Here is a 113,567-nt window from a genome sequence, read left to right as displayed (position 1 = left end):
TCCGACGACGCCCTGCGCCGGGTCTGGCGCTGCACCCATTTCTCGTGGTGGATGACGACGATGCTGCACGCCTCCGGCGACGAATTCGACGCCCAGCTCCAGCTTTCCCAACTCCGCTGGGTCACCTCGAGCGAAGCGGGCGCCACCGGCCTGGCCGAAAATTACGCCGGCCTGGATATCGGCTTCTGAAAACCTTTTCCCGTACGCGATAACCGCTTCCCGAAAGCAGCACCCCAGCCCCCGGCTTCGCCGCTGCCGCACGCGACCGGAGCGGTGGGTCAAGGCCGCAGCGCGGCCTCGACCCAGGGATTTCCGAACCCTGGGTAAACGAGTCCTGCCTCTCCCCCGGCGACCGGTCCACGATCGATACCGAACGGCCGATCGTGCCGCCAAGGAAGAGGAAACCCATGTCCACCAGAATTGCGCTCGTCACCGGCGGTAACCGCGGCCTCGGGCGGGCCGCGGTCGAGGCACTCGCCGGAGCCGGCATCGACGTCGTCTTCACCTACCGGTCGCACGAGGACGAGGCGCGGCAGGTCGTCGAGGCCGTCACCGCCCGCGGCCGCAACGCCGAGGCGATCCGGCTCGACACCGGCGTCCCCGCCGGCTTCCCCGAGTTCACCGAGACGCTACGGGGCGTCCTCAGGACGTGGGGCCGCGACAGCTTCGACATCCTGGTCAACAACGCCGGCTTCGCCGGCAACACCGTCCTCGGCGCAACCGACGAGCAGACCATCGACCAGCTGTTCGCGGTCCACTTCAAGGGCGTCTACCTGTTGACTCAGGCCCTGACCGCAGATCCGGCGCTGCTGGCCGACAACGGCCGCATCATCAACGTCTCCACCGGCCTCGCCCGCTTCGTGACCGTCCCCTACGCCGTCTACGCGTCGATGAAGGGCGCCGTCGAGGTACTCACCCGCTACTGGGCGGCCGAACTCGGCCCCCGAGGCATCACGGTCAACACGATCGCCCCCGGCCCGGTAGCAACCGACTTCGCCGACGCCTACCTGCGCAACAGCGAACAGGCGCAGACCGCGATGACCGGCCTGACCGCCCTCGGCCGCATAGCCCAGGCCGACGACATCGGCCCGGCGATCGCCGCCCTGGCCTCCGAAGCCACCTCCTGGATCACCGCCCAGCGCATCGAGGCAAGCGGCGGCTTCCGCCTCTGAAACCAGCCGCCCCGCTGCCCCCCGGACCGCCGGCTGCCGCTCCGGCGGCAGCCGCCGTCGCCGCTCCCGACCAGGGTGGCCACCAACGACGGGCGGGGCCGGCCGGGTACGGCCCTCGGCACACCACGACCGGGCACGTCGACGGAAGCGCCACCGCCAGGTGAACCGCAGCGCCGCCAACGGCCGTTTCGCCGTTACAGGTCCTTGGCCATGTTGCGGCCGGTCTCGGTGAAGCCCAGCTGCTCGTAAAGGGCCCGGGCGCCGGTGTTGTGGGCGAAGACGTGCAGACCGATCCTGGTCAGCGCGTTGTCGTGGCACCAGCGCTCGGCGGCCAGCATGATCGCGCGGCCGTAGCCCTGGCGGCGTACGTCGGGTTCGACGGCGACGTTGTAGACGAACGCGGTGTCGTGGGTGACTTTGATCCAGAGGAAGCCGACCCGGCGGTCACCGTCGTAGGCGTACCAGAAGTGGTGGTCCGGGGTGGCGAAATCGTCGGGCAGCAGCCGCGCGTAGGTGTCGGCGGCGTTGCGGGCCGCGTCCTCAGCCGGCTGGCCCGACGCGGCGACGCTCTGTGCGTAATGCGCCTCGGACTCGGCCCGCCACGGCTTGTACTGATCCTCGGTCATCGACTCCAGCCGCACGTCCGTCATGACCGACAACCTACCGAGCCGTTCGGGACCTGCGGACCCGGGCGACCCCGGGCGTCAGGCGCGTGGCGCCGACCATGCAACGCCTGCGGTCGTCGCCCGGCGGCCCTTCATGCAGCGTTGAGGCAGCCCCGACACCGCAGAGGAAAGGCCGGCCGTGATCCTGCTTTCGCCGGCTGACTCGAGGAGCGCAGCCGCGGACCGGCTGGCACGACTGGCCGCAGCCGGCGAGGACGCGAGCGCGGCGACCGGACGGGCCGGCACCGCGCTCGGGTCGCTGAAGTGCTTGAACCAGGACAAAGGCGGGCTACTCGCGGGCGCCCAGCAGGGTGACCGGCGGCCGGCGGGTGGCGGACCACGAGGTGATCAGGCTGGTCATGGCGGTGACCAGCAGCGCCACGGCGCAGACGGCGGCGATCAGCGGCCACGGCAGCGACCACGCGGCCCGCCCGGTGACCGCCGCGGTCGAGGCAGCGGCGGCGATCAGGGCTCCGGCGGCGGCCACGCCGCCCAGGATCAGGCCGGCCACGGTGACGGCCGCGGATTCGGCCAGGGCCGAGCGGACCACCTGGGTGCGGGTGAGCCCGGTGACCCGGGCCTCGGCGAACTCCCGGCGGCGGGCGGCCGCACCGATGACGATCGAGTTGATGACGCCGATCAGGGCGTAGAGGCCGCCCAGTCCCATCACGACCACCATGATCTTGTTGCTGGTGGAGTTGCGGTCGGTGGCGTCGGCCTTCAGCCACGGGTCGAGGTCGGAGACGTGGCCGATGCGGGACAGGGCCGCGCGTACGGCGTTCCGGTCCGCGCCGGGCGCCAGCGAGACGAACGACTGGGTCGGTGCGTCGGCCAGCAGGTTCGGCGGGACGACGCCGGGCGGCAGCAGGAGGTTGGCGCCGCCGCTCATCGTGGCGGGCACGCCGGCCACGACCGGTAGCTCGCCGAGGTCGGTGTCGGGCAGCTTCAGACGGATGTTTCCGCTCGACGGGACCTCGCCGCCGGAGCCTGCGGCCACGGCCCGGCCGTGCAACTCGGTCAGGGCGCTTGCGGTGCCGTGCGCTTTTTCGTACGCGGGTGGGTCGATCACCAGAGCGATGCCCGTGTCGGACTCTTCGTCTTCGCCGTGGCCGGTGACGATCGTGGCCGGTACTGCGGTTTCGGTCGAAGCGGCCGCCACGCCGGGCACATCGGCGATGCGGGCGCCGAGTGGGCCTTGGCCCTGGACAACGAGGTCGGCGTGGGTCTGGCGGCGCATCTGGTCGACGCCGGAGGCGGTGAAGGCGGCTTGAGCGCCGGCCGTGCCCGCCACCAGCGCGATCAGGACGATCACCGGCGCGGCGATCGAGGCGCTGCGCCGGCGGGCATCGCGCAGGTTGGCCCGGGCGAGCAGCCCGGCCACGCCGGCGCCGGTCGGGAGCAGGCGGGCCACGAGCGGGACGATCAGCGGGCTCAGGGCGGCCGCGGCCACCGCCGCCGGCAACGGCACGTTCATCGCCATCGCCGCTCCGCCGCCGACGCCGCCGTGCGGGGCGACGATGACGAGCGCGAGCGCGCCGCCGAAGAAGATCAGAGCGGCGATCCACCGGGTCACGGTCATCACGCGGGCCGCCTCGCCGGTGTCCCGGAGCGCTTCCAACGGGCGTACCCGGGAAGCCCGCCGCGCGGCAACCGCCGCGCCGGAGACCGCCAGGCCGATGCCGGCTCCGAAGGAGACGGCGAGGATCCACTCCCGCCACTGGCCGTGGAAGCCGGCCGGCACGAAGCCGAGGGTGCGCAGGAGCCCCTCCTGGGCGGCCATCACCGCGAGCCCGGCCGGGACCCCGGCCGCGGCGCCGAGGCCGCCGAGCAGCAGCGCCTCGCCGAGCAGCATGCGCCGGACCTGACCGCGGCTGCCGCCGACCAGCCGCAGCAGGGCAAGGTCGCGGCGGCGCTGGGCCACCGTGAAGGCGAACGTCGAGCTGATCACGAAGCCGGCCAGGAACGTGGCGAGGCCGAGCACGATGCCGAGCATCGAGACGACGGCCGCGATGTTGTCGGAGAATTCCATCCGGGCGGCGGCGCCCATGCCGGCCGGCGGGTCCATCGTGGCCGCCGAGATCAGCAGAAGCAGCGAGGACTGCACGAGCGCCACCCCGAGGGTGACCGAGACGAACGCGCCGGCGAAGAGCGGCCAGCGCTCGGCCAGGCCGGCCCGGCTCATGCCCATCATCGCGCGGCCTCCCATCCGGCGAGCCGGTCGGCGACCTCGCGCGGGCCGGCGCCGGCCAGGCGGTCGACGACCCGGCCGTCGCGCAGGAAGACCACCGCGTCGGCGCGGGCCGCGGCCAGCGGATCGTGGGTGACCATGACGATGCTCTGACCGGCGTCGGCCATCCGGCGCAGCAGGTCGAGCACGACCCGGGCGGCCGAGGAGTCGAGCGCGCCGGTCGGCTCGTCGGCGAACAGCACCTCGGGCCGGGTGACCATGGCCCGCGCGATCGCGACCCGCTGCTGCTGGCCGCCGGAGAGCTCGCGAGGCTTGTGCCTGGCCCGGTCGGCGAGGCCGACCGCGGCGAGGGTCTCGCGCACTTCGGAGGTACGCGGGCGACGGCCGGCCAGCCGCAACGGCAGCGCCACGTTCTGCGCGGCGGTCAGCGACCCGATCAGGTTGAAGCTCTGGAACACGAAACCGATGCGGGTGCGGCGCAGCGCGGTCAGGTCGTGGTCGCGCGCCGCGGTGAGGTCGGTGTCTCCGATGAGGACCTGCCCGGCGTCGACCCGCTCGAGGCCGGCCGCGCAGTGCAGCAGGGTGGACTTGCCGGACCCGGACGGCCCCATGACCACCGTCCAGCCGGCTCGGGGAAACTCCAGTGTCACATCGTCGACGGCCCGGACCGCAGCGCCGCCCCGGCCGAAGACCCGGGTCACGCCGCGCAGGGTCACAGCCGCCTCGGCCCTGGTCATCGTCGTTGTCGTCATGGCAAAGACGCTAGGGCGGCGGCCGGCCGGGGTCATTGCGGCGAGCCACCCTCTTCGGGTAGGGCTAGCGGTACTACGGTGCTGACTCCTCGAGCAGCCTGTCGCGGGCCCCGATCATGGCTGCCCGCTGAGCCCGGGCCGTCCGCCTCTGCACCTCGAGCAGGTCTGCCCGGAGCCGGTCGACGCGGTTGCGCGTCCCTCGCAGCTTCGGCAGTTCGCGGGCCAGGCGCCCGAGCACCGCGACGCCCTCCGCCGTACGCGGGAGCCGGTCGAAAGCCGTGTCGTGCCATCGCAGGCTCGGCGCTGGAGTCCCGGCGAGGGCGGCCGCCTCGCTCACCGGTTCGACGGCGAACTTCAGGGCTGCGACCGCCTTGGCCGCCTGCCGGAGATGGCCCGGGTAGCGAAGTCGCGCACTCACCGCCTCCTGCCGGGCCTTTTCGTCGCGTCCGTTCTGCGTCGCGTCCCGGACCGTCTCGACCAGGGCGTCGATCGGGTGGCGCACCGCCTGGCACTCCCGGGCCGCGTCCCGCTCGGCTTGCTCGGCCGCGCGTTCGGCTCCCGGCACGGCAGCCCGGGCGGCGTGGATCCGGGTGAGGTAGGGAGCCAGCTGAACCCGATCACTCTCGGTCAACATACTCACACCCTACGATGTCGCGCGGGAGCAGGAGAACCGCCGCGGGCCCGAGAGCCCGCGGCGGCATCCATACCGGACGGTCAGGAGCAGGCGCTGCCGTTCAGCGTGAAGCCGGTCGGTGCGCCGTTGTTGCCATTGTGATTGGCCTGGTAGCCGATCGTGGTCGAGGCGCCCGGGGCGAGCGCCCCGTTGTACGACGCGTTACGTGCCGTCACCTGCCCGGAGGTCGGCGAGTAGGTGGCGTTCCAGCCCGACGTGATCGTCTGGCCGGACGGCAGCGTGAAGACCAGGCTCCACCCGTTGACCGCCGACGACCCCGTGTTGGTGATCGTCATGTTGTTGGTCAGCCCGGTGTTCCAGGCGCTGACGCTCGAGGTCACCTTGCAGGCCCCGCCCCCGGCCGGAGGTGAGGTCGGCGGAGTGGTGGGCGGCGTGGTGGGTGGCGTGGTGGGCGGCGTGGTGGGCGGCGTGGTCGGCGGGGTCGTGCCGCCACCCGGAGAACCGTCCAGGCCGAAGAACGTGATCGCCATCTTCGCCTGCCCCGACAGCGGCAGGGAGTGCCCCACGCCGGCGACGCTGATGCCTTCGACCGGCGCCTGCGCCGAGTTGTTGCCGTACCGCGTGCGCGTCCAGCCGGACTGCGGCGTGTCCGTCTGGACCGGGGTCTGGCTGACGCCGAGAACGTTGGTCCACTGCTTGATCTCTTCGCCGAAGTTGTTGTAGTTCAGCGTCGTGTCGGCCGTGCCGTGCCACAGCTGCATGCGCGGCCGCGGCCCCGAGTAGCCCGGGTAGGACGCCCGCACCGCGTCGCCCCACTGGGCCGCGGTCTTGCTGACCTGGCCGTTGGCGCAGGCACTGTTCCAGCCGGCCTGCTGCGAGGGGTCGGCCGGGTTGCCGGCGGTCGCCTGGAAGCAGGTGTCGGGCACGCCCATGAACGCGGCGCCGGCCGCGAAGACGTCCGGGTAGTCGGCCAGCATGACGTTGGTCATCATGCCGCCGGAGGAGGCACCGGTGACGAACGTCCGCGAGGTGTCGGTGTGGTATTTGGACTGCACGTATTTGACCATCGACACGATGCCGACCGGGTCGCTGTTGCCGTTGTGGCTGAACGCGCCGGACGACGAGACGTCCCAGCAGGAACCGGACCGGACCGTCGAGGGGTAGATGACGATGAAGCCGTACTGGTCGGCCAGCGAGTGGAACTCGGTGCCGGAATAGAAGGCCGGGCCGGAACCCGTGCAGTAGTGGATGGCGACGAGCACGGCCGGGTTGCTGGGGAGCCGGTCGGGCACGTACAGGTACATCCGGATGCCGGTCGGGTTGGTGCCGAACCCGGTGACCTCGTTCAGTGACGCCGCGGCGGCCGGGTTGGTCGGGAAGAGGAAGAACACACCGAGGACGGCGGCGGCCAGGGCCGCCCAGAAACTCTTTCTCATGGGAGGGGTCCTTCTTTTTTCGTACGGGAGGACGGGCCGGACAGAAGCATTCAGCGAGCCGTGCAGGACGGTGTCGCGGAGGGACCGGTTCCGGTGCCCTGGAAGCCGAACTGCGTGTTCCGGCCCGCGGCGAGGGAACCGTTGTAGGACACGTTGGAGTAGCTGATCGACCCGCTCGTGCCGCTGCCGGTCGCACTCCACGAGCTGGTGACCGCCGCACCGGAGGGCAGCGTCACGCCGACCGTCCAGCCGTTGACGGCGCTGGATCCCGCCGTCACGGTGACCGTGGCGACGAATCCACCGTTCCACTGGTTGACCGAGACCGAGGCCGAGCAGCCGCCCTGGGGAGGTGCCGTGGTGGGGGGCGCCGTGGTGGGGGGCGCCGTGGTGGGAGGCCCCGTGGTGGGAGGCCCCGTGGTGGGAGGCGACGTGGACGGACCGGTGGTGGGCCCGGTGGTGGGCGGCGACGACGAACCGCCCGCGTTCAGCGCGTTCAGCGTCGACGTGTAGGCCGCTTTGGGGTTGCCATTGTTGTCGAACAGCAGGGGCGTGTCACCCGACCGCCACGAGTCGCTGTCCCGGATGCCCCACACCGTGATCCCGGTGCACCGGGCGACCGCGAGACACGCCTGTACGACCCGGGCGTAGGTGTCGGCCTGCGCCGTGCCCGACCCGGCGATGTCGAGTTCGGTGATCTGCACGTCGACGCCGAGGTCGGCGAAGCGCTGCAGGTTGGCCTGGTAGTCCGACGTCACCGGCGAGGCCGAGTTGATGTGGGACTGGAATCCGACGCAGTCGATCGGCACCCCGCGGGCCTTGAAGTCCTTGACCATGTTGTAGACCCCGGTCGACTTCGCGTTGACCCCGTCGGTGTTGTAGTCGTTGTAGCAGAGCTTGGCGCCCGGGTCGGCGGCGTGCGCGGTCTGGAACGCCACCTCGATCCAGTCGTTGCCGGTGGCCTGCAGGTTGGACTGCCGCCGCGACCCGTCCCCGTTGTCGGAGAAGGCTTCGTTCACCACGTCCCAGGCGTAGATCTTGCCCTTGTAGTGGGTGGCCACCCCGGTGATGTGGTTGATCATCGCGTTGCGCAGCGCGGTGCCGGACAGCGAGGCCACCCATCCGGGCTGCTGCTGGTGCCAGGCCAGGGCGTGCCCGCGCGTCCGCTGCCCGTGCGCCTGCGCGTGGGCGACGATCTGGTCGGCCGAGGTGAAGCTGAACTGGCCCTGGGACGGCTCGGTGGCGTCCCACTTCATCTCGTTCTCCGGCGTGATCATGTTGAACTCGCGGTCGAGGACGCCGGAGTAGACCGTGTCACTGAGCTTGTAGGCCGCGACGGCGGTGCCGAAGTAGCGGCCGGTGGCGGCCGCCGAGGCACCGAGGGTGGACGCCGCGTTCGCGGTGGTGGAAACCGAGAGCACGGTGCCGAGCGCGACGGCGGCGGCGGTCGCGGACACGGCGACGCCGGCGAAGCGCCGTTTGGAGCGTACGAGGGGATCAGACATGCCGATGCCTTCCCAGCAGTCGAGGACGTGACTGTTCTTAACCGTGAAAGGTGGTGCTGATCCGGATCGACCGAAACATTACAAGCGTGTTGCGGTAATCACAACAGTCAATGTCCTCGTGTTCGACTGGTGACAAAGCTGCAGCTGCCCGGCGTACAACCCGCAAGCAGGACCGATGCAAGGCGCGCGAAAAAGTCGATCTCCGCAACTTTCGGCCGAAGGCCGGAAGGCGGCGAGCCGATCGCGGCAGTGAAACGGTTCAGTGGAGATCAGCAGGAATGGAGAAGCCAGGAGCCACGGGACCCCGCTAGGTTGTGGTGATGACCCACGCCGCCGACCGGCACGACCTGATCCGCGTGCACGGCGCGCGTGAGAACAACCTCAAGGACGTCGACGTCGAGCTGCCCAAACGCCGCCTGACCGTCTTCACCGGCGTCTCCGGCTCGGGCAAGAGCTCCCTGGTCTTCAGCACCATCGCCGCCGAGTCCCAGCGCATGATCAACGAGACCTACAGCGCGTTCATCCAGGGCTTCATGCCGACCCAGGCCCGGCCCGACGTCGACGTGCTCGACGGCCTCACCACCGCGATCATCGTCGACCAGGAACGCATGGGCGGCGACGTGCGCTCCACCGTCGGCACCGCCACCGACGCCAACGCGATGCTGCGCATCCTGTTCAGCCGCCTCGGCAAGCCGCACATCGGCTCACCTCAGGCGTTCTCGTTCAACGTCGCCTCGATCAGCGGCGCCGGCGCGGTCAACATCGAAAAGGCCGGCCGCCAGGTCAGGGAGAAACGCAGCTTCAGCATCCTCGGCGGCATGTGCCCCCGCTGCGAGGGCCGCGGGTCGGTCTCCGATTTCGACCTCACCCAGCTGTACGACGACACCAAGTCGCTCAGCGAGGGCGCCCTGACCATCCCCGGCTACAGCATGGACGGCTGGCAGGGCCGCATCTTCCTCGGCTCCGGCTTCTTCGACGTCGACAAGCCGATCAAAAAGTTCACCAGGCGCGAACTCAACGACCTGCTCTACAAGGAACCCACGAAGATCAAGGTCGAGGGCATCAACCTCACCTACGAGGGCGTCATCCCCCGGATCCAGAAGTCGATGCTCGCCAAGGACGTCGACTCCCTGCAGCCGCACATCCGCGCCTTCGTCGAGCGGGTCATCACCTTCCACACCTGCCCGTCCTGCCAGGGCACCCGGCTCAGCGAAGAAGCCCGCTCCTCGAAGATCAACGGAACGAACATCGCCGACTGCTGCGCCATGCAGATCAGCGACCTGGCGACCTGGATCCGCTCGGTACAGGACCCGTCGGTCGGCCCGCTGCTCACCTCGCTCCAGCACCTCCTCGACTCGTTCGTCGAGATCGGCCTCGGCTACCTCAGCCTCGACCGCCCCGCAGGCACCCTCTCCGGCGGCGAGGCCCAGCGCACTAAGATGATCCGCCACCTCGGCTCGTCGCTGACCGACGTCACCTACGTCTTCGACGAACCCACCATCGGCCTGCACCCCCACGACATCCAGCGCATGAACGACCTGCTGCTCCAACTGCGCGACAAGGGCAACACCGTCCTCGTCGTCGAACACAAGCCGGAAGCCATCGCCATCGCCGACCACGTCGTCGACCTGGGGCCGGGCGCGGGCGCGGCCGGCGGCCGGGTGGTCTTCGAGGGCACGGTCGACGGCCTCCGGGCGAGCGGCACCCTCACCGGCCGCCATCTCGACGACCGGGCGAAACTCAAGGAGGCGGTCCGGACCAGGTCCGGAGTCCTTCCGGTACGCGGCGCCGCCACCCACAACCTCAAGGACGTAGACGTCGACCTCCCCTTGGGCGTGCTGGTGGTGGTCACCGGCGTGGCCGGCTCCGGCAAGAGCTCACTGATCCACGGCTCGGTCTCCGGCCGCGACGGCGTGGTCACCGTCGACCAGTCGGCGATCCGAGGCTCCCGGCGCAGCAACCCCGCCACGTACACCGGCCTGCTGGAACCGGTCCGCAAAGCCTTCGCCAAGGCGAACGGCGTCAAGCCGGCCCTGTTCAGCGCCAACTCCGAGGGCGCCTGCCCGGCCTGCAACGGCGCCGGCGTCATCTACACCGACCTCGGCATAATGGCCGGCGTGGCGACGACGTGCGAGGAGTGCGAGGGCCGCCGCTTCGACGCGTCCGTACTGAACTACAAGCTGGCCGGCCGCGACATCAGCGAGGTCCTGGCCCTGTCGGTCGACGAGGCCCTGCCCTACTTCGCGACGATCTCCCTCCCCCCGGCGATCCGCATCACCGAGCGCCTGGCCGACGTCGGCCTCGGCTACCTCACCCTGGGCCAGCCCTTGACCACCCTGTCCGGCGGCGAGCGCCAGCGCGTGAAGCTGGCCACCCAGATGGCCGACAGGGGCAACATCTACGTCCTGGACGAGCCGACAACCGGCCTGCACCTGGCCGACGTCGAAAAGCTGCTGGGCCTCTTGGACCGCCTGGTCGACTCGGGCAAGTCGGTAATAGTCATCGAACACCACCAGGCCGTAATGGCCCACGCCGACTGGATCGTCGACCTGGGCCCAGGAGCAGGCCACGACGGCGGCCGAATAGTCTTCGAAGGACCGCCGGCGGCCCTGGTCTCCGCCCCATCCACGTTGACCGGTTCCCATCTGGCGTCCTACGTCGGGGCCTGAAACTCACTGAGGCTTCCGAGTAACCACCTGAGCGCGCTGAGCTACGATCTGGCTGTCGTGTGTGGACACGCGAGCGTGTCGTCGTGCAACGAAAGAGCGCAGAACCCCGGTAGGAAGTGTTCCTCTCACAGTTCACTTCACCAGGGATCCTGCGCCGCTATGAGTGTCACATATTCCGCCACGCTGCCCGTATCCGAGGACACCGTGTTGTTCGTATCGGGTCTGCTGCATGCGCAACGGCGACGTCTCGGCACGCGCGCCGGGACCCGCTCGCTGGGCTGTTACCGGCAAGCGATGCTGGTCCTGCGCTGGCTGCTCGACGGCACCCGGATCGCCCAGTTGGCCGGCGACAACGCGTTGAGCCGTTCGACCGGATACGCCTACCTGCACGAAGGCCTGAGCGTGCTCGCCGACCAGGCTCCCGGTCATCACCGCGCCGGACGGCTGGCCGCTCCGGACTTCACCGGTGCGTCCCGGCCGGGAACATGACACGACTGCCCTGCGTCACCATGACGAGATCCTGCCCCTGTTCACCACCTGGATCGACGATCACCTGCGCGTACCCGGCGACCTCGGCTATGAAGGCGAACAGACCACGATCACCGTCGCGTTCAAGAAACCGAAGAACCGGTCCTGCACCCCCGTCGAGCAACAGTTCAACCGGGTACACAACGCGGTCCGCGCCCTCGGTGAGCGAGGCAACTCGCTGCTCAAGACCACCTTCAAGGCGCGTTGGCGGGCCCACACGATCCGCCGCAACCGTTGGCCGCCAAGGCCAACCACGGCCCCAGGCTCGGATGATCTCCTCGCGTCGGCCAAGATCGCCTCATCATGGCTGGCGCAAGGCGCTCACCCGAGCCCAACCACCCACCCCAGACCGCGCAGAGATCTCCGAGCCGAGGCCGGGGTGTGGGGCGGAGCCCCGCGGTCAGACGCAGACACCGCCCGGCTTGGAAACCAGGTCATAGGCATAGCTGATTCGGGACTTCAGCTCGCCCCGCAAGCGATCCGCCAGCTCGGCCTCGAAGTCGGCGGCGAGAGAACCGAACAACCCCCTGGGCAGGAACGACGTCGAATAAACGATCCCGGCCACCGACGGCACGGTCCACCGGTGCGGAACGACAACCGAAACACGGCCCCGAAACGAGAATCCGGCCGATTCCAGGACGGCGGCGTCGGGCCGCGCGGCCCGATCGGACGCCCATCCGGACGGCAGCCGGTCCCCCAGCCGGGAACGCCACGAGGAGAGGACCGCCCGCAGCTCAGCCTGCCACGGCGCGGACCCCTCCCACGGCGACTCCGACCAGCACAGCGCCAGCGACCCGCCCGGCTTCAGCCAGGAGTAGGCCAGCACCGCCACCCGATCGCGCTCCAGCCGGTGGAAGGCGTTACCGATGACGATCAGGTCGAAGCCGGACTCGGGCGCCGACAGCGAAGAGGCCGACGCCACGACCGCCCGCACGGAGGCGACACCTCGGGACGCGACAATCGAAACCATCGACGGCTCCTGGTCGACGGCCCACGTAGACGAGAACGAGGGGCACAACGCGAACGCCAGCTGCCCGGTCCCGCAGGCCAGATCCATCAGCTGCGAGCGTCCCTGCACCCGCCCGAGGAGCGACGACAGCAGCGCGGGCGGATACGGCAGTCGATACCGGTCATAGTCGGCGGCGGTTCCCCGGTAAAGGTGGGCGTCGAACAAAGGTGGCCTCCCTTCGGGGGAGCTCTACCCGGTCCGGGCGGACGTACCGGAAATGAACCGTAACCGGGACGCCGAGTCCGCCGACCGCGGGCCGCAAAAAGCCCACCGATGCCGGTCTGCTTCAACGACACCGGCCACCTGGAGCTGTGACGGCTGGGAGACTCGGGGGCGTGGACGACTTGGACCCGGACCTGGCGCCGCCGCTGCACGAGGCCGCGCGGCAGGGTCTTCCGCTCCCGGTCGTCGAGCGGCGCCTGGTCGGGGACGTCGACGCGCGGTGGCGGGGCCGCACCGCGCTGTGGGAGGCGGTCATGCACCGCCACTATGAGGTCGCCAAGCTGCTGGCCGAGGCGGGGGCCGACCCGTGGGCGCCGCTGATCGGCGGCTGGTCGCCGGGCCGGCTGGCGCTGGCCGGACCGCACCCGACGCTGTTCGGGGCGCCCGACTCGCATCTGACGACGGCCGAGATGACGGCGATCGCGCGGGCGCGGCGCCGGATCGCGGCGGTCGGTGACCCGGAGGTCGAGGGCATGAGCATCGCCTGCCTGGCGCACGTCGATTCGGCGGAGGCGGCCGGGCGGCTGCGGGCGCTGCCGGTCGACATCCCGAATTTCGTCCAGTGGGCCGAGGACCCGTGGTCGGAGGGCATGACCGACGACGAGGTGCTGCACACGGTCGGTGTGACCGATGTGCCGGGCGGGTGCGTGGTGACGCAGTGGGCGGGGTTCACCGCGGCGGCGCCGGGCTTGCTGGCCCGGCTCACGCCGGGCAGTTCGGCGTACGCGATGAGCGTCGACCCGAGGGGCGGCTGCCAGGGCATCGCGTTCCATCACGGGCACCTGGTCGCCGCCGACCTGAGTCCGGGCAGCGGCGACGCCGGCCAGGACGACACCGGTTCGGAGGTGCTGCGGGCCTACCTCTACTACGGGCACCCGGTCGCGTACTGCTGCGACGCCGCGGGCCTGTCGCCGGAGGATCAGCGGCCGTTCATCGGGCCGCCGACGAAGCTGCTCCGGCTGCCCCCGATGATGCACTGACGTCGGCGACCAGCACTCCCAGCGCGGTGGTGATCGGGACGGAGGCGACCAGGCCGACCGTGCCGACGGCGCTGTGATTGCCTGGGTCAGGAACTGGCCGGTCAGCAGCGAGCCGAGCGGCTGGTTGCCGGCCGCGATGAGCAGCAGCAGGGGCAGCGAGCCTCCCGCGTAGGCGAGCACGATCGTGTTGACCGCCGACGCGACGTGGGCGCGGCCGACCCGGCCGGCGGCGCGGTAGAGGTTGCGCCGGGACGCCACGCCGGCCGCGGCCAGTTCGGCGACGGTTTCGGCCTGGGTGACGGTCACGTCGTCGAGCACGCCCAGCGCGCCGATGACGATGCCGGCCAGCAGCAGTCCCCGCGTGTCGACCGGGCCCAGGGTGGCCGACAGGAGCGAGTCGTCCTCTCCGGCCACGCCGGTCAGGTGCAGGGCCGAGGTGAACGCGGCGCCGAGCACGCCGGTCAGGATGAGGCTGGCCAGGGTGCCGGCGATCGCGACCGCGGTTTGCACGGTGACGCCGTGGGTCAGGAACAGGGCCGCGAACATGATCGCCGAGGCGCCGACGACGGCGATCAGCAGTGGTGGGGAGCCGTCGAGCAGGGCCGGGATCACGAAGTACAGCAGGATCAGGAAGCTGACCGCCAGGCCGACGAGCGAGCTGAGGCCGCGCAGGCGGCCGAGGGCGAGGACGGCCGCGCCGGTCAGGGCGAGCAGCCAGATCAGCGGTGTGGTGCGCTGCCGGTCGGTGACGACGTAGTCGCGGCCGCCGGGGACGGCGTCCGGCGAGTACAGCAGTACGACGCCGGCACCGGGGCGGAGAGCCGGTGCGCCGGCTCCGACCGGCCGGCGCGGCCGGGGCGAGCAGGGCGGCGAGTAGCCGTCGCGGGCGTTGGGAGGCCGGGAGGTCCAGCCGGTGACGGCTCACCCGGGGCAGGTTAGGCAGCCGGACGGAACATCAACAAATGGTCATATCAGCAGCTCACGACGGGTCGGGGCGAAGACGCCGCGGGCGACCGGGATGCTTCCGGCGAGGATCAGGGCCGCGGCGAACGGGAGCAGGTCGAGCTGGATGCTGGTGGCGACGAACCCGACCAGGAACGCGGCCGGGCTCCACCAGGGCAGCCGGCGCGCGAAGGACTGCAGCCCGAGCAGCGTGACCATGCCGATCACGAACAGGGCCGGACCGGCGTTCTCGACCAGGGCCGGCAGCGGGTGGTCGAACCCCGGGAACAGGTCGCCGACGATGACCCAGAGGAAGCAGGCGGCGCCGAAGATCGTCGCGGCCACGGCCGGTACGGCGATGGCGAGCCGGTCGCGGGCCAGCCGGGCCAGCCCGACGGCCTGCACGGCGAACAGGACCATGGCGAGGAAGAACATGGTGTGACCGATGGTCCAGGCGGGGCCGTTGTGGCGGGAGCCGTCCAGGCCGTCGATCCAGCGGGCGATGCCGTAGCCGAGCATGAGGGCGGGCGCGGCGATGGTGATCGATCTCATGGCCCCGGAGCCTAGGAACGGTCCGGCGAAAGGACATCGAGGAAAGCCCGGAGGTCTTCCCGGACCGGAACCCTGACAGACTCCTCAGGGTCGTCCCACAGCGCGCCGACAGGTTTGGCCCGATGGTGCGGGCATGGACATCTGGGACACCGTTCCGGCGGCGCGCACCGCGCTGTTCGTGGTGCACAACGGCACCACGCTCGACCGGCTGCTCGACGTCGCCGAGGTCTTCGCCGGTGACCTGCGGGTGCGCGTCGTGGCCACGTCGGACCTGTCCGACCCGTTCGCCGAGGGGCTGCCGGAGCAGGTCGCGAGCGCCGGCCTGGCCACGGTGCCCTGGAGCGAGGCGACTGCCCGGCGCTACGACCTGATCGTCTCGGCCAGCCATCACGGCCCGCTGGACGAACTGCGGGGGCCGTTGCTCACGCTGGCCCATGGGGCCGGCTTCGGGAAGTACGCGCCGGGAAGCCGTTCCGTCTTCGGACTGGACGCGGAGTGGCTGCTGGACGCTTCGGGCCGGCCGCGGGCCGCGGCGCTGGGTCTGCCGTGCCCCTATGACGTGCCGGCCGTGAAGGACACGGCGGTGCTGGTCGGCGACCCCTGCTTCGACGACTTGAGCAGCCTCAGGACCGGGAAGAGCAGCAGGGTCGTGATCACCAGCACCTGGGGCCGCCGGTCACTGCTGGGCGCCCGTCCGGAGATCGTCCGGACCGTCGTCGAGGCCGGCTACGACACCCGCCTCATCCTGCACCCCAACATCTGGGCCCGGTACGGCCCGCACCAGCTGCGCCTCTGGCTGAGGAAGAGCCTGGACCGCGGCCTGACCCTGGTCCCGCCGCTGCGGGCCTGGCGTCAGGAACTGGCCGATGCCGGCTACGTGATCGGCGACCACGGCTCGGTCACCGTCTACGGCGCCGCGCTGGGCAAACCCACCCTGCTGGCCGCCTTCCCCGACGACGAGGTCGTGCCCGGCTCCCCCGCGCACCGGCTCGGCGAGCTGGCCGGCCGCTACGACCCGGGCGTCGCCATCGACGTCCAGCTCGAGAGGGCCGCCGGCCATCCCGAGCTCACTCCGCTGATCACCGCCGTGCCGGGCGAGGCCCGGGCCCGACTCCGCGCCACCTGCTACCGCCTGATGAACCTGGAGGAACCGAAATGCTGAGCCTGTGCATGATCGTCAAGAACGAGCAGGCGGTCCTCGACCGCTGCCTGACCGGCGCGCGCGAGGCGGTCGACGAAATGATCGTCGTGGACACCGGCTCGAGCGACGACACCGTCGAGATCGCCCGGGACCACGGCGCGACCGTCCTCCACCACGACTTCGGCGACCTCGACTTCGCCGCCGCACGCAACCGGTCGCTGGAGGCCGCGAACGGCGACTTCGTGCTGGTGCTGGACGCCGACGAGACCCTGCACCCGGACAGCGCGGGCCTGGTCCGGCTGCTCGCGGCCGGGAACCAGGCGGCCGGCTACGTCGTCAACCGGCACAACCGGCGCGCCGGCGAGCGCACCACCGTCGACCACGCCGTTCGCCTGTTCGCCCGGCGGCCCGGTTTCCGCTACCGCCACCGGGTCCACGAGACGATCGACACCGCGATCATCGAGGCCGGCGGCCGGCTGCGCCGCAGCCACGTCGTCATCGAGCACCACCTGCCGGCGATCGAGTGCGAGGCCGAGAAGAACCGTCTCTACCTGCGGCTTCTCGAGCGCGACCTGGCCGACGACCCGGACGACGTCGACCGTCTCACGTTCCTGGCGGCCGAGCATCACAAGCTCGGCGACTTCCGGTCGGCCACCGAGGTGGCCGAGCGGATCGCCGGCCTGCTGCCGGACGATTTCGGCGCGCATCTCACGCTTGCGCTCTACCATTTCGCGTACGGCGGGGACCGCGCCCGGGCCCGCCACGCCGTCGGCACCGCGCTCCGCCTTCGCCCGCACGATCCGGAGGCGCTCGGTCTGCGGACCGCCCTCGAGGAGCAGCAGGCGGCATAGGATCGGCGGCCATGAGCTCCGTTTCCGATCTTCTGGCCGCCAACCTGCACGACGTCTTCGGCAACCGCGACACCGCCGCCCGGCGCGCCGCGATCGAACGCACCTACACCGAGGACGTCACGTTCACCGACCCCGAGGGCAGCGTCACCGGCCGGGACGCGGTCGAGCAGAAGGCCCGCGAGCTGCTCGACAAGACCCCGGCCACGTTCGTCTTCGCCGAGGACGGCCGCCACTACGCCGGGCCGGACACCGGCGCGCTGGGCTGGTCGTTCGGCCCCGAGGGCGGCGACCCGGCGGCCCGCGGCATCGACATCATCACCGTCCGGGACGGCCGGATCGCGGCCCTGGTGACGGTCTTCGCGGCCTGACCGGGATCAGACCAGGCCGTGCTCGTGGGCGAAGACGACGATCTGCACGCGGTCGCGCAGGGACAGCTTGCGGAGGATGGCGCCGACGTGGGTCTTCACGGTCGACTCGCCGGCGAAGACGTCGGCGGCGATCTCGGCGTTGGACAGGCCGCGGGCCACCGCCGCGAAGACCGCCCGCTCCTTGTCGGTGAGCGTGAGGTATTCGTCGGGGACCGGCTCGGTGGCCCGGAACCGGGCTTCCATCAGCGTGGTCAGGTCACCCGGGGCGAGCACGGCGTTGCCGGTGTGCACGCTGCGGATGGCGTCGCGCAGCATGGCCGGCGTGGCGTCCTTGAGCAGGAAGCCGCTGGCGCCGTGCCGGATCGCGGCCGCGGCGCGGTCGTCGAGGTCGAACGTGGTGAGGACCAGGACGCGTACCGGCCGGGTCCGCTTGGCCGCCCGCGCCTCGGTGAAGATCTGCCGGGTCGCCTCGGCGCCGTCCATCTCCGGCATGCGCACGTCCATCAGCACGACGTCCGGGGTGAGCCGGTCGACCAGGCCGACCGCCTGCCGGCCGTCGTCGGCCTCCCCCACGACCTCCATGCCGTCCTGGGCGTCGACGATCACGCGGAGGCCGGCCCGGAACAGCTTCTGGTCGTCGGCGAGGAGCACGCGTATCGGTTCGGTCATCGCCGCACCTCCGGAATCGTGGCGGTCGTGGCGAACACTTCTCCACGGCGTACGTAAGCAAGCCGGCCGTCGACGGCCCGCAGCCGTTCCGCCATGCCGGTGAGCCCCTGACCGGGGGTTATCGGCGTCCCGGAGGAGAAGGCGACGCCGTTGCGCACCTCGATGACCAGCTGTTCGCCGGCCCATTCGCGGCGGACCACGATGGCGCTGTCGCGGCGGCCGTGCCGGATCGCGTTGGTCAGCATCTCCTGCAGCACGCGGTAGGCGATCCCGGCCCGCTCGGCGTCGAGCGCGACCGGCGAGCCGGCCTGGGTCGACACAACCTCCCGCCCGCCGGAGCGTACGCCGTCGAGCAGCCGGTCGAGGCCGTTCGCGCCGACCTCGTCCCGGGTCGCGGCGAGCACCTGCCGGATGTCGCGCAGCGAGGTGCGGGCCGAGTCGGCGACCGTGGCCAGCGTCGCCTTGAGAGCAGCCGGGTCCTCGTCCGGAAGGTACTGGGCGGATTCGGCCTGGGCGAGGATGACCGCAAGCGAGTGGCCGACGACGTCGTGCACGTCGCGGGCGAGCCGGGCCTGCTCGGCCCGCAGCCGGGCGAGTTCGCTGGCCTGCTCGCGGGCCGCCGTGGCCTGGGCGATCTCGGACGCCGCGACGGCCGCCTCGGTCGCCGCCGACGCCCGCACCCGCACCACCAGGCCGAGCAGCCACGGGACGGCGAGCAGCAGCAGGCCGAGGACCGCGACGGTGATCTGCAGGTGCCCACCGAACTGGTAGCGGAGCTGCAGCAGCCACTGGACGCCGGCGATCGGGGCGACCGCGCCGGCCACGCTCCCGGCCAGGAAGACGACGATCACGGCGGCGCCGAACGGCACCGAGAGCGCGCCGAGCCAGACGACGCCGGAGGGGCCCCACCGGGCGGCGCCGTAGAGGACGGCCAGGTCAGCGGCCTGGATCAGCATCACCGGGGCGTGGTATTCGACAAGCACCGTGCCGATCACCTCGAGCAGGACGCTGAACCAGACGACGAGCAGGGCCACGCCGGGTGCGCGGCGGCTCAGGGCGACGGCCAGCGCGGTGGCCATGACCACGGCGGACGTCGCGGTGGGCAGGCCACCGGCGTAGCCCCGGCCCGCCGTCATCTCGGCCAGCCCCAGGACGAGGACGACCAGGCCGGCCGTCGCGTCCGGGGCCCACCGGCGGAGCACCGCGTTCATGGCGTCCGGCAAGCGCGGACCATCCGGTCCGGGAGCACCGGACACGAGATGCCGGCGGCCACCGCGGCCCTCATCGGCGCACCACCCGGCGGCCCAGCCCGGTCACGATCTCGTGCTCGATCGTGCCCGCCCAGCCGGCCCAATCGGCCACGGTCGGCTCACCGCCCTCGCCCGGCCCGAAGATCACCGCGATGTCACCGGCCCTCGTGTGCTCATCCCGCACGTCCACGACGAGCTGGTCCATCGAGATCCGCCCGACGATCGGGCACCGTTTCCCGTTGATCTGCACTTCGGCCTCGACGCCGCGCGGCACACCGTCGCCGTAGCCGAGCGGCAGCAGGGCGAGATGGGTGTCCACCGGGGCGCGCCAGGTGTGCCCGTAGCCGACCGGCGTGCCCGCGGCGACCCGCCGGACCGCCACGACCGGGGCGGTCAGGGTCAGCGCGGTCTTGAGCGGGGTGCGGCGCGACGGGTCGATGCCGACCAGCCCGGCCCCGATGCGGACCAGGTCGTAGTGGGTTCCGGGGTCGTTGAGGGTCGCCGCGGTGGCGGCCAGATGCCGCAGCGCCGGGCGCAGGCCGTGCCGCCGGGCGACCGCGACCCCGTGGTCGAACGCCCGGACCCCGGCGGCATTGGCCGGATCGTCCGGGTCGTCGGCGCAGGCCAGGTGCCCCATCACGCCGACCACGCGGATCCGGCCCGCCCGTTCGGCCCGGCGGGCCTCCGCGCAGAGCACGGGCCACACCTCGGGTTCGGCGCCGTCGCGCGCCAGTCCGGTGTCCAGGTGCAGGTGTACGCGGGTGCCCGGCGCGACGAGCGCAAGGTGTTCGAGGCTGGGCACGGCCAGGTCGACATCGCGTTCCGCGGCGCTGGAGAAGTCGGCGCCGAGCGGGTTGAGCCAGCTCAGCACCGGTGCCCGGAGACCGGCGTCGCGCAGTTCGAGCGCCTCGGTCAGGCTGGTGACGCCGAGCCAGGTCGCGCCGGCGTCGAGCGCGGTCCGGGCCACGGCGACCGCGCCGTGCCCGAAACCGTCGGCCTTGACGACGGCCATGACCTGCGCGCGGGTGCGCGCCCGGAACAGCCGCGCGTTGGCCGCGACGGCGTCCAGGTCGACGACCGCCTCGGCCGCGGCCCGGTCGGGCGTCAGCTCCACCTCGGCCAGCCTCCGTACCCGGGCCAGGGGCGGCCCGGCCGTCGATCTTCCCAGCGCGAGTCAAGCCCGGCGTGCGGCACGGCTCAGCGCCTCCGCGGCCCGCGGCCGGCCCGGGTCAGCGTCACCGCGCTCGGGCCGTCCGCCGTCGCGGGGCGCGTCAGCGCGTCGGCACCGGTCAGGATCAACGTCAGCGTCATCGGGCGACCTCCAGCAGTGATATCGGCCGCCGGGGCGCCCGCTTCAGCAATCGCCTCGGTGCCGGTCGGCCGCCTCATCGGGGGCTCGTCTCGCGGACCGGTCCGTGGAGGGCGGCCGGCGCGCCGGTCATCAGCGCCCAGTAGCGGTCGCCGTAACTCCAGTGCCACCACTCGGTCGGGTAGTTCACCAGGCCGGCGCCGCCCAGCGCGCGGGCGAGCAGGGCGCGGTTTTCCCGGGCGGCCGCCGAGATGTTGCCGGCCGCGAAGTAGCAGGCGCCGTCCGACTGCTCGGGCGTCGCGTCGACCACCGTACCCATGTCGAGTTCGTCGCCGTCGGCGGTGGTCAGGGTGAGGTCGACGGCCGCGCCGGCGACGTGCGGGGCGACGTCGACCGGGGAGACGAAACGGCTGGTCAGCTCGTGCAGCTCGGCGTCGCCGGCGCCCGGGTGGGCGATCCGCAGCTCGGCCCGGTAGCGGACGATGATCGCCTCCTGGTCGGCGATCGAGCGGTGACCCTCGATCACCCGCAGCCGCACCCTGATCGGCAGGGCCTGCTGGGCCAATCGCAGCCGGTCCGCCAGGTCGGCGCGGACCAGGGCCTCGGCCGGCCCGAAGGCGGCGGCCAGGCGGACCAGCGGCACGCCTTCCTCCCGTACCGGAACCGCCGCGACCCTCGGGTCGCAGAGCAAGATCGTCATGGTTGTCGACGATGGCCGAATCGGCGCCGCGCCGCCTCCCTCTTTGGTGCCAAGCTCCGGTCCCCAGGTACCGGTTGAGATCGGCGCGGCCGTGCCGGAGGCTACCGGCATGGCGAAGATCCCTCAGCTGCCCCAGGCCATCGAGGTCCGCGGCGGGCGGCACAACACGCTGCGTGACCTCGACGTCGACGTGCCGCTCTGGCGGACGGTGGTGGTCGCCGGCGTGTCCGGTTCCGGCAAGACGTCGCTGGCGATGGGCACGCTCTACGCCGAGGGGTTGCACCGGTTCCTCGAGGGGCTCAGCACGTACAGCCGCCGCCGGCTGACCCAGGCGCAGCGTCCCGACGTCGACCGGATCGACCACCTGCCGCCGGCGCTCGCGCTGCGGCAGCGTCCGCCGGTCCCCGGGCCGCGCAGCACGGTCGGAACGATGACCGAGGTACTCAACGTGCTGCGGCTGATCATGTCGCGCCTCGGCACGCACATCTGCCCCAACGGTCACGACGTGCCCCCGTCGATCGAGACGCAGGCGATGGAGATCGGCTGCCCGACGTGCGGCGTGCGGTTCGACGCTCCCGGGGCGGAGACGTTCGCGTTCAATTCGGTCGGGGCGTGCCCGCGGTGCAACGGCATCGGCACGGTGTTCGAGGTCGACCCGGCGACGCTGGTGCCCGACGAGTCGAAGACGATCGCCGAGGGCGCGGTGCTGCCGTGGAACGTCGGCGGGCGGCGGCTGAGCATGTACGCGGCGGGCGAGCTCGGGGTGCGGCTGGACGTGCCTTTCGCCGCTCTCAGCCGCACGGAAAAAGACCAGGTGATGTACGGCAAGCCGGTCAAACAGGTGGTCACCGTGTCGGGCCGGAACGGGCGACAGGTGCAGCTCAACGTCACCTATGACAATGCGGTCACGGCCGCCTCAAAATCGGAGAACAGCAAATACCTGGACACTTTTGCCTGCCCGGTCTGTCATGGTTCGCGATTGCGACCGGAGGCGCTGCAGTCCCGGCTCAACGGGCGGAACCTCGGGGAGATCAGCGCGTTTCCGCTCGACGAACTGGTCCTCTTCGCCGACGCCTTGCCGCCGCTGATGCCGCCGTCCCTGTCGCGGATGACCACCGGCCTCCTCGGCGAACTGCGGGGGTCGATCAGGCCGCTGCTCGAGCTGGGACTGGGCTATCTCGGGCTGGACCGGGCCGGGGCGACGCTGTCGACCGGCGAACGGCAGCGCATCGAGCTGATGTCGACCGTGCGCGCCAACACGACCGGCATGCTCTACGTGCTGGACGAACCGTCGGTCGGCCTGCATCCCGGCAACGTCGACGGTCTGCGCCGGACGATCGCCGCGCTGGCCGCGAACGGCAACTCGCTGGTGATCGTCGAGCATGACCTGGACGTCGTCCGGACCGCCGACTGGATCATCGAGATGGGTCCGGGCGCGGGCCGGCTCGGCGGCACGGTAATCGCCGCCGGCACCCCGTCGCAGATCATGTCGAACCGCAAGTCCATCATCGGCCCGTACCTGGCCGGGCAGCCGGCGGTGTCCCGCCCGCCGCGACCGCCTTCCACCTCCGATGTCAAGATCACCGTCAATAGCCTGTACAACCTGCGCAAAGTCACCGCGTCGTTCCCGATCGGCCGGCTGACCGCGCTGGCCGGGCCGTCGGGGGCGGGGAAGACCGCGCTGGTACTGGACAGCCTGGTGCCGGCCGCCCGGGCCGCGATGGCCGGCTCGCCCCGCCCGGCGCACGTCACGTCGCTGTCGCTGGGCCCGCTGCGCCAGGTGGTGGAGATCGACGCCAGCCCGATCGGCCTCAACGCCCGGTCGACCCCGAGCACCTATTCGGGCGCGTTCGACGCGATCCGCAGCCATTTCGCGGCGGCCTCGGGCCGGTCCGCCGGCCATTTCTCGTTCAACACCAGGGACGGCCAGTGCCCGACGTGCCGCGGCCTCGGCGCGATCGACCTCGACGTGCAATATCTGCCCGACATCAACGTCGAATGCCCCACCTGCCACGGCACCCGATTCAACGACAAGACCCTTTCGGTACGCGTGGAGGACCTGTCCATTGCCGACGTCCTGAAACTGACCGTCCAGGAAGCTCTGGACCGCTACGCCGGCGTGGCCGCGATCGCCCGCCCGCTCCGCCCGATCGTCGACGTCGGCCTGGGCTACCTGCGCCTGGGCGAGCCAACCCCGTCCCTGTCCGGCGGCGAGTCCCAGCGCCTGCGCATCGCGGCCCGCCTGCGCAGCAGCCAGCGCAACGTCTCCTACGTCCTCGACGAACCGTCGACCGGCCTCCACCCGGTCGACATCGCGACCCTGATCACCGTCTTCGACCGCCTGCTGGACGACGGCGCCACCATCATCGTGATCGACCACGACCTCGACGTCCTGGCCGCCGCCGACCACGTAATAGACATGGGCCCAACCGGCGGCCCGACCGGCGGCCGCATAGTCGCCGAGGGCACCCCCGCCGAAATCGCCACCGACCCGCGCAGCGTCACCGGCCCGTGGCTGGCCACCCACCTGCGGGGCGCGTCGTAGTTTGCGGAACAGTAGGGTCAGCGCTTTGTGCGGGACATCGAGGCGACGAACTAAAAAATGGAACCTCCGGGAGTGCTCCGACTTGGACCGTGACACGCCTCCGCCGAGCCGAATGGCTTGGCGCGAGACGCGTCGCGACGTGCGCTAACTCGGGCCGGGCTCGCGGAGTCCCACGCAGTCGTAGTCCCAGAACGTGTGCGAATAGACGTGTGTGCCGGTCATCCACGGCTCGTACGCCGACAACTTCACAACCTGGAACGCCCGATCAGGGATCCTCAGCGACGGCCTCCGGAAGCCTTCCTCCCCCGCCGCGACGAAGCCGAGCCGGGAGTAGTAGGCCGGGTCACCCTCCAGGAACACCAGCGGAACCCCGCGCTCGTCGAGCCGCCGCAAGCCCTCGCGGACGAGCGCCGACCCGATCCCGGTCCGCTGCCGTGCCGGTGCGACCGCGAGCGGGCTCAGCGTCTGCGCCGGCACCAGCTCGCGGGGCGCGTCGAGCAGTGTCCGGCTGAACATGATGTGCCCGGCAACCTCGCCCTCCTCCACGGCCACCAGCGACAGGACGTCGGGGTCGTCGCGGCGCAGGGCTGCAACGAGCCGGGCGACCGTGTCGCCGTGCTGTCCCCCGAAGGCGGCCCGGACGATCGAAGCGATCGCGTCGAGATCTTGCGCCTGCTCGGCACGGACAGTCATGGCCGGCAACCTAGCGCCCCGGAACCGCCAAGCGAACCGATTTTCCGCGGAACCCGGAGTATTAGGATCATCGGCCATGTCGCTGATCGTTGCGTATGACCCGGCCTGGGAGCGGCGCGGCCTCGAGCTGGCCGCCGAGATCCGGTCCCTGCTCGGCCCGCTCGCGTTGCGGGTCGAGCACATCGGCAGCACCTCGATCCCCGGCATGGCGGCGAAGCCGGTCTTCGACCTGCAGGTCAGCGTCGCCGGCCTGGACGCGGCGGCTGCGGCGTTCGACGGGCCGCTGGCCGGCTTCGGGCTCGACCGCCGGCCGTACGACAGTGACCACGTGCCGGCCGGTTACGACGACCCGCCGTCGTTGTGGGTCAAGCGGTACTGGAACGGCTTTGCCGGAGAAGCCGGAGGGGAACGGATCAACCTGCACTGCCGGCTGGCGGGGTCGCCCAACGAGCGGCTGGCGCTGCTGTTCCGGGACTGGTTCCGGGCCCACGCGCTCGCGGTTCCGGCCTACGCCAGCTTCAAGGAGTCGCTCGCGTCCGCGGTCGACGACGACGTGGAGGTCTACACGGACGTGAAGGATCCGGTTGTCGACCTGGTCGTCGCCGTCGCCGAGGAGTGGGCCGCCGCCACCGGATGGACACCCTAGAAGTCTTCGATCTCCTTGGCGCGGTGCCGCAGTTCGGGCGGGATCAGCTCCAGCAGCTGGTCACGCCGGAGCGGAAGGTCGAGCAGGCTGAGTTTGATGCGGCTGCGGCTCGCGTGGGCGACGGCCGAGAAGCGTACGACCTGGGCCGCGTCCGCCCGCACCGTCGCCTCGAGGCGATCGCCCGGCCGCAGTTCGCCGGCTGCCGTCCCGTCGACGTCGATGACGCCCGCCGAGCTTTCGTCGGCGATCGTGAGGGCGATCCGGTCGCCGGCGCCGAGGACGACGGCCCGGCCGATGCCCGACATCGGGGCGACCGGCGTGATGACCAGCGCGCCCGACGAGGGCGACAGCACCGGGCCGCCGGCGGCGTAGTTGTAGGCGGTCGAGCCGGTCGGGGTGGCGACGATGACCGCGTCGCTGCGGTAGTAGCCGTACTGCAGGTCGTTGACCTCGAGGTCGATCGAGACGGCGCCGCGGCCGGGGCGGCTGACCACGACGTCGTTGAACGCGTAGCGGGTGCGGTCGGTGGTGATCTCCAGGCAGCCGTACTGCTCGACGGTGAAGTCGCCGGCCGCCATCTTCTCCAGGACCGCCGGCAGTTCGCCGGGCGACACCTCGACCAGGAACCCGAGGTTGCCGTGGTTGACGCCGAGCACCGGGACCGGGCGTTCGACCATGAGCCGCATCGCGCCGAGCATCGTGCCGTCGCCGCCGAGCGCGATGAGGCCGTCGACCTCGCGGAGGAACCGCGGTTCGGGCAGGACTTCAACGCCGGGCGGGACGCGGTGGCGGTCGCTGTCGCGGGCCAGCACCCGCAGCGGGCGGCCCACGGCGAACGCGAGGATGGTCTCGAGGGATTTGTCGACCGGCTTGACCGGGTGGAGCACCAGGCCGATCACGCCGATGCGCACCCCCGGACCCATGCCGCCCACCCTACTGGAGGTCACGGACGAAGGCGTCCATGGCGGCGGTCACGTCGCGGAGCAGCCCGGCCGAGCGCACCGGGTCGCCGGGGACCTCCATGTTGTGGTCGGCGTCGGCTGCCTCGAAGACGTGCCGGGCTTCGACGGGCTCCCACGACGGGTCGGCCCGGCTGCCGACGAGGAGGTACGGCTTCGCCGAACGGCGCAGGTCGTCGGCGAGCAGCGAGTCGCGCAGCGGTGGTGTCAGCCAGACGCCGGGCACGTCGCGGTCGGCGGCGACGGCGGCGGCGAACGCACCCAGCGACTTGCCGACCAGGGCATCGGCGTCCGGCCCGGCCGACATCTGTTCGCCGACGAAGTCTCGCAAGCGGCCGAACCAGGCTGGAAAGTCCTGTCCGTCGCGCTGCGGCGGCCGGGCCGACCATCGAAACTCGTGGACCGTCCAGCCGTAGCTTCGGAAGACGGCACCGGCGAAATGCAGCAGGGGCCGCTCGGCCGAGTATTCGACGCCCGGAATCAGCAGCGCGACACGTTCCACACCGCGATCCTAGGCGGCTCAGTAGACGTCCCGGAGATAGCGCTTCTCGGCGACCAGCTGCTTGAGGTAGAGGTCTGCGTCGATGCCGCCGTGCTGGGTGATGATGTCGCGCAAGGCCGTGTCGACGTCGCGCGCCATGCGACCGGCGTCGCCGCAGACGTAGAAATGGGCGCCCTCGGCGAGCCACGACCAGAGGTGGGCTCCGTGTTCGCGCATGCGGTCCTGCACATAGATTTTGGTGCGCTGGTCGCGGGAGAACGCTAGATCGAGCCGGGTCAGTGTGCCGCCGGCCTGCATCGCGGCGAGTTCGTCGGCGTAATAGAAGTCGGTTTCGCGGCGCTGTTCGCCGAAGAACAGCCAGTTGCGGCCGTTCGCTCCGCGGGCCCGGCGCTCGTGCAGAAAGCCGAGGAACGGCGCGATGCCGGTGCCCGGGCCCACCATGATCATGGGGGTCGAGGGGTCGGCGGGCGGCCGGAAATGTGGGGCCCGCTGCACGAAAACGGGGGCGTCGACGGCGGTGTCGGCGAGAAAGCTGGAGCAGACGCCGCGGCGGTTGCGGCCGAAGCGGACCACCGAGACCGTAAGGCTGACTTTGGACGGGTCGGTGAGCGGGGACGACGATATCGAGTAGAGGCGGGGCTGCAGTCGTTTGAGGGTTTCCGCCCATTCCTGGGCGGCCGCGGTCACGCGGTGATCGGCCAGCAGGTCGACGGCCTGGCGGCCCCACATCCATTTGGCCAGCGAACCTTTGTTGTCCGGCCGGAGCAGGGTCTTCAGCTCGGCGTCCTGGGTGCGGTCGGCGAGGAACCGCAACAGGTCGGGCGTGATTCGCGTGATGTCGAGTTTGCTGGTCAGCGCTTCGGTGAGGCTGACCTCGTCGTCGCCGATCGAGACGACCTGATCCGGCCGCAGTGAGGTCAGCGCCAGCCATTCCTCGACGAGGTCGTCGGCGTTCCGCGGCCAGACGCCCAGGGAGTCACCGGCCTCGTAGGTGAGCACTCCGGCGGTGTCGAAGGTAAAGCGGCGGACCTCCTTGGCCGACCCGGGACCGCTCAGAAGCTCATTGCCGCACAGGGTGGCGTGCATGGGCGAGGTCCGGGTGGGGCCGTCCAGCGCGGCGACGACCCGGTCGAGCCAGACCGCCGCCGCTTCTTCGAAATCGGGCTCGCAGTCGACTCGAGAGGTGATTCGCACGGCGCCCAGCGCCGCGAGACGCTCGTCCAGCCGACGGCCGTATCCGCAGAAGTCGTCATAGCTGGAATCGCCGAAGGCCAGCACCGAGAATCGACGGCCGTCCAGGCGCGGCGCATCGTCGGAAGCCAATGACTCCCAGAATCCGGCGCCGTTGTCCGGCGCGTCGCCGTCCCCGAAGGTGCTGGTCACGATCAGGACGTCGCCCTCGGCTCCGAGCACTTCGGCCGCCGGCGCGTCCATCGGGCGCACCGTCACCGGCTTTCCGGCCTCGGCCAGCCGTCGGCCTGCGGCCTCGGCGAAGCCTTCGGCATTTCCGGTCTGCGAGGCCCACACGATCAGGAGGTGCCGGGTTGCGCTTTCCGGATGTACGGCGTTCCCCGCCCCGTTCTCCCGTTTCTGATCGATTCCTGACCGCGCACGTGAGTCAACGCCTCCGAAAAACCCGTTCAGCCACGCCGCGTCCAGCGCTGAGAAGGGCGCATTCGACGGCAGTACCGTCCCCCGGCCGGCCAGGAACCCCGACAGATAGTGCTTCTGGACCTCCGACAACTGGGGCGCGACGGCCGGAAGGGCGAGTTCGCGGGTAACCGTGCCGGCGAATGTCTCGTCCTGCGCCGGAAGCGGTGCGGCCCCCTCCGGTACCGGAAGAAGCGGTGGCGAAGGCACCGCCGTGACCGAAACCGCACATACCTTGAGTTCGGGTTGAAAGGAGAGCGGGTCGACGGCGTCGTTGGTGACCGCATTGACGCTGACGTAGTCGCCGAAGACGTCGTTCCAGTGGAACGGCGCGAAGCAGTTCCCGGGCCGCACCCGGTCGGTGAGTACGGCCGGCAGCACCGCACGCCCGCGCCGCGACGCGATCTCGACCAGGCTTCCGTCCGTGATTTCCAGCGAGCGGGCATCCGCCGGATGGATCTCGACGAACGGCCCGGGGTGCAGTTTCCGGAGTTGCTCGACCTTGCCGGTCTTGGTGAGGGTGTGCCAGTGGTGCTGCAGCCGCCCGGTGTTGAGCACGAACGGGTAGTCGTCGTCCGGCAGTTCCGCGGCCGGCAGATGCGGGCGGGCGTGAAAGACCGCCCGGCCGCTCGGCGTGGGAAACCGCAGTCCACCGCCGGCCGAGCGGTAGCGGATCGGATTGCGCGGCCCGGCCTCCGCGGCGGCCGGCCACTGGATCGGATAATCGCGCAGTCTGCCGTAGGTCACGCCGGAAAGGTCATATCCGGTCTGCGGATTCGCGAACCGCTTGATCTCCTCGAGGATCTCCTCCGCCCGGGTGTACGAGAACCCGTCGAAACCCATTTCGGTGGCCACCCGGGCGATCAGAAGCCAGTCCGGCATCGCCTGCCCGGGCGGCGCGGACGCCGGATGCACCAGAGTCAACGTGCGCTCCGAGTTGATCATCACGCCGTCGGTCTCGGACCACATCGCGGCCGGCAGCACGATATCCGCATAGGCGTTGGTCTCGGTCTCGGCGAACGCGTCCTGCGTGATGACCAGTTCGGCGGCTTCGAGCCCGGCGATGACCGTGCGCCGGTTCCCGACCGACGCGACCGGATTCGTGCAGATGATCCAGCACGCCTTGATGTCGCCGGACGCCATCCGCTCGAACATCTCGACCGTGCCCCGGCCGGCCGCGTCCCGGATGGTGCCCGGCGGCAGCCCCCAGACCTGTTCCGTGAAGGCCCGGTCGGCTGGCACGAGCACCGACCGCTGCCCGGGAAGCCCCGGACCCATGTAACCCATTTCCCGCCCGCCCATGGCGTTCGGCTGCCCGGTGAGCGAGAACGGACCGCTCCCGGTCCGGCAGATCGCGCCGGTGGCCAGATGCAGGTTGCATATCGCATTGGTGTTCCAGGTCCCGTGGGTGCTCTGGTTCAGGCCCATCGTCCACAGCGAGACCCAGTTCCCGGCCGCGCCGATCCATTCCGCGGCCGTCCGCAGATCGTCCTCCGCAATCCCGGTGATCGAGGCGACCACCGCGGGCGGATAGTCGGCCACCAGTGGCCCGAGAGCCTCCCAGCCCTCGGTGTGCGCCGCGATGAAGTCGTGATCGATCCGTCCGTTTTCGACCAGCAGATGCAGTAGTCCGTTGAGCAGCGCCAAATCGGTTCCCGGCCGCACCGGCAGATAGAGGTCGGCCTTGTCGGCGGTGGCGGTGCGGCGCGGATCGGCGACGATCAGCTTGGCACCCTGTTTGACCCGATCGAGCAGCCGCAGGAACAGGATCGGATGACAGTCGGCCATGTTCGCGCCGATCACGAAGAACACGTCGGCGTGGTCGAGGTCGTCGTAGGAGCCCGGCGGCCCGTCGGCACCGAGCGACAGCTTGTAGCCGGTGCCCGCGCTGGCCATGCACAGCCGCGAGTTCGACTCGATCTGGTTGGTCCGCAGGAAGCCCTTGGCCAGCTTGTTGGCGAGGTACTGCGCCTCCAGCGTCATCTGCCCGGAGACGTAGAGCGCGACCGCGTCCGGCCCGTACCGGTCGACGATCGCCCGCAGCCCCGACGCCGCGAGCGTGATCGCCTCGTCCACGTCGATCTCCGACGACCCGCTGAGGGCCTTCTCCAGGCGCCCCGGCGCGGCCAGCACCGAAGCACTCGTCGCGCCCTTCGTGCAGAGCCGCCCCCGGTTCGCCGGATGGTCGCGATCCCCCCGCACCCGGGTCACGCGCCCCCGATCCACCGAGAGCACCATCCCGCATCCCACACCGCAGTACCCGCAGACGGTCCGGATCTCCCCCACGACGGGCACGTTATGGACGCGCGATTTCCGCCCGGTCACTGCAAAATGCGTACGCCGTCACCAACCTCTCACCGGGTGACCGAGTTCGATGTGAGGAGCCACCCATGTCCCGAGTGCAGGACGCCCTCGACCGCGCCGGCGCGGCCGGATTCACCATTTCGTCCGAGCCGCCGGCCGGCCCGCTCCTCGCCGTACTCGCCGCGGCCGTGCCGCCCGGCGGCCGCATCCTGGAGATCGGCACCGGGACCGGCGTCGGTCTGGCCTGGCTCGTCGAGGGTCTCGGCGGCCGCACCGACGTGGAGGTCCGCTCGGTCGAGCACGATCCGCGGCTCGGCCGCTTGGCCGCGGAAGCCGACTGGCCCGAGAACGTGACCCTGCACGAGGGCGACGTCCTCGATCTGCTCGACACCCTCGGCACCTTCGACCTGATCTTCGCCGACGCCGAGGGCGGCAAGTGGCACGGCCTCGACCGCACGATCGCCGCCCTCGCCCCCGGCGGCCACCTCCTGGTCGACGACATGGCGACCGCCCACGAGCAGACCGCCCGCGTCCGCGACACCCTGCTCACCCACCCCGGCCTGACCGTGGTCGAACTCGCCTGCGGCACCGGCCTGATCCTCGCCACGCGCAACCGTCAGGGCGCTGGCACGGATGGTTCACCATAGGGAGGTGCGCTTGATCCTCAACGTGTTGTGGTTCATCTTCGGCAGCGGCTTCCTGCTCGCCATCGGGTACGGGATAGCCGCCCTGATCTGCTTCGCGCTGGTCGTGACCATCCCGTTCGGGGTGGCCGCGCTGCGCAACGCCTCCTACGCTCTGTGGCCGTTCGGACGCACCCTCGTGCGCAAGCCCGGCGCCGGTGTCGCCTCCGGCCTGGCCAACGTCGTGTGGATCCTGGTCGCCGGATGGTGGCTCGCGCTCCTGCACCTCGTCCACGGCGTCGCCCAGTGCATGACGATCATCGGGATCCCGTTCGGCATCGCCAACTTCAAGCTCGTGCCGGTCGCGTTCTGGCCGCTCGGCCGCCAGGTCGTCGACGTGCCCTGATCCCGGTATCCTGACGATCGCCGATCACCAGGACGCCGGCACGGGGGCATCGCAAGTGGAGATCACCGGAACCGCTCAGTTCGATGCCTGGCAGCGCCGGGCGCTGCCCCCGGTCGAACAGGTGCGGCCCGGCCTGTGGTCGATCCCGGTCCCGATGCCGCACAACCCGCTGCGTTACACGCTGTGTTACGCGTTCCTCGGCGACGACCCGGTCATCGTCGACCCGGGCTGGGACGCCCCGGACGCCCGATCGGCGCTCGAGGCCGGCCTCGTCACCGCGGGCGCTTCCCTCGCGGACGTGACCGGGATCGTCCTCACCCACATCCACCCCGATCACCACGGCCTGAGCGGTTGGGTCCGCTCGATCTCGGACGCCTGGATCGGCATGCACCCCGCCGAGGCCGCAACCCTGCCCGCCCGGATGGATCACTACCGGGACACCGCGGCCGACCGCGCGTGGCTCACGCGGGCGGGCGTTCCGGACGACGAGATCGACGGGCTGGCAATCTCGTCCGAGCGCCTCGACGCCCTGCGCCGGATGGCCTCCCCGGACCGCCTGATCGAGGACGGCTCGCTGCTTCCGATCGCCGGCCGCGAGGTCCGCGCGGTGTGGACGCCCGGTCACACGCCGGGCCACCTCTGCCTGCACGACGCCGCCGCCGGCGTGCTGCTCACCGGCGATCACCTCCTCCCCCGGATCACCCCCAACATCGCCGCCAAGGACGACACCGACGGCGATCCGCTCGGCGACTACTTGACGTCCCTCGCCAAATTCACGGCCTTTCCGGCCGAGGAGGGGCTTCCGGCTCACGAATACCGGTTCCGCTTGCTTGACGTACGCGCGGAAGCCGTCGCCGGCCACCATGAGGCCCGTTCCGCGGAGGTCATCGCCGCCGCCGTGAACCTCGACCTCCCGACCGCCTGGCGGATCGCCGGGTCGCTGACCTGGTCCCGGGGATGGGATTCGCTCAACGGTTTCCTCCGCCGCATGGCGCTCGGCGAGACGATCGCCCACCTCAATCATCTGACCGCTGTCGGCGCGCTGCTGGCCTCGCCGGACTCACCAACCCACTGGCATCCGGCCGTGCACTGAACCCTCAGGCCCGGGCACCGTTCCAGACCGGACCGGCGAAGCTGGCCGGCTTGTCCCCCACCCCGAGGCCCGGGCTGACGATCCACGACTGATATTCCGGCGTGAACATCGAGTAGAGCTTCGGCACCTCCGGGGTGCTGGCCTCGTCGAGCCGGCGCCGCGCGTCGTCGGGGATCTCGAAGTCGAGGGCGGCGAGGTTGCTGTCCATCTGACCGGGACCGCTGGCGCCGATCACCAGCGACGAGATGCCGGGCCGGGTGGCCGCCCAGTTGAGTGCCACCTGGGCCATCGGGCGGCCGAGCCCCTCGGCGACCTCCTGCACCGCGTCGATCACCGTCCAGTCGCGTTCGGCGATGTCCGGGTTGCCGAGCCGCCCTTCGCCGCCGCTCCGGCTGTACTTGCCGGTGAGCAGGCCGCCGCCGATCGGGCTCCAGGCGGTCAGCCCGATGCCCAGGGTCTGTGCCATCGGCACGAACTCCGGCTCGATGCCGCGGGCGAGCAGCGAGTACGGCAACTGCACGGTGACTATGGGGGTCAGGCCGTGCGCCTCGGCGTAGCTCTGCGCGCGGGCGGCGTACCAGGCCGGGACGTCGGAGAGCCCGGCGTACCGGATCTTGCCGGTCCGCACCAGGTCGTCGAAGGTCTGCACGACCTCTTCGACCGGGGTGATCCGGTCCCAGGTGTGCAGCAGGTAGAGGTCGAGGTAGTCGGTGCCGAGCCGGCGCAGCGACGCCTCCAGCGCCCGAACCATGTGCTTGCGGCCGTTCCCGCTGGCGTTCGGGTCGGACGGGTCGATCGTGTTGGTGAACTTGCTGGTCAGCACCAGCCGCTCGCGGTTGCCCGCCTTGTCGATCAGGCGGCCGAGCATCCGCTCGCTCTCCCCCGCGGTGTAGAAGTCGGCGGTGTCGACGAAGTTGCCGCCCGCCTCGACGTACCGCCGGAAGATCGGCTCGGCTTCCTCCTCGGTTTTTCCGTACGCGGCGTGGAACCCGTCGACCCCGAAGTTCATGGTGCCCAGCGCGAGCCGGCTGACCCGCAGCCCCGAACGGCCGAGCAGGTAGTAGTGGTTCATGGTCACTCCTCAGTTTTGAACTGCACGGTCCAGACTAGTGGACCGCCCAGTCCAAAGCATGGGTATGAGGTGTCGGTCACGGGCGCGCGTCGTACCGCAAGATGCGGCACGCACCCGGCTAGGCTGCCGCACAGCGTCGCGGCCGGCGTGCCGTTCGGTCCACCCTCATGGTGCGCAATCTCGGGGATGTGCAAAGCTGCGCGCTTACATCAGCATCTCTATGTCCCGGAGGCCCGACGTGGCATCAATAATCTCCCTTGTGGCCGGGCTGGTGATCGGTCTGATCGCCGGCTGGTTCAGCTGGGGAAGAAGCCGCAGCTCAACCCCGACCGCTCCCACGTCCGCGGCCCCCGCGACCGAGTCCTCGACCGGCGAGTCCCTGACCACGGCCGAGCCGACCACCGCCGACCTGACCGCGGCCAGCCCCGACGCCGCCGGCTCGGCACTGCTCACTCTGGACGCCGAACCGGCCAACGAGACCACCAGCGTCATCACCTCCGAACCGGCCGACGCCACCCAGGTGATCGACGCGGACGCCACCCGGCTGGTCACCGCCCCCACCGAAGACGCGGACGCCACCCAGGTGGTCCCCCGCACCGACCCCGACGACTCCGCCGCCACCCAGGCGGTCACCACGGAGTCGATCCCGGCCGAGCCCGAGCCCGTGGCCACCGAGCCGCTCGCCACCGAGCCGCTTGCGGCCGATTCCGTGCCCGCCGAGCTGCTCAGCGCGAAATCCGTGTCCACCGAGGCCACCGCCGAGCCCGTGACCGCCGACGCCGAGCCGTTCGAGGCCGAGTCCGCCACCGAGCCGGTTGCGGCCGAGCCCGCAGCCGCCACCCCGGAGCCGGTCCCCGCCACCCCCGAGCCGGCGTTCGCCGCCGCGGCCTCCGGGCCCGAGCCGACCGCCACCCCCGAGCCGGCCTTCGCCGCCGCGGCCCCCGAGCCGACCGCCACCCCCGAGCCGGCCGCCACCCCCGAGCCGATCGGCGCGGCTGCCGACTCCGGTACGGCCGTCGCCGTGCCCGTCCCGGGCGCCGCCGAGGCCGACGAGGTCGCGCCGGTCCCGGCTCCGGTCGCCGTCGCGATCGCCGAGCCCGACGACCTCACCAAGATTCCCGGCATCGGCCCGAAGATGGCCATGGCCCTCGCCGCCGCCGGCATCACGACCTACCACCAGTTGGCGGACACCGACGTCAGCGTCCTCCGCGCCGCCATTACCGGCGCCGGCATGCGCGTCGCCCCGACGCTGCCGACCTGGCCCGAGCGCGCCAAGGCACTTGCCGAAACCGCCGCCTGACCAACCCGCTGCACCCGACGCCCCGGCCCGACCAGGCCGGGGCGTCGTCGTGTCTGCGCCCCGGTTCCCCGACAACTTCGCTCCTCGCGGTGCGACAGCCAGGCAAGGCGACCGGACCGACTTCAACCCGGACTTCCCCGGCAAGCCCGGGCCACCCAGGAAGCGCGCGCTCCATTGTGGTCGGTCGAGAAGAAGGGTTCGGACATCAGGGTCGGCCGGCAGCTCGTAGACCGGCAGCCGGGCAGCCGATGCGCGCGGCGCAAGCTCTCGACAGTGACGTCGCCCTGCCGTGCACCGCGACCGGCGACCGCACCGCGACCGGGACGCGGTCAGGACAGGCCGGCGACCGCGGCGGCGACCTTGGTTTGCAGGGTGTCCGGCAGGGGCGCGTAGCCGAGGCGGGTCGCTGCTGCCTGGCCGGCTGGGCTTACCGCGTACGCGAAGAAGCTCTTCACCAACGGCCCGGCGCCCTTTGCGCAGACGATCTCGTAGGTGACCAGGACGATCGGGTACGCGCCGGGCCGGGCCGTGCCGTAATCGAGCGCCAGCTCGAGATCGCTGCCCGAGCCGACGATGCGGGCGCCGGCCACCTGGGCCCCGGCTGCCTCGTCGGTCAGCGCCACGAACTGCCCCGCCGCGTTGCCGACCAGCCCCGTCGGCAGCTCGTGGAAGCGGGCGTAGGAGGCCTCGACGTAGCCGATCGCGCCCTCGGTCCGCTCGATCGCCGAGACCATCCCGTTGCTGCCGGCCGCCGCGAAGCCGCCGGGCACCTTCCAGGTGCTTTCCTGCTTGTAGTAGGCCAGGCCCCCGCTGATCAGGTAGCGGCTGGTGTCGGCGACCGCGTCGTACCTGATCGCCCGGGCCTGCGACAGCGCAAGGTACGGCGTGAGGCTCTGCTCGCGGGCGTCGCCCAGCTTCTGCCCCTGCACCGCGAGGACGACGGCCGCCGGTCCGGCCAGGGCGATCGTCAAGATTGTCGCGACGAGCAGGGCCGGGTTGAACGTCCGCCGGAAGCGCCGTGCCGTCCACACCTGCATGGCCGGCAGGATCACCACCTACACGGCGCCGAGGCCCAGGGCCACGGCGATTCCCCACCGCTGGGTGGTCTGCTTGCGGGCGTACGCGCCGTCCAGCCGTTCCTGGCTCGCCTCGCGCAGACGCTGGGCGCCGGGCAACAGCCGCAGGTGCAGCACGTTGGTCGCCCGGGTGTAGGAGCCGTGCTTGTCGCCGCTGGTGGTGAGCGCCTGCCATACCCGTTCGCGATAGACCGCGAGGTCGTCGAGCAGGCGTCGGGTCGCCGCCTGATCCGCCGGGTCGGCGGCGTCGAGCGACCGCTGGAGGTCGGCGTTGATCTGGGTGCTGCGGTCGCGATAGTGGCGAGCGCGTCGATCTGGGTGGCGGCCAGCGAGTCGTCGTCGCCGGCCGGCACCAGCCGGGCGGCCTAGGCGTCGAGGTCGCTCAGCGCGAAGTAGAGGTCGGACGCGGTGGCCGCCTGCGGGGCGGCGTCGTCACCGATGACGCGGACCTGGCGCCGGGTCTGGGCCATCAGCACCGAGGTCGCGACGAACAGCGCCACGGCGACGATCACGACGAGCGTGGTCCACAGGCGCAAACGGGCGGGGGTTTCCGGGCGGACCGTCCGATCGGCAAGACTTCCGGTCGCCTCTAAAACTGCGGGCACGGCGTCACGGTAATGCACGCAGGCATTTCCCTAGCACGCGCCGCCGGACAATTCTCGGCGTTCACCGCAGGTTCATTTTGAATTCGTTCGGCACCGGCTAGACCGCGACCTGTCGTAACCGTTGGTGAGGAACGCCGGCCGCCGTGAGCTGCTGGACGAGCAGGGTGCAGGGGTTGTGCACGAACACCGCGACCTGGTGGTCGTCGCCCAGCCCGCACGCCGCCGCGACCGTGCCGAGGTTGATCGGGTCGAGCGCCGGAACATCGGCCAGGTCCAGGATCAGCCGCAATGGCCGCACCCTGCGGACGGTGTGCACCAGCACCTGCCGGAGTTCGACCGCCCTGTCGAGGCCGACCACACCGTGCGGAGCGATCACGACGCTTCCGTCGGCGCTGGTTCGCACCTCGAGCACCGAGCCGAGCATGAGCACACCCTTCGTCACGAGGCTCACTCTTCGTCACCGGACGTTCAGTTGCTCGCCCACTGTACGACGCAAATCGGTAGCCGTCGACAGGCCGCGGAAAACCATTACCGCGGGTCGGCCGAAAGAACGGTTCTCACCCCGGGCCGGCCATTCATTGCCCCAAGATGAAGGCGTTGTTCACAGCACGGCCATCGGAGCAGGCACCCATGACTCTCGACGCGCAGCACGACCTGTCGGTCTACGTCCTCCACCTCATCGACGACCATCTCGAGGCCATGCAGGGCATCCGGGACCGGATGCGGCACGGCGGGAGAACGAGTCCGGGAGGCCGCCGAACGGTCGCGCTCGACAGCATCACCCTGGCCGAGGAGTACGCGGCCCGGCTGGCCGACGCCCTCACCCACGACCCGATCCGGTAACCGGAAACCCGGCCGGCGGCCGACGCGCTGCCGGCATGCGAACTCCTGATCCCGTATTCGTCGGCCCTTGACCGAGTGGCCATCGAAGCGCTTCGATGGCCATGCTGGCGCGCCCATGGCGGCACCTTCGCCGGACGCCGACCGGAGACACCGCCGGTTCCAGCGCTCGAGACCCTACGAGAGGAAGATCGATGAGTTCGACAGTAAGGCGGGCCGGGGCGGCATTCTTCGCCGCCGCCCTGGCCTTCACCCTCGCCGTGTACGGCGCGACAAGGCCGGCATCGGCCGACGTCGCGGCCCAGCTGACCGCTCCTCAGCTGGTTGCCGACATGGGCGCCGGCTGGAATCTGGGAAACCAGCTGGAGGCCAACGCCAACGGCATCCCCAGCGAAACCGCGTGGGGCAACCCGGTCGTCACGCAGGCCCTCATCAACCGGGTGAAGGCGTCCGGGTTCAAGACGATCCGGATCCCTGTCTCCTACCTGGGCAACATCGGGGCCGGCCCGAACTACACGGTCAGTTCCGCCTGGCTGAACCGCATCGCGGAAGTCGTCAACTACGCCTACAGCCAGGGCCTGTACGTCCTGATCAACATGCACGGCGACGGTTACAAGTCCGTCACCGGCTCCTGGCTGATCTGCGATTCGTCCGACCAGACGACGATCAAGGACAAGTACCAGAAGGTCTGGCAACAGATCGCGACGAAGTTCCAGAGCTACAACGAGCACCTGATCTTCGAATCCATGAACGAGGAGTTCGACGGTCAGTACGGCAACCCGACCTCGGCGTGCTACTCGAACATCAACGCCTACAACCAGATCTTCGTGGACACCGTCCGGAAAACCGGCGGCACCAACGCTTCGCGGTGGCTGCTCGTCCCGGGCTGGAACACCAACATCGAGTACACCGCGGGCGATTACGGCTTCGTGTTGCCCACCGACCAGTACCGGTCCGCCTCCGTCCCCGCCGGCGAGCAGCGGCTCATGATCTCCGTTCACTACTACGACCCGTGGGACTTCACGGGCCAGGAGGACGGCAACATCACGCAGTGGGGATCGGCCGCGACCAATCCGGCGAAGAAGTCGACCTGGGGCCAGGAAGACTACATGGACACCATGCTCAAGAAGATGTACGACGCTTTCGTCGTACGCGGGTATCCGGTGTTCGTCGGTGAGTACGGCTCGATCGACAAGACGACCTTCGACCCGGCGAACAACACGTACCGGGCGAACTTCGCGCGCGTCCTGGTGTCGACCGCCAAGAAGTACGGGGCAGCCACCGCCTACTGGGACAACGGCTACAACGGCCAGTACGGCCTCGGCCTGTTCGACCGCAGCTCCACCACGGTGACCCAGCCGGGCATCCTCAGCGCCATCATCGGCGCCGCGGGCGGCAGCCAGCCGACCACCCCGCCCACCACCGCACCCGCCACGCCGCCGACCACCGCACCCGCCACGCCGCCGACGACCGCGCCGACGACGGGCCCCGGCGGCACCGGCACCTGCCGGGTCACCAACGCGGTCAGTGCGTGGAACACCGGACTGACCGACAACATCACCATCACCAACACCGGCACCGCCGCCGTCAACGGCTGGACCCTGACCTTCGTCCTGGTCTCCGGACAGACGATCGTCTCCGGCTGGAGCGCCACCTACTCCCCGAGCAGCGGTACGGTGACCGCGACCAACGCCGGCTACAACGGCACCCTGCCGCCGGGCGGCTCGGCCACCATCGGCTACCAGGCCAACCACACCGGCAACGCCGCGGCGCCCACCGGCTTCAAGCTCAACGGCGCCACCTGCAGCTGACCCACCACGACGGGCCGGCGCCGGTCACCGGCCCCGGCCCGTCGTGCCCCGGCCGGCTCGCCCCACGTGGACAGCGCTCCCGGATCCGCGCAGTCGACAGTGGTGCCGCTGTACCGGATGCTGGGCATCGCGTCCTCGTCGAGGCCGGCGGCCAGCAGCGCGTCGAGCCGCTGATAGTCAGCGTCCGCCTGCTGTTCCGTTTCCCGGACGGCGTCGTCGCGTTCGGTCACGCTCGGGAAGATCGAGGTGCCGTCCACGCGCGAGCGGCCGTCCCCCAGGTCGGTGAACGTGCGGATCTCCAGCGACGTCCGCCCAACGGACTCGGATGTGCACACGATCCGCCGGTCCGGCGTGACCTCGTGGAACACACCGTGAAAGCAGTATTTGCCGGTGCCCCCCGAGACGGTGTACCGCCACTTGCCGCCGGCCCGCGCCGCGAACTGGTCGATCTCGACGACTGCGCCGTGCGGCCCGGTCCACCGCGCCATCAGGGCGCCCCGAGTATGTGCCGCGAAGACCTTTCCGGCCGATGCCGCGAACTCGCGGCTGAACGTGATGATCTGCTGGTCCGTCGGCGCCGTCAGGCTGCGCATATCAACTCCTCGACTCGGGCTCACACCGCATCATCGGCCGTGGAGTTCTCCGCCACCACCAGCGACCAGGCGGGGGTCGCCGTGCCCGGGGCGCGATTCGAACGCGCACTGTCGCCGTTCTGAGCGGCGGGCCTCTGCCGTTGGGCTACCCGGGCCTGATGTTGCGTCGTGCGTGCCCTCGGCGCGATTCGAACGCGCACTACCGGCGTTCTCGACGCCGTGCCTCTGCCGTTGGGCTACGAGGGCGGGGGAAACGAAGAGCCGCCCTCCCGGTCGGTGACCGGGAGGGCGGCTCGCGTGCGTCGTCTGAAACGTCAGCGTAGGCGCCGGCCCCGGTCGAGCCGCCCTTCGAGCAGCACGAGCAGACCAAGCAGCCGGAGCTGCGTGGTGTTCGTGGCGAAGCGCGTCATGACTGGGACTCCTCGGTGTGTGCCGGTGCAGGTAAGACGCTAGGGCGGGAAGGGGTTGTCCTCAACGCATTTATCCGACGAAGACGCAGAACGGGTGCCCGGCCGGGTCGGCGTAGACCCGCAGCGGCTCGTCCGGGTCGTCGCGCCGGTCGAAAAGCAGCTTCGCGCCGAGAGCCAGCGCCCGTTCGTGCTGCGCGTCCAGCGTCTCGGTGTCGGGCACGACGGTGTCGAGGTGCATCTGCTGCGGGACCGCGGCGTCCGGCCAGGTCGTCGGCGTGATCCCGGTCGTCTGCTGGAAGGCCAGCTGGATGCCGCCGGTGCCGCGCAGCACGAGCCAGTCGCTGCCGCGTTCGTCCGGCGACCCGTCGGCCGGGATCTCGTCGCCCTCGCGGTAGGTCAGCCCGAACATCTGACGATAGAACTCGGCCAGGCCGCGGGCGTCGCGGGTGTCGAGCACGACCTGGCGCACAGTCGGATAGGTCTCCATCGTTCCAGCGAACCACCGTCGCGGGCCGCCCGCACGGGAACGATCACTTCGAACCGCAATCAGTGATTGATACGCGCAATTCAAATTGCACGTTTGCTAATTCGCGGAATTAGCGCGACAGTGCGTTATGCGTCTTCGCCGTACGGTTTCGATTCTTGCCTCGGCCGCCCTGTGCGGGCCGGGCGTGCCGGCTCGGTCGCCGGCGATTTTCTACGTCTCACCCGGCGGTTCGGATCAAGCGAGCGGAACCGCCTCCCATCCCCTGCTGAGTCCCCAGGCCGCGGTCGGCCGGCTGGGCCGGTCCGGCGGCACGATCGTGCTGGCCGGAGGCCGATACTCGGGAAAGCGCATCGTCCTGGACGGGCGCTCGCACGTCACCGTGCGGGCCGCGGCCGGCGCGGCGCCGGTGCTCGACGGCACCGGCCTGAAAGTGCCCGACGGGCGCAGCGGAATGGTGGAGATCCACAACAGTTCGGATATCGCTATTTCCGGTCTGACGATCACCGGATATCGCACCAAGGCGCTCTCGTCGGTTCCGATCGGCATTTTCGTGAGCGGTTCCGGACACTCGATCCGGCTCAGTCACAATCACGTCCACCACCTCGGTAACGACAACGGCACCCTGGGCAGTTTCGACATCAACGCCCACGGCATCGCCGTCTACGGCACCGACCCGGCGACCTCGCTGTCCGACGTCCGGGTCGACGGCAACGAACTCGACCATCTGGTGCTCGGGGCCAGCGAGACGCTGGTGCTGAACGGGAACGTCGACGGCTGGTCGGTCACCGGCAACGTCATCCACGACGACAACAACATCGGCATCGACGCGATCGGCTTCGAGGGCACGATCCCCGGTCCGGCCCGCTTCACCGAGGTCAACCGGGCCCGCCACGGGGTGATCGCGGGAAACCACGTGTCGCGCATCATCAGCGCGGGCAACCCGGCGTACTGGGAAGACGGCGAGTGGTGCAACTGCGCCGACGGCATCTACGTGGACGGCGGCGGCGACATCGCGATCCGCGGCAACCGGGTCGACGCCTCGGACATCGGCATCGAGGCCGCCTCCGAGTGGAAGCAGGGCCGCACCAACGACATCCGGATCACCGGCAACACGGTCACCGGAAGCGGCTACACGAGCCTGGCGATCGGCGGTTACGACCAGGACCGCGGCGAGGCGTTCGACATCACGGTCAGCGGCAACGTGTTCCACGGCGGATCACCCTCGGTGCTGCTGCAGTACTACGTCCACGACACGACGATCACCCACAACGCGATCACGGCCGGCGGGGGCGACCTGCTCGACCGCGACAAGCCGGCCGGAACCGCGGCCCAGAACGCCGACCTGGTGCTCGACCACAACCGGTACGCGGGCCGGGCCAAGCCGGGCCACGAGACCTACGCCTGGAACGGCGTCACGCAGCACGGCCTGGCGGCCTACCAGGCGGCGAGCGGCCAGGACCGTTCCAGCACCTACTCCCCGGCCGGGTAGAGCCACCCGCGCCTAGACCTCGACGACCTGGTTGCGGCCGGCCTCCTTGGCCCGGTAGAGGGCGTGGTCGGCCCGGGCGAGGAGGTGGTCGAGCGTGCGGTCGCCCGGGGTCAGGCCGGCCAGGCCGACGCTGATCGTCACCTGGACCGGGCCGGCCGCGGTCGCGATCGGGACCGCGGCGACCGCCGCCCGCATGCGCTCGGCCAGCACGCGGGCGTCGCCGTCGTGGTCGGGCAGGACGACCGCGAACTCCTCGCCGCCGTAGCGGCCCAGGACGTCGGCCTGGCGGACGGCGGCGCGGACCCGGGCGGCGACCGTACGGATCACCTCGTCACCCACTCCGTGGCCGTACGTGTCGTTGATGTTCTTGAACTTGTCGATGTCGATCATCGCGGCCGCCAGGTCGTGCCGGCCGCGGTCGGCGGCGACGACCAGGGCACCCGCGATGGCGTAGAAGTGCCGCCGGTTGTGCTGGCCGGTCAGCTCGTCGGTGGTCGCCAGCTCCTGCACCCGGCTGAACAGGCGGGCGTTGTCGTACGCGCTCATCCCCTGGATCGCCAGCGCGGCCGCGACCTGCACCGCGGTGTCGTCGAACGCCGGGCCGCCGAGCAGCACGACCCCGGCCGGCCCGTCCCGGTGGAACAGCGGCACCGCGAGGACGGCGGCCGACTCCCCGAGCACCGCCGGCACCGAGGGCAGCACGGTCGGCGTGAGCACCGTACCCAGTGTGAGCCGGCTGCCGAGCCCGGTGGCGGTGCCGGCGACCTCGGCCACGTCGGAGCCCACGATCAGGCATCCGGCGTCCGCCGAGGCGCGAGCGACAAGCGTGGCGAACAACTGCCGCAGCAGCACCGCCGGGTCGTGGATAGCGCTCAGCTCGGCCAGGCTCGACCGCAGCGTCTCGGCGAACGCCTGCTGCTGCCGGGCCGCCTGCACAGCCAGGTGCAGCTGGGCCGCCCGGGCCGTTTCCAGCGAGACCGCCACGTGGCCGACCACCGCGGTCAGCACCTCGACGTCGTCGTCGGTGAAGATCCCGCGGGCCAGCCGGCTGTCGAGGTAGACGACGCCGACCGTCGTGCCCTTGAACCGCACTGGCGCGACCAGGATGCTGCGCAGGCCGTGCACCACCGCGGAGCGGGACCCGAGGGCCGCACCCTGCTCGGTTCCGGTCAGCACCAGGGCCTCGCCGCTCTCGGCCACCCGGTCGACCAGGGTCGCGCCGTACGCGGTCTGCTGCTGCAGATCGGTGCCGTCGGCGCCCCGCCCGGCGTAGTGGACCGGCCGGCCCGCGTCGTCGAGCAGGAAGAACAGCGCCCGCTCGGCACCGAGGATGCCCAGCATCTCGTCGAGGGCGACCCGGGCGAGTTCCTGCGGGTCGAGGATTGTCGCGGCGGCGGAACCCACCTGTTGCAACGCTTCCAGGCGACGGTTGCGGCCGGCGTCGGCGCGCCGGTCGACGTTGGTGCCCCGGTGGGACAGCCCGGCGTCGTCGACCCCGAACTCGGCCCGGATCTGCCGTCGCCGCTGCTCCCAGCCGTAGTGGTTGGCCAGCATGAGCCCGTAGCGGGCCTGCCGCTCGGCCTCGTTGCCCTGGCCGAGCCCGCGGAACGCCCGCGCCCGGAACCGCGCCACCTCGAAGTGGACGACCGGCGCGTCGATCCGCCGGGCGATCGGCTCGACCCGGTCGATCCAGTCGAGCGCGGCCCGGAAGTCGCCGGTCAGCTGGGCCAGCGCGGCCTCGCCGATCAGGTAGGCCGCGTCGAGCAGGGGCGACGCCTTGCGTACGCGTCGCAGGTCGCGCACCGCCTGCCGGGCGGTCGCGATCGCCGCCGGCCGTTGCTCGTCGGTGGCCAGCCGCAGCTGGGCCATCCGGCCGTGGGACTGGAACGCGTAGAACCATTTCATCTGCGTCATCAGCTCGCGCGGCTTGAGCCCGAGCCCGTGGAACTCGGCGACCAGCGCCTCGAACGGCGCCCCGATCTCGCCCTGCTCGATCGCCGCGCACGCCGCCGCGGTGATCAGGTGCGCGCGGTGGGCCGGCGTCGCGCCGTCGCCGAGCGCGGCCAGCGCGGTCGCGGCCTCGGCGTGCTGCCCCTCGACCGCCGGGATCATGACGCCGAGCATGCTGAAGGAACTGCCGGCGGCCAGCCGCGGATCGGGCAGCCGGCTCAGACCGCGCTCGTATTCGGCGCGGGCCTGGGCGGTATAGCCCCGCAGCAGCAGCCGCAGGCCGATCGTCGCGTGTCCGGGGATCAGCTGAGCCGGCGCGAACCACCGCTCGTGCTTGGTGATGGTGTGTTCCCAGGCGGTTCCGTCGTCGTGCCCGCCGAACAGCATCGCGCAGCCGCGCAGCCATTCCGTGTAGGCGGCGAGCGCCGGATCGCCCAGCCTTTCGGCCACCGCGGCGGAACGGTCGAGGCAGCGCAGCGCGGTGCGCCGCAGTTTGATCATCGCGGCGAAGTAGCCGACCAGCGCATAGACGCGAACATATTCGGCACCGGGGCCGAGCCGGTTCACCGCGTAGAGCGCACGCAGCGCGAGCAGGCCGGCCTCGCGCAGGCGCAGCCCCAGACCGGCGGCATAGCCGCCGGCGTCGAGAATGGCGGCGAGGGCGGCCAGCTCGTCGCGCCGGTTGCCCTTGGCGGTTCCGAAGCCGATTTTCGTACGCCGTACGAGTCCACCGGCGGCCGCGGTGGTCAACGTGGTCAGCACCAGGAGAAGCGGGTTGCGGGGCAGCGGATGGCGTAGTTCGGCCAGCGCCGCACCTGTGGATTCCAGGGCCCGATCGGTGTCCCAGAGGGTGTGCCGGAGTTCGATCTGGGTGGCCAGCAGGCGCGCCCGCCGGCCGTGGTCCTTCTCGGCGGCGAGCGCGCGGTCGAGGGCGTCCGCGGAGTCCTGGTAGCGGGCCGAGCGCAGATAGGCGATCGCCAGCGGGTGCAGCACCTCGGTCGAGGGGCCGGCGCCGAGCAGATAGCCGACGGCGTCGGCCGGGGCACGGTCGTCGAGCGCCCGCAGACCGGCCGCCAGCGCACTACGGTGCCGGTCGTTCTCGGCGGCGGCCAGGCCGGCGCGCTGGTAGTGGCGGGCCACGGCGTAGACGTGGTCGGCGTCGTGCAGGGCCGGCGGCAGTTCCTCGAGCGCGTGGGCCAGGGCCGCGTGCCGCTCGCGCAGGCGGGCGGCGGGGACGGCGTCGAGCAGGCTCTCCCGCAGCAGCGGGTGCATGAAGACGTACCAGCCACCGGGCCAGGCCTCGACGACCCGCCGGTCGACCGCGGCCGCGACCGCGGCCACGACGTCGTCGGCCGCGCTGCCGGCGTCGGCTCCCGAGGCCACCGGGGCCGCGGAAGTCGGGTCCGGTTTCTCTACCGCCGCGATGAGGGTCTCGGTGCGGAAGCGGTCGCCGGCGACCGCCGCGGTCACCAGGTGGCGGCAGGTGCCCTCGGGCAGCTGGGCGAGACGCGCGGCGAGCAGGTCGCGAACGCCGTCGGCGGCGGGCAGAGCGTCCGCGCCGGCCAGGTCGACAACCCAGGTGCCCCACATCGGCGTGAGCAGTCCGGCATCGACGAGCCGCAAGAGGTAGGCGACGACGGCGAACGGCGATCCGTCGGTGCGGGCCGCCACATGGTCCGTCAGCTCCGGCGTGACCGCGGCGCCGGGAAGGCGGCCGGCGATCAGCTCGTCTACGGCGGCCCGGTCGAGCGGGCCGCACTCCACCACCTCGGTCCCGCCCGCGGGGCGGCCGGCCTCGCCGTCGAGGGTGGTCAGGAGCACCAGCAGCGGCACGGTGGGCAGGTCGGCGGCCAGCAGGGTGAGCACCTGGCGGCTTGCCGGGTCGAGGCGGTCGGCGTCGTCGAGCACCAGCAGCAGACCGTCGGTGTGCCGGGCCAGTTCGGCCAGGAACACCGCTACGGCCGCGAACACGTGCTCGTCCCGCACCTCGCCGAGCGGTGCCGCCGCGTCGCCGAGCAGCCCCTCGAGCCGCACCGACAGGCGGCCGACCAGCGCCGGGCCGGCCGCGAGCGCGGCCTCGCGCACCAGTGGGACCACGACGTCGCGGCGTGCGGGCGGCAGGGCAAGGAGGTCCCGCAGATAGCCGTCGACGGCCTCCCGGAGAGCGGCCAGCGGCAACGGCTCGTCGGCCCGGCAGGTCGCCGACAGCACCGCGCCGTCGGTGCGAGCGAGCGCCGCGACCTCCTCGGCCAGGCGGGTCCGGCCGGAGCCGGCGGGGCCGCGGACCACCGCCGTACCCCCGGAACCGCGACGGGCCCTCGCCCAGCGTGACCCGAGTCTTTCGATTTCGGCGGCGCGGCCGCACAGCGGCCAGCGCACCGCCGCCGGGGCCACCGCGACCTCACCGGCCGGGCATTCCCGCAGGTCGGCCAGGAGGGCGGCGGCGTCCTGATAGCGGTCGTCGGGGTCCTTGGCGAGCAGCCGCACGACGACCGCGGAGAGCGCCGGGTCGAGGCCGGGCCGCAGCGAGGCCGGCTCGGGCACCGGCGCGGTCAGGTGCAGGCGGAGCAGCTCCCCGACGTCGGACGCCTCGAACGGCAGCCGCCCGGTCAGGCACTCGAAGAGCACCACGCCGAGCGAGTAGAGGTCGGAGCGGGCGTCGACCGGCCGCTTGAGCATGCCGGACTGCTCGGGCGACGCGTACAGGAAGGTGCCGACCGCCTCGTCCTCCGCCGGCTTGCCGCCGCCGAGCACCGCGAGACCGAAGTCGATCAGCTTGTCGGGGTCGGTCATGATGTTGCCCGGTTTGACGTCCCGGTGCACCAGGCCGACCCGGTGGGCCGCGGCCAGGGCCCGGGCCAGCCGGGCGGCCAGCTCGACCGTCCGCGACGGGGTGAGCGGGCCGTGGGCCAGCAGATCGGCCAGCGTCGCGCCCGGCAGATTTTCGAGGACCATGGCGGGGGCGTCGTCGTACCGGCCGGCCGCGTGGATCCGGCCGACGCCCGGATCGTTCACGCAGGCCAGCAGCGCCGCCTCGCGGCGGAAGGCGGCGGGCAGCGCTGGGTCGGCGGCGGCCTCGCGGTGGGGTCGCTTGAGGGCGTACGCCACGCCGTCGCGCCGCACGCGGTGCACGGTCGTGAACGCGCCCCGGCCGAGCTCGGCCTCGATCTCGAGGCCGGTCAGCGCGTCGTTCAGGGGGTTGTCCATCACGTGAGGTCTCATTCCGCAGTTGCCGCTTCGCCCGGTGTGATCGGCCGGAAAGCAACGAACCTGAAACCCTGTGTGATGAATCGCTTACAGCTTGTCCTTCAGCCCGGCCTCTTCGAATGCCCGGCCGATCTCGTCGCACCCCTCGGTGAAGTGCGCCCAGCTGTCGCAGTGCACCGGCACCACGCGCCGCGCCTTGGTTATCGCCGCTGCCTCCGCCGCCATCGCGCTGTCCAGCGTCAGCAGCGCGTTGTCGAACAGGCCGGCCCGCGCCGCGCCCGCGAAGATCACCGCGGTGTCGATCGCCGGGAACCTGGCGGCGATTTGCCTCACCACCTCGAGCGACGCGTTGTCACCGCTCACGTAGGTGGTCGGAAGCCCGTCACCGGTCAGCACGAACCCGATCACCTCGCCGGTCACCGGCTCGCAGCCCGGGGGCCCGTGCTGCGCCGGAACGGCGGTGACCGTCACGTCCTTCACCGCCACGCTTTCCCAGGGCGCCAGACCCCGGGCGGTGCCGGCCAGGCGGCCCGCTCCCGACCTGGTGGTCAACGTCAGAGGTACGCGGGTGAGCAGTTCCCGGCCGGCGCGGTCGAGGTTGTCGGGGTGCTGGTCGTGCGACAGCAGCACCACGTCGATCGGGCCCAACTCGGCCGGGTCGATCGCCGACGGCGCGGTCTTGGTGAGGAACCGGCCGTCGCCGCGCGGGTAGTCGCCCGGCGGGTCGAAGGTCGGGTCGGTCAGGAACCGCAGCCCGCCGAACTCGATCAGGGCGGTCGGGCCACCGAAGACGCGGATGTCCGTCATCGATCGTTCTCCTCACGGTTTCTCGACTGAATTGCCGTGAGGTGACGTTAGAGGATTCTCACGCGAAAGCGCAATGGTTAGCATGAGGCGATGACCGATGTCCCGCCGCCCGCCCCCGGTGCCGACCGGCACCCGGCACTCGACCTGGCCAACACGCCGCTGGCCCTGACCAGCGGCGAGGTCGACCTGCTGGCCACCCCGGCCGACGCCACCCGGTGGTTGATCAAGCGCGGCCTGGCGCCTTCGGACGCCCGGGTGTACGAGCTCTGTGCGGACCGGCTGCGAACCTTGCGGGACCACATCCGCGGCCTCCTGTCGGCCGGGGTCAACGGAACGCCGCCGAAGCCCGCCGACCTGGAAGCGGTAAACGCCGCGCTGACCCGGGCACCGGCGACCGACGTGCTGCGCTGGGACGCCGACCGCGGCCTCCACCGCGCGGCCGCCCACCCGATCGACCAGATGCTCGAGCGGGCGCTCGCGGTCCTCGCGGCCGACGCCGCCGACCTGCTGACCGGTCCGTCGGCGGCCCGGCTCGCCGCGTGCGGGTCGCCGCCCTGCCGCCGCTTCCTCGTCCGCACCCACGCCGCCCGGCACTGGTGCTCGGTGCGCTGCGGCGACCGGGCGCGGGCGGCCCGGGCCTACGCGCGGCGGCGCGAAACCGCATCCTGATCTCGGTTTATCAGATTGTTGCGTACGCTGGATGCGCACTGATCATGCAGTGACCAGCGGCAACGGGCATCCCGGGCGCCGGCGTCGGGTTTTCGGCATGCCGGGATCCCCGTGCCCACCGCCGCGGCTGTGTACGGTGCTGCTCAACTTTTACCCAGCTCACTCCCAGCGATAGGCAGGCCGACGTGGCGGTCAGTCCCGTGCGCTCAGGTGACCCGCAACGACTCGGCAACTACCGCGTTCTCGGACGCCTCGGTGAGGGCGGCATGGGCACGGTCTTCCTCGCCGAATCGCCGGCGGGTGCACGCGTCGCCGTCAAAGTCGTCCGGCCCGAACTCTCCGCGGACGCCGAGTTCCGGGCCCGCTTCCGCAGCGAGATGAAACGCGCCCGTCAGGTGCCGGGGTTCTGCACCGCCGAAGTACTCGACGCCGATGCCGACGCCGACCCGCCCTACCTCGTGGTCGAATACGTGCCCGGCCCGAGCCTGGCCGACGTCGTCCACGACTCCGGCCCGCTGCGCGGCGGCGACCTGCACAGCGTCGCCATCGGAGTGATCGTCGCGCTGGTCGCCATCCACGACGCCGGGGTGGTACACCGCGACCTCAAGCCGGCCAACGTCCTGTTCGCGTCGCTGGGCACGCCGAAGGTCATCGACTTCGGCGTCGCGACCGCGCTCACCAGCACCGAGCCGCACACCGGGCCGGGGCAGATCATGGGAACGGTCGCCTACATGGGCCCGGAACGCCTGGACGGCACGGCCAACCGGGGCGCCGGCGCGGCCGGTGACATCTGGGCCTGGGGTGCGCTGGTCCACTACGCGGCGACCGGGCAGACGGCGTACGACCCCGAGACGTTGATCGCGGCCGCGGCCGGGATGCCGTTGCCCGCACCCGATCTGACCTCGATCCCCCTGCCGTTGCGCGGCATCCTCAAGCGTGCACTCCACCGCGACCCGGCGCACCGGCCGAGCGCCCACGAGGTGCTCGAATGGCTGGTCACCAAGGGATCCTCCCCCCTGGTGCCGAGCCGGCCGGACCTGGTGCGGGCCGCCGCGGCCGTACGCCACACCGAGCCCGTCACCCCGGTCGGCCCCCGGCCGGCGCGGGCCCGACGGCGTACACCCGGACTGGCCGCGGCCGCCGCCGTGCTGCTGATCGCGGCCGCGGCCGGATATCCGCTCGTGGTCCACTCACCGGCCGGCTCGGCCCCGGCCGCGGCGCCCGACCTGGGCGAGCGCGAGCGCACCTCGGACAAGGCCAGCCGGGCCCAACGCGGCGACCGGTGCACCCTGACCGGGCCGCTCGACGTCCAGGCCGGTCACGCCTACGCCTTCACGTGCCCGGCCGCGCGGAACGCCGGCGACCAGTCGATCCGCGTGAAGATCTCGCTGGCCGCGCGGTCGGCGTGCGCGCTGATCTCCACCGACACCTACCGCACCACGGTCTGCGCCGACCAGGTCGTGGTCAGCCGGGACGCCCGCACGGTCGCGATGTCGGCGGTCGACCCGGCCTGGCGACCGGGCGTCTGGCACCAGGTCGAGATCCGTACGCCGGGCAGCGGGATGACCGTCGCCCTGGACGGGGACGACGTCATCAACCGGTCGCGCCTCAGCACACCCGGCCGGGGCGCGGTCAGTCTCGGCTCGGGCCGCGGCCCCGGACCGGTCAGCTTCGCCGAGGTGGAGATCGCGTCGGTAGGGTGACCGGGTGCAGCCTGGCCACGCCGTCCTCCTGGTGCTGGGCGGGGTCGGGGCGGGGCTGACCGGGTCGATGGCCGGGCTCGCATCGCTGGCGAGTTATCCGGCGCTGCTGTCGGTGGGCATGGCCCCGATCGCGGCGAACGTCACCAACACGGTCGCGCTGCTGGCCAACACGGTCGGCACGGCGGCCGGCACCCAGCGGGAACTCGAGGGACAGGGCCCGCGGCTGATCGGGCTGTCGGCGGTCGCGGCACTCGGCGGCCTGGCCGGGGCGTGGCTGCTGCTGAAGACGCCGTCGTCGACGTTCGAGTGGATCGTGCCGATGCTGATCGCGCTCGGGGCGACGCTGCTGCTCCTGCGCGACCCGCTGCGCCGCTGGGCCGGGCATCACACGATGTCGGCGCCGATGCTGGGCGGCTCGGTGTTCCTGATCGGCATCTACGGCGGTTACTTCGGGGCCGCTGCGGGCGTACTCATGCTGGCCGTACTCGCACTGGCCGCCCGCGAACCGCTTCCGGTGACCAACGCGGTGAAAAGCGTCGTCCTCGGCGCGTCGAACCTTTCCGCCGCGACCATCTACGCCGTGACCGCGCCGGTGAACTGGGCCGCCGCCGGCGTCCTGTCGGTCGGCTGCCTGGTCGGCAGCTGGATCGGACCGGCCCTGGTCCGCCGGATACCGGAACGCCCGCTGCGCGTGGCGATCGCGGTGGCGGCGATCGGGCTCGCCGTGTCCCTGTGGTGGCGGGCGGCCCGCTGAGAGACAACCATTGCCTATCACATCAGTAGGAGGTGTAGGGTGGCGGCACAGTTCGAGCTGAGGCGGAACCACCCATGGGCAGACTCACCGAATCGGCCGCCGAGCAGCTGATCGCGGCGCGGGCCTTCAACTGCGGGCCGCCGGGCTTCGTGGGGGCGGCGCTCGACCGGCCGGGCCGTGCTGGGTTGCCGCGGCAGGCGCTGCGGCACGGGTTCCTGATCAGCCGGGCGGGCGGGGTGGTCACGGTCAGCGGGCCGCCGTCGCCGGGCCTGGAGAGCAGCCTCACCCGCATGGCCGAGGACCTCGCGGCATTGCGCGGGAGCCGGCCCGGGCGCTCGCCTGGCAGCCGGCCCGAGAACCGGCCCGGGAGCTCCCCTGACAGCTGGCCCGAGAACCGGCCCGGGAACCGGCCTGGACGCTCGCCTGGCAGCTGGCTCGGGAACTCGCCCGGGAACTCGCCTGGGAGCTGGCCCGGCGGAGGGGCTGCGGCCGGCATCCGGGTCGGGCTAGAGTCCGGGCTCGACGGCGGCGGGCCGCTGGGGTTGCCGCGGCGGTGGCGGCTGGCGCACACGCTGGCGCCGGTGCTGGCCGCAGCCTTCGCCAACAGCCCGTCAAACAACAGCCCGTCCAACAACAGCCCGTCGGTCACCAGGCCGTCGCTCGGCGGCCGGTGGCGGAGCGTGCGGGCGGCCCGGTACCGCGACCGGCCGGTGCTGCCACACACCGCCGTCCCGCCGCCGCCGAACCCGTGCACCGCCGATCTCGACCCGCGCGGGCACGACGAAGGCGCCGGCCCGCGCTGCGGCGGCGAAGGCACGCACCCGAGTCGCGGCGGCGAAGGCAGAGACCCGAGCCGCGGCGGCGAAGCCACGGGCCCTCGCCGCGGCGGCGAAGCCAGAGACCCGCGCCGCGGCGGCGAAGCCACAGACCTGAGCCGCGGCGGCGAAGGCGCGGACCCGCGCGCGAGCTGGGCGGCCTCCGTGATGGACACGGCCGTGGGTGACCGGACCTTCCGGGAGTGGACCCGGTCGGACGACCCGCCGACCGAGGACGATCTCGCACGGCACCTCGACACGCTGACGGCGCCGGTGCAAGCGCGCGGGCACCTCGAGCTCGACTTCGCGGACGGTCAGGACGGCGACGGCGACGGCGACGGCTGGCGGGTCGCGGTCGCGGTCATCGCCACGCTCCTCGACGACCCGGTGGCGGCCACCGCTGCGGAGAGGGCGACGGGGCATTTCGCGTACGCGGAAAGGGTGTGGGAAATCGCCGCGCGGGACGCCCTCACCGATGCGCGACTTGCCGCCGCGGCCCGGGAATGTTTCGTGGCGGCGTATGCCGCCCTGGGCCGCCGGGGTGCGCCCCGCGACCTGCGGGACGCGGTGGCCGCCTTCACCGAACGCTATGTGATGCGCGGGCGTTGCCCGGCCGACGACCGGATCGTTCTCCCCATCTAGTCCGTCGAACGTGCGGCCGGGCGGCGACGGGCCGGAACCGTCAGGCAGGCGGCCAGGCCGGACAGGAAACGGTCGAGGTGGTCCGTCGTCGTGCCGAGGCCGAAGCTGGCGCGGAGCAGGCCCGGGGTGTCGCCGCAGGCGGCCACGCCGGCGCGGCCGGTCAGGTGGCGGACCAGCGGGTGGGCGCAGAACTGGCCCGCACGCACGCCGACGCCGTGTTCGACGGCCAGCCGGTCGGCTACGCGGGCCGGGTCGTGGCCGGCAAGGGCCAGCGAGACGATGCCCACGCGGGGTGAGCGGGGGCCGAACAGGCTCACCTCGACGGCGCCCGGGATCGAGCGCAGGCCCGCGCGCAGGTGGGCCAGCAGTTCCTGCTCGTCGGAGGTGGAGCGGCCGGCGTCGGCCAGGGCCGTGCAGACCGCGGCCAGGGCGACCGCGCCCAGCAGGTTGGGGGTGCCGCCCTCGTGACGGGCCGGTCCGGTGGCCCACCGGACGTCGCCCGCGCCGACCGCGGCGCTCGCCCCGCCGCCGGCCAGGTAGGGCTGGGCCGCGTCCAGCCAGTCGGACCGGCCGGCCAGGACGCCCGCGCCGAACGGGGCGTACAGCTTGTGGCCGGACAGGGCCACGTAGTCGGCGTCGAGGTCGGCCAGGGAGATCGGGACGTGCGGTGCCAGTTGGGCGGCGTCGACGACGATGCGGGCGCCGTGACGGTGGGCGGCCTCGGCCAGGCGGCGGATCGGCAGGATCTCGCCGGTGACGTTGCTGGCGCCGGTGACGGCCAGGAGTTTCGGGCCGCGGAGGACGCGGAGCGCGGAGGAGGCTGCCGCCACCGCCTCGTCCGCCGAGGCCGGGGCGGGCAGGCGCACCGGGTCGGCCCACGGGAGGAGGGTGGCGTGGTGCTCCGATTCGAACACGACCGTGCGGGTGCCGGCCGGGACCGCGCGGGCCAGCAGGTTGAGGGCGTCGGTGGTGTTGCGGGTGAAGACGACGTGGTCGCCGTCGCGGGCGCCCAGGAAGCCGGCGACCACGTCGCGGGCCCGCTCGTACTCCAGGGTCGAGGTCTGTGACCGCAGGCCGGTGCCGCGGTGGACGCTGCCGTAGTAGGGCAGCAGCGCGTTGACCGCATCGGCCGCGGCGCGCACGCAGGGTGCGGTGGCCGCGTAGTCGAGGTGGACGAACCCGTCGACGCCGACGACGTCGAGCGGCGAGGTGTGCACGGCAACGGACATGGGACTGCCTCCGCAAGGGTCCGGACCCGCACGGGCCCGCGCTTGCCCGCGTCGGTCGACGCCGGCCCGGTCTTCACCCGGGGCACCCCATCGCGAACGCAAGGGTTGCCGGCCAGCAAGCCGGGGCTGTGTGCTGGCACTCATGACCTGCCGAGCAGGCTAGCAGACGAATTAGGGTGGCCCGCATGTACGCCGAAGACTGGGCCGCGTGGCATCAGGCACACGAACGCCGACGCGCGCGACCCCACGGGCTCCTGGCCGCAACGGGTCTGCATTGGCTCACCGCCGACTGGCAGAGCTTCGACGACGTTCCCGGTGAGTGGCGCGACGGCCCCGACGGCGTATCGGTCCGAAGCGGGCAGGGCGAGCGGCATCTGGGCCACGTCGACGAGGACGGCGTCGAGCTGATGTTCGGCGACGTGATGGCCGAGGTCACCCGGCGCGGCACCGACGTGATCCTGCGCCCGCGCGACCCGCGGAACCCGGTTCGCCTCGCCTACCAGGGAACTCCGGCCTTCCCGCCGGACGAGAAGTGGATCGTCGCCGGGCGGTTCGTCGAGGACCGCCGGGAGATCACGGTCGGCACGGTGGTCGACGGCCTGAAGCTCGACGATTCCCAGCTGGGCCGGGTCGACTTCACCGTCGACGGCAGGCCGCTGAGCCTGACCGTGTTCTCCGGGTTCGAGATCGTCTTCAGGGACGCGACGTCGGGCGTCACCACCTACGGCGCCTCGCGGACGCTGAGGATCGACCCGCCCGCCGCGGACGGCACGGTGGTCATCGACTTCAACCGGGCGACCAACCTGCCGTGTGCGTACACGGAGTTCGCGACCTGCTCCCTGCCGCCGCCGGAAAACGTGCTGCCGATCGCGGTCGCGGCGGGCGAGAAGGCCCCCTGACCGGTCAGGGGTGCCGGCGCAGGCTCCGGAGGGCCAGCGCGACCTGCAGCCGCAGCTTCCCCGAGGGCGAACGGACCGACCATCCGACCAGATGTTCAAGGTGGACGATCCGGTCCCGCAGGGCCGAGTGGTGCACCCGCAATACCGTTTTCGCGGCGCGCCGGCTTGCCGTGCCGGCGACGGCTTGCAGGGTCGCGACCCCACGGCGTGGTCCCGGCGGCGTGCGCCAGCGCGTCCGGATCGGGGATCGCATCGGGCAACGACGCTGAGGCCAGGAGGGTCAGACCACCCAACGATCCGAACTCGACGACCATCGGTCCGGGGTCGTGGTCGGTGCCGTCGGCCGCGAAGCGCAGCGCGATGCCGGCCGCCGCATAGGAGTCCGGCAGATCGGACCGGCCGGCCCGACGTCCAGGCGGCCACCCGGCCCGACGCCGCCGCCGGGCCGGTCGGACGCGCGACGGCGCGGACCGGGCCGGTCAGGCCGAGGTTTCGCGCGGCCACCTCGCGTACCGAAATCGGCGCCGTCGCATCGACGACCAGCTCGACCAACGCCGGGTCGTCGGCCGGGGCTCTGCCCCGGGTGCGATCGAGGACCGCCCGGGCCGCGCCCGCCGCGCGCGGGAGGATCATGGCATCGACGGGGCCGGGCTCACCGGTCCGCTCCAGGCTGAGCGTTGCTTGCGCACCGATTTCCGTACGCGGCCACACCGCGCCCGACGGCTCCGCCGCTGGCTCGTTCCGGCCTTCGGAGGTGACCCGCACGTGCACCCGCCGGGACACGTCGCCGAGGCGGGCGGGCACCCCGGCCAGCACCGCCGCGCCCCGGACGATCGCCTGCAGGCCGGCCCGCGACTCGGTCAGGCTGTCGAAATAGGCGATGACCCGCAGCGCGGCCGCACCGCGAGATCCTTCATACCGTCATCTTCTTACGCGAACAGCCGGTCCAACCATTTGATTCGCGCGGCCTTGGCGTCCTGGCTGATCGCGGCGGCCGGTGCGAAGGAGTCGAAGCCGTGGTAGCCGCCCGGCCAGACGTGCAGCTCGGCGCGCCCGCCCGCCTGCCAGATCGCGGTGGCGTAGGCGACGTCCTCGTCCCGGAACGTCTCGGCGGAGCCGACGTCGATGAAGGTCGGCGGCAGGCCGGAGAGGTCGGTCGCGCGGGCCGGCGCGGCATAGGGCGAGACGTCGGGACCGCCGACCGCGTCGCCGAGGAGTGCGCCCCAGCCGGTCGCGTTGGCGGTGTGGTCCCAGACGCCACGGCCGGTCATCTGGACCGCGGACACGGTGTTGTTGCGGTCGTCGAGCATCGGGCAGAGCAGCATCTGACCGAAGACGGCCGGGCCGCCGCGGTCGCGGGCGAGCAGGCCGAGGGCCGCGGTGAGGCCGCCGCCCGCGCTGCCGCCGGCGATGACGATGCGATCGGGGTCGATGCCGAGGTCGGCCGCGTTCTTGGCGGTCCAGGCCAGGCCGGCGTAGACGTCCTCGATCGGGCCGGGATGCCGGGTCTCGGGCGCGAGCCGGTATTCGACCGAGACGACGACGGCCTGGTAGCGGGCCGCGGTCTCGACGATCTCGAGGATGCCGCTGCGATTGTCGCCGAGGATCATGCCGCCGCCGTGCGTGTGATAGATCGCCGGGCGCGCGCCCTCGGCACCGACCGGCGCGCAGATCAGCAGCGCGATGTCGGGGTCGCCGGCCGCCCCGGGAACCGTGCGCTCACTGACCGTGTAGGTGCCGTTGCGGCTGATCTCCTCGTCGGTGGGCGGGGCCATGAGGCCACCGGTGTCGGCGCGGGCCGCGGCGATCAGCTCGGGGGTGATCGAGGCGGGCACGGCGTCGCCGAGGGCGCTGAGGACGGCGGCGAGTTCGGGGTCGAAAGGTACGGGCGGATGGGTCATCGGCGTTTCGTCCTTCTCTCGGGGCGTTCCTGCGGCGTCCTCGGGGCTGGTCACGACCGGTAGGCGGGCGAGCAGGCCGGTGATCGCCGTCTCCAATAGAATCCGCCTCATCCGCGGCCGGGACGAGCGCCAGGCGGCGGAATCTACCCGCCAAATGGCAGGGCGACGTGCTCAGCGCGGCCGGGCGCAGCCCTGGGAGCCGGGGCGGCGTGCTCAGCGCGGCCGGGCGCAGCCCTGGGAGCCGGGGCGGCGTGCTCAGCGCGGCCGGGCGCAGCCCTGGGAGGCGGGGCGGCGTGCTCAGCGCGGCCGGGCGCAGCCCTGGGAGCCGGGGCGGCGCGCTCAGCGCGGCCGGGCCGCAGCTCCGGAAGGCGGCTCGACATTGCCGACAGCCGGGACCGGGACCGTGGCCGGTGGCACCGTGGCCGGTGGCACCGCGGCCGGCGGGACGGCGGTCGAGGCGCGAGGCACCAGGCGGCACGGGCGGGCTCGCCGGCCGCTCACGTCGTCGCCGTTGATCGCGGCCAGCAGCAGCTCGGCGGCCGACCGGCCGATGCCCTCGAGGTCCATGTCGACGCTGGTCAGCGCCGGCCGGCAGCCGTCGACCACGACGTCCCAGTTGTCGAAGCCGACCAGCGCCACGTCGCGCGGGATGTCCCGGCCGGCCTCCCGCAGCGCCTCGGCCATGCCGCGGGCGATCTGATCGCTGCCGCAGAACACCGCGTCGATGTCGGCGCCGGTCGACAGCAGGATTCCCGCCGCTTGACGGCCCCAGGCCTCGCTCCACTCGCCGTACAGGGTGGGCGTGAGCAGGTCGGCGGCGGCCGCCGCCGCCCGCACCCGGGCCGAGTGATGATGTTCGGGCCCGGTGACGTGGGCGATCTTGTGCCGGCCGATTGCCTGCAGGTGACGGATCGCGCGGCGGGCGCCGTCGGCCTCGTCGGGCACGACCGAGCAGTCGTGGGGGTCGGCCGAGCTGATGAACGCGTAGACCACCGGCACCGGCAGGCCGGCGCCGATCGGCGGCCGGGACTGGGCGCGGCGGCCAGTCACGATGATGCCGTCGACCTTGCGGCTCAGGAGCGTACGCAGGTAGTACTGCTCGCGGATCGGGTCGTCGCGGGCGTCGCACAGGAACACCGAGACCTGGCCGGCGCCGAGCGCGTCCTCGGCGCCGATGAGCAGCGGGATGCTGAACCGGCCGATGCTGTCGGTGGTGATCATCCCGACCGTGTAGGTGCGGCCGGTGTGCAGGCTGCGGGCGGCCGCGTTGGCGACGAAGGCGAGCTGGTCGGCGGCCTGCCGGACCCGGGCGACGGTTTCGGCGCGCAGCGAGCCGCGGCCGTTGAGCGCCTTGGACGCCGTGCCGGTGGAGACTCCCGCGAGTGCGGCCACCTCGCTGATCGTGGCCGCGCGTGCCTTGTCGCTCAGCGTTTCCTCCCCCGTTTTCCGGCCCTCTGAGATGGACCGTAACTTGCCCTTGACAGGCTGACAAGAGCCTCCCTAGCGTGGCGGCAATCGTTTTCCTCATTTTCCGCCCCTAGGGGAACCGACATGACTGCTCCTCTCCGCCTCGCGGCCGTTCTCCTCCTTGCCACCGGTCTTGTCGCCGGCTGTTCCTCCAGCGACAAGACCGAAGCCCCCGCCCCCAGCCTCTACGCGATCTGGGATCCCTACCCGCAGTTCGACGGCAGCTCGGACTGGGTGAAGTTGCTGCAGAAGTGCGGCACCGACGCCGGCGTGACGGTCAAGCGGACCGGCTTCGACACCACCGACCTGACCAACAAGGCTCTGCTCGCCGCGCAGCAGGGCAACTCCCCGGACGTGCTGATCGTCGACAACCCGGTCGTGTCGACCCTGGCCGAGGCGGGAGTCCTGAACCCGGCCCCGGACACCGCCGGCATCGAGCCCAACCTGCTGGCCGCCGGGCAGCAGGACGGTAAGACCTACGGCGTTCCGATCGGCGCGAACACCCTCGCGCTGTATTACAACAAGGACCTGCTGACCAAGGCCGGTGTGGATCCGGCGGCGGTCAAGGACTGGGCGTCGCTCACCGCGGCGTTGCAGAAGATGAAGGCGGCCGGCAAGAAGGGCATCACGTTCTCGGCGATCGGCACCGAGGAGGGCAGTTTCCAGTTCCTGCCCTGGTTCTGGGGTTCCGGCGCCGACCTGACCGAACTCGACTCGGCGCAGGGCGTGCAGGCGCTGACCCTGTGGACAGACTGGCTCAAACAGGGCTATGCCCCGAACTCGGTGCTCAACAACACGCAGACCACCAGCTGGCAGGAGTTCGCGGCGGGCAACGTCGCGTTCGCCGAGAACGGCACGTGGCAGCTGGCCAACGCGAAGAAGACCGGCTTCCCCTACGGGATCATCCCGATCCCCGCGCAGGCCGGCGGCACCGCCCCGGCCCCGACCGGCGGGGAGTTCGTGACCTCGCCGGTGCAGGACGACACGAAACGCTACGAGATCTCGCAGAAGATCATCGGTTGTCTGACCAGTGCCGACAACGCGTACACGACGGATACGACGCTGTCGTACATCGGGGCCACCGACGCGGTGCAGGCCAAGCAGGTCGCGGCGACACCCGAGCTGAAGGTGTGGGTCGACGCGGTACGGGCGGCGAAGGGCCGCACGAGCGACAACCTCGGCACGAAGTACCCGAAGATCTCCGAGCCGATGTGGACGGCGTTCCAGGCGGCCCTGTCGGGCAGCAAGTCGCCGCAGGCCGCGCTGCAGGGCGCCCAGCAGACCGCCGCCACGGCCACCAAGTGAAGTCAGCGCGCCGCCAATGGGCGGCCTGGGCGTTCCTCGCGCCGGTCGTGATCTATCTGGTCGCCTTCTACGCCTACCCGCTCTACCGCAACCTCGACCTCAGCCTGCGGCTTTACACGGTCCGTTCGTTCGTGCGGGGCGGCGCACCCTTCAGCGGTCTCGACAACTACCGGACGGTTCTGAGCGACCCGACCTTCGGACCGGCGCTCACGCACACGGTCCTCTTCACGCTGATCTCGCTGGTCTTCCAGTTCTCCATCGGGATGGCGCTGGCGGTCTTCTTCCGCCACAACTTCCGCCTGTCGGCGACACTGCGGGCCCTCTTCCTGGTGCCCTGGCTGCTGCCACTGATCGTCAGCGCCTCCACCTGGTCGTGGATGCTCAACAGCGACTCCGGCGTGGTCAACTGGGTCCTCGGCTCGCTGAAGGTGAACTGGCTGACCAGCCCGGACTGGTCCCTGGCGAGTGTGATCATCGCCAACATCTGGATCGGCATACCGTTCAACCTGGTAGTCCTCTACAGCGGACTGCAGGCGATACCGGCTGAGCTCTACGAGGCGGCCGCCCTCGACGGCGCGACCGGCTGGAAAACGTTCTGGCGGATCACGTTCCCGCTGCTCCGGCCGGTCTCCGCGATCACACTCCTGCTCGGCCTCGTCTACACCCTCAAGGTCTTCGACATCATCTGGATCATGACGAAGGGCGGCCCGGTCGACTCGTCCACCACGTTCGCCACGTGGTCCTACCGCCTGTCCTTCGGCAGCCTGCTGCCGAAGTTCGGGCCGGGCGCCGCGGTCGGCAACCTGCTCATCGTGATGGCCCTGATCTTCGGTCTGCTGTACATCCGGATCCAGCGGAGGCAGAACGCATGAGCCGCCACATCAAGACCGCGATCGGCGTGGTCCTCACCGCGATCATGCTGTTCCCGGTCTACTGGATGATCAACGTGTCGTTCACCAGGGACACCGACATGCGGGCCGACCCCCCGCACCTGTTCCCCGTCGACGGGACCCTCGAGGGCTACCGGGCCGTACTCCATCAGCAGATGCCGTACCTCGGCACCAGCCTGCTGATCGGCCTCGGCACGGTCGTGCTCACGGTCGCGATAAGCGCGCCGGCCGGCTTCTCACTGGCGAAACTGCGGCCGCGCGGAGGCAGCGTGCTCAGCTTCGTCCTGCTGATCGCCCAGATGATCCCGGCGATCATCATGGCGATGGGCTTCTACGCCATCTACCTCAAGGCCGGCGTCCTCAACTCGGCCGCCGGGCTGATCCTCGCCGACTCGACGATCGCGGTGCCGTTCGGCGTGCTGATCTTCACCGCGTTCATGTCCGGCATACCGCCGGAACTGACCAACGCGGCCCTGATCGACGGCGCCTCGACCTGGCGTACGTTCGTCTCGGTCGTCCTGCCGGTCAGCCGCAACGCCGTCGTCACGGTCAGCCTGTTCGCCTTCCTCTGGGCGTGGTCCGACTTCGTGTTCGCCACCACGCTCGACGGCGGCGGCGCGCACCAGCCGATCACGCTCGGCATCTACCACTACATCGGCAACAACAACCAGCAATGGAACGCGATCATGGCTACCGCCGTCGTCGCGTCGATCCCGGCCACGCTGCTGCTCATCGCGGCCCAGCGTTACGTCGCCGCCGGCGTCACCGCCGGCGCGGTCAAAGACTGAGGAAACACGAACCATGACTGCATCCGGCCCCGCCGTACCCTCCGAACACGCGATCTCGGCGCTGCGCCCGCTCGTCGCGCAACTCGACCCGGAAGGGTTGCTCGGCGCCTGGCAGGCGCGGAACGCGAAAGCCACCCTCCCGCACGTGATCGGAGCCCTCGGCGAGCACGGCAACCTGGCCAACCTGCGCCGGGTGACCGGCGACTTCGACGGCCCGTTCGCCGGCATGTGGTTCGCCGACACCGACGTACACAAGACGCTCGAGGCCGCGTTCTGGGAGCGCGGCCGCACCGGCGAGAGCACCGCGTTCATCGCCGACACGGCGGCGCTGCTCGAGAAGGCCCAGGACCCCGACGGCTACCTCGACTCGTACTACCAGACCGACCACCGCGACCGGCAATGGAACGAACTGCACTACAGCCACGAGATGTACACCGCCGGCCATCTGATCCAGGCGGCGGTCGCCGCGGCGCGGAGCGCCCCGGGCGACCACGCCGCCGAGCAGGTCGTCTCGGTCGCCCGCCGGTTCGGCGACCTGTTGGTGCGGAGGTACGCGGTGAGCACCGCCGGAGCGGTCGACGGGCACCCCGAGATCGAGACCGCCCTGGTCGAGCTGTTCCGGGTCACCGGACACCGGCCGTACCTCGACCTCGCGGCGAGCTTCGTCGACCGGCGCGGCCACGGGTTCCTGGGCGCGGACCGTTTCGGCCCGCGCTACTTCCAGGACCACCTGCCGGTCCGGGCGGCGCCCGAGGTCGCCGGGCACGTCGTACGCCAGGTCTACCTGCTCGCCGGGGCGGTCGACGTGGCGGTCGAGAACCGCGACCACGAACTGCTGGCGGTCGCCGAACGGCTGTGGGACTCGGCGCAGTCCAGCCGCACCTACCTCACCGGCGGGCAGGGGTCGCGGCATCGGGACGAGGCGTTCGGCGACCCGTACGAGCTCCCGCCGGACCGCGCCTACGCCGAGACCTGCGCCGCGATCGGCTCCTTCCAGTGGGCGTGGCGGCTGCTGCTCGCGACCGGCCGCGCGAAGTACGCCGACGAGATGGAACGCCTGCTGTACAACGGGATCGCGGCCTCGACCGCGGCCGGCGGGACCGCGTTCTTCTACTCCAACCCGCTGCAGCTGCGCACCGGGCACGACGGCTCCGAGGAGGACGCGCCCTCCCAGCGGCTCGGGTGGTACTCCTGCGCGTGCTGCCCGCCCAACCTGGCCCGCCTGATGGCTTCGCTGCACACCTACGTCGCCACCGGCGGCCCCGAGGGCCTTCAGCTTCACCTGTACGCGTCGGGCACGTTCACCGCGGGGGCACACACCGTACGGGTGGAAACCGCGTACCCCTGGAGCGAAACCGTCTCGCTGACCGTGACCGCCGCGGCCGAAAGGCCGTGGACCCTCTCCCTTCGCGTGCCCGCCTGGTGCACCGACGCCCACCTGACGGTGAACGGTTCGCTGGTGCGCACCGGCGCCCAGGAGGGCTACCTGCGGCTGACCCGCCGGTGGCACGAGGGCGACCGGGTCGAGCTGACACTGGCGATGCCGCCCCGCCTGATCACCCCGCACCCGCGGGTCGACGCCGTGCGCGGCACCGCGGCCCTGGCCCGCGGCCCGGTCGTCTACTGCCTCGAACACGCCGACCTGCCGTCGCCGCTCGCCGGAGCGGTCTTCGAGGACCTCTGTCTCGACGCCTCCGCACCACTCGCCGCGGTCGCCGACGCCGCCGGCCTCGCCCCGGTCCGGCTCGACGCCCGCATCGGCCTCCGTTCGGAGGAGGCCGCGGCCACCGTGGCGCTGATTCCCTACTACCTGTGGGCGAACCGGACCCCCGGACCCATGCGGGTCTGGATCCCGCTCACGTAACCGGTACCGTTGCGGGGATGTCCCCGACCCGCGCCGCCACGATCCGCGACGTCGCGGCGCTGGCCGGAGTGTCGGTCGGCACCGCCTCCAAGGCGCTGAACGGCCGCGGGTCGCTGCGGGCCGACACCGTCGACCGGGTGCGCCGGGCGGCCGGGCAGCTCGACTTCCGCCCCAACCCGGCCGCCCGCGGCCTGCACGCCGGGCGCACCTACACGGTCGGCATGATCACCACCGACACGATCGGCCGGTTCAGCATCCCGCTGCTCATCGGCGCCGAGGACACCCTCGGCGCCGGCCAGATGTCGGTGCTGCTGTGCGACGCCCGCGACGACCCGATCCGCGAACGCCACCACCTCAAGGTGCTGCTCGGCCGCCGCGTCGACGGCATCGTGGTCACCGGCCGGCGGGCCGGCACCCGGCCGTCCCTCGGCACCGACCTGGGCGTGCCGGTCGTGTACGCCTTCCTGGCCTCGGCCGACGAACGCGACTGCTCGGTCGTGCCCGACGAGGCCGGCGGCGCCCGGCTGGTCGCCGAGCACCTGCGCGCCCTGGGCCGCGACCGGGTCGCCGTCATCACCGGCCCGGAACACCACCACTCGGCCCGGGTGCGGGCGGCCGGCGTCGAACTGGTCGTGCCCCCGCTGTACGGTTCGTGGAGCGAGGCGTGGGGCCGGCAGGGCATCGGCATGCTGCTCGCCCAGGGCCACGACGTCGACGCGATAATCTGCGGCAGCGACCAGATTGCCCGCGGCGCGGCCGACGCCCTGCGCGAGTCGGGCCGCCGGGTGCCGGCCGACGTGGCGCTGACCGGCTTCGACAACTGGGACGTCATGACGCTGGCCGCCCGCCCGCCCCTGACCAGCGTCGACATGGACCTCGAGGGCCTGGGCCGGGCCGCCGCCGGACTCCTCCTCGAGGCGATCGACGGCCACCCGTCGCCGGGCGTTCATCTGCACCCGCCCAAGCTGGTCATCCGCGACTCCACCGTGCCGGCCTGACGAGAGCCGGCTCAGTCCCCCGGAACGGCCGGCATGTGGTGCGCCCCGGGCTCGGCAGGCGCGTGGTGCGTCACGGGCTTAGCCAGCGCGTGGCGCATCCCAGGCCAAGCCAGCGCGTGGTGCCACGCGGCTCACGCGGCTCACGCGGCTCACGCGATCGCCCGGCGCAGATCGATCCCGGAGGCCGGCGTCGCCGTTCCGAAGACCGGCCCGACGGCGCGCGACCGCCCGGTGCCGAACGCCGTCCAGGGCGACCAGCGCCCCGAGCTCCCGCAGTTCTCCGATGGCCGGCACCAGCTCGGTCAGGCCGGCCGTGTCGGAGATCCGGATCGCCGGCATCGTGCCCGGCGCGAGCGTCCCGATGTCGGCCACCATCGTGCCCGCCCGTAGGTAGCCGGCCGACAGATGGATGAACAGACCGAACCGTGGCCCCAGATCCCGAGCAGCTCGGCCACCGAGATGAGGACGGCGTCGAGCACGAGCGCGCGCCATCCACCGGACATGACCACAGAATCGGCCGCTCAAGCAGCCACCAAACCGAAAATTGGAGCGGACGACGGGATTCGAACCCGCGACCCTCACCTTGGCAAGGTGATGCGCTACCAGCTGCGCTACGTCCGCGTTGGAAAGAAGCTTAGCGGACGCCGAACGCCGGCGCCTGCCGGGTCGGCCGCGACAAACCCTCGCCTGCCGGGCCGCGGTTTGGAATCATCGAGCGATGGTCTCGCCCTTCCTTTTCCCGGAGCTCGGTGCCCGCGCGGACGAGTCCGCCACCTACCACTTCGACGACGAGCAGTTCGCCCGGGCCGCGGCGTACGGGCAAGCGGTCGAAGTCGCCGCCGGCGACGTCCTGTTCGAGGCCGGCGACGAGGACGCCGACCTGATCCTGGTCGGCACCGCGACCGTCGACATCTTCCGCGCCGCCGGGCCGGAGCTGCCCGAGGAACTGCTGCTCCGCGCCGGGCCGCACCAATTCGTCGGCGAGATGACGCTGCTCACCGGCCAGCACCGCATTCTGAGCGCCCGGGTCGCCGAGTCGGGCGTGATCCATCGGCTGCGGCCGGCCGAGTTCCGGCGGCTGATGGCGCAGGACGCCGAGATCAGCGACCTGCTGCTGCGGGGCTTCCTGGCCCGGCGCAAGCTGATCACGGTCGCGGCGGCCGACAACCTCGAGGTCATCGCCGACACCGCGACCCGGGACGGGCTGGCCCTGGAGACGTTCCTCAAACGGCAGGCGCTCCCCCACCGCTGGATCGAGAGCGACACCGACGACGGCCGACGGGCGCTCGCCGCGGCCGGGCTGACCGCGTCCGACGTGCCCGTGGTCGTCACGCCGAAGTCGACGCTGACCAACACGAACACCGGCACGCTCAGTCAGTTCCTCGGCCTGACGTACCGCCGCACGCCGAAGGGCGTCGCCGACCTGACCGTGATCGGCGCGGGCCCGGCCGGCCTGGCCGCGGCCGTCTACGGCGCCTCCGAGGGCCTCGAGACCGTGCTGCTCGACGCGGTCGCGACCGGCGGGCAGGCGGCGGCCAGTTCCCGCATCGAAAACTACCTGGGTTTCCCGTTCGGCCTGAGCGGCGAGATGCTCACCGGCCGGGCGGTCGTGCAGGCGCTCAAGTTCGGCGCCCACCTGGCCAGCCCGTGCGGCGTGGTCGCGCTCCGCCAGGAGGGCAACCGCCACGTGGTCACCCTGCTCGACGGGACCGAAATCCCGTCACGTTCGGTGATTTTGGCGACCGGCGCGGCGTACCGCAATCTTCCGCTCGACCGCTGGGAGGACTTCGTCGGCGCCGGCATCTACTACGCGGCCACCGAGCTCGAGGCGCGCGGCGTCGCCGGCCAGCCGGTGACCGTCGTCGGCGGGGCCAACTCGGCCGGCCAGGCCGCCATCTACCTGGCCCGGCAGGCCGGTCACGTGCGGCTCGTCGTCCGCGGCCCCGACCTCTCCGCCGGCATGTCCAGCTACCTGGTCGAGCGCATCCACGCCGACCCGCGCATCACGGTGCAGACCTCGACCGAGGTGACCGCCCTGCACGGCGAGCACCGGCTGAAGTACGTGACGCTGAGCGACCGCAAGGGCACCGCCGACGAGGCGTGCGCCTGCTTCGGACTGTTCTGCTTCATCGGCGCGACCCCGGCCACCGACTTCCTTCAGGGCGTACGGCTGGACAGCGGCGGCTTCGTCCTCACCGACGTCCAGCTCGGCACCGACCCGGGCCCGGCCTGGGCCGCCGCGGGTCGATTGCCGCTGGCCTTCGAGACCAGCGTGCCGGGGGTCTTCGCGGTCGGCGACGTACGCCTGGGCTCGATGAAGCGGGTGGCGGCGGCCGTCGGCGAGGGCGCGAGCGCGGTTCGTTCGGTGCACCAGGCGCTGGCCGCCCTGACCTGAACCGGGCCTCGAAAACACTGGATGAGCTGCGATGACCGGCCCGTACTGACCGTATCCCCTTGGTGACAGACTCCTTCCACCGGCGCTACGTGGAGCGCACGGTGATGGGCGCGGGCCGGTCCTCGGGGGATGACTGCACCGGCCGCAACCGACAACCGCAACGCGGGGCGCCGCCGGGCGCCGGTCGCCGTATGCCTTGACCGTGAAGAACCTGACCAACACTCAGGTCAACTTCCAGGGCCGCTACGCGGTGCTCGTGTCGACCTGCAGCAGTGGCGGGCCCGGGGTATCGTCTGGCGAATGCCGAACGACGGAATGATCTCGTACGAACCGGCCGATCCCGACGGACTGGTCGTGGCCACCCTGACCGGTGAGCTCGATCTGGACCGCGCCGACGACGTGCGCGACAGCCTCGCCCGGGCCGCCACGATTCCCGGCTGCCGTTTCCTGCGGGTCGACGCGAGCGGCCTCGGCTTCATCGACTCGTACGGCCTGGGTGCCCTGGTCAGCGCCCGCAACTCGGCCGCCGCCGAGGGTGTCACGTTCACGCTGGCCGAGCCGTCCCCGCCGGTCCGCAAGGCCGTCGAGGTGACCGGCCTTGCGGACGTGTTCGGGTTGCCGCGCTAGAGCCGGATGTAGAGGCGCCGGCCGGCCGGGCGGAAGCCGATCCGCTCGTAGACCCGCCACGAGTCGTCACCCGACGCCTCGAGCCAGGCCAGGTCGGCGCCGGAGTCGAAGATCCGCCGGGCCAGCCCGGCGGTGATCGCCCCGCCCAGGCCCTGCCGCCGGTAGGGCGCCCGGACCGCGATGCCGCCGATCTCGGCGACCCCGCCGTTCGGGGGCACGGCCTGACCGCCACCGGCGCAGGCACCGTCGCCGGCGACCCCGATCAGCGCGAACCCGCCCCGCTTCTGGAGCCGTTCGATGCTGTCGATGTCGGCGTCGGTCACCTCGAACTCACCCTCGAACGCCTCGCCCTGAGCGGCGACCATCGCCGCCCGATCGGGGCGGGTGACCGGCTCCCGGACGTCGAAGGCGGTCGCCGGTACGACGAGGGATTCCGGTGTGCAGGTCAGGAACTCGTGCCGCTCCTCGACCGTGAAACCGGCCGCGAGCAGCAGCGCCTCGAGGTTCGGCGCGCAGTTCACGACGTACTCCAGGCGAGGCCGCCGATGCACCGAGCGGAACGCGTCCACCAGGCTTTCGACGTCGGCGGCGGTGATCTCCGCGCCCGGCCGCGGTGTGGCGTAGTTGATGTTGGGACTGTCGGTCGCCGGGTCGATGCCGAGGATGAACGGCCCCGACTCGACGGGCGCCGGGCGGCCGGCGAGGTTGGCGACGACGGACTGCTGGATACGAAGATCCACAGACAAGGTTGAGGGTCCTTTACGACATGAGGAATGGAATCACGACAAGACGTCGGACCGCCGCGACAGGCGGCCACTGGGCGCACCCGTGATCACAGGCTTCATTCCCTCATGCAGAGAACCAACTGGAGACCTCACGATAGTGGCTTGCACCGCAAATGCGAAGGCCGGGTTGACTCTCACAGCGTGTCAGGGCCTTTCCTGAATGACGTGGAAGAGAACGAAGCCGTCCTGGGGCTGCTGCGCGACCGCCTCAAGCAGGGCAGCGCACCGGGCAACCGCAGCGACGACGCCCGCCTCGCGCTGCTGATCGAGGGCGGCAGCTCGCGCGGGGTGTACTCGAGCGGCATGACCGTCGCGATCGAGCAGATGGGGCTGCTGCCGCTGTTCGACGCGGTCTACGGCAGCTCGGCCGGGGCGCTGAACGGGGCGTGGCTGCTGTGCGGGCGGGCCGGGAGCACGATCCACGCGTGGTGGACCCCGGAGATCATGCGGGGCACGATCGACGTGCGGCGGGCGCTGCGCGGGCAGCCGGTGGTGGATACGCGGTTCCTCGTCCAGACCGTCTACACGACGCTGATGCCGATGGATTTCGACGAGATCCTGGCGAGCCCGGTCGAATTCCACCCGCTGGCCACCGACGCGCTCACCGGGCGGTCGGTCGATCTGCGGCCGGCGGTGAAGAACCGGGCCGCCCTTCAATCGGCGCTGCGGGCGTCGACGGCCATGCCGCTACTGGCCGGCGAACCGGTCGACGTCGGCGGACGGTTGTACGTCGACGCCGGGGTGAGCGAGGCCGTGCCGGTGCGGACCGCGATCGAGGACGGCGCCACGCACCTGGTCGCGCTGCGGACGCGGCGAACCGACGAGACGACGCGCGAGCCCGGGCGGGCCGAGCGCCTGGTGTTGTCGCGCTGGTTCGCGCGCAAGGCCCCCGGGGCGGCCGCGCCGTGGCGGGACCGGGTCGCCCGGCGGGCCGAGGAGGAACGGCTGCTCGCGACCCATCCGGCGACCCTGCAGATCCGCCCGCCTGTCGGCAGCACACGGATCGGCCGCACCGAGCGCCGGCCCGGCCCGATGCGCGCCGCCGTCGACACCGGGATCGCGGCCGGCCTCGAGGCGTTCGGTGCGCTGTGACGCTCACCCTGCGGCCGATCCGGCCGGACGACGCGGCGGCCCTGATCTCGCTGCACGGGCGGATGAGCGAAAACACGCGCTACCTGCGTTTCTTCACGCCGTGTCCGCGCGTACCGCTCACGCTTCTGCACCGCTTCGTCAACGTCGACCATCACTCCCGCGAGGCGTTCGTCGCTCTTTGCGGTACGCGCGCGGTCGCGGTCGGACGCTACGAGCGGCTGGGCCCGGCCGAGGCCGAGGTGGCTCTGGTCGTCGAGGACGCCTTCCAGGGCCGGGGCATCGGCTCGATGCTGCTGACCCGCCTGGCGACCGCGGCCCGGGCCAACCACATCGAACGCTTTGTCGGCACGGTGCTCCCGGAGAACACCGGCGTCCTGCGGTGGATCAGCGGTTACCCGGTCGAGCGCCGGTTCGCCGACGGGCTCGTGAGCCTCCAGTTCCCGCTCGGCAGCCCGCAGCCCGCACCCTGAACAGCCCGGCGATCATCGCCCCGGACACGGGGCGGAATGCAGAATGGCCGGGTGTCCAGTCTCGCTCCGGTCATCGCGATCGCCGGCACGGGCACCGTCAGCGTGTGCGGGAAGGCGTCGCGTCCACGGTGGACGGTGCCGTCGCCATGACGGCGGCGGCCGTCGGGCGCCATCGAGGGCCGGGGCGCTGCGGCCTCAGAGGTCGGCCACGTAGGTCTGGCCGACGACCGGCACGCCGAAGCCGTCGTGCGGTGCCGAGCCGGTCAGCTCGAAGCCCCGCGACAGGTAGATGTGCCGCGCCGCGACCAGCGGATCGGTGGTCCACAGCCGCATCCGCCGGTAGCCGGCTCGTCGGGCGAAGGCCAGGCAGGTGTCGACCAGCGCGCCGCCGAGGCCCAGCCCGCGGGCGGCCGGTGTCACCAGCAGCACCCGGAGTATCGCCGTGTCGTCCTCCTCGGCGTCGACGCAGAACACGCATCCGGCGCGCTGCCCGTCGACCTCGGCGATCCAGGCGTTCTCGCGCTTCGGGTCGTGGCCGGCCGCGTACCCGGCGACGATCTGCGCGACCAGCGCCTCGAACCGCGCATCGAACCCATACTCCGCCGCGTACAGCTCGCCGTGTGCCTGGATCACCCAGCCCAGATCTCCCGGACGGCCCAAAACCCGGATCATCGCCTGAACCCCTCACTGAAACGATCGTTTCAGTTGGCATACTAGCGGCGTGCCGGACGGTCGCAAGGAGGAGTTGCTCGAGCTGGCGTACGCCTACGTCCGTGCGTACGGCCTCGCCCAGCTGTCGCTGCGCCCGCTGGCCGCGGCCATCGGGTCGAGTCCGCGCGTCCTGCTGTTCCTCTTCGGCAGCAAGGACGGCCTGGTCCGTGCCCTGCTGGCCCGCGCACGCCGCGACGAGCTGAGGCTGCTGGCCGAGACCGGCCCGGCCGACGGCCTGCCCGAGGCGGGCGCCCAGCTCTGGTCGTGGCTGAGCGACCCGGCCCACCGCCCGCTGCTGACCCTGTGGGTCGAGGCCTACGCCCGCTCGCTGATCGAGTCGGACGGGCCCTGGGCCGGCTTCGCCGCCGAGACGGTCGCCGACTGGCTCGAAGTGCTGGCCCGGGCCCAGCCGGCCGCCGGCCGCAACTCGGCCCGGGCCGCGGCCGAGCGCACCGCCGTGCTGGCGCTGCTCCGCGGCGCCCTCCTCGACCTGCTGGCCACCGGAGACGTCGCCCGCACCACCGCCGCGGTCAACTCGGCTCTGGCACCGAGCCCTCGATCATCAGCATGACCACCGCCCGGCCGGTCGCGACCGCGATCCCGCCGGGCACCGCGGTCAGCGCCGAGACCCCCTCGAGCAGCGTGAAGGGCTCGCCGGCCGGGCGCCGGCTGACCGGGTCCCACAGCCGTACGGTGTGATCGTCGCTGCCGGAGACGAGCAGGGTCCGCCCGTCCCCCATCCGCACCGTCCCGAGCACGGCCACCTCGCCGGCATGACCGAGCAGCGGCTCCCCGGCCGGTCGGCCGGTCTCCGGATCCCACAGCCGCACCGTGCCGTCGCGGCCGCCGGAGGCGACCAGCGTCCGCCCGTCGGCCGCTCGGATGCCGGTGACCGCGCGCACGTTGTCGGTGTGGCCGGTCAGAGGGTCCCCGACCGGCAGCGAGTCGACCGGGTCCCACAGCCGCACGGTGTGGTCGCCGCCGGCCGAGGCGACCAGCGTCCGCCCGTCCGTGAGACGGACCGCCGCCACCGCGAACACCGAACCGGTGTGGCCGGTCAGGAGCCGGCCGTGCCGGCGCCCGGTGGTGAGTTCCCACAGCGCCACGCTGCGATCGAAGCTGCCGGAGGCGATCAGGGTTCGTCCGCCGGCCAGCCGCACCGGGGCCAGGGCCCGCACTTCGCCGCCGTGACCGAACGACCGGCCGGCCGGTTCCCCGGTGGACGCATCCCACAACCGAACCAGGCGGTCGCGGCCACCGGCGGCGATCAGGGTCCGCCCGTCCGGCAGATGCACGACGGCCAGGGCCCAGATCGCCTCGCCGGTCCTGATCAACGGTTCGCCGACGGGTTGCCCGGTGGCGGGGTCCCACAGGCGTACGGCGGCGTCGTCGCCCGCGGAGGCGATCAGGGTGCGCCCGTCGGCCAGTGGCACCGAGTCCATGGCGATCACCTGGGCGGAGTGGCCGGTCAGGGGACGACCGACCGGCTGCTCGGTGGCGGGGTCCCAGAGCCGCACGGTCCGGTCGGGTCCGCCGGAGGCGATCACGGTGCGGCCCTCCGGGAGGCGTACGGCAGCCAGGGCCCACACCTCGGCGGTATGGCCGGTGAGCGGTTGGCCCACGCGGCTGCCGGTGAGCGGGTCCCACAATCTCACCAGATGATCGTCGCCGCCGAACGCCACCAGCGTCTTGTCGTCGGCGAGCGGCACGGCGGCTACCGCGACCACCTTTCCGCCGTCGCCGGTCGACAGCCGGCCGGTTGCTCGTCCGGTGAGCAGGTTCCACGACAGCACGGTGCCGTCGCCGCTGCCGGAGACGATCAGGGCCGGCGGCACCGATGTCAGGGAGGACACCTCGCCGACGTGGCCGATCAGGGGTCCGCCGACCGGCCGGCCCCCGGCGTCCCACCGGCGGATCATGCCGTCCCCGCTGCCCGACGCGATCAGCAGCGCCCGGCCGCCGGCCGACCGCAGCGCGCACACCGCCTGCACCTCGTCGCGGTGGCCGGCCAGCGGATCGCCCACGGGCTGCCCGGTCGCGGGATCCCACAGGCGTACGGTCTGGTCCGCGCCGCCCGACACGATCAGCGTCCGTCCGTCGGCCACCGGCACCGCGTCGACCGCACGCACGGCGCCGGTGTGACCGGTCAGCGGGTCGCCGACCGGCTGACCGGTCGCCGGATCCCACAGGCGTACGGTGCCGTCCCCGCCGGCCGAGGCGACAAGCGTCGGGCCGCCGGGCAACGGGACCGCGGCCACCGCGAACACGAAGCTCGTATGACCGAGCAGCGGCTCGCCCACCGGCCGCCCGCTGGTGGCATCCCACAACCGCACGCTGTGGTCGAAGCTGCCGGAGGCGAACAGCGCGTGGCCGTCGGCCAGCGGTATCGCGGCCAGCGCGCGCACCGGCCCGTCGTGTCCGGTCAGCGTGATGTGCGGGGTGCCGAGGCTGTGTGCCCAGAGCGGCCGCATGAGTTCGGCGGTGCGGTGCAGAAATCGCCGGCCGAGGTCGTCGAGTCCGAGGTGGGCGGCACTGACCGCGAACAGTCCGGCCCGTGGTGACGGCGGCAGCGCGTGGGCGGCCGGTCCGGCCCGGAGGACGACCGCGGCCTCGGCGGGCGACGACCGGAGCCGCCCCACGGTGGCCATCAGCGCGGCGCCGTCGGCCCCCAGCAGGTAGTCGTGCTCGGTCAGCAGCTCGGGCAACCGCCCGGCCGCCCACGCGTGGTCGGCGGCGTGGGCGAGGGCGTACGCGTCGGCGCGCGCCCATCCACCCTGCTCGCGCACCTGCCGCAGCGTTGCGTCGAGGAGAACTCCCTGGTCATGGCGCTGGTCCCGGCCGGCCAGGAGGTGATCGGTGAGCGCCTGGTGGAACAGCCGGGTGACCGTGCCGCCCGGCTCGGTGGTGGTCTGCAGGAGGTAGTCGGCGAAGGCGGAGGCGCGCAGCTCGTCCAGTTCGGCCTGCCCCACCGGGTAGCCGAGGGCGTCCGCGAACAGCCGCCACACCGCGTCGGTGATGCCGGCGCCGGCGCCGTAGGCCAGCGCGACGTAGGCGCCGCGCAGCCGCTGCCGGTCGGCTCCCGGACGGTCGCGGAGGGACCGGTTCAGGAACTCCTCGAGGGCGTCGCCGACGCTGGACGGGATGCCGGCGGGCGTGAACCCGGCCGCCCGCGGATCGACCACCTCGTCGCGCTGGCCGAGGCCCGCGGCGTTCAGGCCGGCGATCAGGTAGTTGCGGGCGGCACGGTCGGCGACGACCGCGGCCAGCGCAGCGCGCAGCGGCTCGTCGTCGCGGTAGTGCTGCCAGGCTCCCGGCCCGGGATATTTCTGGCCGCGCTGGGCGAGCAGATCCCCGACCAGGTCGCGCAGGTCGGAGATCTCGAAGTAGGCGTCGCCGTCCAGGTCGACCAGGTTGCCGGCCGCTGGACCGTGCACGCCGAAGCGGCTGAGCAGGCTCGCCTGGGCGTAGGGGCCGCTCGGGGACAGCGCCCGGGTGGCGACGACGGCGCGGATCCAGGGGCGGCGGGCCAGCGTGGTCAGCAGCTGCGCGATCGCCTGCCGGTCCTCGCTCCCGGCCGCCTCGTCGAGCGCGTCCACGACGATCACCCACCGCTGACCGGGGTCGGACTCGCCGATCCGGTCGACATCGCCCATCAGGGCGTCCACCGTCGAGTCGTCGCCGTCGACCAGGTCGGCGAGGGCGGCCCGGAACGTGTCCGCGCGGGCGGCGCGAGCGTGGAACAACAGGCCCGACCAGCGCGGGCCGCTCGCCTGGCCGGCCACCCGGTCGCGGAGCACGAGCGCGGACCGGGCGACGACGGCCGACTTGCCGGCCCCGGGCGGTCCGGTCACGACGAGCACCCGGCCCGGCGGTTCGGGGCTGGTCAACCAGTCGCTCACCCGGGTGAGCGCGGCCGTCCGGCCGCGAAACAGGTCGGCGGTATCGCTGTGGCCGCGAGCGCGGGACGCGAAGTGGGTCTCGGCCTGGCTTCCCTCGACGAGCCAGGGCAGCCGGTCGAGGACGCCGTGCCTCAGCAGCAGGGGCAGCGGCAGGTAGCGGTCGAAGCGGCCCGGCTCGGACCCCTCCTGCAACAGGCCGACCAGGCGCCCGGTGCGGCTGTCGACCACCGGACCGCCGCTGTGCCCGGGCCACGACCCGGCGTTGTCGGTCCAGGCCAGCTGGACCAGCCCGCGGGCGGTGGGGCCGGCCACCGTGAAGGACCGCCACACGCCTTCGAGGGTGCGGTCGGCTCCGGGATAGCCGATCAGCTGCACCTCGGCGGGCGGCCGGGCGCGGCCGGACAGTGTCACCGGCTCCGGCAGAGGTTCGCTCTCCGGCTCGGGTCGCAGGACGACGGCGTCGACCGTGGCCGCCTCACCGGCCGGCGAGGCCCGGACCGCCGGGCGTCCCGGGAACGAGATCCACACGGGTTCCGCGAGCGACCCGTGCGCCGCGACCACGTGCCGGCAGGTCAGCAGCCGGCCGCCCTCGACGAGCACGGCCGTCCCCACCGGGGAGCCGTCTCGTTGCCGCCGCACCACCGCGGTGGCGGCGACGACGACCTGCTGCCAGCTGGGCATGACCGGGACCGGCGGAAACGGCGATCAGCGGCCCGCGGCGGGTTGCCCGGTGGCGGGTTTGTTCTTCCAGGTCGCGGTGACCTTGATCGTCGCCTCGGCCTGGTTGCGGGCGAAGAACCACGCGTTCAGCTCGCCGGCCACCTTCACCCCGAGCTCCACCGACAGCTCGTCGGGCGACATCGCGGCGCGCATCGACTCGGCGACCTGCCCGGCGGTCCTGGCCACCCCGGCCAGGCGGTCGCTCAGAGCGCCTCCGTCCTCCGTGCGGAAGGAGCCGGCGCCACGCAGCGACACCAGGTCGGCCTCGGCGGCCTCGAACAGCACCGACGTGCCGTCGTCCAATTCGTACTGCACGAGATCCGCCATCTCAGCCCCCACCCCGTTCCGCGTTCCGTTGCCGACCCATCTTGTCAGGACGCGGCCAGCGACGCAGGCGACTCGGCATCGGGAATCAGCTTGGTGGGCGCGCCGGAACCGTCGGCGGGCACGGACCAGACGTCGGAAGCCTTGGTGCCGCGGCGGACGGCGTACATCACCTCGGCGTTGCCCAGCCAGGCCGCCTGGTCGTCGACGCTCCGGGTCTCGGCCAGGGCGGTCCGGTGCATGGTGGCCAGGTCGAGAACCGACAGGCGCCAACCCTTGGACGGGTCACCGTCCCGGGCGGACTTGAAGGCGATCCGCGTGCCGTCCGGCGAAAGCGAGGGGCATTCCACATTGGAAACCAGCGTGCGGACGGTCCGGGCGGTCACGTCGCCCACCACCAGATATCGGCGCCCGCCCGTCGACATCGTGGCGTAGAAGGTGCGGTCGCCGGCGAACGTCACGCCCCAGAAGTTGAGGTCGGCCGCCCGGTAGGGCCTGCCGTTCAGCGTGACCGCGAACGTCTCCAGCGTGTCGACCGTGTCCCCGGTCACCGTGTTGATCATGCCGACCCGGGTGGAGAACCTGCCGCCGTTGTAGCTGTCGCCGGTCACGAACACCGTCCAGGCCAGCCAGTGCCCGCTCGGCGACACCCGCGCGCGGTTGGGCACACCGACCAGCGGATAGGTCTGCACCTCTTTCAGGCGGGCGTCGAGGACGGCCAGCTGGTAGGTCGCCAGCGGCCCGTCGGGCCGCAGGCAGATCACAGTTCCGGCGGCGGCATAGACACGGTTGCAGGCAACCCCGCTTACCGTACGCGGGCCGGGCCGTTGCCCGGAACCTACGGTCGCGACCCGCCCCATCGACCCGGGGTCTGTGCTGCGAAACAAAATTCGTGGCCCGGGCGAGGCGTCGACCGTCGTCGCGGCGACCGCGGGCGCCGAACCGCGGTGACCGGCCACCACGACGTAGCCGACCGCCACCAGCAGGAGCAGGACGGACAGTCCGGACGCGAGCAGCACCCGCCTGCCGAGATTCATCGCGCGGCACCCCCCGTACGCAGGAGAAGCGCCGCCGAACCGCCCAGGGTGACCACCCCGGCGACCGCGAATAATTGGATCGCGCCCGTCGCGTCCCACCACGACCAGGCCAGGCCGAAGAGCACCGACGACACCAGGTAGGCCAGTGCCTGACCGGTCTGGATCAGCGCGAGGCCGGTGGTCCGCAGGGCGGCCGGCAGCAGCGGCCCGGCGAGCGCCATCAGCACCCCGTCGGTGGCGGCATAGAACACCCCGTACAGAAAAAGGACCGTGAGCAGCGCCGGAAGGCCGCCCCACGAAGTCGTCAGAAACAGATAGACCATCGCGAGGGCGGCGTAACCGCCGAGAAAGACCGGCGTGCGGCCGATCCGGTCGGCCAGCGTGCCGAACGGCACCGCAAGGACCAGATACGCGAGGCTCGTGCCGACCGCGAGCAGCGGAAACCAGCCGGTGGACAGGTTTTCCCGGCGCTGCAGCAGCAGGTACACGAATCCGTCGCCGATCGTGCTCAGACCGAGCAGCACGGCGCCGAGCAGCAACGCGCGGATCGGCGCGATCTTCAGCAGCGCGGCGGCGGCCCGCAGATCGACCGCCGTCTTCGCCGAATCGTCGCGGTGATCCCGGACCACGAGCACGAGAACCAGCACGCCGATCGCGGCGATACAACCGCTCACCACGAATACGGCGTCGAAGGCCTGTCCGGAAGCGGCCAGTACGGCGATCGCCACCAGCGGCCCGGCGAAGGCACCCGCGCTGTCCATCGCCCGGTGCACGCCGAACGCGCGGCCCAGGTCGGACGCCGGCGTCGACAGGGTGATCAACGCGTCCCGGGGCGCGGTCCGCAGTCCCTTGCCGGCCCGGTCGGCCACGATCGCCGCGCCGAGGGCCGGCACGCTCGTGCCGGCCGCGAGCAGACCGGCCTTGGCCACGGCCGAGATGCCGTAGCCGAGGCCGGCGATCAGCTTGCGGCGCTGCGCCCGGTCGGCGACATAGCCGCCGACCAGGCGCAGCAGGGCGGTCGCCCCCGTGTAGAGCCCGTCCAGGACGCCGTAGACCACCGGCCCGAGGCCGAGGCCGACGACCAGGTAGAGCGGCAGGACGGCCGAGACCATCTCGCTGGAGACGTCCGTGACCAGGCTGACCGTCCCGAGCGCGAGCACGTTGCCGGCGATGCGCTTGGTGCGGTCGAGCGTCCCGGCCGGGCGTTCGACGGAGGCGAGGTACATGGCGCGATCAGTTCCAGACGTCGGTGACCGGGGAGACGCCGGCGGCGCCGCCGATCGCGCCGAGGCCGTACGCGGACTCGATCGTCCGGAGCACGGTGTAGTGGGTGATCTTCTCCGAGTAGGTGCCCGGGTTCACGTGGGCGCCGGCGAACGTCGTGTAGATATGGTTGAGCGACAGCGAGTTGTCCTCGTCGAACGTGACGATCAGCAGGCTGTTGTGCGTCTTGGCCCACTGGGCGTACGAGTCGAGGTGGCTCTGCAGCCAGCTGTTGCCGGTGCCGATCGAGCAGTCGTGCATGTCGTTGCACATGTTGGGCGTGACGAACGAGACCGTCGGCAGCGACGCGTAGTTCGTGCTCGCCGGGAAACTCGCGTAGGTCAGGTTGACGCTTGCCGAGTTGTTGCTGAAGTCGACCCAGCTGTTGTGTTTCCGCATGTACGTGCCGCTGGAACATCCGGTGTAGCCGTTGGACGGCATCGACTCGGAGTAGCCCTTGAAGGTCAGGCCGGCCGCCGTCAGCTGGTGGGCGAGGTTCTCGGCACTGAACGTCTTCGGACAGGAATCGCTGGTCACGCCCTGCGTCGAGCCGGAGAGCAGCGCGATGTAGTTGGGCTGGCTGGGGTGGGTGATCGCGTAGGACTGCGAGAAGCTCGCACCCTGCGAGGCCAGCGACCCGAAGTACGGGGCGCTGGACGAGGTGATCTGGGAGCTGGCCTTGTTCTCGAACATGACGAGAACGACGTGGTCGAACCGGGGGACGCTCGTGGCGGCCCGGGCCTGCGGTGCGGCGGCGGTCAGGCCGGCGCCGATGAGGACGAAGGTCGCCGCGGCGACCGTGAAACGCCGTACGGACATGAGGTGATCCTCATCAAGATCCACAACGGCGGCGAGCCTCCCGGGTGGACACCAGATGAAGAATTCAAGTCTGTCTATCGATGCGGATTCGGTGGTCCTTGGCGACGCCGTGCAACAGGCACGGCTGCCTCGGCTCGCGCGGACACAGCACCCAGACGTCGCTCGCGGTCGCCCGATAGAGGCGGTACGGGGATGACCCGGTCACGTCGTCCCGGGTCAGCGCGGCCCCGCCCCGGTCCGCGGGCCCCGGGAAGATGATCAGCCCGCGCTCGAGGTCGTCACCCGCCAGCTCGCACGCCACCCCGGCCGCATAGAGCGCCCGGCCGTGGTAGGGCTGGACGCTCGAATCGAAGACCACGACGCTGACCGCCGGCCGTTCCCGCACGTTGCGAGAGTGCAGGGCGTCCGACTGCGAGCACCAGTAGAACTCGCGCAGACCGTCGGCGGCGAAATAGACCGGCGACGTCCAGGGCCGGCCGCCGGAGTCAGCCGTGCCGAGAGTCAGAAACGGGTTGGCATCGAGCAGCGCGCGCCCGTGATCCGCGAGATCGTCAGTATTCAGGTCACCCACCCGCCGTCCCGCCTCGAACCTCAGCCACGATCACCCATGGCGGCCACCGTAGGAGACGACGTCGGCCCGGCCGGAGCCCACGATATCCCCGCTTTCCGGAGTGGGACGACTCGCGAGCATGCGTCCATCACGTCCTGGTCGTGTGTGGCGATGACGACCGTCTTGCCCGCGCGGTTCAGCTCGGTGAGCAGGCCGAGCACGATGTCGCGGTTGGTGGTGTCCAAGGCCCCGGTCGGCTCGTCGGCGAGGATGACGTCGCAGGGCTTCAGGAGAAGCCGCGCGACCGCGACCCGTTGCTGCTCGCCGCCGGACAGCGAGAAGACCCGGCGTTCCTCGATCCCGGGAAGGCCGACATGCCGCAATGCCCCGGCGATGCGCTCCTTGCGGGACGGGCCCCGCCCTGCATACGTCAGAGCGATGTCGAGGTTCTGCTTGACCGACGCATCGTCGATCAACGCGAAATTCTGGAACAGATATCCGATGTGATGCCGGAGCTGGCGGTTCGCGGCCCGGCCGCGCGGGCGGGGCGCCGGCCGCCCGGTGCCTTGTCCGAGGGATGGGCCTGCTTCCGGACCCGGACGTGGATCTGGTCGGTGACGCTGGCCTTCGCCGTTTTCAACGCGACCACCATGGGGTTCTGGCAGGTCCTCGGCCCGGTCATCACCAGCGACACCGTCGGCCCCCGCGGCTGGGGACTCGCGCTCAGCGCCCGCGGGGCCGGGGCGCTGCTGGCCAGCCTGATCCTGGTGAAGTTGCCGATCATGCGGCGGCCGATGACGCCGGCCCTGCTCTGCATGGCGCTGGCCACCCTCCCGCTCCTGCTGCTCGGCGCGGGCGTACAGCTCGCCTGGCTCATGGCGGCCACGTTCGTCGCCGGCATCGTCGCCGAGTTCTTCACGGTCGTCTGGGTGACGGTCACCAGCACCCACATTCCGGAACGTCTGCTGTCCCGGGTGGGCTCCCACGACGAGTTCTGGTCGTTCCTGTCCCTGCCCGTCGGTCAGGTCTCCGCCTCCGCCCTCACGGCGGTCGCCGGCACGACGACGGTCGCCTTCGCCGGCGGCGGCCTCGGAGCAGCGGCGATGCTGCTGGCCGCACTTGTCCCCTCGCTCCGCCGCATCGAGATCAGCAACGGAGCCACGGCGGACTCCGCGCACTGATTCCCGCCGGCCCGGGTCGCGGGCCCCGGCACGATCAGTCGCAGAAATGCGGCTTGGCGCTGCCCGGCTCGATCTGGTGCCATTCGGTGTCGTTCATCGGTGTGCCGACGCTGCGGCAGACGCCGTTGCGCACGGCATGCGGATCGGTGTCGAAGACCTGGAGACGGCTGTCCGAGCCGGTCGTGACGAGAACGCTGCCGGACCGGTCGGCGCCGACGGAGAAGACGGGCCCGCTGTGCGTCGCGAGGCGCGCCCACGGAACGGGATCGCCGACAGTCCAGATCCAGGTCAAGGAGTTGTTGTCGGCGGCGGCGATCCGGTCATTGCCGAGCCAGGCGAGATCGAGCACCACGGAGTTGCCGACGGCGAGCAGTTGCGGTGCCCGGCGGGGATGGTCGGCGTCGACGATGCGGACCCGTCCCCGTTCGTCGCCGATGGCCAGCCGGTGCCCCTCGGGGGCGAAGCGCACCGAGTGGACGAACGAGTCGTTGCCGTCCACGGTGCCCACCTGCGGCATCTGCGGCGTGTCGGTGCGGTACAGCCGGACCTCGCCGTTACCGCCTCCGGCCGCGATCAACCGGCCGTCGGCGCTGAAACTCAGGGCCGCGACGTCACCGCGGCGGTCGCGGTGGCTGGCTACGAGTGCCGGAGCGTGGGGCCGGGTGATGTTCCAGACCCGTAGCGTGCCGGTCAGTCCGTCGTCAGGCGGGGGAACGAGCTCACCTCCTGCGGCGAGCAGAGTTCCGTCCGGGCTGAAGGTCACCACGTAGCTCTTGGGGGCCCGTTCTGTGCCGAGCACGGCAGTGACGAACGCGGGCCGTGCCGGGCGGGTCACGTCCCAGAGGTCGATTTCCCCGCTCTCGATCGGCACGGCCAGCAATCGGCCGTCCGCCGAGAAGGCCATGCGTTGGATCGGCGCGTCGTACGCCCTCGGGAGGTCGGCGGCGTGAACCGGTGACCGGTCGGCGCCGATGGTCCAGAGCCGGACGGTGCCGCCGATGCCGCCGGTTGCGGCGAGCTTGCCGTCGCCGGAGAGCGTGGCCAGGACCGGTCCCGGCTGCCCGGTGGCGACGTCCCGGCCGGGTCGGTGCCAGACCCGCAGGATGCCGTCCTGACCGCTCGTGGCCAGTGACTGTCCGTCCGCGGTGAACCGGACGCCGTGCACCGAGGCGGGGTGCGGCAGCGATTCGGGGGCCACGGCGCTCCCGTCGGTCGGCCAGAGCAGCACGCGGCCGTTGTTGGTCGCAGCGGCCAGCGTGCCCGAGTCGGGGCTGAACGCCATCGCATAGACGACGTCCTGAGGGCCGGTCAGCGTTCGCATCCCCGAGAGTCGGCCGGCCTGGGTGATCGCCCAGAGCCGCACGCCGGCGTGTGCGTCCGCGGCAGCCATCTGTCCGCCGTCGGGGCTGAACGCCACCGACTTCGCCGAGAAGGTGAATCCGGGCGGCCCGTCGGTTACGGGGCGGGGAGTCGTCCCGGTTCCGAGCCGCCACAGCCCGATGTTCCCGCTGTCGAGTGCGCCGGCCAGAAGGTCGTGGCCCGGCTGGAACGCGAGCGAGTTGATGCCGGAATTCAGCTGCCGCTGGGCGGGGTGCCGGGCCGGGTCGTCGATCGGCAGGATCAGGAGCATTTCCCGTGCGCTGCCGGCGGCCAGCCGGTGGCCGTCGTCGTCGAACGCGAGGGCCGTGACGGCCCCGCTCGGGTGCGGCTGGGGCAGGCGCAGAGGTACGAAGGTGGCCGGCCCGGTCAGGCGCCAAGTGTGGATGACCCCGTCTTCGTCGCCCGCGGCAACGAGCGTGCCGTCCGGGCTGACCGCGACGCTTTCCATCGCATGGCTCGCCCCGGTGAGCGACATGCGCAGCACGGGCCTGCGCGAGTCGGCCATGTTCCAGACGTTGGCCGTGCCCTCCGTGCCGGCGGTCACCAGCACGCGGCCGTCCGCCGAGCTGGCGGAGGAGAACGACTGCCGGGAATGGTCGGCCAGCCTGGTCACTTCGGGTGCGGCCTGCGTAGCCAGCAGGCTGGCGCGGGCGTCGGCGCTCGGCGTGACGGCGTATCCGGCGACGGCGAGTTGCCGGCCCAGTGCCGGATCGTTGGGCATCAGCTGGGCTGCCTGCACGGCTAGGGCCTTCGCGGTGGCGTCGTCGCGCTGGCGGCGGTTGATGACGCCGAGCCCGGACGAGACGGCGGTGAGGCCAAGCAGGACGACGGCGAGGACGGCGAGGACGGCGCGCTGAAGGCGGTGGTAGCGGCGCGAGGCCGCCAGGAAGCGGTGAGAGCGCTCGCTCAGGTCGGCGGGGCCGCGGTGGCTGTTCGCCATGCTGACCTCGAATGCCGCCAGCCGCCGGCCGCGGTAGAGCCGGTCCCGGCTGGGACGCCGGTGGTACTCGTCGGCGTCGGCGTCGATGCGGGAGCGCGCCCGGAACCATTCCCGGTCCTTATTGATCAGCTTGTTCACGCGGGGCCAGGTGGCGATGAGCGCCTCGTGGGCGAGCTCGACGGTCTCGGTCTCAGCGGTGCCGTCGCGGGAGACGAGGCGCTGATCCGCGAACTTGCGGATGACCTCCTCCATCGCGCCCGGCGCGTCCCCGGGGCGGTCGAGATCGGCCCGCCGCACCCGCCGCCGGGTCTGGGCCGGCTCGCCCGCGGTCTCGTACTCCCCGACCAGGTCGAGCAGTAGCCGCTCGGCGAGTGGCTGCTGGGCCGGCGCGAGGCTGTCGAACGTGTCCTCCGCGGTCCGTTTGAGCGCGTCGCGGATACCGCCGACGGCGTGGTAGACCGCCGTTGTCAGCACCTGGCCGCCCTTGACCTGCTCCCGCCGCTGCCAGGTCCGGTGGATCGCGCTGGCGATGTGCGGCAGCGCGCCGGGGGCGATGGTCCCGTCGCGGCCCAGCGCGACACCCGGGTCGGCGTCGGCGGTGATCGCCGCGATCAGGCCTTCCTCGATGCCGAGCCCGGCTTTGCGGGCCGGTTCGGCGACGATGTCGTACAAGGAGGACAGCGGCAACGGTCCGACCACGAGCAGGCGGCTGAGCGCCTCATGCAGGGCGGGATAGGTCATGCAACGCCCGACGTGATCTCCCGAGACCACCAGGAGCACGAGCATGTCGGGCCGCGCGGCCGCCGTGGTCACTGCTTCGATGAAGGAGTTCCGTTCGCCGGGGTCCATCTCGCGCGTGAACAGTTGCTCGAACTGGTCGACGACGATGACCAGCGGGCCGGCGACCGCGGCGGGTCGGCCGCTGTCGCCCTGTGTGGCCCGCACCAGCGCGGCCCATTCGGTCATGGGTGTCCGGCCGGGTGTCATCACCCATTGACGCCAGCCGGCGGCCGCCGGCGTAGCGAGCCTCCCGTCCTTGATGGCCGGCAGCAGACCGGCCATCACCAGCGACGACTTGCCGACACCGCTCGGCCCGGTGATCGCGTGCAGGCCGAGGCCGCCCGGACGCCGGTTCAAGCCCGTCAGCAACTCCGCGATCGACGCGTCACGTCCGAAGAACAGACGGCGATCGAGCGACTTGATGGGCAGGAGGCCGGGGTACGGGCACGCCTGATCATCCCAGCCCGGCTCCGGCCTGCCCGCCACCGGAAGACGCGGTTTCGGGGCCTGGTATCTCGGGTTCGGCGCGAGCACGCGTGTCCCGAGGCCGTCCTCGCTGTGCTGACGGGGTGAAGGCACGCCCGGGCCGCCGAGCCGCTTCTGCAACGCGTCGAACAGGCCGTTGAGGGTGAAGGACGGCGGACCGTCGAGAACCCCGTCGGTCAGGATCTCGACGATCGTGGTGGTCAGGACCGGCCCGGCCGCGCCGATCAGAGCCTGTTCGTCGTTGTCCGCGGCGGCGATCACATGGGTGCCCTGCACGGAGCTGAGGTTGAACCCGGCGTCGGCGGCCCGGCCCGGGGCCTCGATCGCCCGGCCGCTGTAGCAGCAGTCCAGGATGATCAGGGTGGGCCTGGTCGGGCTGAGCCGGCGCGGGGCGGTCGCATCCCGGACTTCGGTGTAGTCGAGCGCCGTACGCGGCAGGCTACGGGGCTCGGTGGTGGATTCCGCGGTCGCCAGGAAGAGCCGCGGGGACGCCTCGTCGGTCGGCACCCCGTGCCCGATGTACCAGACGATCAGCGGCCCATCGCCCGCGGCAGCGCGGTGCAGACGGTCACTGACTACCGACGTGACCTCGTCGACCACGATGTCGATCTGGTCGGGGGTCAGTCCGCATCGCGTGGTGAGGCACTCGGCGGCCGCACGCAGGGCCGCCTCGGCCGTGGGCAGATCGGGCAGGCCACTACCCGGCCGGTGGCGCGCAGTCACGATCAGCAGCGCCCGCGCGTTGGGCGTCGCGAAGTCAAGCATCGTCCACCGAACCCTGCTCGACCGCCCGGCTCATCGCCGCGACCAGCGCGGCGAGGGCCTCGGCGTCCATCTGCCGGATATCGACGCCCTTGAGCTCGAATCTCTTCGCGCCGGCCACCACGGACAGGGTCATCACCGTCGAGGTGCTCCGGAGCCAGCCGAGTACCTGTGCGACGACGACCGTGCCGACCCCGCCCGCGCCGAGCACTACGGACAGGAAATCCAGCACCCCCGCGCCCAGATGTTCCGCATCACCGGGGCGGTGCACCAGCTCCACCCGGTCCGCGCCGGAGTTCGCGCGAAGTTGAGTGGCCAGCCGGCGCAGCGCGTCGGAGGAACCCTCGACAAGCTCAATGTGCAGATCCACAGAAAATCCTCCTCGTCACTACCGGTTAGTCTGCGACTGTCCGGAGTCACCGGGACGATCTCCGGACACCGGGCATTCGCGCTGGTAGATGCGCTGGTAGATGCGCTGGTGGTGCACCTCGTGCCGCCGGACGGGCGCCGACCGTACGTTGGCGGGCCCCGGAGCGCGAGTTACGGTCGAGCCAATCCACACGGACGGCGAGGCTATGACTACCGAGAGCAGCTCCGCGCTAGAGCAGTTCTGCCGCTCCCTCAATGCCCTGCGAGAAGCGTCCGGCCTGTCCTATCGGCAGCTGGCGGACCGCCCGGACGCCCCGCGTGCGCGAGCCACCATCAACGACATGCTCACTGGCAAGATCACCAAGCCGCCGGACCGGGAAGTCGTCGAATGGCTGATCACCACCATCGCCAAGCTCGCTGACGAGCCGTCCGAACTACCCGGTCGCCGTGAGCTGCTGCGACAGTACGAGCAGCTCGTCGCGCCGACGCCGGAGGGCGCCGACATCACCATCCGCGTCGACCGCGACCGGACCACACTGCAGACCGCCGCCGCGGCCGCGATCGTGCAGACGCACGACGGCATGGGCACCCGGCTGCCGATGATGTTGCAGGAACTGGAGCGCGGACGCCGCCGCGCCGAGCGGATCGAGGACCGCCCGTTCGTGCCGACGGCGTCCGGTGACCGCCGACCGGCGGCCGTCTGGGCCGGACAGGTCGGGATCGAGATCGGGCGCCGCTTCCTGGCGGGCGCGATCGGCAGATCGCTGCGGCGGGCCCTGGGCGCCGAACGGCGAACCACCATCGCCCTGACCGTGACCGATCCCGATCTCGCGGCACTGCCCTGGGAGTCCGCGGTGATAGCCGGCACCGACGGACCGTGGTGCCGGCACGACCATGTGCTGCTCTATCGGCAGGTCAGCGCCGGGGCACCGGACGAGGATGAGTCACCCGTTCCCGGCCCGTTGCGAATGCTGGCGCTCATCGCCAGTCCGCCCGTGCGGTCCGGCCTGTCCGGCCTGCATGAACAGGGCCTCGCCGCCGTCGGCGAGTCGGTGGAAGCCGCCCGCCGCGAGCGCCTCGCGATCGTCGACGAGCCGGTGTGGAGCGACCCGGCCAGGCTGCACGACCAGCTGGCCGCCAACCGCTACCACGTTCTCTACCTGACCTGCCCGGCCGACCGGGACGGCCTGCTGTTCGAGACAGCCGACGGCCGCGTGCAGAACGTCGGGCCCCGCCGGCTCGCCGACGACATCCTCGGGGCAGCGCCACCCGTACCCTTCGTCATCCTCCGGACCTTCGCCATCGATCCGGGAACACAGGTCTGGCCGATGGTGCACGACCTGGTCCGCCGGCTCTGCGCCTCCGGCACCTGCGGGGTCCTGGTGATCCCGGCCTCGATGTCGCACCAGGAAGCGGTCCGGTTCACCGCGGCGATGTTCACGTTCGCCGCCCGATACCCGGCTCGCACGATCATCGACGTCGTCAGCCATGCGCGGCGGCACGAACAGGACGACCCCTACGGCGAACCACGGCTCTTCCTGACCCCGCAGAGTGTCCGCCGGATCGTGGTCGGCCCGGACGAGCACGAGACACCTCAACTGGCTCCCGCCCCCCTGGCCGGGCTGCCCACCCGCCGGGCCGGCGACTTCGTCGGACGACGCGACGAGCTTCGCACCATCCTCGGTGCCCTGCAGGGACCCGGGTCGGGAGTGGTGGTCACCGGCATCGGTGGAATCGGGAAGTCGACACTGGCCGTGCAGGCAGTGCGCATTCTCGGCCCGGCCAAGGCCGGGGTCGTCGTGGTCGAACAGGGCTCCACCTCGATCGAGGAGATCCTGGCCGCCCTGGCCGCGCGGTTGCGGTCATGGCAGACGAATCAGCACACCCCCGCGATCACCGACCGCCTCGTGACCCAGCTCGGCAACACCCGACTGGTATGGCAGGAACGGCTGCGACTGGTCGCCGAGCACGTGTTGCGCCTGACACCGGTCACGCTGCTCCTGGACGGATTCGAGCAGAACCTCGACGCGGGCGTCGCCAAGGCCGAGCTCGGCGCGTTTCTCTCCGCCTGGGTCCAGCTCTCCGAGTCCGCACGGCTCCTGATCACCAGCCGACACGAGATAGATATCCCCGAGCACGCGCGTCCCTGGGTGACCACGTTGCGTCTGGGCCCGCTCACCCTCGCCGAAGCCCGGCGGCTGGCCTGGCGCCTGCCCGCCCTGGACGCGCTCGATCCGGACGACCTACGCGCGGCCATCGCCGCCGTCGGCGGCCACCCGCGCGCGCTGGAGTACTTCGACGCCCTGCTGCGAGGCGGCCAGTCGCGGTTCCTCGACGTCCAAGCTCGGCTTCGGCACGTACTGACCCAGTATCTGCATCTGCAGGATCCGGAGAGCTGGCTCGCCCACGGCTTCAGCGATCCCGCCCACACACTCACCGAGACCATCGCGGCCACCGCCGGTGACGTCCTGCTCTCTTCGCTTGTCGATCACCTCGGTGACGGATCGGCGGCCCGGGAACTTCTGAACCGGGCGTCGGTGTTCCGCCAGCCGATCGACGACGACGGCCTGCTCGCCCTGATCGACCACGATGCCGAACAGGCACGCACCACGCTCCTCAATCTGGGTCTGCTGGCCGAGGTACCCGCCGAGCCCGGCCTGCCCGGCACCCGGCGATGGCTGGTGCACCGCTGGACGGCCGGCACCTTGGCCGGCTACATGGCGCCGGCCGCGCTGCGGGACGCGAACGACCTCGCCGCGGCGTACTGGCTGTCCCGGGTCGAGCGCGGCGACCCGCCGGCCACCCCGGAGGCGACCACCCAGCTGGCGGCGGCGCAACTGGAGGCCGCGTACCACCTGCTGGAAGCCGGCCGGGAGCTGACGGCGGCGTGGGCCATCGACTTGGCCTGCGGCCAGCTCGACGTACGAGGCGGCTTCAGCTGGATCCTGCAGGTCTGCCGGGAGGCCGCCCAGCGGCTGCGCGGACAGGGCGAAGCCGAGGCCGTGGTGGCCGCGCGGGAAGGGACCTCGGCCGCCCGGCTGGCGCTCTACGACGAGGCGCTCACCTGCCTCACGCAGGCGCAGCAGGTACGGCAGCAGCAAGGCGCGACCGAAGGCCTGCCGGCCAACCTGGCCAACCTGGCCACGATGCACCAGCTCTTCGGCGAATACCCGGCCGCGCTGGATCGATATCGCGAAGCGCTGGAGAAGTTCGGCCCGGGCGACGACGACACCGCCATGGCCACGATCAACTACAACCTCGGCAACCTTGCCCGGCGCCGCGGCGAGCTCGGCATCGCGCACAGCTGCTATGCCCGGGGACTGCGCGCCGGCGAGACCCCCGGACACGCCAGCGCAGGCCGGTTCCGCGCCGAAACCCTCACCGACCTGGAACTGCTCACGTCATCGCCGACGATCGACCCTGACGCGCCCGCGGCCGGGCTTCCCGAATGGGATCTGGCCCGCACCGAGCGGGCCACGCACGGCACCGGCCGCCCGATACGCAATCTCGTCCTGCGTCACCGGGGGGAATATCCCGCGGCCGAGCAGCGTCGGCTCCACTCCCCCTACGACAGTCCGATCCGGATGGTCTCGGTCGGATCCGGGCACTGCAACCTCGGCATCGTCGCCCAGACGCTCGGTGACTTCGCCACCGCGGCAGAGCACTACGCGACGGCACGCCGGATCTTCACCGATCTGCATGATCAGGGCCGCCTGCCGATCGTCGTCCACAACGAGGCGACCCTCGCCCAGCTCCAGGGCGACCTGGCGACGGCGCACGCCCGCCACGATGAGGCCCTGGCGCTGTTCACTGAACTCAACGACGTGGCAGGCTTCTCCACCGGTTACCACAACCTCGCCGCCGTCGTGCACTGCGAAGGAGAGTACGACCTGGCCGAGGACCTGTACGGACTCGCCGACGAGGCCTACCGGGACCTGCACGACCCGATCGGCCGGGCCGGCATCGCGGCCAATCGCGGCATGCTGCGTGCGGCACGCGGCGGTCGCGATGAAGCGAACGAACTCTGCCTGCACGCCTGGCATGTCTTCTGCGGCGTCGGCGACGTACTCAGCGGTGCCGCCGTCGCCAGCACCATCGGTCTGCTGCGCCTGAACGGGGGCGCCCCCGCCGAAGGTGTGCCATGGAGTCTGCGGGCACTGCTCACCCGGACCCAGCACGACCTCGGTGAAGCGGCCGTGGACGCCGACGCGCTCGCCCGGCAGCGCGCGGCGGTGGGGCGGCGAGGTTTTCCCCGCCTGCTGAGCCGCCATCTCCCCGATGAGGCCGTGGTCGAGCTCGACCGGCTCATCGGCGAGCGTCCCGTATGACCGGAGCGGTCAGTTCGAGGCCGGCCAGCTCGGACGGGTTCCAGCTCGGGACGGGTCAGTCGGGACGGGTCAGTCGGGACGGGTCAGTTCGGGACGGGGAACCACGTTGCCGGGTCGGCCGGGTCGGCGGTTGTCACCCCGTCGAGGATCTGGCGTAGCTGGGGGGACGGCAGGGTGCCGGTGACGCCGACGGAGAGGTCGGTGTCGGGCAGGGCCCGGTAGCAGCCGCTGCCGTCGCAGGTGGTACCGGCCGGAACGCCGCCGGCCCGGTGCTCCTCGACGATCGTCGCCCCGGCCAGGGTGAGCGGGCCGGTCAGCCCGGTGAAGGAGTGCGGCGCGGCCAGCGTCATCTCGCCGAGGCGGCCCGGCGCCGGGTCGTCGGTGAGGGCGAGGCTGGTGCGGCCGGCCGCCTGCGTCGTCAGGCCGGGCGGCACGTAGCCGAGCCGGAACGGCAGCCGCACCGGGGTCGCGGGGCCGAGCGTCAGGTGCGACGCCAGCCCCTGGAGGGCGTCGGTGCTCAACGTGTCGTCGGCTGAGCGGACCACGGCCCAGGCGTCGTCGGCGTAGGACCACGCCACCGCCGGTTTCTTGATCTCGGCGAGCTTCTGGCCCGTGCCGTATCTGACCGTGGTCGTGGCTACGTAGCGGAAGCCGGGGGCCGAGCCGACCGTGACCGGGGTGCCGGTGCGGACGATGCGCGGGTCGAAGGCGCCGGGGTGGTAGACCTCGACCGAGCCGGCCACCCGCGTCGAGTCACGGTAGATCGGCGCGATCTCGTAACCCGGCGTGACCATGATCGAGGCGCCGACCCGGTAGTCACCGGACGTGAAGCCCTGCACGCGAGCGGCGAACCCGGCCGCCGCCGGGACGTGCGTTGCGGGTGGGGACGGGCGGTGGTCATCCCGTACGAAAGGGAACAGCGACCCGGCAGCCAGGGTGACCGCGACCGCCGCCGCGACCACCGACCAGCGTCGTCGCCGGATGTGGCGACGCCCCCGGGCGGAGATCTCGTCGAGATCGACGGTGGTCGGGGGCAGCTCACCCCTAGCGTCCCTGAGCAGCTGGTGCAACCTGTCGTCCATCGAGCTCACCCCCTCCGAGGGCCTTCCGCAGCGTCGCCAGGCCGCGCGACGTCTGACTCTTGATCGTGCCGGTGCTCCGGCCGAGCATCTCAGCGATCTCCTCCACGGTGAAATCGCCGTAGTAGCGCAGGACGATCACGGCCCGCTGGCCGGCCGGCACCTCCCGCAGCGCGCGCCGCAACCGGTCGCGCTCCCCCACCGCGTCGCTCGGATCCGGCGTCGGCCGGTCGAGCGCCTCGTCGTGGGTCGCCCGCTCCCGCCGCCAGGGCCGTCGTTTCTCGTCGATCGCCGCATTGATCACGACCCGGCAGGCGTAGCGGTGCGGGACCGTGACCCGGGACCAGTGCACGTAGAGCTTGGTCAGCGCGGTCGAGACGGCATCCTCCGCCGCCTGCCAGTCGCCGCAGGTCAGGAAGGCCAGGCTGCGGAGATCGTCCATCCGGGCGGCGGCGTACTCCCGGAACTGCTCCTCGTCCGACGCGTTCATCGGGTCAAGGACGGTTCCTGGCCCCGGTCAGGTTGCATCGGTCCGCGGGATTCTTTCCTTCAGGTCGGCGAGGGCCGCGACCAGGGCGATCACGACGAAGCCGACGGTCACCCAGAGGGCGTTGCGGAAGGCGAGCACCCAGCTGCCGTGGTGAGCGGCGAGCTGGGCGAAGAACAGCGCGCCGACCGCGGCGATGCCGGTCGCGGTGCCGATGCGCTGGCCGGTCTGCAGCACCGCGCCCGCGCTGCCGGCCCGTTCGACCGGCACCTCGGAGAGCGTCAGCGCCTGGTTGGGGCTGATCACGAAGCCGCTGCCCAGGCCGGCCACGAGCAGCGGTAGGGCGGCCGCCCAGCCGGCGCCGCGGCCGGGGACGAAGTGCAGCACGATGTTGGTGGCGATCAGGCCCACCGCGACGAGGGCCAGGCCGCCCAGCACCAGCGGGCGGCCGAGCCGGTTGACGATGCGGCCGCCGACCGCGGATCCGGCCGCCGAGCCGACCGCGAACGTGGTCACGGCGAGGCCCGCCTCGAGCGCGGTGTAGTGCAGGCCGGACTGCAGGTAGAGGGTGTAGATGAAGAAGATCGTGGTGAAGCCGGCGAAGTACAGCAGACCGATCAGGGCGCCGAGGCCGTACGAGCGGACCTTGAACAGGCTCAGGTCGACCAGGCTGGTCCGCGTCCGGCCGTAGCGGCGCTCCCAGAACACCCAGCCGACCAGCACGGCAACGGCGGCCACGGCCAGGAGCCACTTGCGGTTGCCGTGCCACTCGCGCTCCTGCACCAACGGGAGCAACAGCAGGAGTACGCCGACGCCGAGCAGCACCACGCCGACGGGGTCGAGGTCGCCCGTCTTGCCGGCCTTCTCCCCGGTGGGGATCCAGAGGTAGCCGAGGATCATCGCGGTCACGCCGATCGGCAGGTTGATGTAGAAGATCCAGCGCCAGCCCTCCTGGGTGCCGAAGACCTGGATGAGCAGGCCACCGAGCAGCGGGCCGACCGCGGTCGAGATGCCGATGGTGGCGCCGAGCAGGCCGAACGGGCGCCCGCGCTCCCGCGGCGCGAACAGCTGCTGGATCAGGCCGGAGACCTGCGGGTTGACGACGCCGGCCGCGGCGCCCTGCACGAGCCGGGCCACGACCAGCCAGAGCGCGCCGGTGGCGAGGCCGGCCGCGGCGCTGGACACGGTGAAGAGCAGCAGGCCGGCGATGAAGACGTTGCGGCGGCCGCGGGCGTCGCCGTACCGGCCGGCGGGGACCAGTACGAGGCCGAACGTGAGCGCGTAACCGGAGAGGACCCACTGGAGTTCGCCGGCGCTGAGGTGCAGGTCGGAGCGAATCGACGGCAGCGCGACGTTGACGATGCTGACGTCGAGGAGGGTCATGAAGCCGGCTACCAGGGCGACCGACAGTGCGCGCCAGCGGTTCTCATTCACCGGCTGCCCTTTCCCTTCGGATCACCCGGCAAACTTAGGCTGTCGGCTATGACTTCGTTCGCAGTGGTGGGCGCCGGATGGCGCGCCGAAATGTTCTGGCGTCTGGCGGCGGCCCTGGAGGATGTGGAGTGCCTGGGCGCTGTCGTGCGTTCGCCCCGCGAGCTCGGAGTTCCGACGTTCGCCTCCCTGGACGACATTCACCCGGATTTCGTGGTCACCGCGGTGCCGTGGGACGTCAACCCCTCGGTGATCACCGAGTGTGTGGCACGAGGGCTGCCGGTGCTGGCCGAGACGCCGCCGGCGCCGGACGCCGCCGGCCTGCGGGAACTCTGGAAGGAGGCCGGCGACACCGGCCTCGTGCAGGTGGCCGAGCAATATCTGATGGTGCCGGCCCATGCGGCCCGGCTTTCCGCCGTACGCGCCGGGGTCATCGGCGAACCCACCCAGGTGCAGGTGTCGTCGACGCACATGTATCACGCGATCTCGATGATGCGCGGCTTCCTCGGCGCCGGCCGCGGCCCGGTCAGCGTGCGGGCGAGCCGCACCACGGCCCCGCTGGTCGACCCGCTGACCCGGGACGGCTGGACCGACGACGTCGAACCGAAGCCGGCCACCACCACGATCGCGACGATCGACTTCTCCGGCGGGCTCTCCGGCCTCTACGACTTCACCGACAACCAGTGGCACAACCAGTTGCGGTTCCGGCGCATCGTGGTGCGCGGCACGCACGGCGAACTGCGGGACGACGAGGTGGTGCGCCTGACCGAGCCGCGCACGATCGTCCGTACGCCGCTGGTGCGGCGGCAGACCGGCTACGACCTCGACCTCGACGGCTTCGACACCGACACGATCACGCTCGGCGACCGGGTGCTGTTCCGCAACCCGTACATGGGCCGGCGCCTCAACGACGAGGAGATCGCGATCAGCACGCTGATCGAGCGGATGGCCGCCTGGGTGCGGGGCGACGGGCCGGCGCCCTATCCGCTGGCCGAGGGGGCCCACGACCACCTTGTCGCGCTCGCCGTGGAGGAGGCCGCGGACACCGACCGTACGGTCGAGGTGCCTTCGCCCCCGTGGGCGTGAAAATTCGTTGAGTAATGTCCCTGCGACTCTAGGTGATGCCCGTGGGGAAAGAGTGACCGGCGCCTCGGCGCCGAAGTGCTCAGCCCCGGCCGCGCGTGCCCGATGGGGACATCCGACGGCAACCCGGCCGTGGAAAATCCGATCGGAGTCGTGCGCATGACGACGCGAGCCGCTCGTGCGTGCTTCGGTGCATGGATCCTGGTGCTCGCCGGGATCTACTACACCTTTCCGGACAGCCATCTCTACACCTGGGCCGCACTCGGCTACTCCAGCGCCGCGATGATCCTGGTCGGCGTCAAGCTGAACCGGCCCGCCCGCAAGGCACCCTGGTACCTCATCGCCGCCGCCCTGGTCTTCTTCAACACCGGGGACAACGCCTACAACCTGGTCCTCGCGACCGGGCATACACCGAGCTTCCCGGGCGTCGCCGACATCCTCTACCTGCTGGTCTATCCGCTGCTCACGGCCGCGTTCCTGCTCTTCGTGCGGATGCGGTCGGGCGGCGGCAGCAACCGGGCGGCCCTGCTCGACGCGCTGGTGCCGACCGTCGGCCTGGGCCTGCTCGCCTGGGTCTACTGGATCGCGCCGTTCACCCGCTCGCACGACCTGTCGCTGATGCAGAAGCTGGTCTCGGTCGGCTACCCGCTCGGCGACGTGCTCGCTCTGGCGATGACCCTGCGCATGCTGACCACCCCGGGCCGCCGGCCGCGCGCGCTGACCGCGATCGGCGTCGCCATCCTCGGACTGCTCGTCTCCGACATCTTCTACGGCCAGTCCCAGCTCAGCGACGCCTGGACCTTGGGCGGCCCGGTCGACCTCGGCTGGATCATCTTCTACGCGGTCATGGGCTGGACCGCCCTGATGCCGTCGATGACCGAGCTCAGCCGGCCCGCCCAGCACAGCGATTCCACCGACGCGGGCACCCAGCGGATCATCTTCATGGCCTGCGCCGCGCTCATCGCGCCGGCCGTCCTCTACGTCGAGTACGCGAACGGCAGGCGCACCGAGGTCGACCTCGGCGGCGTGGTCGACGCGCCGGTGATCGCGGGCGCCGCGGCGCTGATGTTCCTGCTGGTGCTGCTGCGGGTGAACGGCCTCGCGCTGGCCCAGCGGCGGGCCAGCGCCCGGGAGCGGGCGCTGCGCGAGGCCGGTGCGTCGCTGTTCGCCGCGGCCAGCGAGGAGGACGCGATGCTGGCGGTCCGCCAGGCGGTACACACGCTGCTGCCGGACGACACCGAGTACCAGCTCAGCCTCACCGATCGCGTCGCGCCCGGTACCGCCTCGTCCCTGCGCCTGATCACCGCCGACGACCTTCCGGATTGCTTCCGCTCCGGGAATTTCCAGCATTTCCTGTACGCGACGATGCCGCTCCCCGGGGGCACCGGCCGCGTCGGCGGGGCCGTGCTGGGCGGCCCGGCCCCGGTGCTGCGCGAGCTGCAGCCGTCGTTCCAGGCGCTGTTCAACCAGATCGCGGTCGTGATCGAGCGGATCGGGCTGACCGGCGAGGTCAACCGGCGGGACAGCGAGGCGTACTTCCGGACCCTGATCCAGAACGCGTCCGACGTCATCCTGATCGTCACCGACGACGACGCGATCCGCTACGCCAGCCCGTCCGCGGCCACCGTCTTCGGCCACGCCGACCTGGCCGGCACGCCGCTGTCGGCGCTGGTCGCGGTCGGCCACCACCTCCAGTTGCGGGCGCTGCTGACCCGGGCCCGCACCGGCCGCAACGGCCAGGACGGCGTCGACCTGGCGGTCGGCTGCGCCGACGGCCGGTTGCTTCAGGTCGACTGCGTCGCCCGCGACCTGCGGGAGGATCCGACCGTACGCGGCCTGGTGCTGACCATGCGCGACGTCACCGAGCAGCGCCGCCTCGAGAACGACCTGTCCCACCAGGCGTTCCACGACGGGCTCACCGGGCTCGCCAACCGGGTGCTGTTCCGCAACCGGCTCGAGCACGCGTTCGTGGTCGCCGAGCGCGACGACACCACCCTCGCGGTGCTCTTCGTCGACCTCGACGACTTCAAGGAGGTCAACGACACCCTCGGCCACGCGGTCGGCGACCAGCTGCTGGTCACCGTCGGCGAGCGGATCGCGGCAGTGCTCGGCAACTCCGGCACCGCGGCCCGGATGGGCGGCGACGAGTTCGCGATCCTGATCGAGAGGGACGCCGCCGACGCCCAGGAACTGGCCGCTTCCCTCGTCCAGGCACTCGCGGTGCCGGTCGAGGTCGGCGACGGCCTCGGCGGCAGCCACATCGTCAGCGGCGCGGCCAGCGTCGGCGTGGCCACCAACCACGACGCGGACAGCGCGACCGAACTCCTGCGCCACGCCGACCTGGCCCTCTACCAGGCCAAGGACGAGGACAAGGGCACCTGGCAGCAGTACCGGACCGACCTGCACTCGGCGATGGTCGAGCGGCTGGAGACCCGGATCGCGCTGCACGAGGCGATCGACGCGGCCCAGTTCCGTCTGCAGTACCAGCCGATCGTCGACATGGAGACCGGCCTGATCTCCGGTGTCGAGTCGCTGGTCCGCTGGGAGCACCCGCTCCGCGGCCTGCTCAGCCCGTTCCACTTCATCGAGGTCGCCGAGGAGAGCGGCGCGATCGTGGCGATCGGCACCTGGGTGCTGCGCGAGGCGCTCGCCCAGTTCGCCCGCTGGAAGGCCGACGACCCGTCGACGTCGCTGCGCTACATCAGCGTCAACGTGTCGGCCCGGCAGTTCCGGACGCCTGGCTTCGTCGCCCTGGTGCGGGCGGCGATCGCCGACGCCGGCGCGCAACCCGAGTGGCTGCTGCTGGAGATCACCGAGAGCCTGGTGCTGCGCGACGCCGAGCAGGTCTGGGACGACCTGCGCGAGCTGCGGGCCCTCGGCATACGCATCGCGATCGACGACTTCGGCACCGGCTACTCGTCGCTCAGCTACCTGCGCCAGATGCCGGTGGACGTGCTCAAGCTCGACAAGTCGTTCATCGACGACATCCTGCTCAGCGAGCAACAGCGGGCCCTGGTCGACGCGATCGTCACGCTGGCCCGCAACCTCGACCTGGCCGTGGTGGCCGAGGGCATCGAGGAGGCCAGCCAGCGCGCGGCCCTGGCCGGCATGGGCTGCCCGTACGGCCAGGGCTACCTGTTCTCGAAGCCGGTCTGGCCGGACGAGATCGCCCGGCTGTCCGGCGAGGTCCGCGAGCTGGTCTGAAACGCCGCGACGTGCTCGGCGACGAAGCTGCGCAGGGTGCGCGGCGGACGGCCGGTCAGCGATTCGACGTCCGGCGAAAGCCACGCCGCGTCGCCCTCGGCGATCAGGCCGAAAGCCTGGGCATTGGAGTTCGCCACGGGTTCCGGCACGCCGGCCCGGATCATCGCCTCGCGGTGCTCGCCGGGCGAGATCCGGCGGTACTCGGCCGTCAGCTCCTCGGCCACGTCGGCGTAGGTGACCAGTTCCGGTCCGGTGAGCCAGTAGGTGTTTCCGGCGTGCGCGGCGGGCGCGGCGACGATCGCGGCCGCCGCGGCCGCCACGTCGCGGGCGTCGATCATGCCGACCTGGCCGTCGCCGGCGGACATGACGAAGCCACCGGTCTCTCTGATCATGGGTGCGAGGGCGAGCAGGTTCTGCATGTAGGCGTTCGACCGCAGCAGCGTCCAGGCCGGCCCGCTGCCCAGCAGGTGAGCCTCGATGCGGGCCTGGCCCCGCCGGCGGTCGACCGGGGAGTCCGCCGACGCCTTGCTGGTGACCTTGACGACGTGGGCGACGCCGGCCCGGACGGCGCTGTCGATGACCGCGATCTCCTGAGCGGGGACGGCCGGGCTGACCAGCAGCACCGTGTCGACGTCACGCATGGCCGCGTCCAGTGTTTCCGGGCGGTCGAAGTCGCCGACGGCGATCCCCACGGGACCGTGCGGCGCGCGGGCCGGATCCCGGACCAGCGCGCGGACCGGAAGCCGCTGATCGGCGAGCAGGCGGACCGCCTCGGAGCCGACGTTGCCGGTCGCGCCGGTTACCAGAATCATGATGCCTCCCATATTGGATCGTCCTATCCAATCTTGAGCCGCTAGGATTGGATAGTCAAGTCCAATCTGAGGGGGCGACGTGACGACCCAGAAGGGCCGGGCGACCCGGGACCGGATCATCGCGGCCGCGGCCGACCTCATGTACCAGCACGGTGTGGCCGGCACGAGCACCCCGGCGGTCCGCGACGCGGCCGGGGTCAGCTCCTCGCAGATCTACCACTACTTCGCCGACAAGGACGACCTCACCCGGGCGGTCATCGCCTACCAGTCCGAGGCGATCGTGTCCCACCAGGCGCCCCTGCTGGCCCGGCTCGACAGCTTCGACGCGCTGCTGTCCTGGCGCGACGTCGTGGTCGACGCCGCCAGGCAGCAGAACGGCGCCGGCGGCTGCCCGCTGGGCGGCCTGTCCAGCGAGCTGTCCGACCAGCACCGCTGGGCCCGCGAGGCGCTGGCCGCCGGGTTCGGCGCCTGGCAGTCAGCGATCCGCGACGGCCTCGCCGCCATGCGCGACGCCGGCGTCCTACGAGCGGACACCGATCCCGACCGGCTGGCCCTCACCCTGCTGACCGCCGTGCAGGGCGGGCTGCTCCTCGCTCAGGTGCAGCGGAACACCGACGCGCTCGAAGTCACACTGGACACCCTGATCACGAACATCCGCGAGCACGCCGGGGGCGCTTCGGCCCCCGGCGCGATCCGCTAGTGCCCTGACCATGAACGTTTGAGGTGTTGGGGTCAGGCTGCCCGGGTGGTGGGTTGGCCCCAGCGGCGTTGTCGTTCGCTGCGGATGCGGGCGCGTTCGCGGCGTTGCGCGGCCAGGACGTCGGGGTGGCGGGCGTTGGCGTTGCGCCAGCGTAGGTATCGGTGCAGGTGAGCGATCAGCGCTGGATGGTTGGGGTGGTTCGAGCCGGCGATCACGAAAGTGCGCAGCGGCCCGAACTGGGCGGTCTGCGAACCCAGATGGTCGGCGAGCTTGCGGACGCTCCACCGGGTGAACGGCCGTCCCAAGGCTTCGGGGCGGGTGTTGGCCGTCGTGACGATGTACTGCTCGTCGTCAGGACTGATCTGGCGGGGACGGCCACCCGCCCACTGAGGGTCCAGGCTGGCCATCCCCATTTCGTTGAACCGGTGGATGACCTGCCGGATCGTGTCTTCGTCGGCCTGCACGAGACGGGCGATCGCCGGCACGGTGTTCCCACCGGCTGAGGCGAGCACGACCATGGCCCGCCGTAATCGGATCGGTGAACCCGTGCCCCGACGAGTGATTCTCAGCAACTGCTGACCTTCCTGGTCACTGAGCCGCCGCACGCGTACAGAATCTGCCACCGCCACAGCGTGACCGCCACGACGCCGCCCGGCCGTCAGCCCGAGCGGCGTGTCACCCAACACCGCGAACGTTCGTGGTCACGGCACTAGCTCAGACCGGCTGCCAGAGCGCGGGAACGTTCGGCGGTTCCCAGCCGGTGAGCGAGGTGTGCGACTGCAGGCACTTGTAGGTGCGGCCGCCGTAGGTCACCAGCTGGCCGACCGTGTACGCGGTGTTGGGAGCCCACGCCGGCGCGGTGGGCGGCGTGGTCGGCTTCGTGGTCGGCGGGGTCGTCGGAGGCGTGGTGGGCGGGGTGGCCGGCTTCGTCGTGGGCGGCGTCGTCGGGTTGGTCGGCGGCGCGCCGGTGCAGTTGCTCGCCGAGCCGTTCGTCGCGTTCACGATCTGGTTGAACAGCGCCGAGTTGGCGTCGGCCTCCAGCGAATAGACCATCGAGCCGGCGTAGCCGTTGCAGTGCTGGTAGTTGGCCTTCGCCTGGATCGACTGGGCCGAGTCGCCGGTCCACAGCGTGTTGCCGCTGTAGAAGTAGGCGCCCTGCGCGGTCGGGTCGAAGTACGTGTCGGCCGGGTTGTCGACGATGCCGGAGAGTTCCTTGTAGAAGGACACACCGGGGACGTTCCCGGACAGCGTGTGCCCGGGCGCCGGGGCGCCGGCGGGCTGGTAGAGGCCGTGTCTGGTGCCGGCCGCCACGCCGGTCCAGCCGCGGTAGTAGAGCGGGTAGCCGATGGTCAGCTTGCTCGCCGGGAAGCCGCCGGCGATGCCGTACGCCGCGTCGCCCGCCGTCCACGCCTTCATCGCGGCGTCGATGCTGTATTTGCCGGTGCCCGGCGGGATCGGCGTCATCGGGTCGGACGGCGAGGTGTACAGCGGGTCCTGCAGGTTGGCCGGCCCGGTCGGTTCGAACCCGCCGTGCATGTCGTAGCTCATGACGTTCGCGTAGTCGAGGTACTGCGCGACCTGGTTGGTCTGGATGTGCGAGATCTTGTCCTGGCCGGCCGGCACGGCCGCGGTCAGGTAGCGGTGGCTGCCGCCCAGCGCGTCGAGTTCGGTGCGGAACTCCCTGAGCAGCAACGTGTAGTTGGCCATGTCCGCGGACGTGTAGTGGTTACCGAGGTGGCCGGCGGCACCCGGGTACTCCCAGTCGATGTCGACGCCGTCGAAGATGCCGGCGCCGGTGCCCGGTCCGCCGTACCCGTTCTGGACCGGCAGGTTGCCCTTGATGAACATGTCGATGCAGGAGCCGACGAACTTCTTACGGGCCGCGTCGGTGGCGGCGACGTCCGAGAAGTACTTCGAGTACGTCCAGCCGCCGATCGACACCAGGATCTTCAGGTTCGGATACTTCGCCTTCAGCTGCTTGAGCTGGTTGAAGTTGCCGACGATCGGCTGGTTGTAGACGTCGGCCTGCCCGTTGACGCTGATGTCGGCCGTGTACGACTTGCCGTAGTCGGCGAACGAGTCACCGGCGCCGTCCCCGGCGTTCGGGTTGTTCTCGTCCTGCGAGGCCGCCGCGGTGGTCTCGAAACACGTCTTGTTGACCGGGTCGATGTTCTCGAACGCGTACTCGACGAAGTTAAGCTTGCCCGCGACACCCTGGGTGTCCATGTTCTTGGGGTAGTACAGGTTCTGGTAGATGCCCCACTGGGTGAAGTACGCGATCTTCACCCCGCCGCTGGTCGCGGCCGCCTGGGCCGGAGCCGCCCCGCGCAGCGCGGTCACCGCTCCCACGCTCAGCGCCAGCAGGCCCGCCGCGCCTAGCGCGGCCACCCTCATCGATCTGCGCATCGTGCTTCCCCTCGGATTCGTCAGCCAAATCTCTTAGGAAACTTAATTTAAAGTTTTATATCAGCACGAATATGAATCGACAAGTGTCAGTTTTCGCAACGGACTCGCGCACCACGGATGTGTGACTCGACCACGGCGTCCTCCGACCGGCACCAGCCGCTCAGCATCGCCGGGGCCGCCGCATCCGCCGGGCCCATGTCAGCTATTTGTCGGTTATTCGCTAGTGATCATGGGCGTTATCGGTAAGGGTCGAGACGTGCTTGAGAATCCCGTGTGGGCCGCGCTCTCCGGACCGCAGGCCTGCTTCGCCGAGGTGGCCGGCAGCGCCGCCCGTTTCCAGCCCGACGTCTCACCGTTCGGCGGCCTCGCCGACCCGGCCGATCCGGCCGGCTGGCACGACCTGGCCACGCTGACCGACGAGGTCCTGCTGACCGGGCCGGCGATCAGCGCCGGGCCCGGCTGGGAGCAGACGTTCTCCATGCCCGGCGTGCAGATGGCCGGCACCACGATGACCGGGGTCGCCGATCCCGAGATGGTCGTGCTCACCGAGACCGACGTGCCGGAGATCCTCGACCTGGTCGAGCGGACCAAGCCGGGCCCGTTCGCCAAGCGCACCATCGAGATGGGCCACTACCTGGGCATCCGCCGCGACGGCCGGCTGATCGCGATGGCCGGCGAGCGCCTGCGGCTCCCGGGGTGGACCGAGATCAGTGCGGTCTGCACCGACCCCGACTTCCGCGGCCAGGGCCTGGCCGCCCGCCTGACCATGGCGGTGGCGGCCGGCATCCTCGGACGCGGCGAACTCCCGTTCCTGCACGCCGCGGCCACGAACACCGACGCCATCCGCCTCTACGAGGGCCTCGGCTTCCAGGTCGACCACCACGTGGTCTTCGCCGGCTTCCGCACCAGCGCATAGCCGCTATTCGCCGAGTGCCCCGTCCGGGTCGGCCGGGGCGCCGGTGGCGTCGGCGTAACGGTCCTTGAGATCGCCGATCTCCTGGAGCACGTCGGCCAGCTCGCCGCGTACTTTGTCGAGCCGGTTCTGCTGGTCGGCGGGCAGGCCGCCGCCGTGGTCGTGGCTGATCAGCTCGGTTTCGCGCTCCTCGAGCTCCTCGCGGCGCTCGTGCAGGCGGTTGAGCCGCTCGTCGAATTCCTCGGCGCTGATCTTCTCGGGCTGCATTCGAACGACCCTAGCCCAGGCACCGGCTAGCCTTGAGCCCGGCGCCGCACTCGCGGACGTCCCGGACGAGTGCGTGTCGTACCCGGCGTGACAAGACGACCGCTGCTGAGGTGGCGTCATGGCATGGCTCGTCCTTGTTGCGTCCGGTCTGCTCGAGACGGTGTGGGCGGTGGCCCTCGACCGCAGCGCCGGGTTCAGCCGGCCGCTCCCGATCGCGATCTTCGTGGTGGGCCTGGTCCTGAGCATGCTCGGGCTGGGTGTCGCGCTGCGTTCGATTCCGGTCGGGACGGCGTACGCGATCTGGGTGGGTATCGGCGCCGTCGGCACCGCGGTGGTCGGCATGCTCGCCCTCGGCGAGCATGCCGGTCTCCCCCGCCTGCTGTCCCTGGTGCTGGTGGTCGCCGGTGTGGTGGGACTCAAGGTCTTCCACTAGGCGGCGCCGTCGTCCAAGCCCGAGCGGCTGCGGCCGCCCGCCTTGCGCGCGATGGTCAGGTGGTCGATTTCGGCCCCGGACTCGGTCAGCGCGCGCAGGGTGAGCGTCGTCGTCGAGCCCGGCGGTGCGGGCGCCACGTCGACCGCGAGGAACGAGTAGCCGGTGTAGCGGACCCGCGACCAGCCGACGGTCTCCTCGACGTGGTGGCCGGCCGAGTTCGAGACGGCCGACAGCACCTCGTCGATCTCGCGCACGTGCCCGGCGTACGAGTCGGGCACGGCGAAGCTGTAGAGGCTGCGCCCGGCCGCGCCCGCGGTGACGTACGTCGTGCCGTGCCTCTCCGGGTGCACGGTGTCGCCGATCGGCGTCTTCCGGGCCTTCCCGGCGTGCATCGTGTCGGCCCGCTCGTAGATGTGGTTGTGCCCGTTGATCACCAGGTCGACGCGGTATTTGTCGAACAGCGGCACCCAGTGCCGGCGCACCCCGCCCTCGGAGGCGTGCTGGACCGTGGTCGAGAAGGCGCAATGGTGGTGGAAGACGACCACGAAGTCGACGTCCGGCTGCGACCGCAGGAAGGCCAGCCGCTTGTGGAGCCACTTGCTCTGCGTGCCGTCGGTGTAGCCGTGGTTCGCCGAGATCTCGTAGCAGACGTCGTTCGAGTCGAGCGCGATCACGCCGACGTTGCCGTAGATGAACGAGTAGGCCCCGGTCGCCTTGTCCGGCCCGTTGTCCGGGAAGTCCCACCGGGCCCGCTGGCCCCCGTAACCGTCGGACGAGTAGAGCGCCTCCATGTCGTGGTTGCCGAGCGTCGGCATCCACGGCACCGAGGAGGCCACCGGCTCGGTCTGGGCGAGGAACTGGTCCCAGGCCCGCGGCTGGAAGAGGTCGCTGCCGTGGCCGTGCCCGCTCGAGTCGGCGTAGCAGAGGTCACCGGCGTGCAGGTGGAACGCCGGGCGCTGGGCCGCGACCATGCCGTCGTTGCTCAGCGCCTGATAGCTGACGCCCTGATCGCCGAACGCGGTGAAGGTGAAGGGGCCGGGTACGGACCGCCGGGTCGGTGCGGTGGCGAAGGTGTCGATCCGTCCGACCGTCGCATCGTCATATCCGTGGTGCCCGACGGTGTAGTAGTAGCGCCGGCCGGGGTCGAGGTGGTCGAGGGCGGCGTGCAGGTAGTACTGGTGGACCGGCTGGATGCCATGCAGATGCGTCGACAGGGGCCGGACCTCGGCCGGGATACGGTCGCCGAGATCCCACGGGTTCAGGCCGATCCGGACGAACGGTTTGTGCACCGGGTGCGGCACCTGCCACCCCACCCTCATTTGCGTACGCGGGTTGGCGCCCCACGCCAGATGCCGGCCGAAGGGCAGCACGAACCGGCCGGGCACCTTGCTCTGCCGCCAGAACGTCGCCGCGGCCGGGGCGCCACCGGCGGCCAGCGCGGCGGCCACACCGGCGGTCGCGGCCATCAGGCCGCGGCGGCTCACGCGGCGGCGGCGTAGCTCGTCGTACTGCTCCGGCATGCTCAGCCGGGCGGTCAGGTCGTCGGGCAGGCCCATCCGAGGGATTTCCACTGTCCGCATCCTGGTGGGCACGGGCCTTTCAGGCGCGGCACGACACCCTAGCCCTTGTCAAGATCCACCAGACGGGTGATTTCTTCGGCGCACCCCCACGAAAGGGTCATACCGGCTCCGCCGTGCCCGTACGCGTGAACGATCCGGCCCTCCCGCTCGAGCCGTGGGCCGCCGTGCCGGGCCGGGCGCAGACCCACCTTCTCCCCCACGACTTCGGCGCCCGCCAGTTCGGGAACGGCCTCGGTGCAGCGGGCGACGATCTCCTCGCGGGCGGCCGGGTCGGGGGTGAGGTCCCAGTTGCCGTCCTCGAAGGTGCCGCCGAGCACGACGTCGTCCGAGCGCGGATGGACGTAGAGGCCGCGTTCCTCGTCCCGGATCGACGTGGTGAGGCCCGGGTTGCGCACGAGGACGACCTGCCCGCGTACGGGATGAACCGCGGGGTCGCCGCAGAGGCGGCCCGCCGCAAGGCCGGTGGCGTTGACTATGTGCCCGGCCGGAACCTCGTCGAAGCTTTCGATCTCGCGCCTTTCGACCCGGCCGCCCGCCGCGACGAACCGCTCCTGCAGCCAGGGCAGATAGACCTCCATCTCGACGGCCGGGGCGGTGAAGTGCATCTCGACGCCCGGGGTCGCGGGCGCCCACCACGGTTCGGTGCGGGACCGGTTGATCGTCGGCAGCATCCGCACCCCCGGCACGCCGTCGTGGGCCTGCGCGGCGAACTCCCGGTAGGCGACGCCGGCCCAGGTCACCAGCCGGGCGTCGGGCTCGGAGCGGCTCGGGAACCAGACCGCCGCGGCGACCGCGGACACGGTCCCGGCCGGCTCGACCGGCGACCACAGCTCGACGCTCGCCCCGCTTTCGGCCAGCCGCACGCCCGCGGTCAGGCCGATGATCCCACCACCCACCACGATCACGTCCGCCACGCGGACGACCCTACTGGCCGAGCAACCGGATGGTTTCCGCGTCGGGACCGTCGTAGAACTTCGCGATCACCGCCTCGAACGGCGCCGGATCGTCGGCCACCTGCGCGAACAGGGTCATCGACGAACGCAGCTTGAGGTTGTCGGGAAAGCCGAACATCAGGTGGTTGTGAGCCAGCACACCGGCGGCACACTCGGCCAGCCGCGGGCCGAGGACCGGATCGTCGAGGTACGCCCGGGCCTCCGCCCGCCCGCTGATCCCGTAGTGATCCGACGTCGTCGTCTTCCCGAGGCCTTTCATCTGCGGAAAGATGAACCACATCCAATGGGTGCGCTTGCTGCCCGCCCGGATCTCCTCCCGCACGGTGTCGTAGCACCGCTCCTGCGCGTCCCGGAACCGCTGCACGTCCGCCATTTCACTACGATATTGCACCCGTTTCGCACCCGCCCGACAACCGAGCCACCGCAGGCTGGAAGACCCCGGACCTGCGAACGGAGTCGCCCCAATGTCGGACGGCGAGTTTCACGCCTATATCGGCCTGCTGGCCCTCAGCGGTGTCGTGCTGGCCGTCATGGCGGCCCGCGGGTTCGGCCAGGCCCGAACCGCCCGCGTCGTCGACGCGCTGTTCGCGGCCGGCTTCCTCGGCTATGCGAGCTATCTGATCCTCGCCGACCCGGCCACCGTGACCGTGTTCTTCTACGCGTTCGCCGTGCCCGTCCTGGCCGTGGTCAACGCCATCCGCTCGCGCCGGCAACGGCGCGGCGAACCGGTTCCGGCCCCGATGACGTACGCCGGGCCGCCGGCCGGAGGATTCCCGCCTCCCCCCGATTTCGCCCAGCAGCCGGCGGCCGGCTTCCCGCCCGCCCCGGCCTTCCCGCCCGCGACGCCGCCGTCCGCCCTCGCCTTTGCGCCCGCGGCACCGCCGTCCGCCCCCGCCTTTGCGCCCGCGGCACCGCCGTCCGCCCCCGCCTTTGCGCCCGCGGCGCCGCTGTTCGCCCCGCCGGCCACGCCGGCGCGCACCGAGGCGCCCACGGCCGACCCCGGCAGCTACCCGTCGATGCCGTCGGGCCTGGCCGGTCACGAGAGCGACGGACCGGCGATGCGGTCCGGGCGCCCGTCCGGCCTGCCCGCCGCCACCCAGCAGACCTTCCCGACGGCACCGGCTCCAGCGGCACCGGCCGCCCCGGGCGGCCGCCCGTCGGGGCTGCCCCGCCGCGTACACACCGAGGCCGAGCCGCCCGCCCACCCCGAGTTCACCCAGCATCTGGAACTGCCCCCGCCGGACCGGGCCCCGGACCAGCCGGCCGGGCCCCAGCCGATGTATCCCGCCCATCCCGGAACGCCGCCCACGCCGGGCTGGCGGTCCGACCCGGCCCAGCAGTTCCCGGCCGCGCCGGAACACCGGAATCCGCAGCCGGCGCCGGAACTGGCCGACGAACGGTACGTGCACGCCCCGGCCGACTACTTCGAGCAGGTTCAGGCCGGCCACGCCGCCCAGCACCCGGCGCCGTCCGAGCAGCCGGCGGGCCGGCACAGCTACCCGGATCAGCCGACCGCCGGGCGGCACTGGCAGGCCGATCCGGAGCCGTTCACCCAGCCCACCTACCGTCCGGCGCACGGCGAGCCGGACCCCCACCCGGCCGGCTGACCCCTGTCCGCGCGGCGGCGGCTCGGAAGGCAATGGCAGATTGGTCCCATGGACTACCGCCGGGCCTTCCGCTCCGCCGCCGTCGGCTTCGCCGACCTGATCTCCCGGATCCCCGCGAAAAGCTGGGACGCCCCGGCCCTGGGCGACTGGACGCTCCGCGAGCTGGCCGGTCACGCGACAAGCTCCGGCCTCCGGCAGGTCCCCACGGTGCTGTCCACTCCCGCCGACGAGATCACCCGGGCGACCCCCGAGGACTACTGGCTCCTGGCCCGGGCGGTGCCCCCGGACGTCCTGGCCGCCGCCCGGGCGGCGTCGGACGAGGACGCCCGCCTCAACGCCGAAGCCCTGAAGGGCGACCCGGCCGGCGTGGTCGGCAACCTGGTCGGCCAGGCCACCCAGGCTCTCGGCCGCGCCGAGGACGACGCCCTGGTCGAGACCCCGGCCGGCGGCATGCGGGTCCGTGACTGGATCCCGACCCGGACCTTCGAACTGGTGGTACACGCCCTGGACGTCGCCGGCGCGGCCGGCACCGAACTCCACCTGCCGCCGGAGGTCTACGCCGACGCGGCCGCCCAGGCGGCCCGCTCGGCCGCGATGTCGGGCGCCGGCCCCACCGTCCTCCGGGCCCTGACCGGCCGATCCCCGCTACCCACCAACTTCACCGTTGTCTAGCATCATGCGACGGTACGGGAAAAAGTCGTAGGATTTTCGCGTTTCGGCTGCGACGGGGCGGCCCGGTTCGTACGGTCGGTAACCGTGCCCCGACGTCCTTTCGCCGCCGTCATCGCCCTTCTCCCGGCCTTGGCCCTGCTCCTCTTCCCACGGCCGGCGCAAGCCGCCAACGTCTGGCACGTGGTCGCCCCCGGCGAGACCGCGTCGTCGATCGCCCGCGCTTTCCATGTGCGGCTGGCCGACCTGGGCCGCTGGAACCAGCTCGTGCCGCCCTACCCGGTGCACGTCGACGAGACCCTCCGCCTGACCCGGCCCGCATCCGAACTGCCGGCCTGGCGCAGCCACATCGAGCCGGTCTCCGCCGGCATGGTCAACTGGGACACCCGCTGCCCGGTGGCGCCGGCCAACCTGCGCAAGGTCTGGGTCTCCTACATCGACCTGCAGGGCAACTACCACGACGGCAGCATCATCGTCCGCTCCGACCTGGCGGTGCCGGCACAGCGGGCCTTCTTCACGTTGTTCCGCTGGCGCTACCGCATCATGGCGATGGCCCCGATGTCGGTGAACATGCCCGGCCAGACCGACATGAGCATCGTGACGGCGGGCTACAACTGCCGGCCGGTGGCCGGCACCCGCGTCTGGTCGGAACACGCGTACGGCACGGCGATCGACATCAACCCCTTGCAGAACCCCATGCTGCGCGGCTCACTGATCGACCCGGCCGCCGGCGCCCTCTACCGCAACCGCTCCCGCCACCTGATCGGCATGATCCACCCGGACGGGGCGGCCCGGGCCCTCACCGCGAACGGCTTCTACTGGGGCGGCCGCTGGTCGTCGCTGAAGGACTACATGCACTTCAGTAGCACCAATAGGTGATGACCAGGTCATCTATAGGTCAACTCCCTGCCTGGGCCGTCGCTGGGCCGTCCGACCTTGCTGGGATGGGGAGCAGCGCATCGAGCGCCGTCCGGGCGCGACCGGGGCTTTCCGGCATCAGGTGGGCGTAGACGCGGAGCGTGAATGCCGCGTTCGCGTGGCCGAGCCACTCGGACACCGCCTTGATGCTCTCCCCCGCGTCAAGTAGGGCTGAGGCGTAGAAGTGCCGGAGCGCGTGCATCCCGTTGACTCGGGCAACCTCAACGCCGGCCGCTCGCAGTGCCGGGTGCCAGGCTGTCGCGGCGAACATGTTCTGCTTGACCACCAAGTTGTGGGTGGTCACGAAAATCAACGGCTCCGTGACAAGATCACCGGTCGCGGGGTCCTCCCACGGCAGCGTGACCTCGACCGGGGGGAACCGCTTCATGTGCACACGGATCGACTCGCCGACGTTGGGAGGCAACGGAACCCGACGAGGCTTGTCGTTCTTCGGCAATCCAAACACGGCGCGCGCACCCACGCGTTTCACCTGCCGCCGGATATGCAGCCAGCCGCCGTCGAAATCGAAGTCGTTGGGCGCCAGGCCGAAGATCTCTCCCCGCCGGGGACCGCAGCCGGCACCGACGTCGATGACTGGACGGTACCGCTCTCGGAGAGCCACCCGGACGGCCGCCACAGTTGCTACCTCCCACGGGACGATGCGGTGCGGAGTCGGCGTGGGGGCTGTCACTGACCGCGCCGAGCATGGATTTTTCGCCATCAGACCGTCGTCGACCGCGGCTGTGAAGATGCCGCTGAGGTGGGCGAACAAAACCGCCCGAGTCCCCGGGGCCAGTCGCTTGGCCCGCAGCCCGGTGTCCCAGTCGCTGATTTCACTCGGCTTGATCGAGGCAATAGGTCGCCGACCGAAGTGCGGAATAATGTGCTTGCGTACGCGCGCTTTGATCGGCCCACGTGCCGACTCATCGAATTTGTGCGTGCGTAGCCACAGCTCCGCCCGCTCGTTGAAGGGTGTTCTCCCGGCCACGACATCCACGTACACGCCCCGGCTTTTGTCGGCCTCGACGCCAGCAAGGAACTCCTCGGCCGCACGCTTGGCCCGATCCGGGAACGAGCGGCTGCGCTCTAGGCCGTCGGGCGCGATATAGCGGACGCGGTAGCGCAGGCCGTTGCCGTAGCGGACAGCCTTGACCCGTCGGGGTTTGCCATCCGGGCCAGGAACTGTCTTGTACCAGCGATCTTCGACATGTCCCACTGCTAGGCCGCCTTCTGCTGTGTGACCCACGCCCGGACGTCGGCCGGGTCGTAGCGCAGGTGTCGGCCAAGGCGAGCAGCCGGCGGCCCGTAGCGGCGCTTGCGCCAGGTGTAGAGAGTTTCCACCGGGACACGCAGATAGGCGGCCACGTCGGTGACCGTCCAACACGCCTCCGGCATGAGTACTGCCATCGGTTCCTCCGATTGATCCGACCGTCAAGGCGGCCTTGACGGTGAATGGCTGTTCACGCGGCCAGACTGGCGAGGGCGTGCCTGGCACTTTCGGCGTGTTCTCGGGCCATCGCGGCGGAGGTGTTGGCGAGTATGGCGTCGGCCGTTGTCTGCCAACCTGCGCCGACGAATTGGAGGAAGTTGACGACCAGGGTGGTCGGTTCCGCGGCGGGTTCGGCCTGCTCGGGTCCGCAGGTTTGGGCGCGGCGGAAGGTGATGCGTTGGTCGCGGAGCATGGCGAAGGTGATGCTGTAGCGGCGGGATTTGGTGAGGAAGTGGCCGCCGAAGCCGAGCATGTGTGCCCACCGGCGCAGCCGGAAGTACGGGCTTGCCGGTGCCCCTGCCGGAGTGCGACGGGCCGCCTCATCGGCGGCGACCTGTTCGGCGGCGCAGGTGGGGCAGGTCCGGTAGCGGGTGCAGCCGCCGCAGTCCGGGTCGGTGCGCAGGGGGCCGAACGGGTCGGCTGGGGCGGACTGCAGCCGCCGTTTGGCCGCTAGCGAGGCGGGTGGTTCAGGGTCGGTGCGGAAGTTGCCGAGTCGCCAGCAGGCGTCGATGAGTCGTTCGGTGTGGGTGCCGTCCGGGTCGGCGTACAGGGTGACGGTGTCGTCGGTGAGCCGGTTGGAGGCGTGCCCGGTGATCTCGGTGGACTTGGTGGCGTACTTGGCGAGGTACGCGGCGACTTGGGCGTCGGTGACCTGTCCGTCGGCGGCGACGGTGATCACTTTGGTCAGTACTTGATCGCCCCAGCCGATCGGCCACCCGCCGGGGTTGGCGGGGTGCGGGTCGGTGGTGAAGCGGACCGTAGCGGCGGCGTGGTCGACGGCGGCGACGAGGTCGGCGGCGTCCAACTCGGGCGGGGGTGCCACGATGGCGTCCGGGTCTTCGGGGTGGTAGCCGTCGATGCGGACGATGGCGTGGAAGTGCACGACGCCGCGTCGTTGCATCTCGGCGGCTTTGCCGAACGAGAGCCGGATCGGACACACCCACCGGGTCCGGGCTTTGCCGTTCTTGTCGTAGGTGGTGACGGGCACGTCGGCGACGCCGCGAGCCTTGGCGACCTGCCGGATGTGCCGGTTGATGGCGATGCTGGTTCGCCGCCACAGTTCGCCGGCCGTCACGTTCCACACCGCTTGGGCGTCGTAGTCGTAGCAGTCGGGGCACAGCGGGGTGCCGAGGTTGCGGTCGGTTTCGGCGTGCCGAGCGAAGCAGAGCAGCTGTACCCTGTGCGGGCAGGTGGTGAGGTCGCGGCGGGCGTGGCAGGGTTCGGGGCGGCAGTCGCAGTCGGTGCGCCGGGTGCAGGTGTGCCGCTTCACGATGCGGGTGTGGACCTGACCGAACGAGGGAGCGGTGAAGGTGGGGAATACTGCGGGGTGCCGGGCTACCTGCTCGGTGACGCCTTTGCCGCCGACCAGCCCGGACCGTACGACGTGGTAGGCGTCGCGCTTGTACCGGTCGGAGCAGCCCGGGCAGACGCTCTCGCGGCGGTTGCCGCAAGGCTTGTAGATGACCCCGTCCGGCAGGTCCGCCGTGTGCCGCTCCGACAGGACGCCGCCGGTCGCCTTGTCAACGGTGGCGATGCTTCCGGCCAGCCGGACCGGCCGCGTGCACGCGGCCGCGGATCTGACGTGAACGAGCCACGCTTCATAGTCCGGTCGGGCGGCCCGGGCGATGGCCTGTTTGTTCAGGTCGGCGGAGCGTCGCCACCAGTCGGGGACGGTGGCCGGCTCGGCGCACGCCGCCGTACCCGAGCCCGTGGAGATGGGGCCGGGCGCGGCGGGCAGCGTCGAGAGGGTCACGCGGCGGCCCCGGTCGGCGTGGTGGCCGGGGCGGTCATGCGGTGGTCCCGGAGCCGGTGATGTGCCGGGGCAGTTCCTCGCCGGTAATGCACTCGACCAGGGCGGAACCGATCAGCTCGGCCACGGGCGGGGTGACGGCGTTGCCGAACAGGCGCACCTTGGCCCGCTTCGACCGGGCGGCGGTGCGGTAGCCAGGGTCGAAGGCCATCGCGGCGGCGATCTCGTGCGGTTCCAGCATCCGGAACCGCACCTCGTCCAGGGTGATGTCTCCGGCTATGCCGGGGTGGGCCAGGCCGTACCGGTCGCGGGTGGGCAGGGTGCCGACCGGTTCGGTAGCCGGGCGCGCCGTGGTGGCGGTGCCGTAGTACGGCACGAGCAGCATCTGCTCGTGGTCGGGTGGGAAGGCCACGGACTGGTTGCCCTGCGCCGTGACCGTGCGGACGGGTTCGGTGGTGGGGGTCGACAGGTACGCGGCGTCGTCGCGGGCGGCGTTCTGCCGAGTGATCAGGGGTGGCAGCGCGAGGCCGTGATGGTTGCCCGACGCGGTCACCGCGGATAGCGGATAGGTGACCGGGCGGGCGCGTCCGCGGTCGCCGCCACCGCGTAGCGGGGTGATGAACGGCAGGGTGGCCACGCCGTCGCATTCGCGGGTGGTCCGGGCGGGCATCGGCTCGGTCCCGGCGCATGGGCGGGTGCGCCAGGTGCCGCCGGCCGGGGCGAGGAACGGCGGCAGGGCGTATCCGGTTTCGTTGCGGCAGGTTTGGGTGCGTAGCGGCATGTCGGCGGGTGTCGCCTGTTTGCCGTCGCGTCCTTCTACCGGCACCATCAGGGGTGCCCAGTAGCGGCGGATCCCGGCCCGGATCCGGCCGAGGGTGGCCTCTTCGAGCGGGTCGAGTCCGTGCTGTTGCCGGTCGCCGATCCGGATCCCGGGAAGGGTCGGGTCGATGGCGGTCAGGGCGGGTAGCACCTCGGGGTGTACTTCGCGTCCCCGGCAGGAGGCTTGCGGGCATTGGTAGATGTACTGGGTGCCGTAGCTGCCCATGTCGCGGCCCGGCTTCTTCCACACCTGCACCGCGGACATCTGCCGGTCGCAGGACGGGCACCACGCGGTCGGCCGGAGCCACTTGTCCCAGTCCGGGGTGCGGCCGAGGCTGCGGTGCCAGTAGGCGACGAACGCTCGGTTGCGTGACTGCGGCGCCCGGCGTGCCCGGACCGGTTGGGCGTGCATCGAGTTGAACGCGATGACCCGCACGTCGTAGCCGAGCTTGCGAATTTCGCCGATCCAGTCTTCCCACTCGTGCCACAGCCGGACCTGAACGACGTTCTCCACCATCCCGGCCAGCACCGGCCGTCCCCGCTCGGCCATCGCCCGCAGGTAGCGGGGAACCTCACGCATCAGCAGCCGGGACCGGCGGTAGTCCTCCTGCCGCTTGGCCTGCTTGGCGATCAGCGGACGGGCGACGTCGAACAAGGTGGGCTGGTCGGCGTTGGCGCGGTCGAACTCACGACGGACCCCGTTCGCGGTCGTCCATGCCGGGCACGCCGGCGACGCGACGAAAATCTCCGCGTACGGCATCTTCTCGACCGAGAGTTTGGTGATGTCCTCCTGGAACAGCTGCGCTGCCGGGTGGTGCAGCGCGAACGACTCAATCGCGTCGCGCATGTGATTGGCCGCCGCGAAGATCTCCACCCAGGGCACCAGGCACCATCCGTGGCTGGTTCCACCGACGCCGGAGAACTCGTCGTAGACGCGCAGGCTCATCGGACCGCCTCCGACGACTGTCGGGCGGCGGCTCCGGCCGGTGGGTCGCCGAGACAGCGGACCGCTTTTGCGGTTTCCGGGTCGAAGCACAGCGGGAGTGCGTCTAGCAGGAACCGTCTGAGCGCCCCGATCTGTGTGGCTTCCGGGTCGAAGCGCGGCTCGTAGGAGTCCAGCAGGAGCTGCCAGGTAGGCCGGATCGGTTGCTCTGTCAGGAGGGCCGCAGGTTGCGTCCAGTCGATCCCGCTCAGGGCCATCAGGGCGATAGCTCGGTGCGTGTGCGTGGCGCATCGGCTGGTGACGCAGCCGAAGACGGCGCGCCCTGAGCCGAGATGGACCACCGAGTATCGGAGCAGGCCGGTGCCGTCGTCAGGGTCCGGCACGATGCCGAGCCCGGGGGCGGACGTGCGAGGGGCCGGGCTGTGGGCCGAGGTGACCGGCAGGAACATGACCGGTGGGTTTGCGGCGGCTATGTCTGCACTAGACATCTTTCGCGGTCAGGGTCTGGTCGGTGTTGGTGGAGATAGACCTGTTCCGGTGAGGTAGCCGTCGATCAGACGGGTGCGGTATTGCAT

At 71.5% G+C, this 113,567-nt stretch carries 97 protein-coding genes, 3 tRNA genes, 3 pseudogenes and 2 riboswitches (1 of these 105 running past the window's edge); of the genes and pseudogenes, 43 read left to right on the top strand and 60 right to left on the bottom strand.

Annotated features, from left to right (window positions below):
* Together ACIA5C_RS07265 and ACIA5C_RS07260 are read left to right on the top strand one after the other, a co-directional pair.
* Positions 1-189: the 3' end of a 4-hydroxybenzoate 3-monooxygenase gene (locus ACIA5C_RS07265; protein WP_396052237.1), read on the top strand. 969 nt of this gene lie to the left of the window's left edge; the window shows 189 of its 1,158 coding nt (coding positions 970-1,158); the start codon falls outside the window, past its left edge; its stop codon occupies positions 187-189.
* Between the two features lie 218 nt (positions 190-407).
* Entirely contained in the window at positions 408-1,172 is a 765-nt protein-coding gene (locus tag ACIA5C_RS07260) for an SDR family NAD(P)-dependent oxidoreductase (protein WP_396052236.1), read from the top strand.
* Positions 1,173-1,366: 194 nt separating this feature from the next.
* On the opposite strand, the gene ACIA5C_RS07255 is transcribed toward ACIA5C_RS07260, so the two are convergent.
* The 6 genes from ACIA5C_RS07255 to ACIA5C_RS07230 form a co-directional block, all read right to left on the bottom strand.
* Positions 1,367-1,822, bottom strand: a complete 456-nt coding sequence (locus tag ACIA5C_RS07255; RefSeq protein WP_396052234.1) for a GNAT family N-acetyltransferase — start codon at positions 1,820-1,822, stop codon at positions 1,367-1,369.
* 304 nt (positions 1,823-2,126) lie between these two features.
* Entirely contained in the window at positions 2,127-4,028 is a 1,902-nt protein-coding gene (locus ACIA5C_RS07250; RefSeq protein WP_396052232.1) for an FtsX-like permease family protein, read from the bottom strand.
* Positions 4,025-4,777, bottom strand: a complete 753-nt coding sequence (locus tag ACIA5C_RS07245) for an ABC transporter ATP-binding protein (RefSeq protein WP_396052230.1) — start codon at positions 4,775-4,777, stop codon at positions 4,025-4,027. Before ACIA5C_RS07245 ends, ACIA5C_RS07250 begins: the two co-directional genes overlap by 4 nt.
* Before the next feature lie 73 nt (positions 4,778-4,850).
* On the bottom strand, positions 4,851-5,411 hold the full coding sequence (locus ACIA5C_RS07240) for a hypothetical protein (protein ID WP_396052228.1): 561 nt from the start codon (positions 5,409-5,411) through the stop codon (positions 4,851-4,853).
* 80 nt (positions 5,412-5,491) lie between these two features.
* Positions 5,492-6,847 (bottom strand): PHB depolymerase family esterase, encoded by a 1,356-nt coding sequence (locus ACIA5C_RS07235; RefSeq protein ID WP_396052226.1) that lies wholly within the window; start codon positions 6,845-6,847, stop codon positions 5,492-5,494.
* Between the two features lie 50 nt (positions 6,848-6,897).
* Positions 6,898-8,349, bottom strand: coding sequence for an endo-1,4-beta-xylanase (locus ACIA5C_RS07230; RefSeq protein ID WP_396052225.1), 1,452 nt, complete (start codon positions 8,347-8,349; stop codon positions 6,898-6,900).
* 320 nt (positions 8,350-8,669) lie between these two features.
* On the opposite strand from ACIA5C_RS07230, the gene ACIA5C_RS07225 reads away from it, so the two are divergent.
* Positions 8,670-11,018, top strand: a complete 2,349-nt coding sequence (locus tag ACIA5C_RS07225; RefSeq protein ID WP_396052223.1) for an ATP-binding cassette domain-containing protein — start codon at positions 8,670-8,672, stop codon at positions 11,016-11,018.
* Positions 11,019-11,177: 159 nt separating this feature from the next.
* Positions 11,178-11,748: pseudogene (locus tag ACIA5C_RS07220) on the top strand (transposase family protein); the annotation flags it as partial.
* Positions 11,749-11,946: 198 nt separating this feature from the next.
* On the opposite strand, the gene ACIA5C_RS07215 reads toward ACIA5C_RS07220, so the two are convergent.
* Positions 11,947-12,720, bottom strand: coding sequence for a class I SAM-dependent methyltransferase (locus ACIA5C_RS07215; protein WP_396052221.1), 774 nt, complete (start codon positions 12,718-12,720; stop codon positions 11,947-11,949).
* A 170-nt stretch (positions 12,721-12,890) separates the two neighbouring features.
* Here ACIA5C_RS07215 and ACIA5C_RS07210 point away from each other — a divergent pair, with 170 nt between their 5' ends.
* A complete protein-coding gene (locus ACIA5C_RS07210; RefSeq protein WP_396052219.1) occupies positions 12,891-13,757 on the top strand; it encodes an ankyrin repeat domain-containing protein in 867 nt (288 codons plus the stop codon).
* Positions 13,758-13,892: 135 nt separating this feature from the next.
* On the opposite strand, the pseudogene ACIA5C_RS07205 reads toward ACIA5C_RS07210, so the two are convergent.
* A pseudogene (locus ACIA5C_RS07205) lies at positions 13,893-14,429 on the bottom strand (YibE/F family protein); the annotation flags it as partial.
* 294 nt (positions 14,430-14,723) lie between these two features.
* Positions 14,724-15,251 (bottom strand): hypothetical protein, encoded by a 528-nt coding sequence (locus ACIA5C_RS07200; protein ID WP_396052217.1) that lies wholly within the window; start codon positions 15,249-15,251, stop codon positions 14,724-14,726.
* Between the two features lie 133 nt (positions 15,252-15,384).
* Between ACIA5C_RS07200 and ACIA5C_RS07195 the strand changes: the two genes are divergently transcribed.
* The 3 genes from ACIA5C_RS07195 to ACIA5C_RS07185 are packed head-to-tail and all read left to right on the top strand — an operon-like array spanning position 15,385 to position 17,611.
* Positions 15,385-16,413, top strand: coding sequence for a hypothetical protein (locus ACIA5C_RS07195; protein ID WP_396052216.1), 1,029 nt, complete (start codon positions 15,385-15,387; stop codon positions 16,411-16,413).
* Positions 16,407-17,243, top strand: coding sequence for a glycosyltransferase (locus tag ACIA5C_RS07190; protein ID WP_396052215.1), 837 nt, complete (start codon positions 16,407-16,409; stop codon positions 17,241-17,243). The genes ACIA5C_RS07195 and ACIA5C_RS07190 overlap by 7 nt, the downstream gene beginning before the upstream one ends.
* Positions 17,244-17,254: 11 nt before the next feature.
* Entirely contained in the window at positions 17,255-17,611 is a 357-nt protein-coding gene (locus ACIA5C_RS07185; protein WP_396052214.1) for a nuclear transport factor 2 family protein, read from the top strand.
* A 6-nt stretch (positions 17,612-17,617) separates the two neighbouring features.
* Here the strand turns inward: ACIA5C_RS07185 and ACIA5C_RS07180 are convergent, their stop codons facing one another.
* From ACIA5C_RS07180 to ACIA5C_RS07165, 4 genes are all read right to left on the bottom strand, one after another.
* On the bottom strand, positions 17,618-18,280 hold the full coding sequence (locus ACIA5C_RS07180) for a response regulator (RefSeq protein WP_396052213.1): 663 nt from the start codon (positions 18,278-18,280) through the stop codon (positions 17,618-17,620).
* Positions 18,277-19,503, bottom strand: a complete 1,227-nt coding sequence (locus tag ACIA5C_RS07175) for a sensor histidine kinase (RefSeq protein WP_396052211.1) — start codon at positions 19,501-19,503, stop codon at positions 18,277-18,279. The genes ACIA5C_RS07180 and ACIA5C_RS07175 overlap by 4 nt, the downstream gene beginning before the upstream one ends.
* Positions 19,504-19,561: 58 nt before the next feature.
* Positions 19,562-20,644 (bottom strand): alanine racemase, encoded by a 1,083-nt coding sequence (gene alr / locus ACIA5C_RS07170; protein ID WP_396052209.1) that lies wholly within the window; start codon positions 20,642-20,644, stop codon positions 19,562-19,564.
* A gap of 271 nt (positions 20,645-20,915) precedes the next feature.
* On the bottom strand, positions 20,916-21,539 hold the full coding sequence (locus ACIA5C_RS07165) for a M15 family metallopeptidase (protein ID WP_396052207.1): 624 nt from the start codon (positions 21,537-21,539) through the stop codon (positions 20,916-20,918).
* Between the two features lie 109 nt (positions 21,540-21,648).
* Here ACIA5C_RS07165 and ACIA5C_RS07160 point away from each other — a divergent pair, with 109 nt between their 5' ends.
* Entirely contained in the window at positions 21,649-24,084 is a 2,436-nt protein-coding gene (locus ACIA5C_RS07160; RefSeq protein WP_396052205.1) for an excinuclease ABC subunit UvrA, read from the top strand.
* A gap of 144 nt (positions 24,085-24,228) precedes the next feature.
* On the opposite strand, the gene ACIA5C_RS07155 is transcribed toward ACIA5C_RS07160, so the two are convergent.
* Positions 24,229-24,777, bottom strand: coding sequence for a GNAT family N-acetyltransferase (locus ACIA5C_RS07155; RefSeq protein ID WP_396052203.1), 549 nt, complete (start codon positions 24,775-24,777; stop codon positions 24,229-24,231).
* Between the two features lie 76 nt (positions 24,778-24,853).
* Here ACIA5C_RS07155 and ACIA5C_RS07150 point away from each other — a divergent pair, with 76 nt between their 5' ends.
* Positions 24,854-25,423 (top strand): GrpB family protein, encoded by a 570-nt coding sequence (locus ACIA5C_RS07150; protein WP_396052201.1) that lies wholly within the window; start codon positions 24,854-24,856, stop codon positions 25,421-25,423.
* Here ACIA5C_RS07150 and ACIA5C_RS07145 read toward each other — a convergent pair.
* From ACIA5C_RS07145 to ACIA5C_RS07135, 3 genes are read right to left on the bottom strand one after another with little or no spacing between them, the layout of a single operon-like run.
* On the bottom strand, positions 25,420-26,346 hold the full coding sequence (locus tag ACIA5C_RS07145) for an NAD(+)/NADH kinase (RefSeq protein ID WP_396052200.1): 927 nt from the start codon (positions 26,344-26,346) through the stop codon (positions 25,420-25,422). The genes ACIA5C_RS07150 and ACIA5C_RS07145 overlap by 4 nt on opposite strands.
* Positions 26,347-26,356: 10 nt before the next feature.
* Entirely contained in the window at positions 26,357-26,884 is a 528-nt protein-coding gene (locus ACIA5C_RS07140; protein WP_396052198.1) for an alpha/beta hydrolase, read from the bottom strand.
* Between the two features lie 18 nt (positions 26,885-26,902).
* Positions 26,903-30,820 carry a molybdopterin-dependent oxidoreductase gene (locus tag ACIA5C_RS07135; protein ID WP_396052196.1) on the bottom strand — a complete coding sequence of 1,306 codons (3,918 nt, stop codon included), beginning with the start codon at positions 30,818-30,820 and terminating at the stop codon, positions 26,903-26,905.
* A 104-nt stretch (positions 30,821-30,924) separates the two neighbouring features.
* Between ACIA5C_RS07135 and ACIA5C_RS07130 the strand changes: the two genes are divergently transcribed.
* From ACIA5C_RS07130 to ACIA5C_RS07120, 3 genes are read left to right on the top strand one after another with little or no spacing between them, the layout of a single operon-like run.
* Entirely contained in the window at positions 30,925-31,485 is a 561-nt protein-coding gene (locus ACIA5C_RS07130; protein WP_396052194.1) for an O-methyltransferase, read from the top strand.
* The gene (locus ACIA5C_RS07125; RefSeq protein WP_396052192.1) at positions 31,472-31,867 is read left to right on the top strand and encodes a YccF domain-containing protein; all 396 of its coding nucleotides are present in this window, start codon (positions 31,472-31,474) and stop codon (positions 31,865-31,867) included. Before ACIA5C_RS07130 ends, ACIA5C_RS07125 begins: the two co-directional genes overlap by 14 nt.
* 55 nt (positions 31,868-31,922) lie before the next feature.
* Positions 31,923-32,960, top strand: a complete 1,038-nt coding sequence (locus ACIA5C_RS07120; protein WP_396052191.1) for an MBL fold metallo-hydrolase — start codon at positions 31,923-31,925, stop codon at positions 32,958-32,960.
* Between the two features lie 4 nt (positions 32,961-32,964).
* Here the strand turns inward: ACIA5C_RS07120 and ACIA5C_RS07115 are convergent, their stop codons facing one another.
* Positions 32,965-34,032 carry an aldo/keto reductase gene (locus ACIA5C_RS07115; RefSeq protein ID WP_396052189.1) on the bottom strand — a complete coding sequence of 356 codons (1,068 nt, stop codon included), beginning with the start codon at positions 34,030-34,032 and terminating at the stop codon, positions 32,965-32,967.
* A gap of 259 nt (positions 34,033-34,291) precedes the next feature.
* Between ACIA5C_RS07115 and ACIA5C_RS07110 the strand changes: the two genes are divergently transcribed.
* Entirely contained in the window at positions 34,292-35,332 is a 1,041-nt protein-coding gene (locus ACIA5C_RS07110; RefSeq protein WP_396052187.1) for a helix-hairpin-helix domain-containing protein, read from the top strand.
* A 329-nt stretch (positions 35,333-35,661) separates the two neighbouring features.
* Here the strand turns inward: ACIA5C_RS07110 and ACIA5C_RS07105 are convergent, their stop codons facing one another.
* On the bottom strand, positions 35,662-36,369 hold the full coding sequence (locus ACIA5C_RS07105) for a substrate-binding domain-containing protein (RefSeq protein WP_396052186.1): 708 nt from the start codon (positions 36,367-36,369) through the stop codon (positions 35,662-35,664).
* Positions 36,370-36,387: 18 nt separating this feature from the next.
* On the bottom strand, positions 36,388-36,525 hold the full coding sequence (locus tag ACIA5C_RS07100; RefSeq protein WP_396052184.1) for a hypothetical protein: 138 nt from the start codon (positions 36,523-36,525) through the stop codon (positions 36,388-36,390).
* 24 nt (positions 36,526-36,549) lie between these two features.
* Between ACIA5C_RS07100 and ACIA5C_RS07095 the strand changes: the two genes are divergently transcribed.
* Complete coding sequence (locus ACIA5C_RS07095) at positions 36,550-36,777, top strand: hypothetical protein (RefSeq protein WP_396052182.1); 228 nt, start codon at positions 36,550-36,552, stop codon at positions 36,775-36,777.
* Here ACIA5C_RS07095 and ACIA5C_RS07090 read toward each other — a convergent pair.
* Entirely contained in the window at positions 36,774-37,013 is a 240-nt protein-coding gene (locus tag ACIA5C_RS07090) for a hypothetical protein (RefSeq protein ID WP_396052180.1), read from the bottom strand. The two genes, ACIA5C_RS07095 and ACIA5C_RS07090, sit on opposite strands and share 4 nt — an antisense overlap.
* Before the next feature lie 97 nt (positions 37,014-37,110).
* Entirely contained in the window at positions 37,111-37,455 is a 345-nt protein-coding gene (locus tag ACIA5C_RS07085) for a hypothetical protein (protein WP_396052178.1), read from the bottom strand.
* A gap of 188 nt (positions 37,456-37,643) precedes the next feature.
* On the opposite strand from ACIA5C_RS07085, the gene ACIA5C_RS07080 reads away from it, so the two are divergent.
* Together ACIA5C_RS07080 and ACIA5C_RS07075 are read left to right on the top strand one after the other, a co-directional pair.
* Complete coding sequence (locus ACIA5C_RS07080) at positions 37,644-37,856, top strand: hypothetical protein (protein ID WP_396052176.1); 213 nt, start codon at positions 37,644-37,646, stop codon at positions 37,854-37,856.
* 191 nt (positions 37,857-38,047) lie between these two features.
* Positions 38,048-39,664, top strand: coding sequence for a cellulase family glycosylhydrolase (locus ACIA5C_RS07075; RefSeq protein ID WP_396052175.1), 1,617 nt, complete (start codon positions 38,048-38,050; stop codon positions 39,662-39,664).
* Here ACIA5C_RS07075 and ACIA5C_RS07070 read toward each other — a convergent pair.
* The 4 genes from ACIA5C_RS07070 to ACIA5C_RS07055 form a co-directional block, all read right to left on the bottom strand.
* Positions 39,592-40,257, bottom strand: a complete 666-nt coding sequence (locus ACIA5C_RS07070; RefSeq protein ID WP_396052173.1) for an SRPBCC domain-containing protein — start codon at positions 40,255-40,257, stop codon at positions 39,592-39,594. The genes ACIA5C_RS07075 and ACIA5C_RS07070 overlap by 73 nt on opposite strands.
* 82 nt (positions 40,258-40,339) lie before the next feature.
* Positions 40,340-40,412: transfer RNA gene (locus ACIA5C_RS07065), tRNA-Leu, on the bottom strand.
* An 18-nt stretch (positions 40,413-40,430) separates the two neighbouring features.
* A tRNA-Leu gene (locus tag ACIA5C_RS07060) sits at positions 40,431-40,503 on the bottom strand.
* A gap of 234 nt (positions 40,504-40,737) precedes the next feature.
* On the bottom strand, positions 40,738-41,154 hold the full coding sequence (locus tag ACIA5C_RS07055; RefSeq protein ID WP_396052171.1) for a VOC family protein: 417 nt from the start codon (positions 41,152-41,154) through the stop codon (positions 40,738-40,740).
* A 127-nt stretch (positions 41,155-41,281) separates the two neighbouring features.
* Between ACIA5C_RS07055 and ACIA5C_RS07050 the strand changes: the two genes are divergently transcribed.
* Complete coding sequence (locus tag ACIA5C_RS07050; protein WP_396052169.1) at positions 41,282-42,643, top strand: hypothetical protein; 1,362 nt, start codon at positions 41,282-41,284, stop codon at positions 42,641-42,643.
* Positions 42,644-42,655: 12 nt separating this feature from the next.
* Here ACIA5C_RS07050 and ACIA5C_RS07045 read toward each other — a convergent pair whose 3' ends face one another.
* A complete protein-coding gene (locus tag ACIA5C_RS07045) occupies positions 42,656-47,800 on the bottom strand; it encodes a diguanylate cyclase (RefSeq protein WP_396052167.1) in 5,145 nt (1,714 codons plus the stop codon).
* Positions 47,801-47,887: 87 nt separating this feature from the next.
* On the bottom strand, positions 47,888-48,607 hold the full coding sequence (locus ACIA5C_RS07040; protein ID WP_396052165.1) for an MBL fold metallo-hydrolase: 720 nt from the start codon (positions 48,605-48,607) through the stop codon (positions 47,888-47,890).
* Between the two features lie 90 nt (positions 48,608-48,697).
* Between ACIA5C_RS07040 and ACIA5C_RS07035 the strand changes: the two genes are divergently transcribed.
* The 4 genes from ACIA5C_RS07035 to ACIA5C_RS07020 all read left to right on the top strand — a co-directional run bounded on the left by ACIA5C_RS07035 (position 48,698) and on the right by ACIA5C_RS07020 (position 53,190).
* Complete coding sequence (locus ACIA5C_RS07035) at positions 48,698-49,276, top strand: CGNR zinc finger domain-containing protein (RefSeq protein WP_396052163.1); 579 nt, start codon at positions 48,698-48,700, stop codon at positions 49,274-49,276.
* Between the two features lie 185 nt (positions 49,277-49,461).
* On the top strand, positions 49,462-50,979 hold the full coding sequence (locus ACIA5C_RS07030; protein WP_396052162.1) for a serine/threonine-protein kinase: 1,518 nt from the start codon (positions 49,462-49,464) through the stop codon (positions 50,977-50,979).
* Between the two features lie 4 nt (positions 50,980-50,983).
* The gene (locus ACIA5C_RS07025) at positions 50,984-51,733 is read left to right on the top strand and encodes a sulfite exporter TauE/SafE family protein (RefSeq protein ID WP_396052160.1); all 750 of its coding nucleotides are present in this window, start codon (positions 50,984-50,986) and stop codon (positions 51,731-51,733) included.
* 74 nt (positions 51,734-51,807) lie between these two features.
* A complete protein-coding gene (locus ACIA5C_RS07020) occupies positions 51,808-53,190 on the top strand; it encodes a glutamylcysteine synthetase (RefSeq protein WP_396052158.1) in 1,383 nt (460 codons plus the stop codon).
* Here the strand turns inward: ACIA5C_RS07020 and ACIA5C_RS07015 are convergent.
* Positions 53,187-54,419: an aminotransferase class V-fold PLP-dependent enzyme gene (locus tag ACIA5C_RS07015; RefSeq protein ID WP_396052156.1), complete on the bottom strand. Its 1,233-nt coding sequence runs from the start codon at positions 54,417-54,419 to the stop codon at positions 53,187-53,189. The genes ACIA5C_RS07020 and ACIA5C_RS07015 overlap by 4 nt on opposite strands.
* A 33-nt stretch (positions 54,420-54,452) precedes the next feature.
* A riboswitch (SAM riboswitch) is annotated at positions 54,453-54,567 on the bottom strand.
* Between the two features lie 37 nt (positions 54,568-54,604).
* Here ACIA5C_RS07015 and ACIA5C_RS07010 point away from each other — a divergent pair.
* Positions 54,605-55,318, top strand: a complete 714-nt coding sequence (locus tag ACIA5C_RS07010) for a DUF1684 domain-containing protein (RefSeq protein ID WP_396052154.1) — start codon at positions 54,605-54,607, stop codon at positions 55,316-55,318.
* Between the two features lie 4 nt (positions 55,319-55,322).
* On the opposite strand, the gene ACIA5C_RS07005 is transcribed toward ACIA5C_RS07010, so the two are convergent.
* From ACIA5C_RS07005 to ACIA5C_RS06995, 3 genes are all read right to left on the bottom strand, one after another.
* Positions 55,323-55,454, bottom strand: a complete 132-nt coding sequence (locus ACIA5C_RS07005; protein ID WP_396052152.1) for a hypothetical protein — start codon at positions 55,452-55,454, stop codon at positions 55,323-55,325.
* A 793-nt stretch (positions 55,455-56,247) separates the two neighbouring features.
* Positions 56,248-57,330: an alpha/beta hydrolase gene (locus ACIA5C_RS07000; protein WP_396052151.1), complete on the bottom strand. Its 1,083-nt coding sequence runs from the start codon at positions 57,328-57,330 to the stop codon at positions 56,248-56,250.
* A 228-nt stretch (positions 57,331-57,558) separates the two neighbouring features.
* Positions 57,559-58,611, bottom strand: coding sequence for a LacI family DNA-binding transcriptional regulator (locus ACIA5C_RS06995; protein ID WP_396052150.1), 1,053 nt, complete (start codon positions 58,609-58,611; stop codon positions 57,559-57,561).
* A 159-nt stretch (positions 58,612-58,770) separates the two neighbouring features.
* Here ACIA5C_RS06995 and ACIA5C_RS06990 point away from each other — a divergent pair, with 159 nt between their 5' ends.
* Genes ACIA5C_RS06990 through ACIA5C_RS06970 form a run of 5 tightly spaced genes read left to right on the top strand, consistent with a single transcriptional unit; the run spans position 58,771 to position 64,531 of the window.
* Positions 58,771-59,991, top strand: a complete 1,221-nt coding sequence (locus tag ACIA5C_RS06990) for an extracellular solute-binding protein (protein WP_396052148.1) — start codon at positions 58,771-58,773, stop codon at positions 59,989-59,991.
* On the top strand, positions 59,988-60,863 hold the full coding sequence (locus ACIA5C_RS06985) for a carbohydrate ABC transporter permease (protein ID WP_396052147.1): 876 nt from the start codon (positions 59,988-59,990) through the stop codon (positions 60,861-60,863). Before ACIA5C_RS06990 ends, ACIA5C_RS06985 begins: the two co-directional genes overlap by 4 nt.
* Positions 60,860-61,669: a carbohydrate ABC transporter permease gene (locus ACIA5C_RS06980; protein WP_396052145.1), complete on the top strand. Its 810-nt coding sequence runs from the start codon at positions 60,860-60,862 to the stop codon at positions 61,667-61,669. The genes ACIA5C_RS06985 and ACIA5C_RS06980 overlap by 4 nt, the downstream gene beginning before the upstream one ends.
* 13 nt (positions 61,670-61,682) lie before the next feature.
* On the top strand, positions 61,683-63,533 hold the full coding sequence (locus tag ACIA5C_RS06975) for a glycoside hydrolase family 127 protein (RefSeq protein ID WP_396052143.1): 1,851 nt from the start codon (positions 61,683-61,685) through the stop codon (positions 63,531-63,533).
* A 17-nt stretch (positions 63,534-63,550) separates the two neighbouring features.
* Positions 63,551-64,531: a LacI family DNA-binding transcriptional regulator gene (locus ACIA5C_RS06970; protein ID WP_396052142.1), complete on the top strand. Its 981-nt coding sequence runs from the start codon at positions 63,551-63,553 to the stop codon at positions 64,529-64,531.
* A gap of 78 nt (positions 64,532-64,609) precedes the next feature.
* Here ACIA5C_RS06970 and ACIA5C_RS06965 read toward each other — a convergent pair whose 3' ends face one another.
* Both ACIA5C_RS06965 and ACIA5C_RS06960 read right to left on the bottom strand, forming a co-directional pair.
* Positions 64,610-64,906: a hypothetical protein gene (locus tag ACIA5C_RS06965; protein ID WP_396052140.1), complete on the bottom strand. Its 297-nt coding sequence runs from the start codon at positions 64,904-64,906 to the stop codon at positions 64,610-64,612.
* Between the two features lie 170 nt (positions 64,907-65,076).
* A tRNA-Gly gene (locus ACIA5C_RS06960) sits at positions 65,077-65,152 on the bottom strand.
* Between the two features lie 97 nt (positions 65,153-65,249).
* Between ACIA5C_RS06960 and ACIA5C_RS06955 the strand changes: the two genes are divergently transcribed.
* The gene (locus ACIA5C_RS06955; RefSeq protein ID WP_396052138.1) at positions 65,250-66,926 is read left to right on the top strand and encodes an FAD-dependent oxidoreductase; all 1,677 of its coding nucleotides are present in this window, start codon (positions 65,250-65,252) and stop codon (positions 66,924-66,926) included.
* 300 nt (positions 66,927-67,226) lie between these two features.
* Positions 67,227-67,553: an STAS domain-containing protein gene (locus tag ACIA5C_RS06950; RefSeq protein ID WP_396052137.1), complete on the top strand. Its 327-nt coding sequence runs from the start codon at positions 67,227-67,229 to the stop codon at positions 67,551-67,553.
* On the opposite strand, the gene ACIA5C_RS06945 is transcribed toward ACIA5C_RS06950, so the two are convergent.
* The gene (locus tag ACIA5C_RS06945) at positions 67,550-68,293 is read right to left on the bottom strand and encodes a GNAT family N-acetyltransferase (protein ID WP_396053087.1); all 744 of its coding nucleotides are present in this window, start codon (positions 68,291-68,293) and stop codon (positions 67,550-67,552) included. The genes ACIA5C_RS06950 and ACIA5C_RS06945 overlap by 4 nt on opposite strands.
* A 210-nt stretch (positions 68,294-68,503) precedes the next feature.
* Here ACIA5C_RS06945 and ACIA5C_RS06940 point away from each other — a divergent pair, with 210 nt between their 5' ends.
* Positions 68,504-69,430 carry a patatin family protein gene (locus ACIA5C_RS06940; RefSeq protein WP_396052135.1) on the top strand — a complete coding sequence of 309 codons (927 nt, stop codon included), beginning with the start codon at positions 68,504-68,506 and terminating at the stop codon, positions 69,428-69,430.
* A pseudogene (locus tag ACIA5C_RS06935) lies at positions 69,427-69,876 on the top strand (GNAT family N-acetyltransferase); the annotation flags it as partial. The gene ACIA5C_RS06940 and the pseudogene ACIA5C_RS06935, both read left to right, overlap by 4 nt.
* A 219-nt stretch (positions 69,877-70,095) precedes the next feature.
* Here ACIA5C_RS06935 and ACIA5C_RS06930 read toward each other — a convergent pair.
* Entirely contained in the window at positions 70,096-70,572 is a 477-nt protein-coding gene (locus tag ACIA5C_RS06930; RefSeq protein ID WP_396052134.1) for a GNAT family N-acetyltransferase, read from the bottom strand.
* 49 nt (positions 70,573-70,621) lie between these two features.
* Between ACIA5C_RS06930 and ACIA5C_RS06925 the strand changes: the two genes are divergently transcribed.
* Positions 70,622-71,182 (top strand): TetR/AcrR family transcriptional regulator, encoded by a 561-nt coding sequence (locus tag ACIA5C_RS06925; RefSeq protein WP_396052132.1) that lies wholly within the window; start codon positions 70,622-70,624, stop codon positions 71,180-71,182.
* Here ACIA5C_RS06925 and ACIA5C_RS06920 read toward each other — a convergent pair.
* The 7 genes from ACIA5C_RS06920 to ACIA5C_RS06890 form a co-directional block, all read right to left on the bottom strand.
* On the bottom strand, positions 71,142-75,191 hold the full coding sequence (locus tag ACIA5C_RS06920) for a trypsin-like peptidase domain-containing protein (protein WP_396052131.1): 4,050 nt from the start codon (positions 75,189-75,191) through the stop codon (positions 71,142-71,144). The genes ACIA5C_RS06925 and ACIA5C_RS06920 overlap by 41 nt on opposite strands.
* Positions 75,192-75,215: 24 nt before the next feature.
* On the bottom strand, positions 75,216-75,557 hold the full coding sequence (locus ACIA5C_RS06915) for a CU044_2847 family protein (RefSeq protein ID WP_396052129.1): 342 nt from the start codon (positions 75,555-75,557) through the stop codon (positions 75,216-75,218).
* A gap of 44 nt (positions 75,558-75,601) precedes the next feature.
* Positions 75,602-76,591, bottom strand: a complete 990-nt coding sequence (locus tag ACIA5C_RS06910; protein ID WP_396052127.1) for a hypothetical protein — start codon at positions 76,589-76,591, stop codon at positions 75,602-75,604.
* Positions 76,588-77,817, bottom strand: a complete 1,230-nt coding sequence (locus ACIA5C_RS06905; protein WP_396052126.1) for an MFS transporter — start codon at positions 77,815-77,817, stop codon at positions 76,588-76,590. The genes ACIA5C_RS06910 and ACIA5C_RS06905 overlap by 4 nt, the downstream gene beginning before the upstream one ends.
* Before the next feature lie 7 nt (positions 77,818-77,824).
* Positions 77,825-78,673, bottom strand: a complete 849-nt coding sequence (locus ACIA5C_RS06900; protein WP_396052124.1) for an alkaline phosphatase family protein — start codon at positions 78,671-78,673, stop codon at positions 77,825-77,827.
* Positions 78,674-78,737: 64 nt separating this feature from the next.
* Positions 78,738-79,244: a pyridoxamine 5'-phosphate oxidase family protein gene (locus ACIA5C_RS06895; protein ID WP_396052122.1), complete on the bottom strand. Its 507-nt coding sequence runs from the start codon at positions 79,242-79,244 to the stop codon at positions 78,738-78,740.
* A 20-nt stretch (positions 79,245-79,264) separates the two neighbouring features.
* The gene (locus ACIA5C_RS06890) at positions 79,265-79,888 is read right to left on the bottom strand and encodes an ATP-binding cassette domain-containing protein (RefSeq protein WP_396053086.1); all 624 of its coding nucleotides are present in this window, start codon (positions 79,886-79,888) and stop codon (positions 79,265-79,267) included.
* Between ACIA5C_RS06890 and ACIA5C_RS06885 the strand changes: the two genes are divergently transcribed.
* Positions 79,838-80,404, top strand: a complete 567-nt coding sequence (locus ACIA5C_RS06885; RefSeq protein ID WP_396053108.1) for a hypothetical protein — start codon at positions 79,838-79,840, stop codon at positions 80,402-80,404. The two genes, ACIA5C_RS06890 and ACIA5C_RS06885, sit on opposite strands and share 51 nt — an antisense overlap.
* Before the next feature lie 34 nt (positions 80,405-80,438).
* On the opposite strand, the gene ACIA5C_RS06880 is transcribed toward ACIA5C_RS06885, so the two are convergent.
* Positions 80,439-84,755: a hypothetical protein gene (locus ACIA5C_RS06880; RefSeq protein WP_396052120.1), complete on the bottom strand. Its 4,317-nt coding sequence runs from the start codon at positions 84,753-84,755 to the stop codon at positions 80,439-80,441.
* Positions 84,748-85,122 (bottom strand): hypothetical protein, encoded by a 375-nt coding sequence (locus ACIA5C_RS06875; protein ID WP_396052118.1) that lies wholly within the window; start codon positions 85,120-85,122, stop codon positions 84,748-84,750. The genes ACIA5C_RS06880 and ACIA5C_RS06875 overlap by 8 nt, the downstream gene beginning before the upstream one ends.
* A gap of 205 nt (positions 85,123-85,327) precedes the next feature.
* Between ACIA5C_RS06875 and ACIA5C_RS06870 the strand changes: the two genes are divergently transcribed.
* Positions 85,328-89,449, top strand: coding sequence for an AAA family ATPase (locus ACIA5C_RS06870; RefSeq protein ID WP_396052117.1), 4,122 nt, complete (start codon positions 85,328-85,330; stop codon positions 89,447-89,449).
* 83 nt (positions 89,450-89,532) lie between these two features.
* On the opposite strand, the gene ACIA5C_RS06865 is transcribed toward ACIA5C_RS06870, so the two are convergent.
* From ACIA5C_RS06865 to ACIA5C_RS06855, 3 genes are read right to left on the bottom strand one after another with little or no spacing between them, the layout of a single operon-like run.
* Complete coding sequence (locus ACIA5C_RS06865; RefSeq protein WP_396052116.1) at positions 89,533-90,531, bottom strand: hypothetical protein; 999 nt, start codon at positions 90,529-90,531, stop codon at positions 89,533-89,535.
* On the bottom strand, positions 90,494-91,018 hold the full coding sequence (locus tag ACIA5C_RS06860; protein ID WP_396052114.1) for a SigE family RNA polymerase sigma factor: 525 nt from the start codon (positions 91,016-91,018) through the stop codon (positions 90,494-90,496). Before ACIA5C_RS06860 ends, ACIA5C_RS06865 begins: the two co-directional genes overlap by 38 nt.
* Positions 91,019-91,045: 27 nt before the next feature.
* Positions 91,046-92,449 (bottom strand): MFS transporter, encoded by a 1,404-nt coding sequence (locus tag ACIA5C_RS06855; RefSeq protein WP_396052112.1) that lies wholly within the window; start codon positions 92,447-92,449, stop codon positions 91,046-91,048.
* 48 nt (positions 92,450-92,497) lie between these two features.
* Here ACIA5C_RS06855 and ACIA5C_RS06850 point away from each other — a divergent pair, with 48 nt between their 5' ends.
* Together ACIA5C_RS06850 and ACIA5C_RS06845 are read left to right on the top strand one after the other, a co-directional pair.
* Entirely contained in the window at positions 92,498-93,532 is a 1,035-nt protein-coding gene (locus ACIA5C_RS06850) for a Gfo/Idh/MocA family protein (RefSeq protein WP_396052110.1), read from the top strand.
* 156 nt (positions 93,533-93,688) lie between these two features.
* Positions 93,689-96,733 (top strand): putative bifunctional diguanylate cyclase/phosphodiesterase, encoded by a 3,045-nt coding sequence (locus tag ACIA5C_RS06845; RefSeq protein ID WP_396052108.1) that lies wholly within the window; start codon positions 93,689-93,691, stop codon positions 96,731-96,733.
* Here ACIA5C_RS06845 and ACIA5C_RS06840 read toward each other — a convergent pair.
* A complete protein-coding gene (locus ACIA5C_RS06840; RefSeq protein WP_396052106.1) occupies positions 96,661-97,545 on the bottom strand; it encodes an NmrA family NAD(P)-binding protein in 885 nt (294 codons plus the stop codon). The genes ACIA5C_RS06845 and ACIA5C_RS06840 overlap by 73 nt on opposite strands.
* A 79-nt stretch (positions 97,546-97,624) precedes the next feature.
* Here ACIA5C_RS06840 and ACIA5C_RS06835 point away from each other — a divergent pair, with 79 nt between their 5' ends.
* Positions 97,625-98,245 (top strand): TetR/AcrR family transcriptional regulator, encoded by a 621-nt coding sequence (locus tag ACIA5C_RS06835; RefSeq protein ID WP_396052105.1) that lies wholly within the window; start codon positions 97,625-97,627, stop codon positions 98,243-98,245.
* Between the two features lie 32 nt (positions 98,246-98,277).
* Here ACIA5C_RS06835 and ACIA5C_RS06830 read toward each other — a convergent pair whose 3' ends face one another.
* Both ACIA5C_RS06830 and ACIA5C_RS06825 read right to left on the bottom strand, forming a co-directional pair.
* Positions 98,278-98,868 (bottom strand): transposase, encoded by a 591-nt coding sequence (locus ACIA5C_RS06830; protein WP_396052103.1) that lies wholly within the window; start codon positions 98,866-98,868, stop codon positions 98,278-98,280.
* Positions 98,869-98,959: 91 nt separating this feature from the next.
* Positions 98,960-100,651 (bottom strand): glycosyl hydrolase family 18 protein, encoded by a 1,692-nt coding sequence (locus tag ACIA5C_RS06825; RefSeq protein WP_396052101.1) that lies wholly within the window; start codon positions 100,649-100,651, stop codon positions 98,960-98,962.
* A gap of 256 nt (positions 100,652-100,907) precedes the next feature.
* Between ACIA5C_RS06825 and ACIA5C_RS06820 the strand changes: the two genes are divergently transcribed.
* On the top strand, positions 100,908-101,567 hold the full coding sequence (locus tag ACIA5C_RS06820) for a GNAT family N-acetyltransferase (protein ID WP_396052099.1): 660 nt from the start codon (positions 100,908-100,910) through the stop codon (positions 101,565-101,567).
* A 3-nt stretch (positions 101,568-101,570) separates the two neighbouring features.
* On the opposite strand, the gene ACIA5C_RS06815 is transcribed toward ACIA5C_RS06820, so the two are convergent.
* Positions 101,571-101,831 (bottom strand): hypothetical protein, encoded by a 261-nt coding sequence (locus ACIA5C_RS06815; protein WP_396052097.1) that lies wholly within the window; start codon positions 101,829-101,831, stop codon positions 101,571-101,573.
* Positions 101,832-101,869: 38 nt separating this feature from the next.
* Positions 101,870-101,937: riboswitch (guanidine-III (ykkC-III) riboswitch) on the top strand.
* A gap of 12 nt (positions 101,938-101,949) precedes the next feature.
* Here ACIA5C_RS06815 and ACIA5C_RS06810 point away from each other — a divergent pair.
* Entirely contained in the window at positions 101,950-102,264 is a 315-nt protein-coding gene (locus tag ACIA5C_RS06810; protein WP_396052095.1) for a DMT family transporter, read from the top strand.
* Here the strand turns inward: ACIA5C_RS06810 and ACIA5C_RS06805 are convergent.
* Genes ACIA5C_RS06805 through ACIA5C_RS06795 form a run of 3 tightly spaced genes read right to left on the bottom strand, consistent with a single transcriptional unit; the run spans position 102,261 to position 105,170 of the window.
* Positions 102,261-103,835 (bottom strand): purple acid phosphatase family protein, encoded by a 1,575-nt coding sequence (locus ACIA5C_RS06805; RefSeq protein WP_396052093.1) that lies wholly within the window; start codon positions 103,833-103,835, stop codon positions 102,261-102,263. The two genes, ACIA5C_RS06810 and ACIA5C_RS06805, sit on opposite strands and share 4 nt — an antisense overlap.
* A 47-nt stretch (positions 103,836-103,882) precedes the next feature.
* Positions 103,883-104,758 (bottom strand): FAD-dependent oxidoreductase, encoded by an 876-nt coding sequence (locus ACIA5C_RS06800; protein WP_396052092.1) that lies wholly within the window; start codon positions 104,756-104,758, stop codon positions 103,883-103,885.
* 10 nt (positions 104,759-104,768) lie between these two features.
* Entirely contained in the window at positions 104,769-105,170 is a 402-nt protein-coding gene (locus tag ACIA5C_RS06795; protein WP_396052090.1) for a DUF1810 domain-containing protein, read from the bottom strand.
* Positions 105,171-105,261: 91 nt separating this feature from the next.
* Between ACIA5C_RS06795 and ACIA5C_RS06790 the strand changes: the two genes are divergently transcribed.
* The 3 genes from ACIA5C_RS06790 to ACIA5C_RS06780 all read left to right on the top strand — a co-directional run bounded on the left by ACIA5C_RS06790 (position 105,262) and on the right by ACIA5C_RS06780 (position 107,952).
* Entirely contained in the window at positions 105,262-106,404 is a 1,143-nt protein-coding gene (locus ACIA5C_RS06790) for a hypothetical protein (RefSeq protein ID WP_396052088.1), read from the top strand.
* A gap of 48 nt (positions 106,405-106,452) precedes the next feature.
* Positions 106,453-107,076 carry a maleylpyruvate isomerase N-terminal domain-containing protein gene (locus ACIA5C_RS06785; protein ID WP_396052086.1) on the top strand — a complete coding sequence of 208 codons (624 nt, stop codon included), beginning with the start codon at positions 106,453-106,455 and terminating at the stop codon, positions 107,074-107,076.
* Between the two features lie 84 nt (positions 107,077-107,160).
* The gene (locus ACIA5C_RS06780; RefSeq protein ID WP_396052084.1) at positions 107,161-107,952 is read left to right on the top strand and encodes a M15 family metallopeptidase; all 792 of its coding nucleotides are present in this window, start codon (positions 107,161-107,163) and stop codon (positions 107,950-107,952) included.
* Positions 107,953-107,971: 19 nt separating this feature from the next.
* On the opposite strand, the gene ACIA5C_RS06775 is transcribed toward ACIA5C_RS06780, so the two are convergent.
* From ACIA5C_RS06775 to ACIA5C_RS06755, 5 genes are read right to left on the bottom strand one after another with little or no spacing between them, the layout of a single operon-like run.
* Positions 107,972-109,207, bottom strand: a complete 1,236-nt coding sequence (locus ACIA5C_RS06775) for a tyrosine-type recombinase/integrase (RefSeq protein ID WP_396052082.1) — start codon at positions 109,205-109,207, stop codon at positions 107,972-107,974.
* 2 nt (positions 109,208-109,209) lie between these two features.
* Positions 109,210-109,398 (bottom strand): helix-turn-helix domain-containing protein, encoded by a 189-nt coding sequence (locus ACIA5C_RS06770; protein WP_396052080.1) that lies wholly within the window; start codon positions 109,396-109,398, stop codon positions 109,210-109,212.
* 53 nt (positions 109,399-109,451) lie between these two features.
* Positions 109,452-111,233, bottom strand: coding sequence for a replication initiator (locus ACIA5C_RS06765; RefSeq protein WP_396052079.1), 1,782 nt, complete (start codon positions 111,231-111,233; stop codon positions 109,452-109,454).
* Between the two features lie 34 nt (positions 111,234-111,267).
* A complete protein-coding gene (locus ACIA5C_RS06760) occupies positions 111,268-112,995 on the bottom strand; it encodes a DNA cytosine methyltransferase (protein WP_396052077.1) in 1,728 nt (575 codons plus the stop codon).
* The gene (locus tag ACIA5C_RS06755) at positions 112,992-113,441 is read right to left on the bottom strand and encodes a hypothetical protein (RefSeq protein WP_396052075.1); all 450 of its coding nucleotides are present in this window, start codon (positions 113,439-113,441) and stop codon (positions 112,992-112,994) included. The genes ACIA5C_RS06760 and ACIA5C_RS06755 overlap by 4 nt, the downstream gene beginning before the upstream one ends.
* Positions 113,442-113,567: the final 126 nt, after the last annotated feature.

The sequence above is a fragment of the Actinoplanes sp. NPDC051343 genome, assembly GCF_044455125.1.
Classification (GTDB): domain Bacteria; phylum Actinomycetota; class Actinomycetes; order Mycobacteriales; family Micromonosporaceae; genus Actinoplanes.
The sequence above is the reverse complement of the archived record's forward strand: the minus strand, read 5'-3'. Positions and strand labels throughout refer to the sequence as shown.

Bases quoted from the DNA above. Each gene is read 5' to 3' on its own strand.
- ACIA5C_RS07240 (WP_396052228.1), bottom strand. From the start codon at position 5,411: ATGTTGACCGAGAGTGATCGGGTTCAGCTGGCTCCCTACCTCACCCGG.
- ACIA5C_RS07080 (WP_396052176.1), top strand. From the start codon at position 37,644: ATGACTCTCGACGCGCAGCACGACCTGTCGGTCTACGTCCTCCACCTC.
- ACIA5C_RS07245 (WP_396052230.1), bottom strand. From the start codon at position 4,777: ATGACGACAACGACGATGACCAGGGCCGAGGCGGCTGTGACCCTGCGC.
- ACIA5C_RS07125 (WP_396052192.1), top strand. From the start codon at position 31,472: ATGGTTCACCATAGGGAGGTGCGCTTGATCCTCAACGTGTTGTGGTTC.
- ACIA5C_RS07200 (WP_396052217.1), bottom strand. From the start codon at position 15,251: ATGAGATCGATCACCATCGCCGCGCCCGCCCTCATGCTCGGCTACGGC.
- ACIA5C_RS07105 (WP_396052186.1), bottom strand. From the start codon at position 36,369: ATGCAGGTGTGGACGGCACGGCGCTTCCGGCGGACGTTCAACCCGGCC.
- ACIA5C_RS07050 (WP_396052169.1), top strand. From the start codon at position 41,282: ATGCGTCTTCGCCGTACGGTTTCGATTCTTGCCTCGGCCGCCCTGTGC.
- ACIA5C_RS07070 (WP_396052173.1), bottom strand. From the start codon at position 40,257: ATGCGCAGCCTGACGGCGCCGACGGACCAGCAGATCATCACGTTCAGC.
- ACIA5C_RS07155 (WP_396052203.1), bottom strand. From the start codon at position 24,777: ATGACTGTCCGTGCCGAGCAGGCGCAAGATCTCGACGCGATCGCTTCG.
- ACIA5C_RS07075 (WP_396052175.1), top strand. From the start codon at position 38,048: ATGAGTTCGACAGTAAGGCGGGCCGGGGCGGCATTCTTCGCCGCCGCC.
- ACIA5C_RS07040 (WP_396052165.1), bottom strand. From the start codon at position 48,607: ATGACGGACATCCGCGTCTTCGGTGGCCCGACCGCCCTGATCGAGTTC.
- ACIA5C_RS07000 (WP_396052151.1), bottom strand. From the start codon at position 57,330: ATGAGGCGGATTCTATTGGAGACGGCGATCACCGGCCTGCTCGCCCGC.
- ACIA5C_RS07150 (WP_396052201.1), top strand. From the start codon at position 24,854: ATGTCGCTGATCGTTGCGTATGACCCGGCCTGGGAGCGGCGCGGCCTC.
- ACIA5C_RS06825 (WP_396052101.1), bottom strand. From the start codon at position 100,651: ATGCGCAGATCGATGAGGGTGGCCGCGCTAGGCGCGGCGGGCCTGCTG.
- ACIA5C_RS07260 (WP_396052236.1), top strand. From the start codon at position 408: ATGTCCACCAGAATTGCGCTCGTCACCGGCGGTAACCGCGGCCTCGGG.
- ACIA5C_RS06810 (WP_396052095.1), top strand. From the start codon at position 101,950: ATGGCATGGCTCGTCCTTGTTGCGTCCGGTCTGCTCGAGACGGTGTGG.
- ACIA5C_RS07130 (WP_396052194.1), top strand. From the start codon at position 30,925: ATGTCCCGAGTGCAGGACGCCCTCGACCGCGCCGGCGCGGCCGGATTC.
- ACIA5C_RS06840 (WP_396052106.1), bottom strand. From the start codon at position 97,545: ATGATTCTGGTAACCGGCGCGACCGGCAACGTCGGCTCCGAGGCGGTC.
- ACIA5C_RS06870 (WP_396052117.1), top strand. From the start codon at position 85,328: ATGACTACCGAGAGCAGCTCCGCGCTAGAGCAGTTCTGCCGCTCCCTC.
- ACIA5C_RS07035 (WP_396052163.1), top strand. From the start codon at position 48,698: ATGACCGATGTCCCGCCGCCCGCCCCCGGTGCCGACCGGCACCCGGCA.
- ACIA5C_RS06900 (WP_396052124.1), bottom strand. From the start codon at position 78,673: ATGTCCGTACGGCGTTTCACGGTCGCCGCGGCGACCTTCGTCCTCATC.
- ACIA5C_RS07115 (WP_396052189.1), bottom strand. From the start codon at position 34,032: ATGAACCACTACTACCTGCTCGGCCGTTCGGGGCTGCGGGTCAGCCGG.
- ACIA5C_RS06865 (WP_396052116.1), bottom strand. From the start codon at position 90,531: ATGGACGACAGGTTGCACCAGCTGCTCAGGGACGCTAGGGGTGAGCTG.
- ACIA5C_RS07190 (WP_396052215.1), top strand. From the start codon at position 16,407: ATGCTGAGCCTGTGCATGATCGTCAAGAACGAGCAGGCGGTCCTCGAC.
- ACIA5C_RS07230 (WP_396052225.1), bottom strand. From the start codon at position 8,349: ATGTCTGATCCCCTCGTACGCTCCAAACGGCGCTTCGCCGGCGTCGCC.
- ACIA5C_RS07180 (WP_396052213.1), bottom strand. From the start codon at position 18,280: ATGACCGAACCGATACGCGTGCTCCTCGCCGACGACCAGAAGCTGTTC.
- ACIA5C_RS06910 (WP_396052127.1), bottom strand. From the start codon at position 76,591: ATGAATCTCGGCAGGCGGGTGCTGCTCGCGTCCGGACTGTCCGTCCTG.
- ACIA5C_RS06760 (WP_396052077.1), bottom strand. From the start codon at position 112,995: ATGAGCCTGCGCGTCTACGACGAGTTCTCCGGCGTCGGTGGAACCAGC.
- ACIA5C_RS06975 (WP_396052143.1), top strand. From the start codon at position 61,683: ATGACTGCATCCGGCCCCGCCGTACCCTCCGAACACGCGATCTCGGCG.
- ACIA5C_RS07235 (WP_396052226.1), bottom strand. From the start codon at position 6,847: ATGAGAAAGAGTTTCTGGGCGGCCCTGGCCGCCGCCGTCCTCGGTGTG.
- ACIA5C_RS07045 (WP_396052167.1), bottom strand. From the start codon at position 47,800: ATGGACAACCCCCTGAACGACGCGCTGACCGGCCTCGAGATCGAGGCC.
- ACIA5C_RS07145 (WP_396052200.1), bottom strand. From the start codon at position 26,346: ATGGGTCCGGGGGTGCGCATCGGCGTGATCGGCCTGGTGCTCCACCCG.
- ACIA5C_RS06955 (WP_396052138.1), top strand. From the start codon at position 65,250: ATGGTCTCGCCCTTCCTTTTCCCGGAGCTCGGTGCCCGCGCGGACGAG.
- ACIA5C_RS07015 (WP_396052156.1), bottom strand. From the start codon at position 54,419: ATGTCCGTTGCCGTGCACACCTCGCCGCTCGACGTCGTCGGCGTCGAC.
- ACIA5C_RS07020 (WP_396052158.1), top strand. From the start codon at position 51,808: ATGGGCAGACTCACCGAATCGGCCGCCGAGCAGCTGATCGCGGCGCGG.
- ACIA5C_RS06755 (WP_396052075.1), bottom strand. From the start codon at position 113,441: ATGTTCCTGCCGGTCACCTCGGCCCACAGCCCGGCCCCTCGCACGTCC.
- ACIA5C_RS07255 (WP_396052234.1), bottom strand. From the start codon at position 1,822: ATGACGGACGTGCGGCTGGAGTCGATGACCGAGGATCAGTACAAGCCG.
- ACIA5C_RS07225 (WP_396052223.1), top strand. From the start codon at position 8,670: ATGACCCACGCCGCCGACCGGCACGACCTGATCCGCGTGCACGGCGCG.
- ACIA5C_RS06770 (WP_396052080.1), bottom strand. From the start codon at position 109,398: ATGGCAGTACTCATGCCGGAGGCGTGTTGGACGGTCACCGACGTGGCC.
- ACIA5C_RS06815 (WP_396052097.1), bottom strand. From the start codon at position 101,831: ATGCAGCCCGAGAAGATCAGCGCCGAGGAATTCGACGAGCGGCTCAAC.
- ACIA5C_RS06950 (WP_396052137.1), top strand. From the start codon at position 67,227: ATGCCGAACGACGGAATGATCTCGTACGAACCGGCCGATCCCGACGGA.
- ACIA5C_RS07160 (WP_396052205.1), top strand. From the start codon at position 21,649: ATGGCGAAGATCCCTCAGCTGCCCCAGGCCATCGAGGTCCGCGGCGGG.
- ACIA5C_RS07165 (WP_396052207.1), bottom strand. From the start codon at position 21,539: ATGACGATCTTGCTCTGCGACCCGAGGGTCGCGGCGGTTCCGGTACGG.
- ACIA5C_RS06860 (WP_396052114.1), bottom strand. From the start codon at position 91,018: ATGAACGCGTCGGACGAGGAGCAGTTCCGGGAGTACGCCGCCGCCCGG.
- ACIA5C_RS06970 (WP_396052142.1), top strand. From the start codon at position 63,551: ATGTCCCCGACCCGCGCCGCCACGATCCGCGACGTCGCGGCGCTGGCC.
- ACIA5C_RS07195 (WP_396052216.1), top strand. From the start codon at position 15,385: ATGGACATCTGGGACACCGTTCCGGCGGCGCGCACCGCGCTGTTCGTG.
- ACIA5C_RS06880 (WP_396052120.1), bottom strand. From the start codon at position 84,755: ATGCTTGACTTCGCGACGCCCAACGCGCGGGCGCTGCTGATCGTGACT.
- ACIA5C_RS07010 (WP_396052154.1), top strand. From the start codon at position 54,605: ATGTACGCCGAAGACTGGGCCGCGTGGCATCAGGCACACGAACGCCGA.
- ACIA5C_RS06930 (WP_396052134.1), bottom strand. From the start codon at position 70,572: ATGATCCGGGTTTTGGGCCGTCCGGGAGATCTGGGCTGGGTGATCCAG.
- ACIA5C_RS06795 (WP_396052090.1), bottom strand. From the start codon at position 105,170: ATGGCGGACGTGCAGCGGTTCCGGGACGCGCAGGAGCGGTGCTACGAC.
- ACIA5C_RS06790 (WP_396052088.1), top strand. From the start codon at position 105,262: ATGTCGGACGGCGAGTTTCACGCCTATATCGGCCTGCTGGCCCTCAGC.
- ACIA5C_RS06850 (WP_396052110.1), top strand. From the start codon at position 92,498: ATGACTTCGTTCGCAGTGGTGGGCGCCGGATGGCGCGCCGAAATGTTC.
- ACIA5C_RS06965 (WP_396052140.1), bottom strand. From the start codon at position 64,906: ATGGTGGCCGACATCGGGACGCTCGCGCCGGGCACGATGCCGGCGATC.
- ACIA5C_RS07250 (WP_396052232.1), bottom strand. From the start codon at position 4,028: ATGATGGGCATGAGCCGGGCCGGCCTGGCCGAGCGCTGGCCGCTCTTC.
- ACIA5C_RS06990 (WP_396052148.1), top strand. From the start codon at position 58,771: ATGACTGCTCCTCTCCGCCTCGCGGCCGTTCTCCTCCTTGCCACCGGT.
- ACIA5C_RS06785 (WP_396052086.1), top strand. From the start codon at position 106,453: ATGGACTACCGCCGGGCCTTCCGCTCCGCCGCCGTCGGCTTCGCCGAC.
- ACIA5C_RS07185 (WP_396052214.1), top strand. From the start codon at position 17,255: ATGAGCTCCGTTTCCGATCTTCTGGCCGCCAACCTGCACGACGTCTTC.
- ACIA5C_RS07055 (WP_396052171.1), bottom strand. From the start codon at position 41,154: ATGGAGACCTATCCGACTGTGCGCCAGGTCGTGCTCGACACCCGCGAC.
- ACIA5C_RS06980 (WP_396052145.1), top strand. From the start codon at position 60,860: ATGAGCCGCCACATCAAGACCGCGATCGGCGTGGTCCTCACCGCGATC.
- ACIA5C_RS06845 (WP_396052108.1), top strand. From the start codon at position 93,689: ATGACGACGCGAGCCGCTCGTGCGTGCTTCGGTGCATGGATCCTGGTG.
- ACIA5C_RS06915 (WP_396052129.1), bottom strand. From the start codon at position 75,557: ATGGCGGATCTCGTGCAGTACGAATTGGACGACGGCACGTCGGTGCTG.
- ACIA5C_RS06905 (WP_396052126.1), bottom strand. From the start codon at position 77,817: ATGTACCTCGCCTCCGTCGAACGCCCGGCCGGGACGCTCGACCGCACC.
- ACIA5C_RS06920 (WP_396052131.1), bottom strand. From the start codon at position 75,191: ATGCCCAGCTGGCAGCAGGTCGTCGTCGCCGCCACCGCGGTGGTGCGG.